This window comes from Chryseobacterium vrystaatense, from assembly GCF_000737765.1.
Classification (GTDB): domain Bacteria; phylum Bacteroidota; class Bacteroidia; order Flavobacteriales; family Weeksellaceae; genus Chryseobacterium; species Chryseobacterium vrystaatense.
In genome coordinates this window covers 57,672-173,014 of record NZ_JPRI01000010.1, presented here as the reverse complement: position 1 = coordinate 173,014, position 115,343 = coordinate 57,672, and the positions used below count along the sequence as shown (strand labels likewise).

General features: G+C 36.9%; 104 protein-coding genes and 1 tRNA gene (2 of these 105 cut by a window edge). 43 read left to right on the top strand and 62 right to left on the bottom strand.

All coding sequences use genetic code 11. The features are described from left to right. From IW16_RS20955 to sucC, 4 genes are all read left to right on the top strand, one after another. Positions 1–495, top strand: the 3' portion of a protein-coding gene (locus IW16_RS20955; RefSeq protein WP_034749228.1) for a hypothetical protein. Its footprint begins 192 nt before the window's first position; only the last 495 of its 687 coding nucleotides appear in the window; its start codon lies off the left edge, out of view; its stop codon occupies positions 493–495. A gap of 57 nt (positions 496–552) precedes the next feature. After that, a complete protein-coding gene (locus tag IW16_RS20950; protein WP_034749226.1) occupies positions 553–1,830 on the top strand; it encodes a chloride channel protein in 1,278 nt (425 codons plus the stop codon). Positions 1,831–1,953: 123 nt separating this feature from the next. Beyond that, a complete protein-coding gene (locus tag IW16_RS20945) occupies positions 1,954–2,829 on the top strand; it encodes a hypothetical protein (protein WP_084694599.1) in 876 nt (291 codons plus the stop codon). A 124-nt stretch (positions 2,830–2,953) separates the two neighbouring features. Then, positions 2,954–4,144, top strand: coding sequence for an ADP-forming succinate--CoA ligase subunit beta (gene sucC, locus IW16_RS20940; protein ID WP_034749225.1), 1,191 nt, complete (start codon positions 2,954–2,956; stop codon positions 4,142–4,144). Between the two features lie 218 nt (positions 4,145–4,362). Here the strand turns inward: sucC and IW16_RS20935 are convergent, their stop codons facing one another. After that, the gene (locus IW16_RS20935) at positions 4,363–5,247 is read right to left on the bottom strand and encodes a mechanosensitive ion channel family protein (RefSeq protein ID WP_034749224.1); all 885 of its coding nucleotides are present in this window, start codon (positions 5,245–5,247) and stop codon (positions 4,363–4,365) included. A gap of 94 nt (positions 5,248–5,341) precedes the next feature. Between IW16_RS20935 and IW16_RS20930 the strand changes: the two genes are divergently transcribed. Continuing rightward, the gene (locus IW16_RS20930) at positions 5,342–5,977 is read left to right on the top strand and encodes a peroxiredoxin (protein ID WP_034749222.1); all 636 of its coding nucleotides are present in this window, start codon (positions 5,342–5,344) and stop codon (positions 5,975–5,977) included. Positions 5,978–6,075: 98 nt separating this feature from the next. Here IW16_RS20930 and IW16_RS20925 read toward each other — a convergent pair whose 3' ends face one another. The 3 genes from IW16_RS20925 to IW16_RS20915 form a co-directional block, all read right to left on the bottom strand. Continuing rightward, on the bottom strand, positions 6,076–6,669 hold the full coding sequence (locus IW16_RS20925; protein ID WP_034749220.1) for a hypothetical protein: 594 nt from the start codon (positions 6,667–6,669) through the stop codon (positions 6,076–6,078). A 160-nt stretch (positions 6,670–6,829) separates the two neighbouring features. Continuing rightward, the gene (locus IW16_RS20920; RefSeq protein WP_034749218.1) at positions 6,830–7,345 is read right to left on the bottom strand and encodes a membrane protein; all 516 of its coding nucleotides are present in this window, start codon (positions 7,343–7,345) and stop codon (positions 6,830–6,832) included. Positions 7,346–7,430: 85 nt separating this feature from the next. Beyond that, positions 7,431–9,713: a TonB-dependent siderophore receptor gene (locus tag IW16_RS20915; RefSeq protein ID WP_034749216.1), complete on the bottom strand. Its 2,283-nt coding sequence runs from the start codon at positions 9,711–9,713 to the stop codon at positions 7,431–7,433. 187 nt (positions 9,714–9,900) lie between these two features. Here IW16_RS20915 and IW16_RS20910 point away from each other — a divergent pair, with 187 nt between their 5' ends. Continuing rightward, entirely contained in the window at positions 9,901–10,956 is a 1,056-nt protein-coding gene (locus IW16_RS20910) for a Gfo/Idh/MocA family oxidoreductase (protein WP_034749214.1), read from the top strand. Positions 10,957–11,033: 77 nt separating this feature from the next. On the opposite strand, the gene IW16_RS20905 is transcribed toward IW16_RS20910, so the two are convergent. Next, a complete protein-coding gene (locus IW16_RS20905) occupies positions 11,034–12,929 on the bottom strand; it encodes an ABC-F family ATP-binding cassette domain-containing protein (protein WP_034749211.1) in 1,896 nt (631 codons plus the stop codon). A gap of 248 nt (positions 12,930–13,177) precedes the next feature. Between IW16_RS20905 and IW16_RS20900 the strand changes: the two genes are divergently transcribed. Together IW16_RS20900 and IW16_RS25870 are read left to right on the top strand one after the other, a co-directional pair. Beyond that, on the top strand, positions 13,178–13,690 hold the full coding sequence (locus IW16_RS20900) for a 5' nucleotidase, NT5C type (RefSeq protein WP_034749210.1): 513 nt from the start codon (positions 13,178–13,180) through the stop codon (positions 13,688–13,690). A 144-nt stretch (positions 13,691–13,834) separates the two neighbouring features. Continuing rightward, complete coding sequence (locus tag IW16_RS25870) at positions 13,835–15,478, top strand: alpha/beta fold hydrolase (protein ID WP_051890532.1); 1,644 nt, start codon at positions 13,835–13,837, stop codon at positions 15,476–15,478. Positions 15,479–15,637: 159 nt separating this feature from the next. Here the strand turns inward: IW16_RS25870 and IW16_RS20885 are convergent, their stop codons facing one another. Next, entirely contained in the window at positions 15,638–16,501 is an 864-nt protein-coding gene (locus IW16_RS20885; protein WP_034749209.1) for a glycoside hydrolase family 25 protein, read from the bottom strand. Positions 16,502–16,566: 65 nt separating this feature from the next. Between IW16_RS20885 and IW16_RS20880 the strand changes: the two genes are divergently transcribed. From IW16_RS20880 to deoC, 5 genes are all read left to right on the top strand, one after another. After that, a complete protein-coding gene (locus tag IW16_RS20880; protein WP_034749208.1) occupies positions 16,567–17,829 on the top strand; it encodes an NAD(P)/FAD-dependent oxidoreductase in 1,263 nt (420 codons plus the stop codon). After that, positions 17,826–18,497, top strand: a complete 672-nt coding sequence (trmD, locus tag IW16_RS20875; protein WP_034749206.1) for a tRNA (guanosine(37)-N1)-methyltransferase TrmD — start codon at positions 17,826–17,828, stop codon at positions 18,495–18,497. Before IW16_RS20880 ends, trmD begins: the two co-directional genes overlap by 4 nt. A 669-nt stretch (positions 18,498–19,166) precedes the next feature. After that, positions 19,167–20,108, top strand: coding sequence for an endonuclease/exonuclease/phosphatase family protein (locus IW16_RS20870; protein WP_034749204.1), 942 nt, complete (start codon positions 19,167–19,169; stop codon positions 20,106–20,108). Between the two features lie 18 nt (positions 20,109–20,126). Then, entirely contained in the window at positions 20,127–20,597 is a 471-nt protein-coding gene (locus tag IW16_RS20865) for an Lrp/AsnC ligand binding domain-containing protein (RefSeq protein WP_034749201.1), read from the top strand. A 2-nt stretch (positions 20,598–20,599) separates the two neighbouring features. After that, on the top strand, positions 20,600–21,346 hold the full coding sequence (gene deoC / locus IW16_RS20860) for a deoxyribose-phosphate aldolase (RefSeq protein ID WP_034749199.1): 747 nt from the start codon (positions 20,600–20,602) through the stop codon (positions 21,344–21,346). Positions 21,347–21,388: 42 nt separating this feature from the next. Here the strand turns inward: deoC and dusB are convergent, their stop codons facing one another. Together dusB and IW16_RS20850 are read right to left on the bottom strand one after the other, a co-directional pair. Next, positions 21,389–22,384 carry a tRNA dihydrouridine synthase DusB gene (gene dusB / locus IW16_RS20855; protein WP_034749196.1) on the bottom strand — a complete coding sequence of 332 codons (996 nt, stop codon included), beginning with the start codon at positions 22,382–22,384 and terminating at the stop codon, positions 21,389–21,391. A gap of 226 nt (positions 22,385–22,610) precedes the next feature. After that, positions 22,611–25,802 (bottom strand): hypothetical protein, encoded by a 3,192-nt coding sequence (locus tag IW16_RS20850; protein ID WP_034749737.1) that lies wholly within the window; start codon positions 25,800–25,802, stop codon positions 22,611–22,613. 185 nt (positions 25,803–25,987) lie between these two features. Here IW16_RS20850 and IW16_RS25865 point away from each other — a divergent pair, with 185 nt between their 5' ends. Together IW16_RS25865 and IW16_RS25860 are read left to right on the top strand one after the other, a co-directional pair. Continuing rightward, positions 25,988–26,776 (top strand): T9SS type A sorting domain-containing protein, encoded by a 789-nt coding sequence (locus tag IW16_RS25865; protein ID WP_051890530.1) that lies wholly within the window; start codon positions 25,988–25,990, stop codon positions 26,774–26,776. Between the two features lie 87 nt (positions 26,777–26,863). Further along, positions 26,864–27,727 carry a T9SS type A sorting domain-containing protein gene (locus tag IW16_RS25860; RefSeq protein ID WP_051890528.1) on the top strand — a complete coding sequence of 288 codons (864 nt, stop codon included), beginning with the start codon at positions 26,864–26,866 and terminating at the stop codon, positions 27,725–27,727. Positions 27,728–28,049: 322 nt separating this feature from the next. Here the strand turns inward: IW16_RS25860 and IW16_RS20835 are convergent, their stop codons facing one another. The 8 genes from IW16_RS20835 to IW16_RS20800 form a co-directional block, all read right to left on the bottom strand. Further along, positions 28,050–30,872, bottom strand: coding sequence for an aminopeptidase (locus tag IW16_RS20835; protein WP_228376973.1), 2,823 nt, complete (start codon positions 30,870–30,872; stop codon positions 28,050–28,052). 54 nt (positions 30,873–30,926) lie between these two features. Beyond that, a complete protein-coding gene (gene pyrF, locus IW16_RS20830; protein ID WP_034749190.1) occupies positions 30,927–32,306 on the bottom strand; it encodes an orotidine-5'-phosphate decarboxylase in 1,380 nt (459 codons plus the stop codon). A gap of 124 nt (positions 32,307–32,430) precedes the next feature. Further along, on the bottom strand, positions 32,431–32,772 hold the full coding sequence (locus IW16_RS20825; protein WP_034749188.1) for a YkvA family protein: 342 nt from the start codon (positions 32,770–32,772) through the stop codon (positions 32,431–32,433). A gap of 84 nt (positions 32,773–32,856) precedes the next feature. Beyond that, the gene (locus IW16_RS20820) at positions 32,857–33,396 is read right to left on the bottom strand and encodes a TlpA family protein disulfide reductase (protein ID WP_034749185.1); all 540 of its coding nucleotides are present in this window, start codon (positions 33,394–33,396) and stop codon (positions 32,857–32,859) included. Positions 33,397–33,445: 49 nt separating this feature from the next. Next, on the bottom strand, positions 33,446–34,009 hold the full coding sequence (locus tag IW16_RS20815; RefSeq protein WP_034749181.1) for a thioredoxin family protein: 564 nt from the start codon (positions 34,007–34,009) through the stop codon (positions 33,446–33,448). Between the two features lie 17 nt (positions 34,010–34,026). Continuing rightward, positions 34,027–35,097 (bottom strand): chorismate synthase, encoded by a 1,071-nt coding sequence (gene aroC, locus IW16_RS20810; protein ID WP_034749178.1) that lies wholly within the window; start codon positions 35,095–35,097, stop codon positions 34,027–34,029. A 50-nt stretch (positions 35,098–35,147) separates the two neighbouring features. Continuing rightward, complete coding sequence (locus tag IW16_RS20805) at positions 35,148–36,779, bottom strand: LIC_10190 family membrane protein (RefSeq protein WP_034749175.1); 1,632 nt, start codon at positions 36,777–36,779, stop codon at positions 35,148–35,150. Positions 36,780–36,830: 51 nt separating this feature from the next. After that, complete coding sequence (locus IW16_RS20800; protein WP_034749172.1) at positions 36,831–37,382, bottom strand: glycine zipper domain-containing protein; 552 nt, start codon at positions 37,380–37,382, stop codon at positions 36,831–36,833. Between the two features lie 247 nt (positions 37,383–37,629). Here IW16_RS20800 and IW16_RS20795 point away from each other — a divergent pair, with 247 nt between their 5' ends. Further along, positions 37,630–38,079 (top strand): hypothetical protein, encoded by a 450-nt coding sequence (locus tag IW16_RS20795; protein ID WP_034749169.1) that lies wholly within the window; start codon positions 37,630–37,632, stop codon positions 38,077–38,079. 250 nt (positions 38,080–38,329) lie between these two features. Here the strand turns inward: IW16_RS20795 and IW16_RS20790 are convergent, their stop codons facing one another. After that, complete coding sequence (locus tag IW16_RS20790; protein WP_051890526.1) at positions 38,330–39,157, bottom strand: glycosyltransferase family 2 protein; 828 nt, start codon at positions 39,155–39,157, stop codon at positions 38,330–38,332. Positions 39,158–40,265: 1,108 nt separating this feature from the next. Between IW16_RS20790 and IW16_RS20785 the strand changes: the two genes are divergently transcribed. The 4 genes from IW16_RS20785 to IW16_RS25855 all read left to right on the top strand — a co-directional run bounded on the left by IW16_RS20785 (position 40,266) and on the right by IW16_RS25855 (position 44,329). Further along, positions 40,266–41,711, top strand: coding sequence for a serine hydrolase (locus IW16_RS20785; RefSeq protein WP_084694593.1), 1,446 nt, complete (start codon positions 40,266–40,268; stop codon positions 41,709–41,711). 406 nt (positions 41,712–42,117) lie between these two features. Further along, positions 42,118–42,282, top strand: a complete 165-nt coding sequence (locus IW16_RS26745; protein WP_165572011.1) for a hypothetical protein — start codon at positions 42,118–42,120, stop codon at positions 42,280–42,282. A gap of 456 nt (positions 42,283–42,738) precedes the next feature. Then, entirely contained in the window at positions 42,739–43,467 is a 729-nt protein-coding gene (locus IW16_RS20780) for a hypothetical protein (RefSeq protein ID WP_034749163.1), read from the top strand. Positions 43,468–43,600: 133 nt separating this feature from the next. Then, positions 43,601–44,329 (top strand): hypothetical protein, encoded by a 729-nt coding sequence (locus tag IW16_RS25855; protein ID WP_051890524.1) that lies wholly within the window; start codon positions 43,601–43,603, stop codon positions 44,327–44,329. A 131-nt stretch (positions 44,330–44,460) separates the two neighbouring features. Here IW16_RS25855 and IW16_RS20770 read toward each other — a convergent pair. The 6 genes from IW16_RS20770 to thrA form a co-directional block, all read right to left on the bottom strand. Continuing rightward, positions 44,461–44,531, bottom strand: a tRNA-Cys gene (locus IW16_RS20770). A 169-nt stretch (positions 44,532–44,700) separates the two neighbouring features. Beyond that, complete coding sequence (locus IW16_RS20765) at positions 44,701–46,065, bottom strand: DUF4403 family protein (RefSeq protein WP_034749161.1); 1,365 nt, start codon at positions 46,063–46,065, stop codon at positions 44,701–44,703. A gap of 31 nt (positions 46,066–46,096) precedes the next feature. After that, positions 46,097–46,468: a dihydroneopterin aldolase gene (gene folB / locus IW16_RS20760; protein ID WP_034749158.1), complete on the bottom strand. Its 372-nt coding sequence runs from the start codon at positions 46,466–46,468 to the stop codon at positions 46,097–46,099. Further along, positions 46,465–47,778: a threonine synthase gene (gene thrC, locus IW16_RS20755; RefSeq protein WP_034749723.1), complete on the bottom strand. Its 1,314-nt coding sequence runs from the start codon at positions 47,776–47,778 to the stop codon at positions 46,465–46,467. Before thrC ends, folB begins: the two co-directional genes overlap by 4 nt. 10 nt (positions 47,779–47,788) lie before the next feature. Continuing rightward, complete coding sequence (locus tag IW16_RS20750; RefSeq protein ID WP_034749154.1) at positions 47,789–48,730, bottom strand: homoserine kinase; 942 nt, start codon at positions 48,728–48,730, stop codon at positions 47,789–47,791. Positions 48,731–48,740: 10 nt separating this feature from the next. Further along, positions 48,741–51,191, bottom strand: a complete 2,451-nt coding sequence (gene thrA / locus IW16_RS20745) for a bifunctional aspartate kinase/homoserine dehydrogenase I (protein WP_034749152.1) — start codon at positions 51,189–51,191, stop codon at positions 48,741–48,743. A gap of 333 nt (positions 51,192–51,524) precedes the next feature. On the opposite strand from thrA, the gene IW16_RS20740 reads away from it, so the two are divergent. The 7 genes from IW16_RS20740 (at position 51,525) to IW16_RS20725 (ending at position 53,522) form a co-directional block, all read left to right on the top strand. Then, positions 51,525–51,722: a bacteriocin-like protein gene (locus tag IW16_RS20740; RefSeq protein ID WP_034749148.1), complete on the top strand. Its 198-nt coding sequence runs from the start codon at positions 51,525–51,527 to the stop codon at positions 51,720–51,722. Positions 51,723–51,988: 266 nt separating this feature from the next. Next, positions 51,989–52,162: a bacteriocin-like protein gene (locus IW16_RS26740; protein WP_165572010.1), complete on the top strand. Its 174-nt coding sequence runs from the start codon at positions 51,989–51,991 to the stop codon at positions 52,160–52,162. A 44-nt stretch (positions 52,163–52,206) separates the two neighbouring features. Continuing rightward, entirely contained in the window at positions 52,207–52,392 is a 186-nt protein-coding gene (locus IW16_RS20735) for a bacteriocin-like protein (protein ID WP_034749145.1), read from the top strand. Positions 52,393–52,424: 32 nt separating this feature from the next. Next, positions 52,425–52,595, top strand: coding sequence for a bacteriocin-like protein (locus IW16_RS26735; protein ID WP_165572009.1), 171 nt, complete (start codon positions 52,425–52,427; stop codon positions 52,593–52,595). A gap of 35 nt (positions 52,596–52,630) precedes the next feature. Continuing rightward, positions 52,631–52,831, top strand: a complete 201-nt coding sequence (locus tag IW16_RS20730; RefSeq protein WP_034749143.1) for a hypothetical protein — start codon at positions 52,631–52,633, stop codon at positions 52,829–52,831. A gap of 219 nt (positions 52,832–53,050) precedes the next feature. Further along, positions 53,051–53,221: a hypothetical protein gene (locus tag IW16_RS26730; RefSeq protein WP_165572008.1), complete on the top strand. Its 171-nt coding sequence runs from the start codon at positions 53,051–53,053 to the stop codon at positions 53,219–53,221. Positions 53,222–53,327: 106 nt separating this feature from the next. After that, complete coding sequence (locus IW16_RS20725) at positions 53,328–53,522, top strand: bacteriocin-like protein (protein ID WP_034749140.1); 195 nt, start codon at positions 53,328–53,330, stop codon at positions 53,520–53,522. A 54-nt stretch (positions 53,523–53,576) separates the two neighbouring features. Here IW16_RS20725 and IW16_RS20720 read toward each other — a convergent pair whose 3' ends face one another. The 4 genes from IW16_RS20720 to IW16_RS20705 form a co-directional block, all read right to left on the bottom strand. Further along, on the bottom strand, positions 53,577–54,080 hold the full coding sequence (locus tag IW16_RS20720; protein WP_034749138.1) for a hypothetical protein: 504 nt from the start codon (positions 54,078–54,080) through the stop codon (positions 53,577–53,579). Further along, positions 54,080–55,099: a quinolinate synthase NadA gene (gene nadA, locus IW16_RS20715; RefSeq protein WP_034749135.1), complete on the bottom strand. Its 1,020-nt coding sequence runs from the start codon at positions 55,097–55,099 to the stop codon at positions 54,080–54,082. Before nadA ends, IW16_RS20720 begins: the two co-directional genes overlap by 1 nt. Positions 55,100–55,218: 119 nt before the next feature. Beyond that, complete coding sequence (gene gmk / locus IW16_RS20710) at positions 55,219–55,782, bottom strand: guanylate kinase (RefSeq protein WP_034749132.1); 564 nt, start codon at positions 55,780–55,782, stop codon at positions 55,219–55,221. Between the two features lie 91 nt (positions 55,783–55,873). Further along, positions 55,874–56,719, bottom strand: coding sequence for a YicC family protein (locus IW16_RS20705; RefSeq protein ID WP_262485520.1), 846 nt, complete (start codon positions 56,717–56,719; stop codon positions 55,874–55,876). Between the two features lie 140 nt (positions 56,720–56,859). Between IW16_RS20705 and miaA the strand changes: the two genes are divergently transcribed. Then, a complete protein-coding gene (gene miaA, locus IW16_RS20700; RefSeq protein ID WP_034749127.1) occupies positions 56,860–57,780 on the top strand; it encodes a tRNA (adenosine(37)-N6)-dimethylallyltransferase MiaA in 921 nt (306 codons plus the stop codon). 137 nt (positions 57,781–57,917) lie between these two features. Here miaA and IW16_RS20695 read toward each other — a convergent pair whose 3' ends face one another. From IW16_RS20695 to IW16_RS20680, 4 genes are all read right to left on the bottom strand, one after another. Then, positions 57,918–59,330 carry an efflux transporter outer membrane subunit gene (locus IW16_RS20695; RefSeq protein ID WP_034749124.1) on the bottom strand — a complete coding sequence of 471 codons (1,413 nt, stop codon included), beginning with the start codon at positions 59,328–59,330 and terminating at the stop codon, positions 57,918–57,920. A gap of 151 nt (positions 59,331–59,481) precedes the next feature. Continuing rightward, entirely contained in the window at positions 59,482–62,664 is a 3,183-nt protein-coding gene (locus IW16_RS20690) for an efflux RND transporter permease subunit (protein WP_034749121.1), read from the bottom strand. A gap of 40 nt (positions 62,665–62,704) precedes the next feature. After that, positions 62,705–63,865, bottom strand: coding sequence for an efflux RND transporter periplasmic adaptor subunit (locus tag IW16_RS20685; RefSeq protein ID WP_034749118.1), 1,161 nt, complete (start codon positions 63,863–63,865; stop codon positions 62,705–62,707). A gap of 360 nt (positions 63,866–64,225) precedes the next feature. After that, positions 64,226–64,822 carry a TetR/AcrR family transcriptional regulator gene (locus IW16_RS20680; RefSeq protein ID WP_034723706.1) on the bottom strand — a complete coding sequence of 199 codons (597 nt, stop codon included), beginning with the start codon at positions 64,820–64,822 and terminating at the stop codon, positions 64,226–64,228. 155 nt (positions 64,823–64,977) lie between these two features. On the opposite strand from IW16_RS20680, the gene IW16_RS20675 reads away from it, so the two are divergent. Then, positions 64,978–65,532, top strand: coding sequence for a thioredoxin family protein (locus IW16_RS20675; RefSeq protein WP_034749117.1), 555 nt, complete (start codon positions 64,978–64,980; stop codon positions 65,530–65,532). Between the two features lie 112 nt (positions 65,533–65,644). Here the strand turns inward: IW16_RS20675 and IW16_RS20670 are convergent, their stop codons facing one another. Beyond that, positions 65,645–66,550, bottom strand: coding sequence for an AraC family transcriptional regulator (locus tag IW16_RS20670; protein WP_034749114.1), 906 nt, complete (start codon positions 66,548–66,550; stop codon positions 65,645–65,647). 123 nt (positions 66,551–66,673) lie between these two features. Between IW16_RS20670 and IW16_RS20665 the strand changes: the two genes are divergently transcribed. From IW16_RS20665 to IW16_RS20655, 3 genes are read left to right on the top strand one after another with little or no spacing between them, the layout of a single operon-like run. Further along, entirely contained in the window at positions 66,674–67,903 is a 1,230-nt protein-coding gene (locus IW16_RS20665; RefSeq protein ID WP_034749111.1) for an MFS transporter, read from the top strand. Between the two features lie 2 nt (positions 67,904–67,905). Continuing rightward, on the top strand, positions 67,906–69,384 hold the full coding sequence (locus tag IW16_RS20660) for a trehalase family glycosidase (RefSeq protein WP_034749107.1): 1,479 nt from the start codon (positions 67,906–67,908) through the stop codon (positions 69,382–69,384). 18 nt (positions 69,385–69,402) lie between these two features. Next, a complete protein-coding gene (locus IW16_RS20655; protein WP_034749104.1) occupies positions 69,403–71,859 on the top strand; it encodes a TonB-dependent receptor in 2,457 nt (818 codons plus the stop codon). A 141-nt stretch (positions 71,860–72,000) separates the two neighbouring features. Here IW16_RS20655 and IW16_RS20650 read toward each other — a convergent pair whose 3' ends face one another. Further along, positions 72,001–72,639 carry an MBL fold metallo-hydrolase gene (locus IW16_RS20650; RefSeq protein WP_034749101.1) on the bottom strand — a complete coding sequence of 213 codons (639 nt, stop codon included), beginning with the start codon at positions 72,637–72,639 and terminating at the stop codon, positions 72,001–72,003. Between the two features lie 71 nt (positions 72,640–72,710). Between IW16_RS20650 and IW16_RS20645 the strand changes: the two genes are divergently transcribed. Continuing rightward, positions 72,711–73,925, top strand: coding sequence for a type IX secretion system plug protein (locus tag IW16_RS20645; protein ID WP_034749097.1), 1,215 nt, complete (start codon positions 72,711–72,713; stop codon positions 73,923–73,925). Positions 73,926–74,264: 339 nt separating this feature from the next. Here IW16_RS20645 and hemH read toward each other — a convergent pair whose 3' ends face one another. From hemH to IW16_RS20630, 3 genes are read right to left on the bottom strand one after another with little or no spacing between them, the layout of a single operon-like run. Further along, positions 74,265–75,287 carry a ferrochelatase gene (gene hemH / locus IW16_RS20640; RefSeq protein ID WP_034749093.1) on the bottom strand — a complete coding sequence of 341 codons (1,023 nt, stop codon included), beginning with the start codon at positions 75,285–75,287 and terminating at the stop codon, positions 74,265–74,267. Next, complete coding sequence (locus IW16_RS20635) at positions 75,284–75,733, bottom strand: nitroreductase family protein (RefSeq protein ID WP_034749090.1); 450 nt, start codon at positions 75,731–75,733, stop codon at positions 75,284–75,286. Before IW16_RS20635 ends, hemH begins: the two co-directional genes overlap by 4 nt. Positions 75,734–75,745: 12 nt before the next feature. Next, positions 75,746–76,624: a NifU family protein gene (locus tag IW16_RS20630; protein WP_034749086.1), complete on the bottom strand. Its 879-nt coding sequence runs from the start codon at positions 76,622–76,624 to the stop codon at positions 75,746–75,748. Between the two features lie 189 nt (positions 76,625–76,813). On the opposite strand from IW16_RS20630, the gene IW16_RS20625 reads away from it, so the two are divergent. Further along, on the top strand, positions 76,814–77,347 hold the full coding sequence (locus IW16_RS20625) for a gamma carbonic anhydrase family protein (protein WP_034749082.1): 534 nt from the start codon (positions 76,814–76,816) through the stop codon (positions 77,345–77,347). 271 nt (positions 77,348–77,618) lie between these two features. Here IW16_RS20625 and IW16_RS20620 read toward each other — a convergent pair whose 3' ends face one another. After that, a complete protein-coding gene (locus IW16_RS20620) occupies positions 77,619–78,068 on the bottom strand; it encodes a hypothetical protein (RefSeq protein ID WP_034749079.1) in 450 nt (149 codons plus the stop codon). Positions 78,069–78,150: 82 nt separating this feature from the next. On the opposite strand from IW16_RS20620, the gene IW16_RS20615 reads away from it, so the two are divergent. After that, positions 78,151–80,283 (top strand): helix-turn-helix domain-containing protein, encoded by a 2,133-nt coding sequence (locus tag IW16_RS20615; protein ID WP_034749077.1) that lies wholly within the window; start codon positions 78,151–78,153, stop codon positions 80,281–80,283. Positions 80,284–80,321: 38 nt separating this feature from the next. On the opposite strand, the gene IW16_RS26725 is transcribed toward IW16_RS20615, so the two are convergent. Then, on the bottom strand, positions 80,322–80,489 hold the full coding sequence (locus IW16_RS26725; RefSeq protein WP_165572007.1) for a hypothetical protein: 168 nt from the start codon (positions 80,487–80,489) through the stop codon (positions 80,322–80,324). 145 nt (positions 80,490–80,634) lie between these two features. After that, positions 80,635–81,168, bottom strand: coding sequence for a hypothetical protein (locus IW16_RS20610; protein WP_034749075.1), 534 nt, complete (start codon positions 81,166–81,168; stop codon positions 80,635–80,637). A gap of 361 nt (positions 81,169–81,529) precedes the next feature. On the opposite strand from IW16_RS20610, the gene IW16_RS20605 reads away from it, so the two are divergent. The 3 genes from IW16_RS20605 to IW16_RS20595 all read left to right on the top strand — a co-directional run bounded on the left by IW16_RS20605 (position 81,530) and on the right by IW16_RS20595 (position 84,418). Further along, entirely contained in the window at positions 81,530–82,534 is a 1,005-nt protein-coding gene (locus IW16_RS20605; protein ID WP_034749072.1) for an LLM class flavin-dependent oxidoreductase, read from the top strand. Between the two features lie 67 nt (positions 82,535–82,601). After that, entirely contained in the window at positions 82,602–83,723 is a 1,122-nt protein-coding gene (gene ribB, locus IW16_RS20600; RefSeq protein WP_034749070.1) for a 3,4-dihydroxy-2-butanone-4-phosphate synthase, read from the top strand. A gap of 110 nt (positions 83,724–83,833) precedes the next feature. After that, positions 83,834–84,418 carry a Crp/Fnr family transcriptional regulator gene (locus IW16_RS20595; protein ID WP_034749068.1) on the top strand — a complete coding sequence of 195 codons (585 nt, stop codon included), beginning with the start codon at positions 83,834–83,836 and terminating at the stop codon, positions 84,416–84,418. On the opposite strand, the gene fmt is transcribed toward IW16_RS20595, so the two are convergent. From fmt to folK, 5 genes are all read right to left on the bottom strand, one after another. After that, the gene (gene fmt / locus IW16_RS20590; RefSeq protein WP_034749067.1) at positions 84,415–85,359 is read right to left on the bottom strand and encodes a methionyl-tRNA formyltransferase; all 945 of its coding nucleotides are present in this window, start codon (positions 85,357–85,359) and stop codon (positions 84,415–84,417) included. The genes IW16_RS20595 and fmt overlap by 4 nt on opposite strands. A gap of 175 nt (positions 85,360–85,534) precedes the next feature. Next, positions 85,535–87,442, bottom strand: coding sequence for a RecQ family ATP-dependent DNA helicase (locus IW16_RS20585; RefSeq protein ID WP_034749065.1), 1,908 nt, complete (start codon positions 87,440–87,442; stop codon positions 85,535–85,537). Positions 87,443–87,519: 77 nt separating this feature from the next. Continuing rightward, positions 87,520–88,956, bottom strand: coding sequence for an OmpA family protein (locus IW16_RS20580; RefSeq protein WP_034749063.1), 1,437 nt, complete (start codon positions 88,954–88,956; stop codon positions 87,520–87,522). Positions 88,957–89,023: 67 nt separating this feature from the next. Continuing rightward, a complete protein-coding gene (locus IW16_RS20575; RefSeq protein WP_034749060.1) occupies positions 89,024–90,133 on the bottom strand; it encodes a hypothetical protein in 1,110 nt (369 codons plus the stop codon). A 21-nt stretch (positions 90,134–90,154) separates the two neighbouring features. Further along, on the bottom strand, positions 90,155–90,571 hold the full coding sequence (gene folK / locus IW16_RS20570) for a 2-amino-4-hydroxy-6-hydroxymethyldihydropteridine diphosphokinase (protein WP_034749057.1): 417 nt from the start codon (positions 90,569–90,571) through the stop codon (positions 90,155–90,157). Positions 90,572–90,591: 20 nt separating this feature from the next. On the opposite strand from folK, the gene sppA reads away from it, so the two are divergent. Next, positions 90,592–92,346, top strand: coding sequence for a signal peptide peptidase SppA (sppA, locus tag IW16_RS20565; RefSeq protein WP_034749055.1), 1,755 nt, complete (start codon positions 90,592–90,594; stop codon positions 92,344–92,346). 71 nt (positions 92,347–92,417) lie between these two features. Here sppA and IW16_RS20560 read toward each other — a convergent pair whose 3' ends face one another. The 6 genes from IW16_RS20560 to rpmB all read right to left on the bottom strand — a co-directional run bounded on the left by IW16_RS20560 (position 92,418) and on the right by rpmB (position 94,878). Continuing rightward, positions 92,418–92,678, bottom strand: coding sequence for a GlsB/YeaQ/YmgE family stress response membrane protein (locus IW16_RS20560; protein WP_034749052.1), 261 nt, complete (start codon positions 92,676–92,678; stop codon positions 92,418–92,420). Between the two features lie 71 nt (positions 92,679–92,749). Further along, complete coding sequence (ftsY, locus tag IW16_RS20555; protein WP_034749049.1) at positions 92,750–93,703, bottom strand: signal recognition particle-docking protein FtsY; 954 nt, start codon at positions 93,701–93,703, stop codon at positions 92,750–92,752. A 9-nt stretch (positions 93,704–93,712) separates the two neighbouring features. Then, positions 93,713–94,180 (bottom strand): RidA family protein, encoded by a 468-nt coding sequence (locus tag IW16_RS20550; RefSeq protein ID WP_051890522.1) that lies wholly within the window; start codon positions 94,178–94,180, stop codon positions 93,713–93,715. Between the two features lie 94 nt (positions 94,181–94,274). Further along, the gene (locus tag IW16_RS26185) at positions 94,275–94,427 is read right to left on the bottom strand and encodes a DUF4295 domain-containing protein (RefSeq protein ID WP_073175385.1); all 153 of its coding nucleotides are present in this window, start codon (positions 94,425–94,427) and stop codon (positions 94,275–94,277) included. A 19-nt stretch (positions 94,428–94,446) separates the two neighbouring features. Further along, on the bottom strand, positions 94,447–94,629 hold the full coding sequence (gene rpmG / locus IW16_RS20545; protein WP_027373683.1) for a 50S ribosomal protein L33: 183 nt from the start codon (positions 94,627–94,629) through the stop codon (positions 94,447–94,449). A 6-nt stretch (positions 94,630–94,635) separates the two neighbouring features. After that, positions 94,636–94,878: a 50S ribosomal protein L28 gene (rpmB, locus tag IW16_RS20540; RefSeq protein WP_002976757.1), complete on the bottom strand. Its 243-nt coding sequence runs from the start codon at positions 94,876–94,878 to the stop codon at positions 94,636–94,638. Between the two features lie 240 nt (positions 94,879–95,118). Here rpmB and IW16_RS20535 point away from each other — a divergent pair, with 240 nt between their 5' ends. Next, complete coding sequence (locus IW16_RS20535) at positions 95,119–96,831, top strand: T9SS type A sorting domain-containing protein (protein WP_034749718.1); 1,713 nt, start codon at positions 95,119–95,121, stop codon at positions 96,829–96,831. A 219-nt stretch (positions 96,832–97,050) separates the two neighbouring features. On the opposite strand, the gene lnt is transcribed toward IW16_RS20535, so the two are convergent. Continuing rightward, a complete protein-coding gene (lnt, locus tag IW16_RS20530) occupies positions 97,051–98,685 on the bottom strand; it encodes an apolipoprotein N-acyltransferase (RefSeq protein WP_034749046.1) in 1,635 nt (544 codons plus the stop codon). 55 nt (positions 98,686–98,740) lie between these two features. Between lnt and IW16_RS20525 the strand changes: the two genes are divergently transcribed. Beyond that, entirely contained in the window at positions 98,741–99,163 is a 423-nt protein-coding gene (locus tag IW16_RS20525) for a VanZ family protein (protein WP_034749043.1), read from the top strand. On the opposite strand, the gene proC is transcribed toward IW16_RS20525, so the two are convergent. From proC to IW16_RS20480, 9 genes are all read right to left on the bottom strand, one after another. Beyond that, positions 99,144–99,947: a pyrroline-5-carboxylate reductase gene (gene proC, locus IW16_RS20520; RefSeq protein ID WP_034749040.1), complete on the bottom strand. Its 804-nt coding sequence runs from the start codon at positions 99,945–99,947 to the stop codon at positions 99,144–99,146. The two genes, IW16_RS20525 and proC, sit on opposite strands and share 20 nt — an antisense overlap. A 26-nt stretch (positions 99,948–99,973) precedes the next feature. Continuing rightward, positions 99,974–100,528, bottom strand: coding sequence for a hypothetical protein (locus IW16_RS20515; protein WP_034749038.1), 555 nt, complete (start codon positions 100,526–100,528; stop codon positions 99,974–99,976). Between the two features lie 67 nt (positions 100,529–100,595). Continuing rightward, positions 100,596–101,744: a cytochrome-c peroxidase gene (locus IW16_RS20510; RefSeq protein WP_034749035.1), complete on the bottom strand. Its 1,149-nt coding sequence runs from the start codon at positions 101,742–101,744 to the stop codon at positions 100,596–100,598. Between the two features lie 3 nt (positions 101,745–101,747). Further along, positions 101,748–103,271, bottom strand: coding sequence for a DUF6850 family outer membrane beta-barrel protein (locus tag IW16_RS20505; RefSeq protein WP_034749031.1), 1,524 nt, complete (start codon positions 103,269–103,271; stop codon positions 101,748–101,750). 18 nt (positions 103,272–103,289) lie between these two features. Next, the gene (locus tag IW16_RS20500; protein ID WP_034749028.1) at positions 103,290–104,513 is read right to left on the bottom strand and encodes a DUF4876 domain-containing protein; all 1,224 of its coding nucleotides are present in this window, start codon (positions 104,511–104,513) and stop codon (positions 103,290–103,292) included. Positions 104,514–104,534: 21 nt separating this feature from the next. Then, on the bottom strand, positions 104,535–107,288 hold the full coding sequence (locus tag IW16_RS20495) for a TonB-dependent receptor (RefSeq protein WP_034749024.1): 2,754 nt from the start codon (positions 107,286–107,288) through the stop codon (positions 104,535–104,537). A 139-nt stretch (positions 107,289–107,427) separates the two neighbouring features. Continuing rightward, entirely contained in the window at positions 107,428–108,441 is a 1,014-nt protein-coding gene (gene murB, locus IW16_RS20490) for a UDP-N-acetylmuramate dehydrogenase (RefSeq protein ID WP_034749021.1), read from the bottom strand. 1 nt (position 108,442) lies between these two features. Next, positions 108,443–108,931, bottom strand: a complete 489-nt coding sequence (locus tag IW16_RS20485) for a hypothetical protein (RefSeq protein WP_223878228.1) — start codon at positions 108,929–108,931, stop codon at positions 108,443–108,445. Positions 108,932–108,941: 10 nt separating this feature from the next. After that, on the bottom strand, positions 108,942–110,147 hold the full coding sequence (locus IW16_RS20480) for a pyridoxal phosphate-dependent aminotransferase (protein WP_034749016.1): 1,206 nt from the start codon (positions 110,145–110,147) through the stop codon (positions 108,942–108,944). Between the two features lie 404 nt (positions 110,148–110,551). Between IW16_RS20480 and IW16_RS20475 the strand changes: the two genes are divergently transcribed. Next, a complete protein-coding gene (locus tag IW16_RS20475) occupies positions 110,552–112,348 on the top strand; it encodes a T9SS type A sorting domain-containing protein (protein ID WP_034749013.1) in 1,797 nt (598 codons plus the stop codon). A 128-nt stretch (positions 112,349–112,476) separates the two neighbouring features. Continuing rightward, entirely contained in the window at positions 112,477–112,959 is a 483-nt protein-coding gene (locus tag IW16_RS20470; RefSeq protein WP_034749010.1) for a DUF1801 domain-containing protein, read from the top strand. A 64-nt stretch (positions 112,960–113,023) separates the two neighbouring features. Here the strand turns inward: IW16_RS20470 and IW16_RS20465 are convergent, their stop codons facing one another. Then, positions 113,024–114,283: a TolC family protein gene (locus IW16_RS20465; protein ID WP_034749007.1), complete on the bottom strand. Its 1,260-nt coding sequence runs from the start codon at positions 114,281–114,283 to the stop codon at positions 113,024–113,026. Further along, positions 114,273–115,343 carry the 3' end of an efflux RND transporter permease subunit gene (locus IW16_RS20460; RefSeq protein WP_034749004.1) on the bottom strand. The gene runs 2,025 nt beyond the window's last position, so the window shows 1,071 of its 3,096 coding nt (coding positions 2,026–3,096); the start codon falls outside the window, past its right edge; its stop codon occupies positions 114,273–114,275. The genes IW16_RS20465 and IW16_RS20460 overlap by 11 nt, the downstream gene beginning before the upstream one ends.

The window sequence follows — 115,343 nt, the reverse complement described above, 5'->3', positions numbered from 1 at the left end:
AAATACAGAGTTTTTTACACCGAAAAATTAAAAAGCCTAAAAAATCTGTATCAGGACATATATGACAAAGATGTGATCATTGGGAAAATCGATAAAAGTATTTTGTTTAAGACGAGTAACGAAATTCAGGCTGAATCCACTGTATCTCCACCAGAAAATACTCCGCAAAATCAGATAAAAAGTAAGTCTGTCGATGTTACCCAAATTGAAAATTATAAACAGCTTGAAGATTTGAAAAAACAGGTGACTGCAAATTTTCCTGTGTATTTGGTAGATGAAATCGGTGAAGGAACCTACAGGTGTAAACTTACCTTCATCATTGATGTGGACGGTAAATTCAAGAATGTACAATACAGCGGTACATCCGGAACCGAATTCAATATCATCAGTGCATTGTTTTTATATGCAATCGGAGGCCTTGAAAAACCCCTGTTTTATGATAAAAAAGCAATTGTGCAGCAATTTTCCCAGCCAATTGTATTAAAGTTTGAATAGACAAAAATACTTTTAAGACAAATGATGATATTCTTTTAATATTTAAAATAAATTAAAATGAAAATCAATAGAAGAAGACGGTTAATAAAAACATTTAATCTTCTGGACCAGCCTATAAGATTCAATCCGTTTGTATTCAGCCGTACTTTTTTCATGTGGGCATTCACCGGTCTTGTAGGTGGAGCAATTGCGGGTGGTTACTGGATTATATTGGAACATTTTACAGAATTTTTAGTGCAGTTTCAGGGATGGATGGTGATTCCTACCATGGCCATTTGTGGATTACTGGCAGGACTTGTAATTCACTTTATCGGAGATCCCGGCGAAATACACCTGATCGTTAATAATATCAGATTTAACAAAGGAAAACTGGATCCAAAAAACAATCCTTCCATGATCCTTTCGTCATTGTTCTGTGTAGCATCCGGAGGAAGTCTTGGTCCGGAGGCACCATTGGTTCAGGTGACTGGATCTACAGGAACCTGGCTTGGGAAAATTTTCAGACTGAAAGGAGAAGAATTACGTTCTCTAAGTATTGCAGGTATGGCTTCAGGCTTTACCGCTTTGTTTGGTGCTCCTCTGGGAGGAAGTCTCTTTTCACTTGAAATTCTGCATCACAGACATGCAGTAGAGTATTATAAAGCCATTATTCCGGCTTTGGTAGCCAGCTGTTTCAGCTATGTGATGTTTGCTTTGATTATTCATTTGGGAATCGGGGCAACGTGGGATTTGAAGGCCTATCATTATTCGGGAGTGTATGATTTTATTTATGCTTTTTTGTTTGGTGTGGTAGCAACGATTTTTGGATGGATCTTTATTTTTGTCGTGAAATTTTTCAAAAAAGTTTTTGAATACAGACCGTTTCCTATCTATGTGAAAACTTTGGCTGGTGGAATTATTTTGGGGATTATTGCCTATAACTTTCCCATGACAAGATATTTCGGTCATCATGAGATCAACCAACTGATTAACGGGAATTTTGCACTGAACTTTTTAATCGTGATTCTGGTCTTTAAAATCATTGCAATTGCTGTTACCGTAACTTCTGGATGGAGGGGAGGTTTCATTATTCCTCTGTTTTTTGTGGGAACAACTTTAGGACTGATTATTCATCAGTTATTTCCTACTGTAGATACTACCTTAGCAATTGTAAGCTGTATGGCTGCCATCAATGCCTGCGTGACAAGGACTCCGATGAGTACTACGATTATTCTGGGAACTTTAACCGGATTTACCTATTTTGTCCCGATTCTTTTTGCCAGTCTGACGGGATATTTCCTGGCTCCTAAAATTCCGTTTATAGGGTCACAGTCTGAAAAATTATCTGAAGAATAAAACAAATTTAACAGATAGATAAAAAAATAAGACTTTTTTACTGGATCTATTTTTTATTGGTTTGTGATCGCTTTTTTATGTTATAGAAAGTCAATTAAAAATTAATCAGCACAAATGAAATTAATGAAAAGAATCCTATTCTTGCTCGGATTCACACCTTGTTTAGCCTTTCCCCAGAAATATTTCTTTCTGGACAGTCTAAAGACCGATTTTAAAGTTGAAACGTATACACTGGATACGTCTGAATTGTATGGAATCAGGAAAAATGTAAATATGTATAATGTTTATCTTAGCCCAAATCATATACTCTTACTTTCAGTACTTCCTGATCTTGATGAGAGCATTCTCCCGGGAACAGATGAGAGAGGACAGAACTGGACTGTCCTGGATTTTGAGAAATTAAGCAAAGAGGATATAATTTCAAAATCAAAAGTAAAAGAAATAGTTTCAGATTGGTTGGTTTCCAATACTCCGGAAAAAAAGAGGCTAGATTTCAAACTGATCAAAAAGGTAAATAACAGGTATTATGTTTCTAAACTTTGTCTGACTGAGTTTTTCAATATTACCTCCCTGAAAGGGCCTTTGGTTTCTTCATACGGAACGCTTAACATATCTGAACAGAAAGTCACGGTAAATGAGGTTGAGAAGAGTTTTAAAGAACAGTTCCCCGGGCGAAAATTCATCATGGATGTAAGAGACTTAGATCGTCTCCGAAATCTTAGTGATCCGTTCTCTTTCAGAAATTATCTGTCTAAAGAATATAGAATTAAGGGAAATACAGCCTATCAGTTCTGGACTTTTGACGGATGGTGGAACATCGACGGATACAATGAGCATAGGGGAATAGATAGACTGGTGTACATGCCTGAAAAAGGAATTGTGGGAGGATCTTATGATTTTTATTTCAGACTTTCCCATAACGGCTTCAGAGTTTCCGATTACAGGTTGTGGGAAAATATTCTTAATGAAAAGGTCATGACGGCAGAGGAGTTAAAATAAGAAGGTTGATTTTTGTCATAATTTGAAATTTGCTTTCAACTTCTCTATGGTAATTCTTTAAATCTAAACTCTTTTTAGTAAATTTGTCAACCTTTAAATTTTAAAATAAAATAATAAAAATAATATGAATCTTCACGAGTATCAATCAAAAGAGATTTTATCAAAGTATGGAGTAGCTATCCAACGTGGTTTCGTAGCGAATAACGTAGATGAGGCTGTAGCAGCTGCTGAAAAATTGACTGCTGAAACCGGAGCGCAGGCTTGGGTTGTAAAAGCACAGATTCACGCAGGTGGTCGTGGTAAAGGTGGGGGTGTTAAGTTTTCTCCAAACATGGATAAACTTAAAGAAAACGCTCAGAATATCATCGGAATGCAGTTGGTAACTCCACAAACTTCTGCTGAAGGTAAAAAAGTACACTCTGTTTTGGTTGCAGAAGATGTTTATTATCCGGGAGAAACTGAAACTAAAGAATTTTATGTTTCTATTCTTTTAGACAGAGCTGAAGGTAAAAATACAATCGTATATTCTACTGAAGGAGGTATGGATATTGAGCACGTTGCTGAAGTAACTCCTCATTTGATCCACAAAGAAATCATTGATCCTGCTTTAGGTCTTCAAGGTTTCCAGGCTAGAAAAATTGCTTTCAACTTAGGTCTTGAAGGAAATGCATTCAAAGAATTCACAAAATTCATTGCTTCTCTTTACAATGCTTATACAGGAATTGATGCTTCTCTTTTCGAAATCAACCCTGTGTTGAAAACTTCTGATAACAAAATTATCGCTGTAGATGCTAAAGTAACTTTGGATGACAACTCATTGTTCCGTCACAAAGACTTAGCTGAATTGAGAGATACAAGAGAAGAAGATCCAATGGATGTTGAAGCTGGTGAAGCTGGTCTTAACTTTGTAAAACTTGACGGTAACGTTGCTTGTATGGTAAACGGAGCTGGTCTTGCAATGGCAACTATGGATATCATCAAATTATCTGGTGGTAACCCAGCTAACTTCCTTGACGTAGGAGGTACTGCAGATGCTCAGAGAGTACAGACTGCTTTCGGAATCATCCTTAGAGATCCTAACGTAAAAGCAATCCTGATCAATATCTTCGGTGGTATCGTAAGATGTGACAGAGTAGCTCAGGGAGTTGTAGATGCTTACAGAGCAATGGGTAGCCTTCCGGTTCCGTTGATCGTAAGATTACAGGGAACTAACGCTGTAGAAGCTAAAAAATTAATTGATGATTCAGGTCTTCCTGTACATTCAGCAATTACTTTGGAAGAAGCTGCAAACAAAGTAAAAGAAGTTTTAGCATAAGCCTGAACTTTTAAATAAATAGAAAGACCGTTCCATTTTTGGAACGGTCTTTTATTTTAACCACGATGTGGAAAATGTCTGTTCTGTGTTATAATTGGTCCGCCCTTGGTTCCAGATCATTCCGTTATCAAACTACACCGGAATGATAGTCTTAATTTAAAGCACTGTAAATAAATAAGAAATAAAAAACCGCCTTTATTAAAGCGGTTACTATTTTTTTATTGATTCTGATTTTCAATGGGAAGAGGTTCGCCATTTGTAATGCTGATGCTCGTAGGCGTTACGAGTTGTATATGGTCAGCATCCAGACGCTCCTTGATCTTCAGATAAGCTTCGCTTTTTAACTGAACCATGCTGGCGCCTACCTTCATCCAGAACTTAGCCTGGAGGTTAAAATTACCCTGTTTAAGATCCGTTAAAATAACTTCTGATGTATCCAGTCGGTCTACACTATCAAGATTCTTAATAACATCCAGCATTCCTTTCTGTGCTTTGCTGATATCTTCATCTGCCGGAATTTCAAAATTTAAAATAATTCTCCGTTGTGGTGAAGCTGTAATATTATAAAAAGGAGCATTAAAAATAACCTGGTTGGGAATATAAGCTTTCTTTCCATCATCCGTAATGAGTTTTGTCGTTAAGAAACCTATTTCCTGAACTGTTCCGGAATGAGCTCCTATTGTGATATAATCTCCTATTTTAAACGCTTTGTCAATACCGATAAGCATTCCCGAAAAGATACTAGAAACCAAATCCTTTAGTGCAACCCCGGCAATAACCCCGGCTACTCCCAAACTTCCGATAAACTTCCAGAGGAATCCACTGAAGCCCATAATTTCCAGTGCAATGAAAGTTCCCATCAGCATGATCAGAAACCTGAATATACTTATTAACGTAACAAGAGAGCTTTCCTTTTGGCTTTTAGGAAAAAATTTATGAAATAGTTTTACAGCACCTATGCTCAGATATTTACTGGTAATAAGAAAAAAAGAAAATACCAAAATCCCGACAATAAGCTTCGGGGTAAGCTCGGCAAACCTCATATACCAGCTTTCCAAAACCCTGTAAATTACGTCTATGTAGCTGTGTCCAATTTTCTCCATGAATAAAATTTTAATTAAAGATATAAATTTTCAACAAAAAATTTGCCAGTTCCAAAAAGTCTACTAAATTTGTAGACTATAAAAGCAGAATATTATGTCAATCAAACTAGGAGATACAGCACCGGACTTTCATGCAGAGACGTCTTTAGGTGATATTAAATTCCATGAATTCTTAGGAAACTCATGGGGAATTTTATTTTCACATCCTGCGGATTATACACCGGTATGCACTACAGAATTAGGGTATACTTCCAAGCTGAAATCAGAGTTTGATAAAAGAGAAACCAAAGTTATTGCTTTAAGTGTGGATGGAGTAGAAGATCATCAGAATTGGATCAAAGATATCAATGAAACCCAACACACCGATGTACAGTTTCCTATTATCGCGGATAAAGACAGAAGAATTTCTGAGCTTTATGATTTTATTCATCCAAACGCATCGGTTACTGCTACCGTCCGTTCTCTGCTGATCATTGATCCTGATAAAAAAGTAAGATTGATCATTACTTATCCGGCTTCTACAGGAAGAAACTTTAATGAGATCCTTAGGGTTCTTGATTCCCTCCAATTGGTTGATTCGCACAAAGTAGCAACTCCCGTCAATTGGGAAACCGGGGACGATGTTATTGTGCCTCCGGCAATTTCTACAGAAGACGCCAGAAAAATATTCCCGAAAGGAGTTACAGAAGTAAAACCGTATCTAAGATATACGCCCCAACCCAATACATGATTTATTTGATTTTTTATAGTTTAGTTTTAATTTGTACGAAAATCGCCCCGAAATTTATTTCGGGGCGATTTCATTTTTTATGAGGTAAGTTGAAATGATTAATTTCTTACATCATTCGCTACTTCCTTAGCTTTTGAAGTAGGTAAGTAAATACTGAATCCTACGTTGAAAGTAATATTTGAATTTAAACCTTCGCTACCGAATCCTGCTCTACCTTTATATTTTACTAAACCTTCAATTCCGATGTTTGGTGTAATAAAATAAGAATACCCAGGACCAGCACCAAAATCTAAACCAGTTGTAGAATCTGCATTTTCTACTGATCTTCCTCCGATACCTACGTTACCTTCTAGGAACCATCTTCCGTGGTGAAGTAAGTTATCAACACCTTTTTCTCCCGGTGATAGATAATAACGACCCAAACCACCTACACCGTAAGTAAATTCTGTAGGGCTTCCATTAGTAACTTTATTAATACCCAAGTCTACATATCCACCCACTGCTACATTATCCTGAATAAAGTAAGCACCTTGTGGCTGTATAGCGATATTATATCCTCCTCCGGTGTTTAAACCAAAATTACTGGAGATTAATTTACTACCTACTAGCCAGTTACCTTTTTGAATCTGAGCATTAGCTGTCGCAGTCAAACCTGTTGCTGCCAATATTCCTGCAAAAATTAGTTTTTTCATAATTTATTATTTTAATAATTAAATGTTATCATTTGTAGGTTAAAGAAAAAACAAGAAATGTGCCAAGCTTCTTAATTTTAGATAAAAACTCAGAAAAAGTGTTAATTTAAGCAGAATGGGAATGTGAATTATTTGGTTGTTTTTTTGATAATTTTGTAATCTAAATACACAACAGGATAATCGAAATAATGAGGCCTGCAATAGCAAATTTGATTCCTCTTTTAAAAGCTTTTGTTTTAGGGTTAAACATCCAGAAACTTGAAATTACAAAGAAAAATAAGGAGATTCCAAAAAATGTATTCAGAGGTGACAATGTTTCCTTTGACTGGGATTTATGGAGTTTTACCATTTTATCCAGCAAAAATGGCAGTTCCATTTTAGAATATTGTGCCTTTCCCGATGCAGTGTCATAAGTTCCCTGCTTAAAATGAAGGATATTTCCTTCTGTTTTCTCTATTTCAAGACCTTTGATCTTTAATTCTTTTCCCAGCTCCTTTTCTGAAAGATTGACAGCTACGGTTTTATCATATTTCTTTTCCTTTTTAAGGAAATCTGTATCCCTGTAAACCAGCAAAACTCCGCTTAGTGCATACACAGCCATTATGCCTGCCAGAAAATATCCCAGATAGCGGTGTGTGATTCTCATGAAACTTCGTGTGTCCTTGATCTTATCCATATCGTATTGTTTTGTTTAATTTAAAAAAGGAAACTGCAAAAATGCAATTTCCCCTTTGAATGATGAAATATTCCGGTATTTAATTCTAAAGTTTGTATGTCATTGTGAAATAATAGTTTCTCGGAGTAATAGGGTTTACCGAATAATTTTCGTGTACATTATAATTAACTACATCGAATAAGTTCCCCACTTTCCCCTGGATTGAGAATTTTTTCCATTCATATCCTACGGAAACGGTCACCGTTGTATAGTCTTTTAATTCAAACATTCTGCTTACATCCTTTCTCGTCACATTGGTAGACTTTGAATCATTCCAACCAGCAATTCTGTCTCCGATATAATAAATACCGGCTCCTACTTTTAGCCCTTTTGCATAATTTGTGAATTTATAAAATACCGATGCATTGGCTGTAGTAGCAGGAGTTCTTACCAGTCTTTGTTTTTCTACATATCCTTTTTCAGGAGTATCGATATAAACAGAATTATTATATGAGAAACCACCGATAATGGAAAGGTTTTCTGTAGGATTTCCTGTAATATCCACTTCAACACCGCGGCTTCTCATTTTACCCGCAAATTCCTTAAGGTTAGTGTCAGGGGTCTGTACAGTTCCGGTGTTATCTACGTAAAAAAAGTTTTGATAATTATTGTTTTGAAAAATCTGATACAAAGTAAGATTAATAGCAATGGCATTATTCCAAAGGTTTTTCTTCGCTCCGATTTCGTACTGATCAATCGTAGTAGGGTTTATACCTTGTTTCTGAAGTGCATTAACTCTGTCTCTCACCTGTGCAACAGTACCGGAAGTATCTAAAGAACCAATTTCATTAGACATATATCCAGCATTTGAAACGAATGAATTCGTATAAGTTGCAAACACAGAAAGATTATCGTCAGGCATATAAACCAGCCCCACCTTTGGTGAAAATGCCTGATCAGATGTTGCCGAATTTTGAACCAAACTCTTATCTAAAGGCTTTGCAGCTGTTGCATAGGTGGTTTTTATAGAGGGCATATTTTCTACATAAGACCAACGGATACCTGCTATCACTTTAAATTGTTTATTTAAGCTTATATAATCCTGTACGTAAGCTCCAACTCTTCTTGTATTGATTCTAGTCAACGAATTCTCACCACTGTCTGGCATTGCGATATTTCCCCATGTTGAAGGATCATCCAGAAATAGAACATTGGTTGGAGCTATTACATTAAATGCATAAGCGTCAGACTGGTTGTAATCAGCATCAGCTCCAATTAATAATTTGTGGTTTATTTTTCCAGTGTTAAATTCTCCGTTAATATTTACCTGTGCAGAGCCATACTTATTTCTGTTGTTTGTTTTATTAAAGGGTCTTGTCCAGGATAAACGAGTATCAGATATTTTTTTATCATATCCCCATTGTACGCGCTCAGATGAGAAGTAGTCCTTTACATAATTTTGGTAAGAGGCAACTGCATTCAATGTCCAGTTGGTACTTATTTGATGATTGAATGTCACATTCGTTGAAGCCTGTTCTACATTTTGATATTGCCAGTCTGTACCGAAAAATGTATTCCTGTCAACATCATTGTTCAAAGAATAGCTCAGGTCTTTATTGGTAATAGAACCAATCCCGAAATCCGGAGTAAAATTATTTTTGAGATAATCGGCTTCTACGATTAATTGAGACTTTGGACCTAAGTTGAATAAGATGGAGGGGTTGAAGTAATGTTTCTGTGATTCTACCACATCTCTGAAACTTTCAGCATATTCATAGGCACCGTTTATTCTGAATGCAATGTTTTTTGATAACGGACCATAAATGTCGACGGTTGGCTTATAGGAATTCCAACTTCCTCCGTTAAGTCCTAGGCTTCCTCCGAATTTGAATTTAGGTTTTTTTGTGATCATATTGATGATCCCTCCTGCAGCTGTATTTCCGTAAAGCATAGCGTTAGCTCCTTTCAATACCTCAACTCTTTCCAAACCGCTTACTTCAGGAAATACTCCGCTGTTAACCCTCGTTCCGTTTTTAAAAATATTATCATTACCTAAAATAAAACCACGGCCTCCGAAACTATCCTGAGAATTTCCTCTGGATGAAGTGATATACATACCGTTTATATTTTGAATAACATCGCCCAGTTGCTTCGCTTGTTGCTGTTCAATGATTTCGTGTGTAACGATTGAGATGGCCTGAGGATTTTCCATTACCGTAAGTGCAGACTTTGTAGATAATGTTTTTGCCTGATTGGGATTTCCAGTTTTGTGAAGATTAATATCTTCAATGGTTTGAGACCTGATGGTATCAGTTTCAAGGTTTTTCATTTGGGCACTTAAAGATAAGGCTGTCAATAAAAATCCTAAAGAAGCTAGCTGTTTTTTCATTTATTATTTTTATGTAGAATAGTTTTAAATAGCGGCAAAAATAGGAATTTGAAAAAGATTAATTTAGAATTAATAAAAACAATAAAATGATTTTTATCATATCTTAAGAATCTGATAATAGTACAGGTTGCTTTTGTAAGCTGCTAAACTGAGGATTATTGAATATATTTGTTTAAAAAATATACATATGCAATTGATAAAAGCAGGACTCTGTGCCTTTGGAATGAGCGGAAAAGTATTTCATGCTCCATTTTTGAAAGAACATCCGGGATTTTTTATGGCTGCTGTCGTAGAAAGAACCAAAGAAGAATCTAAAGAAAAATATCCGCAAGCAACAATCTACCGTTCAGTAGAAGAGATGCTTCAAAATGCAGATATTGAACTTGTGATTATCAATACACCTGTACAGACGCATTTTGAATATGCTAAAATGGCACTTGAAGCAGGGAAAAATATAATCGTCGAAAAACCTTTTACGGTAAGTGTTTCAGAAGCAGAGCAGCTTGTGAATCTTGCAGAAGAAAAGGGCTTATTCTTAAGTGTATACCAAAACAGAAGATTTGACCGAGATTTTTTACAGGTACATAAAATACTGAGCGAAGGGAAACTGGGGACTATTAAAGAAGCGGAGATCCGTTTCGACAGATTCCGAACTACACCAAGCGGGAAGCAGCATAAAGAAGATCCACAACAAACCGGTTCCGGCTCACTTCATGATCTTGGTGCCCATCTTGTAGATCAGGCAGTACAGTATTTTGGATACCCTGAAAAATTATTTGCAGACGTTTTCTCTATGAAAGGAGAAGAATATGCCAATGATTATTTTGAAATCCTTCTATATTATAAAGATGGCTTGAGGGTTAGACTGAAATCATCTGTTTTTACCAAAGAGGCTCATTACGCTTATGCTATTCACGGAGAAAAAGGAAGTTTTCTGCAGGAAAGAACCGATAATCAAGAAAATGAACTGGTTGCAGGAGCTATACCAGTGTATGGGAATGAATGGACTGAACCTTTAGAAGGAACTGATGGAATTCTAAACTTTTTAAATGAAAATTCAGAAACAGAAAGAATTCTGACTTCAAGCGAGCCCGGAAATTATATGGATTATTACCAACAGATCTACGAATTTATAGTCTTTGGCTATGCACTTCCATCACAGGGAAGAGAAGTCGTTCAGAATATGAAAATTATAGATGCTTCTGTGGAAAGTTCAAAAGGGGAGAAAGTAGTTTACTTATAGTAGAGTTTGAGGTTTTTAGAGTAAAAGCGATTGATATAAAATCTTATACGCTCTTACTCTAAAAATCTATAACTTATTTAAATTTCCTGAAGCTCCAGCCATCTCATCTCATATTCCTCCAGCTTTTCAGAAATCGTTTCCAGTTCTGCAGAAAGCTTGGCAACCTTTTCGTATTCCGTTTCATTGTTAAGCTGATCCATGATCTTGGCGCGTCTTTGTTCCAGTTCAGGCATTTCTTTTTCTATAGTTTCCAGTTCTCTTTGTTCTTTAAAAGACATTTTTCTTTTTGAGGAAGAAGTCTGAGAAACTTCTGGTGTTGCTGCTACAACAATTTCTTTTACAGGTTCCGGTTTGGATGATGCATTTTTTTCCAGTGCATCTTCGCGGCTCTTAGCTTCTCTGTATTCTGAGAAAGTTCCTATAAAGTCTCTGATTTTTCCCTCCCCTTCAAAAGCCAGAACATGGTCAATAATTCTGTCCATAAAGTATCTGTCGTGAGATACAATAATCAAGCTGCCCTGAAAGTTCAGCAGGAAATTTTCCAGTACAGTCAATGTCGGAAGATCCAGATCGTTGGTAGGCTCATCAAATATCAGGAAGTTAGGATTCTGATATAAAATGTACATCAGATGAAGCCTTCTTTTTTCACCCCCCGAAAGTTTTGAAATAGGCGAATATTGGGTCTGATCATCAAAAAGAAACAGTCGCAGGAATTGTGATGCAGAAATCGTTTTTCCATTGGCTAAAGGAAAGTTTTCAGAAATTTCTTTGATAAAATCAATGACTCTTTCATCTTCTTTATATTTCAGTCCTTTTTGTGAAAAATATCCGAATTTGATGGTTTCTCCGGTTTCAATTTCTCCGGAATCTTTTGGCTCAAGACCTTGTATGATATTCAGTAATGTAGATTTTCCAGCTCCATTTTTTCCTACAATTCCTACTTTCTCACCTCGTTGAAACTGATAACTGAAATCTTTCAATAACAATTTATCACCATAGCTTTTGGAAATATCCCGAAGCTCCAGAATTTTGTTTCCAAGCCTCTTCATTTCGAAATCAAGCTCCAGAGATTCTTTTCTTGTATCCGTTTTTGCTATTTTTTCAGTTTCGTAAAAGTCATCTTGTCTGGATTTCGATTTTGTAGTTCTTGCTTTGGGCTGTCTTCGCATCCATTCCAATTCTTTTCTGTAAAGGTTATTGGCTTTGTCGATGGTGGAATTCAAATTATCCTCACGAATCATTTTGTTTTCAAGATAAGTCGCATAAGAACCATTATGGAAATACAGGTTTTTATCTTCCATTTCCCAGATAATTCCACAGACTGCATCCAGGAAATACCTGTCGTGAGTAACCAGAATTAATGTGATTTTGGCCTTGCTTAGATAGCTTTCAAGCCATTCTACCATTTCTACATCAAGGTGGTTGGTCGGCTCATCCATGATCAGAAGAGTATGTCTGTGTTCGGCTCTTGTTTCAGTCAGCAATTTTGCTAAAGCAACACGTTTGATCTGTCCTCCGGAAAGTGTTCCCATTTTGGCGTCAAGATCTGTAATCTTCAATTGAGAAAGAATTTGTTTCATATCATTCTCCAGATCCCATGCTTTATGGATTTCCATTTCAGCCAAAGCTTTTTCAATGAAATCATAATCTGTAGAAAGAAGCGATTTATGATAATTTTTCAGAGCCTGAATCGGCGCAGAATCTAGGGTCATCATAAACTCATCAATGGTAAGATCAGAATCAAAATCGATCTCCTGGTCAAATAAAACCACCTGGATGTCTTTATTAATATTCACAGTTCCGCTGTCTGCAATTTCTTTCCCCATTAAAATTTTAAGAAGGGTAGATTTTCCGCTTCCGTTTTTGGCAACAATGGCTATTTTGTCCCCTTCATTTACATGAAAAGAGATGTTTTCGAATAAGACTTTGATGCCATAAGATTTAGTAAGATTTTCTACAGAAACGTAATTCATTGGAATGTAATGGTTTGATATTGATTTTGTATTGAGCGGCAAAAGTACGAAAATGTAACTAGAAAAGTTTTACGTAATGATATGCAAATACCCAAATTTATTTTTTGAAAGCAATAGCGTTTAAAAATAATAATTTTAAGATTTATTTAATATGAGTAATAGGGATTTCAGGAAAGACATTAAGTAATTTTGATGAGCTGGAAGGCTTAATTTTTAATGGTTAATAATGCTAAATCTGATTTTAAATAATGAAAAAAGTAATTGTAGACATGGACGGGGTAATGGCAGATGTGTATCATCAGCTTGTGAAGTTTGAAAAAAGAGACTCCGGAAAAGAAATTGAGATCAGCGGACTTGCAGGAATGCCTGAAATTGAAGCATTCCCCAATGGAAAGAAACACGTTAATGAAGTAGGTTTTTTCAGAACACTTCCCGTAATGGAAGGAAGCCGCGATGCTTTGGAATATATTAACAGCAAGTATGAACTTTACATCGTTTCAGCCGGAATGGAATTTCCGAACAGCCTGAGAGAAAAATTTGACTGGCTTGCAGAACATTTTCCGTTTATTGGCTGGGAACAAATTGTTTTATGTGGAAGTAAAAGAGTGGTTCACGGAGATGTAATGATCGATGACTATCCTAAGAATCTGGATCATTTTGTTGGCGAAAAATTAATTTTTACTCAACCTCACAACGAACTGATTGAAAACGAAAATTTTAGAAGAGTTCATTCATGGGAAGATATCATGAATATCCTGTAAGAAATAAAAGGTTATATATTTTTTAGAATTCTAATCATAATCGGTGATATTTTACAGAAAATTTAACTAAACTGGCCTTAAATTTAATAAGCTGTTATGAGTGTGTAATGCTGGAAATAAAGAATTTTGCAGCAAACTTACACCATGAAAAAACTGAATATTTTATTTCTTTTAGCTGCTTGTTCTTTTGATGCACAGGTGATTTCCGGAACAGTCATTTCTAAAAATGAAAACCAGCCTGTTCCTTACGTGAAGATTGGAGTAGAAAAAGAAAATGCAGGAACAGTTTCCGATGCAAAAGGAAATTTCTCTGTTGATCTGTCCGGACTGGATGCTTCGCGAAAACTCAAAATAGAAGTTCCCGGTTACGAGCCCTATTCTGAAACTGTACAGAATTTCAGAAAGCAGGATCACAGACAGATATTTTTAAAAGAAAAGGTAAAGAATATAAAAGAAGTCAACATTAAAGTCAAGAAGCTGGTTGATAAAAACTGGGGTGTCAATACCAAGACGAAACATGTTCTGTATTCAGTAAATCCTAAATTTAAAAAAGAAGATTTTCTTGGTGAAACGGCATTGGAATTTAATGCCAGCAAACGATCCAAAATCAAAAGTATCAATCTGAATATTGCCAGCTATACTTCCGATAAACCGGTACTGATGCGGTATAGTATTTACAGCGAGAAAAATGGATTTCCCGGTGAAAATATTCTGGATGAAGAGATCACGGTGGAACTTACACAGGATATGATCAAGGAAGGAACCTATACACTGGATGTGAACGAACATAATATTTGGATACAGGGGAAGTTTTTTGTCGGAATCCAGTTTTTGAAAGAATTTGAAGGGAGAGTCAATATCAGTGCAGCATTGTTCCGTACAGGATTTATCAGGAAATTTTATGGAGATTGGGAGAAAATGACTCTGGCAGCACCGGCCATTAATATCGATGTAAAAGTGGATAAAAGCGCGAAAAATACCAAAGATGAAGTTGCGGCTTTAGGAGATGATCTTGAAGGGTTGATTTCTGATGTTTCCCAATATCAGGCAGCATCTGAGAATTCCGGCTACGGGAAAAATAAATCGACAGGTAATTATCTTGAATTAAAAGATACAAAGCTTTACTACGAAATCTACGGGGAAGGGGAACCTCTTTTTCTTCTTCATGGAAATTCAGGGAGTATAAAAGATTTTTATCAGCAGATTTCCGTTCTTTCGAAGCAGTTCAAAGTAATAGTTGTAGATACAAGAGGACAGGGTAAGAGTACGGATACTTCTCATAGACCATTTACCTATATCCAATTTGCAGAGGATATAAAAGCACTTGCAGATCAATTGAAATTAAAGAAAATTAATATTGGCGGTTGGAGTGATGGCGGAATCACAGGACTTGAATTTGCTTTAAAATATCCGGAAAACCTTAATAAATTAATTGCTATCGGAGCTAACGCTTTTCCCGAAGGTGTTGATGAAAGACTGATCACCCATATGAAAAACCAGCTTCTGGTACTGAATGTTGAGAATAAGCCGGAAAAATTTGACGAACGCAGATTAGTAATGATCATGTTGAAAGAACCACACATCAGCAAAAAAGATCTTTCAAAAATACAAAGCCCGTTTTTAGTGATTGCAGGGGATAAAGATGTGATTAAACAGGATCATACCGAAATGATAGCCAAAGAAATTCCACATGCTGAGCTCAAGATCTACAAAGATGCAACCCACATGATTCCTTTTGAACATGCATACGAATTAAATGCGGATATTTTGAGATTTTTGGGGAAATAATCCTGGGATGGAGGAGGAAAGATGGAGGCTGTGGGGTATCGCAGAAGATTACCTCATGTCAGTCATTTCTTAACATATAAATTGATTTAAAATTGATTAAACCTGGGAGAAGTAATTCTTTCGGGTTTCAGAATTTCCATCGTCCGGCTTATCTGTCAACTAATCAAGTGTAAGCCTTTTCAAAGACCAGGTGCTTCCATTATAAATATCAAGATCTACTTTGGTGTTGATACCATGAACGATTCCGTTTTCCGTAAACTGCCAAAAGTCCCAGTGGTCATTGGGAGTAGGCGAGGGAACATCATTATAATTGGCCAGCCATAGCGGATAGCCATCGAATTCACCTTTCAGAAAATCTTTGTAATAATGGTAGTAGGTATAGATGATCGGTTTTTCACCATACGTTTCTTCTACAATCTTGCACCATACCTTCAGATCTTCGATTAGCTTTTTATTGGTCTTTCTTTTTGGAATCTTTTCGATATCCAGAATGGGAGGAAGATCACCACTTTCCAACTTTACATTCGCTAAAAAATTATTGGCCTGGATGACAGGGTCCTCATCAGCTCTATAGAAATGGTAGGCTCCACGGATCAGATTGTGTTTTTGTGCTTTTGCCCAGAATTCATCAAAATGTTTGTCTGCATTCCGGTTTCCCATCGTCGCACGCATAACCACAAATTCTAGCGGAATGGTTTTATTTCCGATGCTTAAACTGTCCCATTTTATATCTTCTCTGTTCTGATAATGGGAAACGTCAAAACCGTAAGTTTTATCCAGATTGGCAGAAAGGATTTTCTGAATTCTTAAAGTTTCTGTTTCGTTGTTGTGAAGTTTTTTATGATTGAATTTGTTGAAGTATAATGCGTAATAGTAGCTGATAGACTGCTTCAGATAAAATCCGGTTCCTATTAAAGCAACAATTAAAATAGCCAATATTACTTTTCTTCGGAAAAAATAATTCTTCCGACGGTTCTCATGTACTTTTTTGGCAGTTTTTTTGGTGTACTTTCTGGGTGTCATAAAGTTTTGCAAAACTAACTTTTTTCACTACTAAATGCTAAATAAAATCAGTAAATTTGTGTATTATGGAAACACGCGAAAAAATCATCATTATAGGAGGAGGATTTGCGGGGCTGCAGCTTGCAAAAACATTAAATAACAAGAACAAAAAAGTAATCGTTCTGGACCGGGTGAATCATCATATGTTTCAGCCGCTTTTTTATCAGGTTGCGTGCGGGAGGATAGAACCTTCCAATATTTCCTTTCCCTTCCGGAAGATTTTTCAGCAGTCCAGAAATACACAGTTTCGCCTTACCGAAGTCAAAGAAATTGATCCTCTACACAATAAAGTAATTACGGATGAAGCCGAGTTTACCTATGATAAACTTGTTATTGCCACAGGATGTAAAACGAATTTCTTTGGAAACAAGGATATGGAGTCAAGAGCCTTTGGGATGAAAAATACCCAGGAGGCAATAGGCATCAGAAATCATGTTCTGATGACCTTTGAAAAACTGATCCTCGAAAAAAGCAGAAGTGATGACGGGAACTGGAATATTGTCATTGTTGGAAGCGGACCAACCGGTGTAGAACTGGCGGGGGCCTTTGCGGAAATGAAAAAAGAAATTCTTCCCAGAGATTATCCATACATGAATTTTGACCATCTTAAGATCATTCTGGTAAGCTCAACAGAAAAACCACTTGCTGTGATGAGCAGTGAAGCCCAGGAAAAATCTGAAAAGTATCTTAAGGATCTTGGCGTTACTTTCCTCAGTGGCGAGATTGTGACGGATTATGACGGCAATAAAGTATACATGAAAAGCGGAAAAGATATTCCGTCTAATAATGTGATCTGGGCAGCAGGGGTTACAGGAAATGTGGTAGATGGATTTCCGGAAGAAAAATTAGTGAGAAACAGATATATAGTAGACAGATATAATAAAATAAAGGGTTACGACAATATTTATGCAGTTGGAGATATTGCCTATATGGAGACACCAAAATATCCACAGGGGCATCCGCAGGTAGCAAACGTAGCCATTAACCAAGCAAAAAATTTAGGTAAAAACCTTTTAAAGAAAAATAGCAGCGACTGGACGGAGTATGAATACAAAGATCAGGGTTCGCTGGCGACTATTGGAAAACACAGAGCTGTGGTAGATCTTCCTTTTATTAAATTCCAGGGATTCCTGGCGTGGTATTTCTGGATGTTCCTTCACTTGATGCTCATTTTGAGTGTCAGAAATAAGCTTGCAGTATTTTTTAACTGGATGTGGAGCTATTTCAATAAAGATTCTTCTTTAAGACTCATTATTTCACCTAATAAGAAAAACGGTACTTTACAATGAGAATTGATATAATAAGCGTACTTCCAGAATTAATGGAAAGTCCGTTTCAGACTTCTATTTTAAGAAGGGCAATAGATAAAGGGGTAGTAGAAATTCATTTTCACCACCTGAGAGACTGGGCAATTAATAAGCACAGGCAGATTGATGATGAACCTTATGGAGGTGGAGCAGGAATGGTAATGATGATTGAACCTCTGGATAAATGCATTTCCGAACTTAAATCCCAGAGATCATATGACGAAGTGATTTATCTTACACCGGATGGTGTTACCCTGAATCAAAAAATCGCCAATTCTCTATCCATAAAAAATAACCTGATCTTTCTCTGCGGTCATTACAAAGGTATAGATCAGAGAGTGCGGGATCTTCATATTACTAAGGAAATTTCAATTGGTGATTATGTATTGACCGGAGGAGAGCTGGCAGCATGCGTGCTGGCTGATTCTATCATACGACTTGTGCCTGGAGTACTGAATGATGAACAGAGCGCACTTACGGATAGTTTTCAGGATGATCTTCTTTCGCCACCTATTTATACAAGACCCGAAGTTTACAAAGGTTTGGAGGTGCCCAAGGTTCTGCTGAGTGGTAATTTTGCCAAGATTGAAGAGTGGCGTCACGATGAAGCAGTAAGGATTACGCAGGAAAAGCGTCCGGATCTACTCTAAAAATTGATATAAGAATCATTAAAATTGTAATATACTTATTGGAATTGTATTTCGCCATCTCTTGGGTAAAATTTCCCTCTATTTATTTGGATAGTCATTCCAGTTGGTAAAATAAGACTTACTTGTTGTAAGTGGTTAATTATGAATGATGTATTTTTAAACTAGACTGTTATTATTCGCGAATATTAACAGCCTACTAATTGTTTTCTCAAAAATATAAATATAGTTTTGCACTACATAAATGATGAGAAAAGGCTTTTGTTTGAAAAATTTCAATTCGATTCTGTTGGCAGTACAATAACTATGTAAGATGATAAAGATTCATTATTCACGTATTTTTGAGATAGTCCATTTAAAACGGAATAAGAATTGATATAAGTGTGAAAATAAGCGAAAATTATTAATCAATATTGGTTTTTGAAATAATTTTATTTTCATTAATTTTAAATTTATAAATTGTTTTAATTTTGTAATGAAAAATAATAATTTTAAATGCTTAATAATTTAGTTGTATAAAAGCTTTCTTGTTGATGTTTTTTAATCAATAAGTTACATTTATTGTATAAGATTAATACAAAAATTTTATAAATAAATTAACGGAATTTGAAAAAAAATAATAAATTTACAACGGAAAAGAAAGTGGTAATTTTTAGATAGCAATTTGTGCGGATGGAGATGTTCTCTTTTTACAATGTCGAAAATTTATTTTTACCTGATCCCGAACCTACTCATAGATTAGATCCAACAAGATCAGGCTTGAGAAATTGGGACGAAAAGAGATATAGAAACAAGCTTTTTAAAATTTCACACGTTTTCCAGTTAATGCAAGAGGAAAATGGTGTACTTCCATTTTTAATCGGACTGTCAGAAGTTTCCGGAAGGAAAGTGTTAGAAGATCTGGTAGAAATGGAACCTTTTAATTCAGAATATGGAATTGTACATTACAATTCTATGGACGAGAGAAAAGTGGATGTTGCCCTATTGTATGATAAAAATAAAGTTGAAATTATAGATTCAGAAACTATTACTTTCTTCTTTGAAATTATAAATAAAAAAAACACAGAAAATTACGACACAACCAGAGACGTACTATTTTCTAAAATTAAATATAAAGGAACTGTTATTAATGTCTTTATCGCCCATCTTCCCTCCAAGCGAGAAAAAGATATTAATAAACCCAAAAGAGACTTTATTCTTAATGAGATCCGTTCTCGGATCTTGAAAATCGTATGTGAAGAAAAGGAACATGTAGTATTGTGCGGTGATTTTAACGAAAACCCGGATGATGGAAATTTAGTAAAAATTCTCTACGACAACGATCATGAGCAGGTATTGATAAATCCTTTTCAAGAGTTGTTTTCAACAAGAAATTATTCTACTTTTCATTATAAATCAGGTCTGCTCTATGATCAGATTATCTTATCAAAATCACTTTTTGATAATGATGTTTTGAACTTTCAGAATGCGAATATTTTTAATTCTGAGAAAATAAGCAGCCGAACAAGAAATTTTGAAGGACGACCCTTTCGAACCTATGCCGGTACACGGTACTTGGGAGGGTATAGCGATCACTTTCCGGTTTTTGTAAAATTTGAAGAAACAAAAACATAAATAATAAAAAAGTAGAAAATGAAAAATTCAAGTAACACAAGTTATCATTTAGATTCAATTGACAAGGAAATCATCTACATGCTGATGGATAACGCTAAATCGTCGTTAGCCCACATTTCGAAAAACGTCGGAATTTCCACAACAGCTGTACACCAAAGAATCAAAAAACTGGAACATGCTGGAGTTATCGAAAACTCTATTTCATTTCTTAATCCCAAAAAAATAGGATATAATGTAATTTCCTATATCGGAGTGTTTTTAGATCAACCCAGTCATTATCCGGATGTGGTAAAATCTCTTCAGGATGTGAACGAAGTTGTAGAAGCACATTATACAACAGGAAACTACACCATATTCCTAAAAGTTCTTTGCAAAGACAATGATCATCTGATGCAGATTCTAAACAAACTTCAGAAGCTGAAAGGTGTGACAAGAACAGAAACTTTCATATCTTTGGAACAAGGTATTTACAGACAATTGAAAGTATAAAGATTATGAACATTGCCCAATATTTGGATTCAACCTATTTGAAAACACCTGAACAGTCAGGTCTCTCAAACGAAGAAACACTGCTATTCGATAAGAAACTTACTCAGGAAGCGATAGACAATGATATTTTTGCCGTAATGATCCGTCCGGATTATGTAGCAGATATCAAAAAATATATACAGGAAAGAAATTCCAATGTTGCGGTAGGCACTGTAATAGGTTTTCATGAAGGAACCTATTCTATTGATGAAAAGCTTACTGAAGCTTCGAAAGCAATAGAAGATGGAGCAGATGAACTCGATTTTGTTGTTAATTACACTGCTTATCTCAAAGGAGATCTGGAGCTTGTGAAAAATGAATTTGTTAAATGTACTCAGCTTGGGCTGCAAAATAAGAAAGTGGTCAAGTGGATCATTGAAATAGCAGCACTGAATGATGAACAGATAGCAGATATCACCAAAAATATTTCAAACTGGGCAGAAGAGAATTTCTCTGAAAATGATCTTCCTAATATTTTTGTAAAATCTTCGACCGGTTTCTATGTTACTGAAAATGGAAAACCAAATGGCGCCACATTCGAAGGGATCAGAATTATGCTGAACAATGCAGGAAAATTACCTGTAAAAGCAGCTGGAGGAGTAAGAACTCCTGAAGATGCAGAAAAAATGATGAGCCTGGGAGTGAAAAGAATTGGAACTTCCTCCGCACTGGCATTAATTAAAAATGAGTCCTCATCGGAAGGATACTAAGAGTATAAAAAAACCATCAGATATTGATGGTTTTTTTATGTATTATGCCTGTGCCTGATATTCTTCGTAGAATTGCTGGGTCTCTTTAATAAGGACATCCATTTCCTCCAGAGTATAAACTTCCAGGAATTTTTTTCTGAATTCTTTAAAATGTGGAACACCTCTGAAATAATTGCTGTAGTGTTGTCTCATTTCGATAAGTCCCAGCTTTTCGCCTTTCCATTCTGCACTCCATTCTGCATGCTGGCGCACAGCCAGTAAACGGTCTGAAATTTCAGGTTCAGGCAGATGTTCACCGGTTTTAAAGAAATGTTTGATCTCATTAAAAATCCAGGGATATCCAATTGCAGCGCGGCCAATCATAATTCCGTCACAAGCGTATTTCTGTTTATATTCAAGAGCCTTTTCCGGAGAATCAATATCACCATTTCCAAAAATGGGAATCTCAATATTCGGATTTTGTTTAATTCTGGAAATATGTTCCCAGTCCGCTTCTCCCTTATACATTTGTCCCCGGGTTCTTGCGTGTATTGTCAAAGCCTTAATTCCTGTCTCCTGTAAACGCTCTGCTACTTCGTCAATATTGATGCTGTTGCTGTCCCATCCCAAGCGGGTCTTAACCGTTACCGGAAGATGAGTAGAAGTAACCACAGCTTTGGTAAGGCGAACCATAAGGTCAATATCCTTAAGAACTCCTGCTCCTGCACCCTTGCACACTACCTTTTTTACAGGGCATCCGAAATTAATGTCTACCAGATCCGGGTTTACCGTCTCTACAATTCTTGCAGACATTGCCATTGCTTCCTCATCCCCGCCGAAGATCTGGATCCCGACCGGTCTTTCGTAATCGAAAATATCAAGCTTTTTCCGGCTCTTCATCGCATCACGAATCAAACCTTCAGAAGAAATAAATTCTGAATACATCAGATCTGCCCCATGCATCTTGCAAAGGCGTCTGAATGGAGGATCACTTACATCTTCCATCGGAGCCAGCAAAAGCGGAAATTCCGGCAGTTCTATATTGCCTATTTTTACCATGGCGCAAATTTACGAAATTCTGAGCATCTGGAAATATGATAATTTCTATGGTAAAGATAGAGTAGGGAATGGGGAATAAAAATAAAGAATATGAATGTTTTAGACATTGTATCTGAGACGTGAAAAGGCAGCGTTCGGATATGTCCAATGTTATAAAGATTTTGAATTTTGCTTCGCAAGTAAAACCTGAATGCAAATACTTTATACCCTCAAAATCTCAACTCAATTAGAAACTCGCTTTTACCTGCATACTTCCTATATGAATGGTTCTTTCTCCGGAATTTCTACCCTCGTAATTTACATTGAGCTGAAGGAAAGAATTGATAGCCTGTTGGATAAATACACTCCAAACCTGGTTTTTTCCCGGTTTCAAGCCATCAAGCATTTGGTTTCCAACAATACTGAAATTATTTCCTGTAAAGTTATTATTGATGAATGAGAAATTTCCTCTGATCGACGTTTTTTTACGATCCCACTGAATGGTACCTGTGATATCAAAAGCCTTCAGTAATTCTTCACCATCTATTCTCTTTTTTTGTCGATAGGCAGAAGAAAGTTCTGCCTGAATGGCATCTGTGAATTTATAGGTTGCCTTTGGTTTCGTTTCAACGTTATTTAAACGGTAGTCTCTGGTCGCAAATAACTGAGATGAATTTTTAAGGTCGTGGACAGAATTTTCCCAGTCTACTCTGAATTCTTTATTAAACCAATATCCAACATTGATAAAATGAGAAGTCTGCTGCCGTTCTTCATTACTGAAATTCGCATTGATAAGGTTATCATTTGTAATAAAACGGTAATTCCCGTTCCATCCCGATTTTTCAGTCGGATTAAACTGTACGGACGCTAAGATATTTTGGTTTTTGAGGATTTGGTCGCTGTTTTTTTCAAATGGATTCAGCACCAATACTTTATCTTTTTTATAGAATGAATTTTGGGAATTTAAAGAAACATTAAAATTCCACCTCTTTAAAAATGCATTTTCTGAATTAAGGACAATTGACGGATTGACAAATAACGCCAGCTGTATTTTATTTTTATTAGAAGGAATATAGCGGACAGAATTGGTATACACCCTGATGTATTGTGCTAAATCGGAATATTCAGCGATCTCGAATTCATCAAGCTGCTGAACACCATCTCCATTATAATCGGTCCATTTATAGACACCTTGTCCGTCTGTTACTTTCAGATACTGGAATTCTCTCTGAGCTTCCTGTCCGTTTCCAAGTTCATAAAATGCCTGTAAACGCATTCCATTCCTGAATAACTGCTGGTTGTACAAAATGTTTCCGACAACAAAGTCGTTATTTCGGGTCATGTCTGCTTCATTGTTCTGATAGAAAAATTTTCTGTAGTGGACCAAAACATTTAATGCAGTTCTATCTGTTTTTATAAGCTGGCTTTCGGCCATGATCCCCAAAATGTTGTTCATATTCTCCAGCCTGTTATTACGTACGGAGTCATTGTCTCTCATATAAACCTTCGCAAGAAGTTTGGTACGTGTACTGTCTCCGATTTTCTTTTGTACAAAAAGTTCCTTCCAGCTGAAACTGGTCACATCCATGAGCTGTGTATCATTGTATTTCTTCTCATTATGTTCCATACTTCCTCCAAAAGCCCAACTGCCTTTTTTGCCTGTAAACTCTGTGGAAGCCCCTCCTCTTATAAACTTCGTATCCTGAAGGGTCGCATTGGTATTAAGGTAAGATAAGTTTCCTTTTGTAAAGAATTTTCCTGTGATCCATCCAAAATCCAAGTCATTTTTAATCCCTTTATAGTTGTCCTGTTCATCCAGATAGTTGATTCTGTAATTAAGGGTAGATTTGTTATTCCACTTATTCAAAAAGCTGAATGTAAATCTGTTTTGGGTTCTCTGGCTAAATTCCTGAACTAAGTTAAAATCTCTCGAAAATTCTACATCATTGATACGGTCCAAGATATGGAACTGCTTATCAATATATTGATATTCAAAGCTTGGAGTACCTTTCCAGTTGCTTTTTGTAAAAGTTTTATTTCCAAAAATACGCCATGCATACCCCATATTTTCAGCGGCATCTTTTGATGAGAACAGGTTCAGATCATAATTGCTGAGAGAGAAATCAGCGCCTATCTTTCCTTCTTTTAAAAGGTATTCAGAATTTACAGAATAAACCTGGGATTTCTGAGGTGAAGGAAGTTTTCTTACTGCTTTGTAATCCCCCATATTATTTCCTACATACTCAAATACACGACCGTTATTGGTAGTTTGCGTAATTTTGTAATCTCCTTGATTGACACCAAAATAAGTAAAGGAAACCTGATAAAGAGTTTCGTTCTGATCCGTTGAAAATTCGTAGAAATTTCCGGCTGTATTTAATCTATATAAGATTTTGTTGATATCGTATGGAGTGACCACTCCTGATGGAGCGTACATGAGATTAGGGTTATTACCGGCATCAGCAAGAATCTGTTCATCTTCCTTGGAGAGATTTAAAGAAAGTGGTGCATTTTTATTGTCATTTTCCATGAACCAGTTTAAGCCCACTTTAAATTTTTCACGTTGGTGCTCAATTTTCCCGGTAAATAAATATCTTGAGTAATTTCTGTTGGTATAATTATAGGAAATCGTAATGAAATTCTGCTGAAAAATAGGTCGGAAACTGGTAAATGTAACCTCTCCGGTATTGTAATTGATAATATAATCCTGGTTTTCCCCGCGTTTCATAAGTATTCCATCAATGAATACCTGCTCAGAACCTGAAATTACAGTGATAAACTGCTCTCCGTTCTTACCTGTCAGACGATAAGGTCCCTGGTTACCTTCTACACCCTGAAAACGCACCCTGTGAAATTCACTTCGTGCAACCCCCATCGAAACATCTACAAAAGTTTTATTTTCATCTCCGAATTCAGTCTGAAACTCAATTCCCATACTCCGTCTCTGGAATTTTGCAAAATAGCTTTTGTTTTCTATAAGGTCAAGGTGTCCTGCTCGGAGGATAGATTTATCCTTAATATTAAGCTGCATGTAGATCTTGTCAAACTCTTCAAGGGTCTGTGTATAACCATCAGCTTGAATAGGAAGGTTGTGATCCGATATACTCGCTAAGATCGTCACATCTTTTGAAAGTCTTCCCGAGATCTGAAGGTCCATTGAACTCTGTACAGACTGTCCCTGATTGTTACCGAACGTGATTCCGCGGATAATGGAACCTTTGGAGTTCAGCTCTCCCAGGAATCTTTTCTTATCATTTCTGACAAGTACGGCTTCGTCTACAATGATTTTGTTGTTAGTCTTTATAAAGTCCAGGGTATCTTTTGCAAAAATGTCCTGCTCAAATCTTGCCGCAAGGATGCTGTCTTTTTTAATAGAGTCCTGCGGAATGTTTGGATTTTTCCACGAAAATATTTGTGCATGAGCCGAAAATATGCCCATGAAAACCAAACCGATCAGAAGAAAAAAATTGCGCAAGCTTTTAAAAATAATTCGTAAAAATAACTAAAAAATGTTAATAAAATGAGTTTAACATTATTAACAGAAAATTAATGTAATTATTGTAAAACCCTGAAAATTACTGGTAATTTTACGGTGTAAATTATTAATAATTAAATTTTACAATCATGAAAAAATTTTATTCGTTAGTTGCGACAGGATTAATTTCGGCAACAGTATTTGCACAAACTACCATTTATTCTGAAAATATGGGAAGTGGTACAGGTACTACAGACATTTCAGCAAACACTTTTCAAAACAGCAGTCCGGTAACTTATTCGGGAACAAGTGATGTGAGGTCTACAAATGCATCAGCGGTCAGTGCTTATGCACAAGCATCAGGAGGTGCGAATGTAATGATCAATTCAACTAATGAGACCTTTGTAGTTTCAGGAATTAATACTTCCAATTATCAGAATATCCAACTTTTTCTTGGTCAGAGAAAAGGAACTACAGCAGCTAATAATGAATTGACGATTGAGGTCAGTGCCGATGGAAGCAACTGGACCGCTCTTTCTTATACAAGAACTACCGGTAGCAATACAGCCAACTGGTCGTATATTAATCCTACAGGAAATATTCCCGCTGCCTCTAATCTGAGACTAAGATTTACCGGAACAAACAGTACTGAATGGAGAATTGATGATGTGAAATTAACTGGAACAACCGGAGCTTTATCAACCACTGATGTCAGAAAAGCTAACAGTACATTTATTAAAAATACTTCAGTAGATAATGAAATCCATTTCGGAGCGAAATCTGATGTAAAAATTTATAATGTAAGCGGGCAGTTGGTTAAATCTGCATCCGTTAGTGAAAATGGAGTTTTAAACATAATAGATCTACAAAAGGGGATTTATATAGTAACCGGAAATCCTAATGGTAGAGCGGTTTCTGAAAAGATTATTAAAAAGTAACTTTAATAAATTGTTAATTATCCGCCGTCACTTTAATATAGTGACGGTTTTTTTGTATTTTTACCCCATAATTTAAAACTTTTTATAATGAAAAAAATCTTTACTATTTTAGGAATGGCAACGCTATCCATAATGAATGCACAAAGTTTCACTGCAACTTATGATTTTGAAGGAACTCCACCTTCAACAACTGGAGTTGTTGCAGGGGCAGGAAGTTCTAATGTTGTATCAGGAAATTTTACAACGGTAGGTTACACTCAAACTGCAACAGGTAATAGATTTGCACATAGTGGTGCTTCTACGGCAGCTACTCCGGACTTGGCAAAATATCTACAGGTGACTTTAACGCCAAATGCGGGAGTAAACCTATCTGTATCATCAGTTACTTTTAGAAGCCAAAGATCAGGGACTGGTCCAAGGACATATATTGTAAGATCAAATGCTGATTCTTATGCAGCTAATCTTCCTGCGTCTATCAGCCCAGCTAATGCAGAACTAGAAGTAGTAGGTACAAATGAATTTCATTTTGTAAATGATTGTACAACTGGTTGTTCTGGACAAAATGGAAATACTTTGACAACAGCTATTTCTAATGCTACTTCCCCTATAACTTTTAGATTTTACTTTTATGGATCTGAAGCTGCTGGAGGAACTTTTAGTATTGATGATGTAATAGTTACGGGAACTGCTATAAATGGTGCCCTTGGTACTTCTGAAAATTTTACAACTAAATTAAACTTTGTAAAAAACACTTTCGTAAAAAGCGACGAAATTACTTTCGGGGCTGACGTGAAAGATGTAAAAGTTTACAATATGTTCGGACAGGTAGTAAAATCTGCTTCTGTAAAACAAAACGGAACTGTAAACGTTGCTGAATTGGCAAAAGGAAGCTATATCGTAACAGGAACAGTAAACAACGAGCCTGTATCTCAGAAGATATTAAAAGACTAATTTTTAGTTCTTTTACTGAATAACTGCTCAGGCCATTTCGAAGAAATGGCCTGAGCTTTTTTATGATATTAGTCTTTTAGGTAGAGTTATTTTTGAAAAATATCAATCAATTTTAATTCTGGTTTAACAGATGATTGTTTTTTAACGATATTTTTTAATTATATATTTTTGTGGTACCGTTTTTGATATATTTCAGGTATCAATTTTAAGTACTGATAATGGTTTAAATCATATGAATTAATCTGTTTTCAGAAAAAATAAAAGTTAGTTTTCAATATAATATATTAAAAAAAGCAACTGTATTTTACAGTTGCTTTTATATTTAATACCATCCTCTTCTGGCGGCGTTGATAACGGCACCCAGATTGAGTACCAAAGTATATCTGATGCGTTTCGCATAGTCCTTAAAAGAAGGTTCAAAACCTAATGATGACTGTATCGGGAAATAAACTTCAAGAAAATCAGGAATCAATCTAACTTTGATACCACTGTCCCAGATAAATTCTGCAGGCTTGTTTTTATTTTTGTAGATTCCTGCATCTGCATAGACATGAAATATCTTCCAGACACTTGAGTCTACATTCAAGGAAGTAATCCAGTGGTTAACTGATCCCGGGAGAAAAGATTTAAAACCACCGTCAGCCAGAATAAACTGTTGAGATAGAAGACCGCTGTTTGCACTTTCACCCAAAAGATTGTAATTAAAAGAATAGTTGGATACTCTTGAAATTCCATAATTGAATGTATTATTTCGGGTCTCATTTCGCACAAAGTAGCCTGCAAATAATCTAACGCTTAATTTCTGTTTAGGTGCAAATTCCCATCTGTAAAATCCTTCGGCAGTTACTTTATTAAAGTCTTCCATACCTTGCGTGCTTAGACTTAAACTTTTTTCATGGATCATCTGACTGTCACTGTAGCTATATCCTGCACTCCATAAATTGTACTTGCCATAATCCCTATTGGCCATCATTTTTGGACTCAGATCTCTTTCTAAATAATTATAAGAAAATCCTAAGCTTCTGCTGACTGTACTTCGCGGATTTTTCCGAAAGTTGAAATTGGAAAATAGAGACCCTTTTCGGTAAGCAAGTCCGTAATCATAGTGAAAATAAGAACCTGATACTCCAAAAGTAATGCTCCTGAAAATACTTTCAGCCGGGAGAAAGGAGTAGGACACTGCACCTGATCCGGTAAGCTTTCCTGTTCCTGTACTGTAAGTGGGAGTAAATGAATACAAAAATTTCTGGTCAAAAAAAGACTGGTTTTTAAGATTCACTCCTAATAGGAATTTATCGTAAGTGTTGTTGAAACGTACTCTGGGGCTGATGTATATTTCGTTGTATTCTGGATTGGGAATATCCTTGATAAGCTTAAACTTTATTTTTTTTGCATTCGAAAAGATCCCTTTCGCATATAAAAAATTATCCCGGTACTTAGATTCAGGGAAAATGTAATCACTGTTGAGTGTGACTTTATGAATATCTTCTGAAGCAGGAAGGGAGAAGTTGGTAATATGCTCGTTTTCTTCTGTTTCTATCCAGTATGATTTTTTTTCGCCTTCACTTGTTTGCGTTTCAAGACGGACAGGAATAGGCGAGTCTGTATTTTTTCCGATTCGGATGTGTAAAGAATCTTCCTCTTTTTTAATATTTTTAAGTCTGAAGTTAACCCTGTTTTTTTGTTTAAAAAAATTTGAGAGATAACCGGATGTTTTATCTTTTTCAGCCAGTTCCTTTAGGAATTCTTCAGGATCAATCTTTCGGTCTGTATTTTTAGAAATATAGTCTTTCAGAATACCATTGAAATGCTCATAACCCATTTTCTCTGCGGTATAATTGAAAAGACTTCCTGTTTCGAAACTGCTGACCGCCATATCATTAAAGTTGCTCAAAACCGTAAAGTTTTCACTGATCTTCTGATCGAGGTTTTGAGACATAATATATTGGTAGGCGAGTCCGTAACGGTCAATCAACTTTACCTGCGATGCATGGAAAAGCTTAAGAGGCTTTACTCCGAAAATACTTGTTTCAGGTAAATTACCCAATAATTTAGTCTCTTTGTAAAATTTCTGAAGATATTGGATTTCGAGATACGATTTTAAACCGTTTTTAAACCAATGATTCTTTTGTTTATCCGCAATAATACTTTCATCAAGGATTTTTTTTGCGATTATTCCGAAGTAATCAAGATCCGTTTTTTCAGCGTCGGTAAAGAGTTGAAATCTGAATTTCCAAAAGGTGATATCATTATTCCCAAAGAAATCTTCAGATGATCTGAACTTCTCAGAAATAAAGAGGTTTTTGGGAAGGAATCCTATCTTTTCTTTCATGAATTTTAAATGCAAAGGCAGGTAGAATTCAAGATTTTGTTTTTCTTCCGGTTTTAGAGTATAACCGAACTTAATTTCGGTATCTGAGCCGTCCACATTTACCTTGATGGAAGGCAGGCTGTTTTGTGCGATTATAAATTCAGGGTCAGAATCAAGGTAGCCTCTAAATGAATTCATCTGGATCTGTGGGATATTACCTTCTATAAAACTGTTGGGGGGAAGATCAAAATTAACGGTCCAGAACGTATTAAAGCTTACTGATTCTTCAATGTCATGATAATTTCTTTTGGAAATATTGTCCGGATCAAAATGATCCGGAACAATAAAGAAATATTTTAAAGCTGTCAGTTGATCAGATGTACCGTAACCCGTGAATTTTTTGTCAGGGAGCGACATTCTGTACTGAAGCTGTAATTTGATACTTTGGCCAGGCTTCAAAGCCTCTGTCAAAGGAATAAAAAGATTTTCATCTGCCGTTGAATTCACTGGAACAGTTTGCTGTACCTGGTTTTTGACCTCCAAATCCAGAAGCTGACCAAGCTGTTCCGGTTTTGCAAAATGTAAATCGCTGCTTCTGTCTTCCAATTTTCTGTAGACCAATGATGTTCCTCTTTTGTTATAAGCAGAAACCCAATTGAGAAGCTTCACCGAGTGCAGGTCTTTATCGGAATTATTGTAATACACAATCTCCTGATTTACTGCCAGCGTTTTTCTGTCCGCTGATAATTTGGCTTCAATATATATGCTGTCTTTTTGTCCAGAAACCTGTACAATTCCCCAAAACAAAACAAGGCATGTGGTGATCTTTTTCAATATCCTGTGATAAAGCCCAAATATAAACTTATTTTGAATATATTCAACAGGGTTTTAGCCTTGGACAGCGTTTTTTTGCAAAGAATTAACATACGCATTCCATCCTTCATTTTTGTAGGTAATGGCAGCAGTTTCAGGATCATCAGATTTGTAAATTCCCCTTCCTACAATGATGAAGTCGGAGTGAAGCATTTTGAAAACGTGCTCTGGGGTATTGTATTGCTGTCCTTTTCCATCTCCTGAATCTGCAAGATTGACCCCCGGAGTGAAAAGCAGGAGCTCTTCAGGGATCTGGTTCTGTGCTACACCACCGATCACATTGGGATGAGATAATGCTACTTTCAGGGCCTCTTCACGATAACTGGCAGTCGTTAGCGTACCTTTAGAAGACATTCCTACAATAGCGACTACACCTACATTTTTAAAGCAGTCTAAAGATTCAAAACCTCCAATTACCTGTGAAGTTACAAAATCTGCCCAGTCTGTAATTTTAAATACTCCGCTTGTGAACTGAAGTTCTTGCGTATTACCGATATCTGCAAATTTTCTATCCTCCATCAACAGGAACTGATGTTTTTCTGCTAAAGCTTTTAATGGAACAATTGTTTTATCATATTCAAAATCCGAAATGATATCAATATGTGTTTTTAATGCAATAATATGAGGCCCTACTTTTTCTGCAAGAGCAAGTAATTCCTGCGTTGTAGTAACATCAGCAGATGCGATGAGATTTGATTTTTTTGCTAAAGCTGTTTCCAGTAATTTTTTAGAAACCGAATGCTGAGCATTCTGAAGCTTCTGTTCGTAAGAGTTTCTCGTCTTTTCTTCAAACTGAATATGATTTCCCTGTAGAAAATCCTGGATTCTTTTCACTTCTTCTTCAGAAAGTTCTCCGTTCTCCTGAAGAATAGTACATACTTCTGAAATATTGAAAAGTGTATGAACTTTGTATCCTTTACTTTCCAGCAGTTGTTTCCCGCCTTGCTCTCTGTCCAGAACAACAACAATATCAGCCACTTTAAGATCTTCCTGTTCTACCTCTGCGATGGTTTCAACAAGAGACTTTCCGGAAGTGATCACATCTTCAACCAAAAGACAGTTTTGTCCTTTCTGGTAAATTCCTTCGATCAGTTTTTTAGTTCCGTAGCTTTTTGCTTCTTTTCTTTTAATAATTAATGGAATATAACTTTCCAAAGACATTGCAGTAGCCATCGGAAGCGCTGCATAAGGCACTCCGCAGATTAAATCAAAATTATCCAATGGAAGCATTTCCAGTAAATAATTCGCCAGATTTTTTAAAATTTTAGGATCTGAAGCCAAAGGTCTCAGGTCTACATAGAATGGACTTTCGATACCACTTTTTAGGGTAAACCTTCCAAATTTGATAATGCCCAGCTTGTAGCACTCTAAGAAAAATTCTTTTTTACTTTCCATTATTTTTTATTAGATACTGCAAATTTAATGATTTGAAATAAGGCTTAAAAATTTATCAGTCATTTGTCAATAAAAAACCATCCCAAAATGTTTTGGAATGGTTTAAAAATATTTCTGTAAATTATTATTTTACAATTTCTGCATCGATAATTTTAGTGCCGCTCAGTCTTTGTTCAGCTTCCCAAAGTAAGAATTTATCCACTTCTTTAATAAGCTTCGGAATCGTAAGTGATAATACCGCCAAATCATCCATTACTCCTAAAACAGGAACCGCAAATTCCGGAAGCAGGTCTATAGGAGAGATGACATATAAAATTCCCAGAAGAGGAAGGATGATATCGATGGATCTCATCGGGTATTCTCCTTTTCTCCATAATTTTACCATTCTGAAAATATCAGGGATTTTTTTTACAAAGCCCTTATGGCTGATGGCTTCTTTTGCAAGATTCAATTTTGAATATTTCATTTTGTGTTTAGTTTAATAAATTTTTCAATGTAGTAAATTTCGCAATTTTTATACCAATAAACTATAAAATTTAGTTAAAAAAAATTACTTGATGATATTATCGATAAACTGATGTACGGTTTCTGTGTTCCAATCTCTGTAGGCATCCTCCTTAATGATGATTCTGCCATGCTGATCAATAAGGAAAGTTGTAGGGAATACTTTTGGAAGAATTTTTTCAGAAATGGGACTTTGTGCAATATATACCGGAACGGTATAGTTATTTTCTTTTAAGAACTTTCTTACCGCATCTTCCTGATCATTCATCGCAATCAGAATAAAATCTACATTTCCTTTTCTGGAATCATACAGCTTTTGGATAGTGGGCCACTCTTTCCTGCACGGAGGACACCAGGTTCCCCAGAAATTAAGGAAAATAGGCTTGTTTTTGAAGTTTTTAAGATTGGTACTTGGTGCATTGATTCCTTTAAGCTCAATGTCATAATCTTCTTCACTTACATGTACAGCATTCTCAATCGTAGCGATCGGGAAAAACTGATCTCTAAGATATTCTTTTACTCCCGGAACAAAAGCTATTATACCGATAATGATGATAAGGACAAGATAAATGATATTCTTTTTCATGCGTTGATCTTTACTGTTATTTTTTCCAGGATGGAATTCAAATGTATAGCTATAATAATTCTAAAATCTCCTGAACAGCATCTTTACCTCTGTTTTTAGCATAATACATTTGAAGATCATTGTAAAAATTATCTTTTGGATAAGCCTCAGGATCTGCTTTATGTTTCAATAATAATTCGTGACCGAATTTAGGACGGGGTCCCCATGAATTCTTTACATTGAAATCTTTGTCCAGGATGATCACTTTAGGGATAGACTCCGTACCGTTTGTCATAAACTGACTGATCAGGCTTTTATCATTATCTCTCAGGAAAATTCTTACTTCGTTGTGCCCTTCGAAAAAAGTAACAAGAGCGGGAACTGTAGCGCTGGCATCACCACACCATGCTTCTGAAATAATCAGAATCTTTCCATCAAAATTTTTAGTGGCTAATTCTGTAAGCTGCTCTTCATTCGGGACATACTTTTTAAGTGTTCTGTCCATTCTCTGAAGCCCGAGTTCGTAGTATTGTTTGTATTCGGTTTCCAGTTGGTTGGAAGGATTTTCTAATCTTTCTCTTCCGATTCGGATATATTCTTCAAAAGAAATTCCCTGATCCCAGTAATTTTTCATTACTAAAAATATTTATATTAAAAATTATTAATGTTTCTTGTTTTGTTGATCAAAAACAGATCAGCCAGTACAAATGCTGCAAGGCTTTCCACAACAGGAACCGCTCTCGGCACTACACATGGGTCGTGGCGTCCTTTTCCTTCCACAACGACTGGATTACCATATTTGTCCACACTGTCCTGAGGTCTTAAAATAGTAGCTACAGGCTTGAATGCAGCGCGGAAATAAATATCCATTCCATTGGAAATACCTCCCTGAATACCTCCCGAGAGATTGGATTTTGTGGTAAAATCTGTATTGAAAGCATCGTTGTGCTCTTTTCCTGTCATTTTAGCACCACAGAAACCGCTTCCGTATTCAAATCCTTTGCAGGCATTGATATTCAGCATTGCTTTGCCAAGTTCGGCCTGAAGTTTTGAAAATATCGGTTCTCCTATTCCTACAGGAACATTTTTGATGACGCAAGTAACAGTTCCTCCGATGGTATTGCCTTCTTTCTTGATCTCTTTAATTCTTTCGATCATTTTTTCAGCAGTTTCCGCATCAGGACAACGTACATCATTGCTTTCAGTTTTCGAAAAATCCAGCGCCTGATAAGGTTTTTCACAGAAAATATCTCCTACAGAAGAAACGTAGGCATTGATCTCGATGCCAGACAAAAGCTGTTTAGCCAGAGCCCCGGCAACGACCCAGTTGATGGTTTCCCTTGCAGATGATTTTCCTCCTCCGCGATAGTCTCTTATCCCAAATTTTTGGTCATAAGTGAAATCTGCATGACTTGGACGATATGAATCTGCGATATGATCATAGTCCTTAGATTTCTGATTTTCATTTTCTATGATAAAACCGATTGGGGTGCCTGTCGTTTTTCCTTCAAAAATTCCTGATAGGAACTTTACTGTGTCACTTTCTTTTCTTTGAGTGACAATCGCAGACTGTCCCGGTTTTCTACGATCCAATTCATATTGAATTTTTTCGAAATCTACCGTTAATCCTGCCGGAAAATTATTGATGATACCGCCGTAAGCCACGCCGTGACTTTCTCCAAATGTTGTAAGACTGAGAAGATTACCTAATGTGTTGAACATGATACAAAATTACCTATTTTTCTCCAGATAATAAAGTTTCTGGATTTGTTCTATTTATCAGTGTTTTTGATATTATTCATAACCTTCTCTGCTTCTCTTTTTTGCAGCGGCGTCAGGTTTTTCCAAATGAATCCTTTTTTTATATTTTTTGCATCAATTTGTTGTGGGAAAATTTCCGCCTCAATATCATCGACGATATAACCAGATGAAATTGCAGGAAGGGGAGTGTCAAAATTAAACGGATAATCTGTTGATATATTGAATTTTAAGTTTCCTACTTGGGCGGTTTCAAATTTATTGTATTGGTAAGCTGATGGCTTGTACAGTTGCTCTTTTTTTAATCCGGTCATGAAATTTCCAGGCTTGAAACTTGGGATATAATCACGGATTAATTCAGGAAAGCTTAAAATTCCAATGATCAATACACTTAAAACTGTGAAGAAAGAAAGTGACTTTTTTTTACTAAAGTGAGAGAACAGAACAAAGAATATCACAAAAAATACATCGATAAAAAAACGATACTGCGCAGAAAAAGACAGTACAAGCATACTTTTTATCAATAATGAGATACAGATCAGCGAAATGATCTTTTTCTTTTTTATACAAGTGAAAACTGAAAACAGAGCCAGGCTTAATATGAAAAGAATATTAATCTTTGATTTAATTCCTTCCAGCGTCAACCATTTTTTAACAGCTTCATATGCAGAGAAATTTTGTATTTCCTCATAAGTATACTGCATATCATATGTTTTTTGAACAGCATATTGTGAAGAAATTTTTAATACTTCTGAATTAGGTCTCCAGCCGAATCCAAGATCACCTATGGCAATTGGAAATAGAGGATATCCAAATGTCCATAGATTCTTTATGAAGAATAAAATAAGAATGATGACTCCGGGAATCAGGTTTTTATAATTCGGTTTAAAAATTAAGACTGAACAAAGGAAAATCAGTAATGGAAGCCATATCATGGTAGGCTTTATGGAAAAAATAAAAACAGCAAAAGTGAAAAGGAGACCGATGTTTTTATTGCCTGTTATGATCTCGTTTAAAATAATTAAGGATAAGGTGATAACAGGAAGGTCAGGACTTGGTGACTGTGAGAAAAGCAGCAGTACTGGAATGAAACATAGTTGTACCCAACTTTTTCTTTCAAAGATATAAAGAGTATAAACGATCAGCAGGATAGCATTGATCCTTAAAAAAGGATCCGAAAAACCTGAAAAACCTGCCTGGAAAATATGCCATACCGACATTTGTCCCAAGGTAAGATCCAGATTGGAAATGCCTTTCACCAAACCATATTCTGTAAGCCATTTGATCGTAGGAACATAATATCCGAAATGGTCCAATATATAAGGATAGAATGAACTGCTGTATAAAATGGCCAATGAAATACAGGCTGTCAAAATAGAATCTTTTTTCGAAAAACGATAAAATTCCAAATACAGCTTCTTTTTGAAAAAATAGAAAATTCCCAGAGTTATAAAAGGGATCTCTACATATATATTAATAGGAACAAAAAAGGCGAGCACTGTCCAGATAAGGCTTAGTCCTAATATTCCGGTTAAGATCATGCCGGAAATTCCGTGGAAAAAAAAGCCAAAGATGCTTTCCATGATTTTCCCCCAGCCTGACAGGACTGAAAGAATAAGTACCGAAGAAAGTAAGAGTAGCACCATAAAAAAAGATTGCCTAAAAATAAGCAATCTTTAAATGTTATCGTGAAAATATTAATTACGCGGCTGAACTCGTCCGTCTTTTCTGTCACCAGCTCTACCGATCGTATAACCGGTTGCACCTCCAACTACACCACCAATCACGGCTCCAAGACCTCTGTTTTTCTTAGCTACAATGGCTCCTAAAGCGGCACCACCTACAGCACCAATAGCAGTTCCTTTAGCGGCTTTACTCCATCCTTTTTTCTTTTGAGTAGTTCCCTGTGAAGAACTGTTTCCGTTATCTGCATAATTCCCGCCTCCGGAATTGGAATTGGATCCTCTGTCTCTATATACTGTTTTCGTTTCTCTTATGATCTGAGGCTTTGCATTGTTGGCTGCAGCGGCTTTTGATTTTTTACTTTCTGAGATGCTGTCAACTTTTTTCTGTGCTTCATACACTAATTTTTCTTTCTCAATGGCCAGCTTTTGTTTTTCTATATCAAGCTGTCTGGCCTGAAATTCAAGTTTCTGCTCTTCCAGTGATTTTTCAGCTGTCCTGTCGTCTTTCTTGCAGGCCGTCATTAAAAAGACGGATAAAAAACCTGCTAATACTATCTTTCTCATAATTCAAATTTTAATAAGTAGTCTTAGCCAAACGGCAGCAACTGTCTGTATATTTCCAATTATGAAGCCAAAATTTAGTTAAGAAGTGTTAAAGTAACATATTTTAATATAATTTCTCTTTTTTATCGGGGGTTGGTTATGGCCTTTTCGTCTATGGTTAGGGCTTAGAATGTAATTTTTAGTTCATTGCACGTTTTTATTCAGTTCATACGAATTGGTTACTTTTGAAATACCAAATTACTTTAATATGAAAATATCAATTTTAAAAACGATGGCTTTTGCAGCTTTGTCGGTTGCGGCTTTCTCTTGTTCTTCCAATAATGATCTGATGGCAGATGTACAGCCTAACGTAAACTCGGAAGTAGCCAAAGAAGCTTCTAAAACGAAAACGTATAAGATCAGGTTTGGGCTGGTTTCTTTAGATGGCACCAAAACACTTTCAGGAAATCACGATGTAGGAAGTTTTCTGGCTGAAAATACAGTTACAGGAGAGGTGTATGACACTTATTATAGCGGAGGTTTCCAGACACTTCCCGGATATTATGAGGGAATTCCTGCAGGAACATATAGATTCTCAGCTATGCAGGGACAGGGAGGATGGACTGGTTATGGGTCAGTAACAGGGACTGTATCAGATGCCCAGATTGATGCAGAAGGATATATTACAGTATATATTCCCGTTACCTGGGCAGAGTGATTCCTTACTGGAAAAAGTACAGCAGAAAAAGATATTAAGAGATGTACTTTCAACAAATTCTATTTGGATTTTTCTAAATAGATTTTTTCATCATTTGTGTTTTTAAGCTTCCTGAATTGGAGGCTTTTTTATTTCTGTCAAAAAAAGAATGCAACTGAACTTCTACCTGCCGCAAATTATTATCATTCTGTCAGCATGCATTTTTGAAAATGGAGAATTAAAAAAGCTTCCCATTACTGAGAAGCTCTAATTATATATTGAAAGTTATTTTTACTTTATTAATCAGCCGGTGGAGTCTGTGGGTCTGATAGTTCAGGAGCCGGTATATCTCCTGTGGATTGGTATACAACTCTGGAACAGCCTGGTTATTGATAGTCCTTATTCCTCTTCTTTTCATCGTTTCATGGATTACTCTGGCAAAAGACTCTTTAGCATTTTGTTTGAAGTTTTGCTGGGAAATACCGTTGGAGTGTAATCGATAAAGATACAAAGGTTCTTTGATGTATTTTACGCTTCCATGTTCAAGGATCTTCAGATAGAGATCCTGATCTACAGCACTTTTCAAATTGGGATTGATGCCGGAAGTTTTCAGGTAAGTTTCTTTTTTGAAGGTGAAAAAATGGGCAAACTGAGTAGGACAGTTGAAAAAATATCTGTTGTTGTAAATCTGTTTGGTACTTGCAAATACTTTATCAGGATTAAGATTTTCATCACACAGCATCATCTGGGAATAGGCTGCTGTAATATCACTTTTATCAAACTCCTGTACTGTCTTCTGCAGAGCGTCCGGATATAAAGCATCATCTGGATCAAGATAGGCGCATATTTCTCCTTCTGCATATTTCATGCATTCTCTCTTTGTATAGCCACAGCCCTGATTAGAAGTATTATGGTAGATTTTGAAACGGTGATCATTTTCGACAATACTTTTAATGACCTCTACCGAATTGTCCGTAGATGCGTCATCAACAATTATAACTTCCCAGTTCTGATAAGTTTGGCTGATCAACGAGTTATAGCAGTCTCTAAAGTACTTACCATTGTTATAATTGGCTATAAGTATAGAGAATTTTATCACGTTTTATTGAATTAAACTTTATGTAAAACTAAAAAATAAAATATAAAAAAAATATGATCTGGATCATGGTGTATTTGATATATTTTTCTTATTTTATGGATTTATGATAGAAGAAAATGGAAGATAATGGATTATACATGTAAATATTATAAAGTGTTGATGATCTTTGATTAGAAGAAATTGGATGTTATTTAACATAATAATTGTGTGATGTTGATTATTTTTTTTAATTATCATATTTGAGATAAAATAAATCCATCTAAATTAAAATCTGGTGTATAAAATAAAGTTTACAATAACTTTTGTGTGGTAGGATTTGATATCACTTATCGAAAGTAGGTGTATTAATTCTAAATTTTGAAAATAGATTTTTTGGTAAAAAGTAGAGCAAAGAGTGCCTTTTATGACTGAACTCATAAAATTGTAAGATTAAAATATCCTAATTTTGGTATAGAATTAAAAGATAGATAACATTAATTATAAGTTACAAAAATTTTTTCATCATTTGTGTTTTTTTGAGGCCTCCAATAGGGGGCTTTTTTTGTTATGGCTAGTATGTCATAACACACCAGGTTGGTAAAAGTTAAATTTTTCAAGGAAGTCTCTTTTAAATGTCTAAAGTGTAATACACAGACGAGAGGAATGTGGGTAAAATATGACTTTAGTCATGTGTATATAGTGAATTATTGTATAATCACTGAATAAATAATTGATGTTTATTTTGTTTTGCCACTTTAAAAACCATGCGTTAACTTCCCATTCTACTGAGGATTTTAATTTTTGTATAAGGAATCCAATTTTATCTCCGGACCTTTTTTGTAAATGATCACTTTAAAATCAGCTGTAAGTATTTTTTATCAGTGAAAAGTTTTGGCACGATTTTTCAATATATCAAGCAACTCATGTTTAATTTGAGTTTTCATGGTTATTAGTTTTTATCCCCAGAGCAATCTGGGGATTTTTTTTGTTCTGTTTTTAATAACGAAATTCCATTATTGAAAATATATTTTAACAGAACATTTCTTTAATTCTAAAAGTATATCACTGAGATTAATGGTGTGTGTAATAGATTTTATTGTCAGTTGTTTTATATATATAAAATTAAGATATGAAAATTTACTTTTTACTAATGTCATTAATGGTCTCTTTATCATCTTTTGCTCAAAGTATAAATGCCGGTGTAGACGAAATTATCAACAGGGAAATGAAGATAAGACGAATTCCCGGATTACAAATTGCTGTCGTTCAAAACGGGAAAATTGTTTCAAACAAATCCTATGGACTTTCAAATGTGCAGGATCACATTCCTGTAAATAATACTACCGTTTTTCCCCTTAATTCAAATACAAAAATTTTTACAGGGGTTGCTGTAATGCAATTGGTGGAACAGGGGGAAATGAATTTAAATGCTCCGATCAGTACCTATTTAAATGATCTGCCGGCCGAATGGCAAAAAATAACGGTTGATCAGTTGTTAACTCATATTTCCGGATTACCGGATATTTTACAGCTTTTTGATCCTGTTACAGGGAATGTCGGACCGTTAAAAACGGAACATGTTATTTGGGAGAAATTGAAAACCATTCCTTTAGACTCTAAAACTGGAGAACAGTTCAGTTATAATCAAACCAATTATTATGTACTAGGTAAGATTATTGACAAGCTCACCCATCAGTCATTTGTGAATTTTTTTGAAGAGAAACAATTTAAAGTGGCCCATTTAAAGAATACTTTATTCGGAGATTCAAGAGATGTGATTCCTCATTATGCACCTTCTTACAGCTACAGAAGTTTTTTTGACGGGAAAAAAGTAAATGAGGATAGGCTGACAAATAATTATTATGAATTTCCGGATTTTAGCCGTACGTCAGGCGGTCTTAACAGTACTGCAGAGGATATTGGCAATTGGCTGATTGCCTTACAAAAAGGTAAAATTTTTCGTAATTCTTCCACTTTAGATCTGATGTGGTCACCAGGTACATTCAATAACGGGACACCTACTAACTGGGTGCGGGGCTGGGGAATAGCAAAACTTCGCAAGAGCCACAAAGCAATAGGAATGTCTGGAGGAAATAGATCTGCTGTGCTGGTATATCCGGATGATAATTTATCTGTAATTGTGTTAACAAATTTAGGGGGAAGCTCTCCGGAAGATTTTATTGAGGAAATTGCGGGATGTTATATTCCGGGAATTATAAAAGCGGATCCTTTGACTAATCTCAGAAAGAATCTGCAAAAAATTGGATACGGAAATGCAATAGATTTCGTTAAGAAAGAGAAAAAAGCAAATCCTGATTTTAATCCTCAGGAAGTTGAGCTTAATAACTGGGCTTATCGAATGATGACTACGAATCATAAGAAAGAGGCTCTAGAAATTTTTAAACTCAACGTGTATTTGTTTCCGGACAGCTGGAATGTTTATGACAGCTATGGCGAAGTACTGTTAAAAACAGGCGATAAAAATAAAGGGATTGAAATGTATAAAAAATCAATAGAATTAAATCCTGATAATGAAAATGGAAAGAAAATTTTAGATCAAATTAAAAATAATTGAAATTAAGAATATTTTCAAATGACTAATATCATGTTTTGTGAAAAATGATATTATTTCAATGTGATGCGAATAAAAAATCCGCGTCAATGCTTATCAATGAAGCAATAGAGAGGAATCATGAAATACTAGCATCAGAAAAAATATCGTGAGTGAAAAATTCTTTTTTTAAAAATATAATTTATTTTCAGACTTTTTACATTTTTGGTACGATTTTTCAATGTATCAAGCAACTCATGTTTAATTTGAGTTTTCATGGTTATTAGTTTTTATCCCCGGAGCAATCTGGGGATTTTTTTTGTAAGCGTTCGTGTTGTTATCATTTCTATCCGTTTTACCATCATCATATCTATTGTTCAATAAAAAAAGAAGTCTTTGAAATATACAAACTGACCCGGAAAACTGACTGATGGAAAGAATGATCCGGGAGATCAGGAGAAATCTTGTCAACGAAGAATTCTTTATCAGTGAAATTGCGGATAACTTAGGGATTAATGAACTTACTAATACGAAATGTTTTAATCCAGGAGCAGGCCTTATTCCAAATGGTTTCAGAGAAACGATTAATCATTAGACATAGAATGAAATATGCGTTGGAATAGCTCCTTGATCAGAATTTTATGTAGAATACCGGACTTTATGATCCAGGTCATAAGATATCGGCTGAATGTCCATTACTTTAGCCCTGTTTATTATTCAGTTCCAGTTTTTAGTACTTACAATTCTTCCCTCAATGGGAAGTTTTTTTTTGGCCTGGTAATAAAGATGAAATATTGAATAGTTAATGAATACTTATTGGTAATTGATTGCACTTAAAAAACAACCGTTTGATGGCTAAGGATTTAGATTAGGGTATAGATCGTTTTTTTTTATAAATAAATAAGTAAGATATTTATTGGGGTAAATTATTTTTATATATGATTTTGTCTTAATTTAATAGCATAATATACAAAATGACAGATACATAATAATTTTACTGTTTCAGAAAATAAACACACAAATAAAAAACAAACTTTTAATAAATAAATTTATGAAAAGAAATTTTTCGATTTTTTACATGTTTGCCTCTGTACTGAGCTTTGCTCAGGTTGGCATTAACACCTCGAATCCACAGACTGTATATCATGTGGATGGAGGAAAGGATAACCCTTTAACAGGAGTGCCTACGGCAGCACAACAGCTGAATGACTTTGTTGTTACTTCTGCTGGAAACGTAGGGATAGGGACTATAGTTCCGCAAAAAAAGCTGGATATTGATGCGAACAATGCCAGTCTAAGAATTAGAAATCTGCCTCAGCAACTTCCTGCCGACCATGACTTTCTTACAATCAATACAGCTAATGGCGATGTGGTGGCAACACGATATGTCTATACCGCTAATATTACTGTACAGCCTGGAGCCAATGGAACTCTTACGGTTCCTGCCAACGCAAGTATTCCGAACGGAATGCTGGTCGTTAAAACAAGTAATTCATGTGGAATAAATATGATTACCAATTTTATTTATTCAGATATTTCTCTTGGATATGCAACAGCAATTGCAGGTGATAAAGTGGGAGCTCCTGTGATTGCTCCTATACCTGGCAGTGGCGCAGGTTCAGGAATCTGGTCTGTAAAATTTCCAGGGACTGCAGCATGTACTACGGGAAATGAAACTCAATTCGATTATACTGTTTCAAAGCCTACAGCGAGCAGTTATTTGATTGTTAATAATGGAAATGTGGCACGAACCTATGTGCTGACAATGTTCCGTTTATAGGGTTTTGGTTTCAGCAGAACGCTCTTTCAAATATAGGTGTCTCAGTTGGGAAATATTTTGATAAGATTTTTTTCTGTTGCAATATATTGAATGAAATCAAAGGTTTCTGATTTTCACAAGAAAAAATAAAATTATGAAGAAATTATATATAATACTTTATATACTCATATCTTTTTGTAGTTATGCGCAAATAGGTATTGGCACGTCAAATCCGCAGGGAATACTTCATGTGGATGGCGCAAAAGATAATCTTGTTTCTGGAGTTCCTACATCAGGGCAGCAGATTAATGATTTTATCATTACAGCATCCGGAAATGTGGGGATTGGAAATACGGCACCACAAAGAAAACTGGATGCAGATGCGGGGGCTCAGAGTCTTCGTATTCAGAATTTGATCCGCCAGGTTCCTGCAGATCATGATATATTGATCAGAAGTGAGGCTAGTGGTGATGTAACAACAGCAAAATACAGTTACTCTATAAACAGTGCGAGTATAGCAGCTGGAGCAGCTGGCACTGTTACAATACCATCTACAATCAATATTCCTGCAGGGATGTTGATCGTTAGATCAGGGAATGCATGCGGAAGAACAATGATTTCTACATACATGTATTCTGATATGTCACTAGGGTATCTAAGTGCAGTTGCAAGAGATAAGGTAGGGGTTGTAACAAGTTCAGCCGGAGGGGCTGGAACTTCATCAGGCTGGGGTGTTAAATTTGCCAATGTACTAGGTTGTGCTGACGGAGGCGGAGCGACCCAGTTCGATTACACTATCGTTAAGACAGGCGGCTCTACATATACAATCACCAATAACGGAAATATAGCCAGAACATACACTTTAACGGTTTTCCGATTATAAAATTTCAGTATTTTCCTGAGAAATAGAAATTAATCCCGTTTAAACGGGATTTTTTTTATGGCTTAGATTGGAGTGGTTTTAAAGAAAAAACCTCTAAAAATCTATGATCAAGATAATTAGAGGTTTTTAAGAGGTACCTAGCGGATTCGAACCGCTGTAGATGGTGTTGCAGACCACTGCCTAGCCGCTCGGCCAAAGTACCATTTTTACCATTTTTGAGGTGTGCAAATATAGCAAAAATTATTAATGAACAAAAATTTTTAAATCATTTCTTTCGTTCCAATGCTGTTTATTTCTTCTTTTGATTGTCTTTCAGCAACATAGTTTTTGACTTTTATTACTCTTATATCACTCCGGCTGTCTTTATTAATTTAAATTCCGTTTAGAATTAGTTTTAAAGTTGCATTGGTTTCAATGACTGCCGTGATTCCTGATTCGTTTAAAAGAATGCTGCCTGGTTTTAGATTAAAGACCCTGCCGTTCATTTTTAAGCCTTTATAGTATTCCTTATTAAATGCTTCTTCGATACTTTTTTTGGAAGCCAGTTCAATGTCCTGCGTCGGGATTCCATATTCGTCTTCGATCATTTTAACGATTTTTCCTTTAAAAAGAAGGGTAGCTGTCTTCTGCAGAATATTAGCGGTCCTCAGATTGAATTTGGTATTGGAGAGTACGATTTTCCTTTTGGTTTCATCATATACAGGAATTCCGGAAATAAGGGCTTTTCCATTCACATAGCCTTCTGTTTCTGCTTCGATGATGACTCTTCCGTCGGCTCCGTAAACTCTGATGTCTTTGATCTTCACCTTAGAACCCCTGACGTCATATTCTTTATTCATAAACATGTTTCTGGCAATATTTGTTGCCTCAGAAAAAGGAACATTGGCAGTGGTCTGAAGAAGAAACTTGTCCGGTAAAACAGGAATAACGTTAAAGTTACCCGCTGACTTTACCATTGATGAAGCAGCAGGTTTTGTTCCTGTAAACGTTTCCGAAAAGATATCCATTCCGATGTTCGTAGTGATCTCATTTCCATAGAATTTCAGTGGAGTGATATTGACGCCAACCGGGCTGATTTTCAGCCATGTATTGTATTCTTCCGAAATATTAAATGGCTGTGAAAAAACATTCCATGCCATTACAGCATACTGCTGAAAGTTCAATTGGGTACCCATCTGCTGATCGATGGTTTTGGCAAACTTCCCTTGTTGCTCTTTCAGGCTTTTTTCTACCAGTGAAGTGATCGGAATCTGTATTTTTCCATAATCCAGAACAGGTTTGGTGACCCATCGGAAGCCATTGGGCTGAGTGTTGGTAGAAATTGTCCAGTTATTATTGAAGCTGATGGTAGTATTAAAGGACATCACCGTTTCAAAGGTAGTGTTCTGATAGGAATAGACGCCTAATGTGCCGATTCCTTTCTCTGCCCAAATTTTTAAAGGAACTTCAATCAGAATGTTTTGGCTGGTTCCGCCAACCAGTCTGATGGGGCGGGTTTTCCAAACTTTTACTTTAAACTGATCATTATTGTTATCCGTATATGAGTCGTCCTGAAATACCAGATCCTTCACTGAGGCATTAATCATTTTACTGATCTCAGAAAGAGGAATGGTAATCGGCATTGTAATGCTGGATTTAATCTTTGGGAAATTATAAACAGCAGATTGATTGTCAACAGCAGTCTGCCCGAAAACAATTGCAAAACTTAATAGAAATAATAATTTAATGGATTTCAACTTCTTTATGTTTTATGTGAGAATAAAAATTTTACAGATCACCGGGTTTGAAACTTCTTTCCAGCTCAATGCTTGCTCCTTTCATTTCACCCTGCATGGGAGGGGAGGTTTTTGTAATCTTTAATTTGATGTATGATATTTGAGGAAAATCTTCATGAATTTTCATTGTAATTCTTCCAGCCACATGTTCCAGTAATTTTGATTTGATGGCCATTTCCCGATGAATAATTCCATTGATGTCTGCATAGCTTATCGTATCATTGAGATCGTCTGTTTCTGCAGCTTTCCAAAGATCGGTATGTAATTCTGCGTTTAAAATATAGTAAGTTCCTATGATGTTTTCTTCCGGAAGCACACCGTGGTACGCATATATTTTTACATCTTCAAGAAAGATCTTGCTCATTGTCCGTGGTTTTTATTCAGCAAAAATCGTTTTAATTCTTCAAAATCTGCATTAATTTTTACAGTTTTTTTATCCTTTTTCATCAGGTCTTTTAACGCTTCAGGAATCTTTACAGAGATTTGGGTTGCTTTTTCTACCGTTTCCGGGAACTTTACCGGATGGGCTGTTCCAAGTATAAATCCTTTCTTGCCGGGATTTTCATTCAGGTATTTTTCAAGAGATGAGTAGGCTACCGCACTGTGAGGATCCAGGATGTATCCATATTTTTGATAAACCTCTTGTATCGTCAGTAACGTCGATTCATCATCAACAGTGTATGCTGAAATCATATTCTTCAGATCATTAAACTGTCGGTTGAAGAGCTCCAGAATTCTTGTGAAATTACTTGGATCTCCAACATCCATAGCATTGGACAACGTTGCGACAGCTTGCTTAGGCTGATATTGTTGGGTTTGTAAATAATCAGAAACCACATCATTTTTATTACAGGCAGCAACAAAATGTTCTACAGGAAGCCCCCTGAAATATGTGAGAAGTCCTGCGCAGATATTCCCGAAATTTCCACTTGGAACACAAATTACAGGATTGGTACTTTCATTTTGCTGCCATTGTTTTAAAGCTAATACATAATAAATCTGCTGAGGGAGCCAGCGTGCAATATTGATGGAATTGGCGGATGTTAAAAACAATTCAGAATTAATATTTTTATCCGAGAAAGCCTGTTTCACAAGATTCTGACAGTCATCAAAATTTCCATTAACCTCTAAAGCTGAAATATTTCCACCAAGAGCAGTAAGCTGTTTTTCCTGAACTTTGCTCACCTTGTTTCCTGGATATAAAATTACAACATCGATTCCCGGGACATTATAAAATCCATGAGCAACAGCTCCTCCTGTATCACCGGAGGTGGCCACAAGAACGGTTACTTTTTTAGTGTTGTCCTTTAAAAAATAAGAAAGACAGCGACTCATAAATCTCGCCCCTACATCTTTAAAAGCCAGCGTTGGTCCATGAAAGAGCTCTAAAATAGATATCTGCCCGTTAATTTTTCTCAGAGGTATATCAAAACTCACCGTTTCAGCAGCAATTTTCTTTAAGACCTCTGATGGAATTTCATCACCAATAAAATCTTTCATACATCTGAATGCAATCTCTTCGTTGCTGTATAGCTGTAGATTTTGGATAAACTCTTTATCCAATGGTGGAATATTTTCAGGGAAAAATAATCCTTTTTGATTGCCCTGGCTTTTTATTGAGGCTGTTTTGAAGTTAACGACTTCTTTGTTATCCTTTAAATTGTAATATTTCATTGTTTTTAATTTACTGGTTTTCATCATTTATCTCTTCAATAATCTCAATTCCTAAAGAATTTATTTTTGAGACATATACAAAACTTTCAATCTCAATTTCATCATAAACGGACTTCATCATCCGGGCGATATTTTCTGCTGTCTCTTTTTTTTCTGCCAGCATGAAAATAGAAGGTCCCGAACCTGAAATTCCACCGCCCAAAGCACCAGCTTCTAAGCTTTTCGATTTGATTTCGTGAAATTTTGGGATCAGAATGCTGCGTATAGGTTCTATAATCACATCATTTAAACTCCGTCCGATTAAAGGAATATCATTTTTGAGGATTCCTGCCACTAATCCGGCAATATTTCCCCATTGTTCTACGGCATCTTTAAGCAGAATATTTTTCTTTAAGATCTGCCGTGCATCAGAAGTTTTGACCTCTACCTGCGGATGTACAGCAACGACAAAAAGATCTGGTGTATTCAATGGAATGATATCAATAGGAGAGGTAGATTTTACCAATGTGATTCCACCGTAAATGCATGGGGCAATATTATCGGCATGACGAACACCGGAAGCAAGCTCTTCCCCAAACATGGCGAAATGAATCAACTCTTTATCAGATAAAATATTTCCTAATAATTTATTGGCTCCAAAGGCGGCTCCGGCGGCACTTGCCGCGCTGGAGCCGAGCCCGCTTCCCGGTTTTATATGTTTACGGATTGTCACTTCAAAACCTTTCTTCAGTCGAAGATGCTGCTGAATATTCTGAAGAACAACACCAGCTACATTTTTGGAAGGATCTTCAGGAAGTCCAAAATGATCTTCATGTCTGATAATGATCTCAGGGCTGTCCAGTAATTTCAGCTCCATTTCATCATAAGGCTCATGGATGGCCATGCCCAGAATATCAAATCCACAAACCATATTGGCAACGGTTGCAGGAACTTTTATTTTTATTTTTTTCATATAATTTATTTTAAATGGATCGGATAATATCAGCAAATACACCGCTGGCAGTTACTTCGGCTCCCGCACCAGCGCCTTTAATGACAAGAGGCTGTTCAGAATATCTTAAAGTTTTAAAAATGACAATATTATCTTTACCATAAAGATGATACAAATCGCTGTCCGGGGCAGCATGCTGCAGTCCGACCTTAGCTTTTCCATCTTTAAATTCAGCTGTGTATTTTAAGATTCTGCCTTCTTTTTGGGCATTATTCAGTAAACGTTTAAAGTAATCTTCATACTCAATAAGCTTTACATAGAAGTTTTCTACACTTCCTTCAAGACATTCTTGAGGCAGAAAACTTTCGTTTTCGATATCATCAAACTGAAGATGATATCCCGCCTCTCTGGCTAAAATTAAAATTTTACGTGCAACATCAGTTCCTGTAAGATCCAGACGTGGATCGGGTTCTGTATAACCTTCTTTTTGAGCTTGCGCTACCACTTCAGAAAATGTTCTGCTTCCGTCATAATTGTTAAAGACAAAATTTAATGTTCCGCTCAATACAGCCTGAATAGAAGTGATCTTATCTCCACTTTTCACCAGATCATTTATGGTTCCGATAACTGGAAGTCCTGCACCTACATTGGTTTCAAAGTAAAAATTGCAACGGTGGTTTCGGGCTGTATTTTTTAAAGTTTTATACTGTTCAAAATCTGAGGCTGCAGCGATTTTATTACATGCGACAATATTGATGCTTCTTTTTAATAAATTCTCATATACATCTGGCACCGCCGCACTGGCAGTCACATCGACAAATACTGAATTCCGAAGATTTCTTGAGATGATCTCTTCCGCAAATCCATGGATGGATGCATCGTCACTATTTTCACTCCAGTTGCTGAATTCATTTTCCGTAATTCCTTGATCTGAAAAAAGCATTTTCCGGCTGTTGGAAATGCCTGCAATTCGTAAGTTGATCAAATGATTGTTCATAAGGTACTCATTTTGTTCGTAGATCTGCTGAACCAGTTTTGAGCCTACATTTCCTGTTCCGCAGAGATAAAGGTGTACCTGCTTGACTTCAGATTCGAAAAATTCTTCGTGAAGAATATTCACCGCTTTTCTGGTGTCTTTTTCCAGGATCATAATGCTGATATTTCTTTCTGAAGATCCCTGAGCAATGGCTCTGATATTGATGCCGTTATTGCCCAGACATCCAAACATTTTGGCACTTATACCACTTCTGTTTTTCATGTTTTCCCCTACCAGCGCAATAATTGAAAGACCTGTTTCTATCTGTACAGGAGACATTCTCTGCAGTTCTATATCATCTGCGAAACATGTATTTACGGCATTCTCTGCATGAAAAATCTCTTTTTCATTTACGGCTATGGTAATCGAATGTTCAGACGACCCCTGAGTAATAAGAATAACATTTATTTTTTCAAAACTGAGACACTGAAATAGTTTTGCGGAAATTCCGGGAATTCCAACCATTCCACTACCTTCCAGAGTAAGAAGAGCAATATGGCTCATATTGGAAACTCCGGATGCAGACTGTTGCTCTTTACGTTCTGACCTAGGTAAAGTATGTGAAATCAAAGTTCCATATGCTTCCGGATCAAACGTATTTTTGATTCTGAGGTCGATATTTTTTGCCATTACAGGCTGTATGGATGGCGGATAGAGTACCTTAGCCCCGAAATGGGAAAGTTCCATAGCTTCATGATAAGATATTTCCTGAATGGGTTTAGCATTTGAAACCAGTCTTGGATCTGCGGTCATCATACCGTTTACATCGGTCCATATCTGAAGTTCGTGAGCGGAAAGCGCTGCAGCAATGATTGCTGCGGTATAATCAGAACCACCCCGTCCTAATGTTGTGGCATTTCCATGTTGATCCATGGCAATAAAGCCCGGAGCGACGATGATCTGATTTTTATGATCGGCTGCGAAATTTTTTAAGTGGTTTTCAGTAGTTTCAAAATCCACCTTTGCATGGGTGAAATTACTGTCTGTTTTGATCTGATCTGCAGAATTCATCCAAATACAATCCAGCCCTTCGTGCTGAAGCCGGGCCGCAATGATATTGGAAGAAAGAAATTCTCCGTATGATGTGATTCGGTCTCGGATTTTTTCTGTGAATTCACCTAAGACAAAGATTCCACTGTAAATATCTTCCAAGTCGTTAAAGTGTTTTTTAACGAAGCTGAGCCATGAACTTTGGGCTAAAACAGGAATAAGTTCTTTAACCAGTTCAAGATGTTTTTGTTCCAGATTTTTGATGACCGGGATATAATTTTCATCTTTAACAGAAGCATATTCAGCTGCTTTGATCAGGTTGTCTGTTACACTGTGCAGCGCTGAAACAACCACAATAATCCTGTTCTGTAAAGATTCTTTTTTAATAATATTTTCTGCCAGAAGGATATTCCGGACATTGGCGACAGATGTGCCACCGAATTTTAAGATTTTCATCCTATGTATATTTTAGGTTGGAGTATAATGAAGTAATTACTCTTTAAAAAAAAGAGTACGGGTGCAGGAAATGATATATGAAAATTTACCCCGCTAAGGGGTAGTTGTTGTAGTTGTGAATGTAGAAACAGAAGATCTTCCTGAAATAGAAAATTTCAGGGCAGAAATATCAGATATGTTTCTTAATAAACTCATTCTTATCGGACAAATGTACAAATTATTTTGAAACGACCAAGTTTTGACATAAGAAAATATATTTCCTTTTTAAGAGATATATTTGCTGTAATTGATTAAAAATGTTACATTTAGAATTCTAATTAAAAAAAATAAACCATGAAAAATTCAAAAAAATTAAACAGAGAAAATTTAAGAGCTATTATTGGAGGGGTAGGAGACAGTTGCAATGTTGATGGTGATTGTGGACCAAAAGGCTGCGCTGTATGTACGGATCTTAAAGGTCGTAAAGTGTGTCTTTATCTTTTCCCTTATGATCCTTCGATTCCAGGTAGTTGCATGGTTCTTGAGGGATAATAGTATTAAAATTAACGACTGTTAATCTTTTGTAAAAAAATCAAATTAAAAATTACTCAAGAAAAAAGAATGATCAAGACTGCCTGAAATGGCAGTCTTTTTTATGATAGGATCACGGTAATCATTCAAAATGGATCACTTACTTATTATTTGGCAACATCTGCTAATTCTGGTTTTGTTTTGAAAGATTTACAGTTCATATTTGTCTGGTATATCCATTGGGTGTGATAAATTATTTGAAGCCAATAATGTAAAAATCAAATATTATGAAAAATTTTAAAAAGCTATCGAGAAATGAATTGAAAACCGTAAGAGGAGCGGGTATAGACTGCGGTCCGTTTCCATGTGTATGTATCTACACCCATGAATGGTGTGAGTATTCGAAAAAATGTATTCCGAAGGGGATCTATTGTGGAAAAATTCCAACAGGAATTGAATAGCAACTGCGTTTTTCAAATAGATCATAAAAGTAAAAAAGATTAATATGAACAATATAAAGAAACTTTCAAGAGACGAATTGAAAACGGTAAAGGGAGCAGCCGGAATTGACGGTCCTGTTTATATTTATTGTGGAAAAAACCGCAAGTGGTGTGAAAAGGGAAAGATATGTATACCTGCTGCATCGAGGTGTGAAGACTTTGAAGTTAATCCCGATGGTGGTGGATGGTAAGACCTTAGAAAACACAACAAAATAAATTCAGAATGAGAAATTTAAAGAAACTTTCGAGAGAAGAAAAAAGCAAGATCAATGGTGGTTTTACCGAGTTTCAGATTGAAACATGTGGTGGAGCTGCCTATGTCTGTTTCCGTGGAGGTGGTGCATGGGGCTGTTGGAGAAAACCCGGTGGAATCTGTTACCCACCTATGGTGTAATTAGCTAAATCATATCAATCTCAAAACAAATTATTATGAAAAAATTATCAAAAGATCAATTGAAAAAGATTAACGGAGCAGCGTGTCCTGGTGGATGTCCGTACCCAGCAGGAACTACTTTTGGCCCTCCGGGATCAGGTGCGGCACGCAGCTGTCAGCAGTATAATGCTGTATCGGACTGCTGTAAGGGGCAGTATCTTGTGCAGGTGGGTTGTGTAGGTCCTATACTGACCTAATTCTGTCTGAAAGAGCAGAGATGGAATACGTTTGCTTCGGTTATTATTTATGGGATTTAAAAACAGAAGTAACGAAGGTAGGATTAATTATTTTTCTGACTTATACATCTCTTATCTCTGCTGTTTTACTTTTCTATCTTAATACATTGTCTTTCATGTATATAATATTTCAACATATGGGGATTAAATGCTATATTTATGAGATAAAATAAAATTAATATGAAAAGTTTAAAAAAGCTATCAAGAGAGCAAAAAAGTAAGATCAGCGGTGGGATTACCGATTTTCAGATTGAAACCTGCGGAGGTGCAGCCTTTGTCTGTTTCCGTGGAGGAGGTGCTTGGGGCTGCTGGAGAAAACCTGGCGGAATCTGCTATGCACCCATGCTGTAATTTTTTACAGATCAGGTTTGTATTTAGGAGCTGTTCTGAATTTTAGCTTTATATATTTCATAGGATAGGGATAAAAACCTATATTTATTAATCAAAAATAAATAATATGAAAAATCTGAAAAAGTTAAACAGAGGAAATCTGAAATCAATTAACGGTGGAAACGGATGTTTCGAAAACTGTCCTCCGGGTCCTTATGGACCGGGACCTGATTATCCAAGATCCTGTGATGATTTTCATGCCTTGCCGGAATGCTGTAAATTACGGGTTAGGGTAGATTATTATTGCGTAGGACCTATATAAAAAAGAAAGCACTGTGAAAACAGTGCTTTTATAATTTCCGATCTGATTTTGAAATTAATTCGCAGGGGTCAATTTTGTCTTTGGAATATAAAGCTTAGGACTTACATTCGGAAAAAATTTCCTTACAGATTCGATATCCTTTCCTGAGGTATCTATAAATTTCCAAAATTTCCCATTGTCTTTTGAAATAGCAATAAGATAGTAATCACCCAAAACATTTCCATTTGGAGTTTCCATTTCTATCTTTTGATGAACTACGGTCTGCAGTTCATTTTTAGTATGGATTATATCATCCGCCTCAGAAAAATCAACTTTTTTGAAAGTATATCCGGATTTGCTCATTTTGTTAACGGCATCCACTGATGTACTTATCATTTTCTTTTTGTCACCAAACATTTTTATAATACCATCATCAACGTAGTTACTGTAGGCATTATAATTTTTTTCCATAAAATAATTTCTCATTTCATTTGCCTGTTTGATTGCTGTTTCTTTATGATTTTGAGAAAAATAAAGATGGGCAGCAAACAGCAATGATAATAAAAATATTTTTTTCATTATTTGATAGACTTTGAAAGGTCCAGCATAGCCTCGATGGGTTTCAGTGCTCTTAAACGAAGCTCTTCGTCAATAAGGATTTCCGGAAGTTCATATTTCATGCACAGATAAAGTTTTTCCATGGTATTGCGTTTCATGTAAAAACATTCTGAACAATTACAGCTTTCGTCAAAAACCAGAGCAGGAATCAGTTCTTTATGCGGTGCCCGTTTTCTCATTTCGTGAAGAATTCCTTCTTCGGTAGCGATAATGAATTTCTGGCAGTCATCTTTTTCTACAAAATTCAACAGGGCAGAAGTGGAACCTATAAAATGAGCAAGCTTAAGAACAGCCTCTTCACTTTCAGGGTGTGCAATCATTTTTGCATCAGGATTGTCGGCAAGCTGCTGAGCAATTCTCTCCATAGAAAATGCTTCGTGTACAATACAGCTTCCGTCCCAAAGGATCATATCACGGCCTGTTTTTTTAGATAGATATCTTCCTAAATTTTTATCAGGAGCAAATATAATCGGTCTGTCGGTAGGTAAAGCTTCGATTACTGTTTCAGCATTGGAGCTGGTTACAATGATATCGCTTTCAGCTTTCGTTTCAGCATTACAGTTGATATACGTCGCAATTAATGCATTCGGATGCTGCTCCCGCATTTTTCTTAAGCCTTCTCCTGAACAGCCGTCTGCCAGAGAGCATCCTGCCATTGTATCGGGAAGAACTACTTTCTTAGTTGGATTCAGAATTTTAGCGGCTTCGGCCATAAAATGTACTCCACAGAATACAATCATGTCTGCATTGGTATCTTTGGCCTGTCTTGCCAATTGCAGAGAATCACCCAGGAAGTCTGCAATATCCTGAATTTCTCCCGGCTGGTAATAGTGGGCAAGAATCACAGCATTTTTTTCTTCTTTAAGTTTCAGAATAGCTTTCACTAATTCTTCTCCTTGAGGGATCGCTATATCTTTTATATCCAGAAATCCTCTTACAGGAATCGCGGATTTAGCTTTTTCTAATGTTTCGGTACTCATATCAACCTCAAATTTTTGTTCATCAGAAATTAGAAGTCAGAAATTAGAAGTTAGAATGCTGCAGTTTGAATTGTAATTATTTTCCAAACTTCCATCTTCGGGCTTCCATCTTCCATCTCTTAATTCCCAATAAAATTTTTTATTAAACTTTCTATTTCTTTTTTAGCTTCATCAAGATCGGTATTAATAACGATCCTGTCAAACTCTGTCGCAAAGGTCATTTCTTCTCCTGCCTTTGCTACACGGGTTTTGATGGTTTCTGCATCATCTGTGTTTCTGGAGATCAATCTTCGTTCCAATTCTTCTATGGAAGGCGGTTCAATGAAGATCGAAAGAGCTCTTTCTCCAAAATATTTTTTCAAAGAAATTCCTCCTTTTACATCTACATCAAAGATAACCACTTTTCCCTGACTCCAGATTTTTTCCACTTCAGATTTTAAAGTACCGTAATATTTGTCAGTATACACTTCTTCATATTCCACAAAGGCATCTTCGGCTATTTTCTGTCTGAATTCATCAGGACTTAAAAAATGATAATCCACGGCGTGGGCTTCACTTCCTCTTGGCTGTCTTGTCGTACATGAAATTGAGAATGCCAGTTCAGGAAATGTTTCCAGAGAATGCTTTACCAATGTAGTTTTTCCGCTTCCTGACGGTGCTGAAAATATGATTACTTTATCCATTTTTGTTTCGGGGTTCCGGTTGGTGAGTTTCGGGTGGTGATTCCGCCTAACTATCTACTCGAAATCATCCTCCGTAACTCTACCTCGTCACTTATAATACGTTTAATGTCTGTTCTTTAATTTTTTCCAAATCATCTTTCATCATGACTACCAGCTTCTGGATTTCTGCATGATTGGCTTTTGAACCTAAAGTATTAATCTCTCTTCCAATTTCCTGGGAAATAAAACCGAGTTTTTTTCCGTTGAAATCTTCATTATCCATTACTTCTTTGTAATATTTCAAATGCTGGGAAAGTCTTACTTTTTCTTCTGAAACGTCCAGTTTTTCTGTGAAATAAGCCATTTCCTGATAGAAACGTGTTTCGTCCACGTTTTCAAATTCTTTTAAAGTTTTCTGATAACGTTCTTTTACAGCAGCTATTCTTTCTTCTTCAAAAGGAATTACAGCCGAAAGATATTTATCAATATTCTGGACATTTCTTTCCAGTTCTTCGTGTAATATCTTACCTTCAGTTTTTCTGAATTCTCCGAAACGGTCTACAGCTGCGTGAACAATCTTTGCCAAAGCTTCCCATTCGCCTTCTGTAAGTTCGTCGGGTCTTGAAGTGATTGCATCAGGAAGCCTTACCGCCATTTTCAGGTATTCAAAGTCGGGACCGTCAGAGGCAATGTTGCGAAGTTCATTCATATAAGAATCAATTAGATTCCTGTTGATTTTCACATCATTGGATTCTTCCAGATTCTCCAGGTTGATGTAGCAGTCTACCTTTCCACGGATAATTCTGTCGTTAAGAATTTTTCTGATCTCGAATTCTTTCTCTTTATAACGTAAAGGAACTTTGATATTTAAATCAAAGCTTTTGCTGTTCAATGATTTAATATCTATTGAAATCTTTTTCCCTTCAAAAACACCTTCGGCTCTGCCGAATCCGGTCATTGATAAAATCATAGTTTTTTATTGTTGTACAAAGATAAACATTTAAATTAGCACTGTGAAATCGCAGTGATTTGTAAAATACAATCACCCATGAAGATTTAGATTCCCTATGACCATTAAAATAAATAAATAGCCTGCATATGAAAAATTTAATTTCTGTTGTAGGGCCTACTGGAATTGGCAAAACGAAACTGGCAATTGATCTGGCGAACCATTTCAGTACCGAAATTATTTCTTGTGATTCCCGTCAGTTTTTTAAAGAAATGAAGATAGGTACAGCATCTCCGTCACAGGAAGAACTGGCTTCAGCACCTCATCACTTTATTGGAAATCTTTCAGTTCAGGAATATTATTCTATCGGACAGTATGAGGAGGATGCTTTGAAAAAACTCAATGAACTTTTTGTGAATCATGATACCGTTATTTTGGTCGGAGGGAGTATGATGTATGAAAAAGCTGTTATTGAAGGTTTAAATGATCTGCCTGAAGCTGATGAAAATAATCAGAAAAAACTACAGGAGATTCTTGATACCGACGGAATTGAAAAACTTCAAAATCTTTTAAAAGAACTCGATCCCGAATATTTTAAGGTGGTTGATTTTCATAATCACCGAAGACTTTTACGCGCTATTGATGTGATCTGGCAGACCGGAAAAAAATATTCTGAGCAGATTGCGGTTTCTCAGGACTCCAGAGATTTCAATGTGATTCGTATTGGAATTGAAGCTCCAAGAGAAGATCTGTATGACAGGATCAACAGGAGAGTAGATATCATGATGGAGAAAGGACTTCTGGCAGAAGCAGAAGGTTTGGAAGAGTTTAAAGATCTTACAGCCTTGAAAACTGTTGGTTATGCAGAATTATTCAGGTACTTTGACGGAGAATGGGATCTTGATTTTGCTGTTTCTGAGATTAAGAAAAACAGCCGGAGATATGCGAAACGTCAGCTGACATGGTACAGGAAGGCTGATGATATTCACTATTTGTCATTAGGGTATTCACAAAAAGATTTTGAAGATTTGCTTCAATGGATTTCTAAGCAGTTTGAAAATAAATTTTGAACTGAATTCTAAATTTTGACGACAGGCTTAATATCTAAGATTGCGCGGCCAAATTTGTATGATTCTTTCCAAAGGTTACCAATAAAAAAGCGGTCCCTGAATTAGAGACCGCACTAAAAACAATATAATTAAATTTACTACTTCCAACCGCCACCAAGAGCTCTGTAAAGATCTACAATGCTGCTTAGTCTCTGTCTTTTTACAGACGCAAGATTCAGTTCAGCCTGCAGAGAATTTCCCTGAGCTGTAATCACTTCCAGGTAATTGGCCATGCCGCCTTTGTAAAGCATTTCTGCACTTTTTATTCCGTTTTTCAACGTGGTAACCTGTTCTGTCGCTTTTTGCTCCTGAACTTTTAAGCTTTCATTAGAAACCAAAGCATCGGAAACTTCACCCACTGCATTTAAAACAGACTGACGGAAAGCCAGAACGTTTTTTTCTCGCTGGATTTTAGCTACGTTAAGATCCGTTTTCAATTGTCTCTTCTGGAAAATAGGCTGCGTAATTCCGCCTAAAATAGACCCGAACAAAGAAGCCGGAATCTGAAACCAGTTGTCAATTTTAAATGAATTTACACCTCCGTTAGCTGTAATTTTCAAAGCAGGATACATATTAGCCTGCGCAATTCCTACCATCGAATTGGATTCCAATAGAACCAGTTCCTGCTGACGGACATCCGGACGACGGCTTACCATCGCTGCAGGAAGACCTGTTGAAATATTTTGTGGAAGGGAAGTGTCAGACATTTCAATCGTTCTGTTGACTTTATTTGGATTTTCACCCACAAGAATACTTAAAGCATTTTCCTGGATGGCAATATTTTGCTCCAACTGAGTAATCAGAAGTTCTGTAGATTGCTTCTGAGCTGTTGCCTGCTGAACACCTAAAGAAGTCGTATCTCCACTCTGCCACATTTTTTCAGTAATGGAAAGCGTATTGGTGCTTAATTCCAGATTTGATTTTGCGATCTGAATCTGCTTGTCAAGCATTAATAAATTATAATATCCCTGGGCAATCGCTGCAACAACCTGAGTCTGTACCGCTTTTGTTGCTTCATAAGTCTGCAGATACTGCATTCTTGAAACTTCCTGTTGATTTTTGATTTTTCCCCAGATGTCAGCTTCCCATGAAAGGTTGAATGCTGCATTATAATCTTCAACATGGTTCTGGCCTAAAAATGAATTTAAACTTTTCCCGTTCATGCTGTTTTCTGAAGGTTTTGAAATTTGTGCCGAAACAGTAAAACCTACATCAGGATACTGAAGATATTTTGCCTGTTTCAGTTTCTCCTGTGAAGAAGCTACCTGTTTTAAAGCAATCTGAAGATCATAGTTATTTTTAATTCCTTTTTCAATCAAATCCTGTAAAATAGGATCACTGAAAAACTGTTTCCATTCCAGATTGGCAATACTCGCTGTATCAGCAGTAGCCGTGTACTGGAACTTTTCCGGAAGCTGGAGGTCAGGTTCGGTAAATGCCAGTTTGGACACACACGAAACCGCGCCTAAAGCCAATATAAGTGTTAGAATAAAATTCTTAATTCTTTTCATAGTTTTAAATAGACTTTAAATTGATACAAAACTTTGAGAGGTTTTTGGTAAAGCAAAGAGGTCTTTAGTAGGAGAATACTTTGCTTTTTTATAATGTTAGTTTGAATAGTTGCTTCTCTATGGGTCTCAAAGTTTTGTATATCAATATATATTAATGAGCTGTGGTTAGAAGTTCTTCTTCCAATTTCTGTCTTTGAAGTCTTTTATTTTTTCTGCTCGGCATTTTTTCATGCAGATACTGGAAAATCACATACATTACCGGGATGATGAAAATCCCGAATATTACTCCTGTAAGCATTCCTCCTACTGTACTGTATCCGATAGAATGGTTACCTTTTGCTGAAGCTCCCTGCGTCCACACCAATGGAAGCATTCCCACGATAAAGGCAAAAGAAGTCATCAGGATCGGTCTTAAACGTAATCTTGAAGCCTGCAGCGCAGATTCGATCAGGCTTTTGCCTGCTTTTCTTCTCTGGACAGCAAATTCTACAATCAGGATCGCATTTTTAGCCAATAGCCCGACGAGCATTATGAGTCCGACCTGAACGTAAATGTTATTATCAATTCCGGCTAATCCTGTGAAAGCGAACACTCCGAATATCCCTGTAGGAATCGTCAGAATAATGGCAAACGGAAGGATATAACTTTCATACTGAGCTGCTAACAAGAAGTACACAAACAGGATGCTTAAAAGGAAAACAAATACTGTTTGACCACCTGTTTTTATCTCTTCACGTGTGATTCCTGTCCATTCGTAGCCATAACCTCTAGGAAGTGACTGTTTCGCAACTTCTTCTACTGCTTTGATGGCATCTCCGGTACTGTATCCGGGTTTTGGAGTTCCGTTGATCGTTACCGCGTTGAACAGGTTGTTTCTTGTTACCGTTTCAGGTCCGAACGTTCTCTTTAAAGTTACCAGTGTTTTCGCCGGAACCATTTCTCCAGATTTATTCTTTACATAAATCCCTTCCAAAGAATTGATATCTGTACGGTAAGGAATATCTGCCTGAGCCATTACTCTGTAATATTTTCCGAATCTGTTGAAATCTGAAACGAAACTACTTCCGTAGTAGATCTGCATTGTCTGCATAAGTTCTGTAATAGAAACCCCTAATTGATTGGCTTTGTCAGCATCTACATCAATAGTATACTGAGGGTTTCCTGCTGCATACGTTGTGAAGGCAAAGGCGATCTCCGGACGTTTCATAAGTTCCCCAATGAAAGCCTGTGTTGTTGTTCCTAACTGTTCAAAAGAACTGTTTGTTTTATCCTGAAGCATAAACTCAAAACCGGAAACGTTACCAAATCCCTGTACTGTTGGGAAATTGAAGAAGAACGCGTTTGCGTCTTTCACCTGGCTTACTTTTCCTGTCAGAGCAGCTGCGATCTGATCCGGATCTTTCATTTCGCCACGTTGATCATAATCTTTAAGTTTAATGAAACCTGCAGAATAAGGAGAAGCATTGGCATTACTGATAAAGTTCATTCCGTCCGCTACCCAAAGGTGGTTTGTGGCTTTTTCACCGTTGATGATTTTGTCAATCTGTGCTGTAGCTCTGTGGGTTCTTTCCAGTGAACTTCCCGGAGGGGTGTTAACTGCATAAAGAACGAATCCCTGATCTTCAGTAGGAATAAATCCTGACGGAGCTTTTTTAATTAAGAAAACACTTGCAGCGGTAATGACCACTAATCCTCCTATCGCAACCCATTTATTTTTAATCAAAAATTTAAGGCTGTAGATATATTTTCGGGTCATATTATTAAAGGCCACATTGAAGGCGTTGAAGAATCTTGCTCCAAAACCTGTTTTATGACCGTGTTCTCCATGCTCTCCCTGAGGATCGTTTAAGAACATCGCACATAAAGCCGGGCTTAATGTTAAGGCGTTCACCGCAGAAATCAGGATGGCAATGACCAGGGTAAAAGCAAACTGTCTGTAGAAAACCCCTGCAGGACCCTGCATGAAGCCTACCGGAATAAATACGGCACACATCACCAGAGTAATGGAAATAATAGCCCCGGAAATTTCACTCATAGAGTTCGTTGTTGCCTGATCTACAGGCATTCCTGTATGTTCCATTTTGGAATGGACGGCTTCCACCACAACGATGGCATCATCCACAACAATACCGATGGCGAGCACCAATGCAAACAGGGTAAGCATGTTGATGCTGAAACCAAACAGCTGCAGGAAGAAGAATGTTCCGATAATCGCAACCGGTACCGCAATAGCGGGAATCAATGTAGATCTGAAATCCTGAAGGAAAATATATACTACTATAAATACCAGAATAAATGCAATGACCAAAGTTTCAACAACCTGGTGGATAGAAGCATCTAAGAAATCCTTAGAATTGTACATGATGATCGGCTCAACCCCTTTTGGAAGGGTCGTTTTCATCTGATCAACCTGTTTTTCAATTTCAGTTAAAATTTCATTCGCGTTTGAACCCGCAGTCTGCAGAATAGCAAATCCGGCAACCGGTTTTCCGTCTACTCTGTTGGTCGCAGTATAGGTATAAGAACCGAATTCTACTCTTGCTACATCTTTTAATCTTAAGAATGATCCGTCATTGTTCGCTTTAATGGCGATATTTTCGTAATCTTCATTCTTGCTGAGTTTTCCTTTGTATTTAAGGATATACTCGTAAGTTTCCTTACTTCCCTGACCCAAACGTCCCGGAGCAGCTTCAAGGTTGTGATCTTTAACTGCCGCAAGTACTTCCTGTGGAGAAAGATTGTTAGCCGCGAGCCTGTCCGGTTTCAGCCAGAGTCTCATGGAATAATCTCTCGTTCCGAAAACCTGAGCCTGTGCTACTCCCGGAATACGCTGTATCTGTGGAATTACGTTGATTTTAAGATAATTCTGTAAGAAAAGTTCATCATATTGTTTTGGATCATTACTGCTAAGTCCCATAAACATAATCATACTGTTCTGAACCTTCTGTGTGGAAATCCCCGCCTGTACCACTTCCTGAGGAAGCTGGCTCATAGCTTTCGATACCCTGTTCTGTACGTTTACTGCAGCGTTATCGGCATCAGCTCCCTGTTTGAAATAAACACTCAGGGTCATGGTACCATCATTACTGGAATTGGAGGTCATATACGTCATGTTCTCCACTCCGTTCACTGCTTCTTCAATAGGGGTGGCTACCGAACGGGCAACTACCTCAGCATTAGCTCCAGGATAGAAAGCCGTTACCTGAACGCTCGGTGGAGCAATATCGGGAAAGAGGGCAATCGGTAAATTAAAGAGGGACAAAGCCCCCAGTAATAAAAGTATTATGGAGATGACCGTTGAAAGTACCGGTCTTTCTATAAATTGTTTTAACATAAGAAGTTTATTTTTTTAAGTCTTCTGTATTCGGAATAGATTACAAAGGTCTGGCTCTCAGTAAGCTGTCAGCAGAGATTGCTTTCGGTTTTACAGAAGCACCATCCTTTAAAGCACCGATTCCGGTGTACACGATTTTTTCTCCCGGAGCAACTCCTTCAGAAATAAAGTAGTAGTTTTCTGTTTTTCCGGAGATTTTGATCGGCTTGCTGGTTACTTTGTTGTCTTTACCTAAGATATATACATAGGTTTTGTCCTGAATTTCAAAAGTAGATTCCTGTGGAATGATCAGGGCATTGGAAAGCATCTGAGGCATACGTACTCTTCCTGTATTTCCGGTTCTTAAAGATCCCTGTGCATTAGGGAAAACGGCACGAACACTAATAGCTCCTGTAGTTTTGTCAAACTGACCGTCTACAATGCTCATTTTTCCTTTTTGAGGATAAATGCTGTTATCTGCGATCACCAGGTCTACCATTGGCATATTCTTCAGCTTTTCATCTAAAGTAGCTCCCGGATATTTATTCTGAAACGCGATAAAATCCAATTCGCTTAAAGAGAAGTAAGCATAAATTTCGCTAATATCCGATAGTAATGTCAATGGATTAGCATCAGTTCTTGAGATAAGGCTTCCTTTTTTGTATGGAATTCTTCCGATGTATCCGCTTACCGGTGCTGTGATCGTTGTAAATCCTACATTGATTCTTGCATTTCCTACTGATGCTCTGGCTTGTGATGAAGCAGCGACAGCAGCTGCATAATTGGCTTTTGCTGTTTTAAGCTGTACATCGGAAACTACTTTGGCAGCTACTAAAGGCTGAAGTCTGTCAACTTCCACTTTAGCTTTCTCGATATTGGCATTGGCAGCCTGTAGATTGGCCTGCGCCATATTCACCTGCTCGCCATACGCTCTTGAATCTATTTTAAATAACGGCTGTCCGGCTCTTACGTAAGAACCTTCCTCCACATAGATTCTGTCCAGGTATCCATCTACCTGAGATCTGATCTCTACATTGTTTTTACCTTCCAGTGCGGTAGGGAATTCCTGATATGTTGTCGCTGGAGATGTGATCACGGTGTAAACCGGAAGTTCCGGAGCAGGCGGTGCTGCATTGGAACCTTCTGCTGCTTGGGTACAGTTCTGCAAAAGGATAATACTTGATATAAGTACGATAAACCTTATTTTTCCAGGTATTTTCATTGTGGGTTTAATTTTTTTAATGAAGTGTTAGATTTAAGTAATAGTGTTCTTTTAAATTAATTCTGATATATTTCCTAACAGTGTTAATATTGAGTTCAAAAAAAATTACAGAATTTTTAATAAAGGAGTCAGGTCATTATTTTCATAAGTGCTGTCTGTTTTTTTAATGTTGAAGTTTGTATATAATGAGGTGTATTAATTGAGTGTTAATTTATCTAACACTGTTAAGTGAAGAGAAAAAACTGTTCTGAAATTTTGAATAGTAGTTTTCATGTTATTTTTTTAGTTTTTTAACTGAATAATTTATTGATATCCGATGTTATATTTCCTAACGGTGTTAATTTTTAGTTCAAAAAAAATTTACAAAGACTTAACGAAAGCTGAAACCGTTTCGTCTAAAGTCGTTTTATTCATTGTAGAAGGAATATCTGTATTTCTCATCATCATAATAGAAATCAAACCGTGAACCGCTGAAAATAATGCGTGTGACATATGACAGGCGTTGTCCGGATTCGATCCGTTCTTCTTAATGATGTTGAAGGTACACTCATAGATCAGGTCCTGGAATGATGAAAATTCTTCTTTCATCTGGCCCTTACCACTGCACTGCATCCCCAAACCGAACATCAGCTGATAGTATTCTTTATTTTTAAAAGCGAAATCCCAGTAGGCATCTACTATAGCAGTAAGCTGCTCTTCCGGAGTTTCAAATTTCTGCTGAGCTTTTAACAGCTCTATATGAAGACAGTGAAAACCATTAATAGAAATTTCATACAAAATGGCTTCTTTGTTTTCAAAATAATCATAGACTACAGGAGCACTGTACTCAATGGCATCTGCGATTTTACGCATTGACAGTGAAGCCCAACCCTCTGTTTTAGCCAAACCGAAAGCCGCCTGCAAAATATTTGCACGGATGGATTCTTTCTCTCTTTGGCGACGTTCATGTAAGCCCATGATTTTTATTTACTAACAGTGTTAGCAAAACTACAAACTTTTAAGTATATCTTCCAAATAATATTTGATAATTAACATTTAACGCAAGTTTATAAATTACTGAATTGGCTTATATTAAAAGAAACTTTATATTTGCGATAAAGAAAATAAAGGATATGAATACTCCCTCAAATATGCTGGCTCTAGGAACAAAAGCTCCGTTTTTCGAGCTTCCGAACCCTTCAAAAACCAATGAAATCCAATCTCTGGAAGAACTGAAAGGTGAGAAAGGAACACTGGTGATCTTTATGTGCAATCATTGCCCGTTCGTTCTTCATGTGATCGACAAGATCAACGAACTGTATGAAGACTATAATGAAAAAGGGATTGAATTCATTGCAATCAATGCCAATAATGTAGAAAAATATCCGGCTGATTCACCGGAAAAAATGATAGAATTCCAGATCGAAAGAAATTTTGATTTCCCTTATCTGTATGACGAAAGCCAGGCTGTTGCTAAAGCATACGATGCAGCATGCACACCAGACTTCTATTTCTTTGATGATAAATTAGACCTGATCTACAGAGGACAGATGGATGATTCAAGACCCGGAAACAATAAAGATGTAACCGGAGAAGATCTGATTATCGCTTTTGAAAACCTTTTACTGGATGAACCACAGGAAGAGATTCAGAAACCAAGTATGGGATGCAACATCAAGTGGAAATAATAAGAAGAAGGGTTGAAAATTTTTAACCGTCATATATAAGTATAAAGCTGTTCTTTTTTAGAGCAGCTTTTTTTATTCTTGGTAATGTTTTAAACCTTGAATAATAGAATTTTTAAAAACTCGCTTTAAATTTAACCTCATTCTCAACCTTCAAATCTACACTTACCTTATTATGAGAATAGTTCTTAATAAATTCAGAAGGCGTCTTCTCGGTGTACTTTTTAAACATGCGGTTAAAATAAGTCACATTATTAAATCCGCAGCTGTAGCTGCATTCTGAGATACTCTTATCCTGTGCCATCAGCAGACAGGCTTTATTGATCCGGTACCGGTTCACAAATTCCGTAAAAGTGATTTGCGTAGCTTTTTTGAAAAAATTACAGAAAGCCGGAAGCGTGAGATTGGCCAGTCTAGCTACATCTTCAATATTGATTTCCTTATCATAATTATGCTCTACGTAAGTGAAGATGTTTTCCAGTCTTGTTTTGTTTTTTGAAATAATGGTATAAGGCATAATTTCTTTGTTTAAAAGGTCATAATCTTTACATTTTGAAAGCTCAAATAAAATTTCAAGGAGCAGCAGATATCTTTTGTAACCTTCTGATTCCAGCATCAGTTTAAGTTTGGGAAGCATTATCTTTTTGATCTTATGGTGAAAATGAATGCCATATTTTGAAAGTTCCAGAAGATTCTTAATTGATCGGGCTTCTACTTCCTGTTCCGGAAACTGAAGGATTTCTTCTCTGAACTGAAGTACGATCTCTTCATGCGGATCTGTAGAATTCAGACCAAATCCTGAGTGAGGAATATTGGAGCCAATCAGGACCAGATCTCCATTTGTATAATTGCTTTTATGATAGCCAACATGACGGGTTCCGTTCCCTGAAATGACGCATACCAATTCGATTTCCGGATGGTAGTGGTATTCCCATTTGAACTCGCAGATCGGCGAATTGTTGTGCAGAGTGCGGAAGGAACTCTTTTCACTCACTATTATTCTTTCAAAACTAACTTTCATCTGATTAATCGTATTTAATCAATAAAAATACTAATTATATTAATATAGTTCAAATATTGATTTATTGTGTTAAATTAATGTTAAGCGAAATGCTTCTATCTTAGCCGACAAGAAATGATCTACATGAAAAATTTCAATATTAAAGCTGTACTTTTTTTGAACTATTTTGTTTTCGCAATTCTTTTGAATTCGGTGGGAACAGTAATTCTGCAGGTACAGCAAAACTTCGGAATCTCGAAATCTTCGGCTAGTGTTCTGGAGGGTTTTAAGGATCTCCCTATTGCCATATGCTCGTTTATTCTGGCGTCATTTCTGCCAAAAATCGGGATTAAAAATTCCATGCTTATCGCCCTTTTCCTGGTGAGCTGCATGTGTTTTGTGATGCCTTTTTCAAATGATTTCTGGTTCTTCAAACTTTTATTTGCCGTTGTGGGGGTATCGTTTGCTTTAATAAAGATCTCGGTTTTTACTTCCATTGGTCTTGTGACAGATACTGATAAAGAACATTCTAGCTTTATGGGGTTCTTAGAAGGATTTTTCATGATCGGGGTTTTAGCAGGTAATGTACTTTTCAGTTTATTCATTGATGATCATAATCCTAAATCTACGCAATGGCTGAATGTATATTGGGTATTGGGAGCAGTTTCAACATTGTCCTTTTTGTTTTTATTCTTTTCTACATTAAATGAAAACGAAGCTAAAAGTGAAAAAACTGATTTGTTGGGTGATTTGAAAAACAGCATTAGTTTATTCAGTTATAAAAAAGTACTGTTTTTTCTTTTGTGCGCCTTCCTTTTTGTATTGGTAGAACAGAGCTTCCAGACATGGACGCCTACTTTTTATAAAGAAATTTTAAAACTTCCGACTTCTATGAGTATCCAGGCCGGGGCTGTATTAGCGGGCGCTTTTGCTCTGGGAAGGTTTTTGTCGGGGTTTTTCTCCAAGAAGTTCAGCTGGATTTATGTGGTTTCATTTTGTGTGATCGGTTTTGCGGCAAGTATACTTTTGGTTTTACCATTAACTCATAATACTAAAATAGACGCAGAAACAGGCTGGTTTAATGCTCCGCTTGTGGTGTATTTGTTTCCTTTAATGGGAGGCTTACTGGCTCCTATTTATCCAAGTATCAATTCCGTAATTCTGGCATCAATTCCGAAATATTTACACAGTGCGATGTCCGGACTGATTGTGGTTTTCTCTGCGATTGGCGGGACTATAGGTTCTATGATCACTGGTTTTGTGTTTCAGGAATTCAGCGGACAGCAGGCATTTTATCTTTCACTGATACCGCTTTCGCTGTTGATCATCTCGGCCATTTTCATGAATAAATTAAAAATTAATCCTAAGAAATAATAATGAATAACCAGCTTTACATAAACGAAATCCAGACTCTTTTTGATGATGTACAGAGATCAGAGATCTTTGAGGACCAGAAGATGATGACTGATGCTGTTCCGATGTTTCCTGTTTCAGTGATCAATGCGGAATATGAAGAGAAAAAAGGAAATGAAGGATTTGATCTCAAAGATTTTGTGATGTCCAATTTCGATTTTCTGGGTGCAAAAGTTTCAGTCCGTCAGGAAGATCACCTTCCTGTAGAGCAGCATATAGAAAAGCTTTGGGATGAATTGACCCGAACAGCTTATGAAGAAAAAGGAACACTGCTGAAGCTTCCTAAGCCTTATATTGTACCGGGAGGCCGTTTTAATGAATTTTTCTATTGGGACAGCTATTTTATTATGCTGGGGCTACAGGTTTCAGGAAGAAAAGAAATGATGGAAAACATTGTAGAAAACTGTTCTTATTTAATTAATAATGTTGGTTTTGTTCCGAATGCAAGCAGAACCCATTTTCTGAGCCGTTCACAGCCTCCTTATTTTTCGCTGATGCTGGATCTTCTTTTTGAAACCACTCAGGATGAAGAAGTTTATACAAAGTATCATGATACTTTAGAGAAGGAATATGCTTTCTGGATGAACGGGGAAGAGGGACTGGAAAATGAGACCAGTACAAAAAGAGTAGCAAAAACCAGAAACGGAGATATTCTGAACCGTTATTATGATGCAGAAAATGCACCACGTCCTGAAAGCTATCTGATTGATATTGAAGACAGCGACAATGGAGGTGGAGAATTTTACAGAAATATAAGAAGTGCCTGCGAATCGGGCTGGGATTTTTCCAGCAGATGGTTTGCAGACGGAGAACATATACAGACTATAGAAACACTGAACATTGCACAGGTGGATCTCAACAGCCTTTTGTGGCATCTGGAGAATACACTGGCAAAATCTTCAGGACTTCTGAACCTCACAGAGAAAGAAAATTATTTTACTGAAAGAGCAGCAGTACGCAGACAGATGATCAACAATTACTTTTGGGATGAAAACACTGAATGTTATAAAGATTATCACTTAAAAAAACACACAAATACACCGTCTGAACATATTGCTGCTCTTTACCCATTATTTTTGGGACTGGCGGATCAGGCACAGGCAAAATCTGTTGCTCAACATATTGAAGAGAAATTCCTTTACCAGGGAGGTCTTGTAACGACCACAAAGAAAACCGGACAGCAATGGGATCTTCCGAATGCATGGGCTCCGTATCAGTGGTTAGGTTTTAAGGCAATGAAGAATTATGGTTTTGATGACCTGGCTGAGGAAATAAAAAATAACTGGTGCAAAAATGTTGAAAGGGTATACAGCAACACCGGAAAATTAATGGAAAAATATAATGCGTTAGACACTGAAACAATTGCAGGAGGCGGAGAATATCCGAATCAGGACGGATTCGGATGGACAAATGGAGTCTATCTTAAATTAAAACAAAACTAACTTTATAAAAATCATGCTATGAAAAAAAGATCGATATTTTTAATGGCTGCCACCGCTACGCTTTACTTCAACAATGCGTATGCCCAGGAAACCCCTCAGGATTCAATCAAGACGTCTTCTATAGACCAGATCGTTATTACCGGAAGCTCAGGCCCGAAAAAGAAAATAGAATCCAGTACAGCTATTTCTACTTTTACGGCAAAAGAGATCCAGAAACAGAATCCCATCAGTGCTGCCGCTCTTTTACAGAGAGTTCCGGGCTTTGCAGTGGAAACTTCTGGCGGTGAAGTAGGAAACAACCTTTTTGCAAGAGGTATCCCTTCTGCAGGAGCTTACGAATTTGTACAGGTTCAGGAAGACGGACTTCCGGTTTTTGAAGATGGTGCGCTTCAGTTTGCGAACGCAGATAATTTCTTTCGTGTGGACAATACAGTGGGTCGTTTAGAAGCTTTGAGAGGAGGTTCCGGTTCTATTTATGCCAATAACTCTCCTGGAGGTTTGATCAACTTTATTACTAAAGAAGGAAGTAATGATTTTAAAGGAACAGCTAAACTGGAAACCAGTACCTACGGCTTGATGCGTACAGATATTAACGTAGGAGGCGCATTGGTTCAGGATAAACTTTTCTTTAATGTTGGAGGTTTCTACAGAACGGATAACGGAATCAGAAAGACGGGGTTCAGAGCCAACAATGGAGGACAAATAAGAATGAATCTTAAATATGTCTTTGATAAAGGGTATGCTAAAATTTATTATAAAAAATTAGACGATAGAAATACGTTCTACCTTCCGATTCCTTTGATTCAGGACGGTAATGATCTTAAAGAATTCCCTGGTTTCAATGCGAATTATGGAACTTACAGTTACAGGGGAATTGGTCAGCTTAATATTCCTCAGGCTGGCGGCGGATTTTTTAAAAGAGACCTTGAAAACGGAATTCATCCGAAAGTAGATGTACTGGGTGCAGAATTTAAATATGATCTTGGTAATAATTTCAGCGTTCTGAACAAGACGAGATATACCAATATCAATATGGAATATACAGGAATGTTCCCAGCCGGAGCTCCTAAACTGGCTTCCGATTATGCTACCGGTGCTATAAAAGACGGAGGACTGGGCATGAGCAATTATCAGTATTCTCTGGTGAGTAACGGTTCTGTTGTGAACCCTCAATATATACAGAAGCTGGGATTCTGGGCTATTGATAAGCAGATGAATAATTTTGTGAATGACTTACAGTTGAATTATAAATTTGATAAAGGAAATGTAACGGCAGGATTCTATAAATCAAACTGGAAATCTCATCAGAATTGGAACTGGAGTAATATTTTAGCAACCGCGACCGACAGACCTGAGCTTTTGAATTTGGTTAATCCTTCAATGAGCCCTACGGATACCGGATATTCTCAGACCTACAATGGAGTAAAGGATATGTCTTTCCTGATCAGAGATTCACAGATTCAGGGAAGTCTTAATGATGTCTATTTAAATGTAGATTATAATGTCACCGATGCTTTGAGTTTAAACGGAGGAATGCGTTACAGCCGTGATTATTATAAAGGATATGGAGTTAATACCACAACAGCGAATCTGAATAATTCAGGTTTGACCACGGACGGAACCCATAGTTTTGCTACAACAACAGCTGATGATAATATGGCGGTGCTGGGTAATAAGTATACCTACTGGAACTACGATATTAATAAAGTATCTTATACCTTGGCCGCAAATTATAAAATTAATAGAGGAAATGCGGTATACGCACGTTTCTCACATGGTTTCAGATCTCCTAACGAAGAGGCTTACTATAATAATATGTCGGATCTGAGCGCCATAAAAGCGGTTGATACCAATCAGCTTGAAGTAGGATACAAATATTATTCGCGTACGTTTGATATCGGAATCATTCCTTTCTATTCTACGCTTAAAAATCTTTCATTTACTGATGTATTCTCAGACGGAACTTCAGAAAACAAATTTGCGAACACTACGAATTTCGGGGTAGAAATTGAAGGATACACCAGACTTTTTAACAATATCCTTGAAGTGACTTTCAACGGAACGATCCAGAATCCTAAATACAAAGATTTCGTAGGGAAAAATGCAGACGGAACTACTTTTGACTATGATGGAAATGTAGTGAGAAGAATGCCTAAATTCTATTTCAATATCTCTCCAGCAGTCAACATTACAAAAGAATGGAGAGCGTATGTAAGCATGAACTATTACGGAAAACGTTTCCAGAATGAAGGGAACACAGACGATAATATTTTGCCATCATTCACCGAAATGGGAGCAGGAATGTCTTACCAGTTAGGAAAAATACGTTTTGCTGTAGACGGAACCAATATCTTTAATACGATTGGAATTACCGAAGGAGATCCAAGATCCCAGAATACTGCGGGAACGAATATCAGAATGGCCAGACCTATCATGGGAGCAGCAGCAAGAGCATCCATCACACTTGATTTCTAAAACTTATATTTATTTTCTTCATAAAAAAACCGTCAGAATATTTCTGGCGGTTTTTGATTTTTTGTTGAATAACTGTTAATCAGCAGCTAAGTCTATACTCATGAATTCTCGGACCCAATATTTTTTCAATTCAAAACGAATCTACTTAAAAAATGGATTATACTGTTTCTCAAAACCTATTGTTGTAGGGTTTCCATGGCCTGAGAAAACCTGTGTTTCATCATCCAGAATAAATAATTTGTTGGTAATGCCGTCGATCAGTAATTCATGATTTCCTTTGTAAAGGTCGGTTCTTCCGATGCTTCCTTCAAAAAGGACGTCACCTGATATCATGAATTTCTGTTCTTCATTGTGGTAAACGACGCTTCCCGGAGAATGTCCCGGAACATGATAAATTTTAAACTTTTCTCCATCCAGTTCCAGTACTTCGCCTTCACTGATGTAGGTAATGTCTGCTTTTACAGGATTAACAGAAAATCCAAATCTCATCCCGCTGGCCTGAAGCATATCCAAAACTTCCTGATCGTCCTGATGCATCAAAACAGGAACTTTAAAGGTGTCAAAAGCCCACTGCAGACCAAGAACGTGATCAATATGAGCGTGGGTTAAAAGAATATTTTTGATCTTCAGTCCATTTTCAGAAATAAAATTTTCTACGGCCTGAGTTTCCTGCTCATTCATATTTCCCGGATCGATCAGCCAGGCATTTTTATTTTCGTTGTAAAGAATGTATGTATTTTCGCTGGCAAAATTGAATACGAAGCCTTGAATCTGAAGCATAACTGATATTTTTTTATTTCAAAAATACGATATTATTAAGAAAATCCCTATTTTTCGTTATCTTCGTCATAATGAAAACTTTGCGAATACTTTTACTTTCTTTGGGCGGACTGGTTTATGGGCAGAATATCCAGAGCATCCAGCTTTTTAATCCACAGACGAACGATGAGACCCCTGTCATAAAGTTCGGCGAGCAACTGGTGTTAAGCTTTGATGACCTTACCAATTCCAGTGAGATCTACAGATATACGATCAAACATTACGACAGAAACTGGAATGATGACAACTTGTTTTTTACTGAAATTGCGAATGGAAGTTTAAACGGGCTTCTGGATCAGTTCCAATATTCATTTAATACTCTGCAGGCTTATACCCACTATAAGCTTACATTCCCCAATGACAAAATGCAGCCAAAGATCTCAGGAAATTTTGAGCTGATCGTTTATAAAGATTCAGCAGACAGACCACTTTTCAAAAGACGATTCTATCTGGTGGAAGATGCAGCGACTGTTGCTTTGAATATTTCAAGAATCGCAGATGCCAAAAATCCCAATGTCAACCAAAGGGTAGAAGTTAAAGCGACTTCAAAAGCAGGTGATCTTTCTTCCAATGTGAATTCAATGAGTCTGAATGTGCTGCAGAACAACAATCCTAACGTGGTGGTTACTAATCTGAAACCAAGTGCTACTTTAGGAAACCAGTTGCTGTTTCAGCAGATGAATCTTACATTTCCGGGCAATAATGAATTCTATTATTTCGACAATAAGAATATGAATATGGCCGCTGATATGGTGAGTGCCACGGAATTAAAGGATGGTGTAAACCATACCTATCTTCATCCTGTGTGGGCTTTTCCATTAAATTATCAGTATCAGCCTGATGTGAATGGTGCCTGGTATTACAGAAGAAATGATCTGGGTCTCGAAAGAAATGCAGAAAGAGAAGCAGATTACTCATGGGTATATTTTTCTCTGGATTCTGATCCTGTAGATAAAGAGATTTACGTGATGGGAGGTTTTAATAATTTTAAAGCCGGCAAAGAAAATCTGATGCAGTATGATGCAGCCAATAAAAAGTATGTTGCCAAAATATTTCTGAAACAGGGGTTCTATAACTACATCCTTGCTACAAAAGAAAGTAACGGTGCTCTGAACTTCGGAGAAGTTAACGGTAATTTCTGGCAGACCGAAAACCTGTATCAGGCATTTCTGTATTATGCGCCTTTTGGACGTAATTATGATGGTCTGATGGGGTATGGGGAATTCAGAACGCCTATTGGAAAATAAATTTCTTACCATAAATTTTGAAATAATCAGAGGCAGTCACTTATGTGATGCCTCTTTTTTTATGAAATCGTTCAATGACTGTATAAATCCTTTGTGCTTTATAGTTAACCACCCCGTCAAAAATTCTCTGAATTTTCGCCACCCCTCCGAAGGAGGGGAATGCTCACCGAACGACTTAACTGCTCACCTTTATAACTACTAAATACCTTAAACTGATTGTAGCTTAAAAATCTTAAGTTGTAAAGTTTCTGCTGGTTTTTGATGAATCATAAGGTATCCTTTATTTAAAATAATAGAGCTAACAAAAAAGGAACTGTTTTGAACAGCTCCTTTATATTTTTAAACCAGATAAAAATCATTCAGTTTTTCTTCGCAGAGTATTTTTACTACGTCGATCCATCGGTCTTCATCGTTCAGACAAGGAATGTAGTGGAAGTTTTCTCCACCTCCATGCTGAAACTGTTCTTTACCTTCTACTGAAATTTCTTCCAGAGTTTCAAGACAGTCAGAAACGAAAGCCGGACATACAACAGCCAGATTTTTCACTCCTTTTTTAGCAATGGTTTCTAATGTTTCATCTGTATAAGGTTCTATCCACTTATCTTTTCCTAATCTTGACTGGAAAGAAACAATGGTTTTTTCCTTAGGAAGATTTAGTTTTTCAATAACCAGTTGGGTTGTTTTATAGCACTGATGACGGTAACAGAACTTATGACTTGGATTACTGTCTCTTGAACAGCAGTCATTAAGATTACAGGTCTTGGTAGGATCTGTTTTATAGATATGTCTTTCCGGAACACCATGATAAGAGAACTGAAGGGCATCGAAATTTTCAGGAAGCTTTTCTTTAATACTTTCTGCAAGACAGTTGATGTAGATATCTCTGTTGTAAAAAGGCTGTATATAATTAATTTTTACCTTTGGAAACTTCTTTTTTCTTACTTCTTCTGCTTTGTCAATTACTGTTTCTGTAGTACTCATTGCATATTGCGGATACAGTGGAAACAAAACTATCTCAGAAACTCCCTGATCAACCAGTTTTTGAATTCCGGCTTCAATACTGGGCTGAGCATATCTCATGCCTATTTCAACAGGAACATCAACTATTTTCTGAAGTTTCTTCTGAATTTTTTCGGTAATCACAATCAAAGGTGAACCCTGATCTGTCCATACCGTTTTATACGCTTCTGCAGATTTCGCGGGTCTTGTCTTAAGAATAACTCCCTGAACCAGAAGTGCACGGAAGATCCAGCGATAATCAATTACCTTCTCATCCATCAGGAATTCATCAAGATATTCCTTTACATCATTTACAGCCGTTGATCTTGGCGATCCCAGATTTACTAATAGAATTCCCTTCATTGTTTATTTAGAGTTTGCAATCGTCCATCAATAGTTGGACCATACCTTTGCTTTAAATGTAAAATATAAACTTCAAGTGCCAAATGTTCTTCTTCTTCAGTTATGCCTAAAGATTTCAAATATTCTTCGCCCTTTTGAGTTGCTGTTTTTGTATATAATTTGAAATATTCATCATCTGCATCATAGATGAATTGTTCTCCTTTTAATTTTCTTATTTCGTCGCTGGTTTCTTGGTCAAGTTCGTAGTAATTGTGGAAATAATAATCAAGAAAGGTTGTATTTTTCTTATCCAATTTTTCTAAAATCACATCCATCTTTTGAAGGCTGTCTTTTGCTAATTTAGTTTCTACCAAATCATCATGAATACCGCTGTTCAATTGAGGTCCCTGTTTCCTGCACGCAAGAATACTTAAACTAAGAATTATTAAAAGAAGGAATATTCTCATATTCAGATGACTTTATCCGTTTACCGCTTCCACTCTTTCTACCAAATCCGGAACGAATTGTTTTAAAATATTTTCAATTCCGTTTTTCAAAGTAGCAGTAGAGCTTGGACATCCTGAACATGCTCCCTGTAAAAGCATTTTTGCGGTTTTACTTTCCTGATCATATTCCATCAGTGAAATTTTTCCACCATCATTTTCCACGGCAGGAGCTACATATTCATTTAGGATATCTGAAATTTTCTGTTCGTCATCTGTATAATCTCTGTTGATAATTTTCTCAACAGGATTTTCGTGTGTCTGAGGTTCAAGATTTGAAATCTCACCTCCATTCTGAAGATATTCAGCGATAAGACCACGTACGGCCATCATCACCTGATGCCATTCCACAGAATCATCTCTTGTTACTGCAACAAAGTTATCAGAAATAAAAATCTCTTTAGCGAAATCAAATTCATTAAAGATAGCTTGTGCTAAAGGAACTCCTTCTGCAGCCTCTCTTGATTTTACTTCCACAAAACCATCAATAAGCATTTTGCTGGAAACAAATTTCATAGCGCTGGGGTTAGGCGTCATTTCTGCATAAATCTGATACATTTCCTTCTTTTTCTGAAGGTAAATTCTCGGATTGGCTAATAACTCATCTTCAATGACATTTTTAAGACTTTCAGCTACATGTTCCCATTCTATAGTGTCCTGTTTTGCTATTGCTACAAAATTGGCAGTTATAAAAATTCTTTCCACAAAAGGATAGTTGAAAAGTTCCTGAGCTAAAGGAATTTCTGAAATATCTGAACTTCTGTCCAACTCCAAAGAGCCCGGGATCAGGTTATAATCCGCGACAAATTTCATCACTTTCGGGTTTTCAGTTGGTTCTATAAGTATCGTACGCATTTTTTCGTTAAATTTGAGATACAAAAATACGCAATTAGAAATTAGAAGTTGGAGATTAGAAATTAGATTTTTGCTATCGCACTCATTTAGAAATAAAAATTCAGAAGCTGGAGAGCAGAAGTTAGAAATTAGGGTAAGCAAAAGTGTAATCTTCAAATGAACTTATTTTCAAATCATCAAATTAAAATTATGGCAATTGTAAAAGAACTTTTAGGAAAGGCACCTCAGATAGGAGAGGGCACATTTTTGGCAGAAACGGCAACCATTATCGGTGATGTTACTATGGGAACAAACTGCAGTATCTGGTATAATGCGGTGATAAGAGGAGATGTACACTACATCAAAATGGGCAACAAAGTGAATGTTCAGGACAATGCCATGCTGCACTGTACGTATCAGAAATACCCTTTAAATATAGGAAATAATGTATCTATCGGTCACAATGCAATTGTACACGGTTGTACCATCCATGACAATGTACTTATCGGAATGGGAGCCATCGTTATGGATGACTGTCTGGTAGAGGAAAATTCTATTGTAGGAGCAGGGTCTGTAGTGACTCAGGGAACTCATATCAAGTCAGGTGAAGTATGGGGGGGAGTTCCGGCAAAAAAAATTAAAGATATTTCTGCTCAGTTACTGGAAGGTGAAGTAAACAGAATTGCTGATAATTATGTGAAGTATTCTTCGTGGTATAAGGAAAACCTTGAGGTGGGGAACTAGTTTTGAATTGGAGGGTTGAGAGTATACGGGGAGGAATTTAGTTGCCGGTTCTTGGTTCATATCTGGAATCCTGCATCCCGGAACTTTATTATCTTTTAAAATTCAAATCTTGATTCTTGCATCTTGATTCTCCAATCTTATCACACCATAAATAAACAAAAGCTCCATCAATCCGATAGAGCTTTTTTTGATCCTTAGTATAAACTCCTGAGTGAGTTTTGTGTTGATTATTCAACAGTATATATAACCTTTGCTTTGATTTTTTTATGGTTTATTGTTCTGCTGTTATGAGCACTGCTTTTCCAGCGATACACTTCACAGAAGTTGGCGGCATAATCATCATACAGTCAGAAGTAATATTGTACTTCTCATTAAAGGTTTTTACTTTCTGTGTATATTCTTCAATTCTTGGTAAAATGACCGTTTCAATTTTTTTAGGATATGCGATATATTGCTGAGGTCCTCCACAGGCTTTAGCTCCCATTGGTGCAAATGTCCAGTCTGATGCAGTCGTACACTTTTCCTTTGATGACTCAGACTCGATGGATGCTTTTAACTTATCCAGTTGGGCCTGTTCATATTTCTGACTGTCCTCATCCGCGGGTCTTTCCGATATATCTTTAGGAAGATTGGTATTAGCATTCTTGGATGTATTACATGAAACTAATGTAAGTGTAGTACATAATGCTAGTAATGGAATATTGACAAAAAATTTTTTCATTATAAATTTCTTTCTGTTAAAGAATTTTCAAAAGTTATGCCAAGGTAACAAATTCAAAATCATTTTGCGTAATTTTGGAGCGATGAACAATCATTTTTTTGACTTAATAGAGCATACGAACAGAAGTGTTTTTCTTACGGGAAAAGCAGGAACAGGAAAAACAACTTTTCTTAATGACTTTGTCAAGAAGACAAGGAAGAAGTATATTGTAGTAGCTCCTACGGGAATTGCTGCGATTAATGCCGGAGGGGTAACGATCCATTCCATGTTTGGTCTGCCTTTAAGAACTTTTTTACCTACAACCGACCGTATTGATGGAAGTTTGGCAAATAATATTGCCGATCTGATGCCTCATTTCAAATACAGAAAAGATAAACTTAAGCTTTTAAGAGAAGTAGAGGTTCTTATTATTGATGAGGTTTCTATGCTTCGGGCTGATGTTCTCGATATGATGGATTTTTCGCTGAGATTTATCAGAAGAAATAGCCAAAGATTTGGAGGGGTTCAGATGCTGTTCATCGGAGATTTGTATCAGCTTCCCCCGGTAGTAAGAGACGAACATATTTTAAAGATCTGTTATCAGTCTCCTTTCTTTTTCGACAGTCATGCCGTGAAAGATATTCCACTACTGACTATCGAGCTGACCAAGGTTTACCGACAGTCTGATGAGAAATTTCTGGATATTCTGAATGCGATTCGTGATGGTGATGTAGCCAATATCAACTTTGATGTTCTGAACGAAAGATACGATCCTGATTTTAAGGCAGGAACTGATTCGTATGTTTATCTGTGTTCACACAATAGAATGGCCGATGAGATCAATCAGGAAAAGCTGGAGGAAATCAACCTGACCGTAAAAACCTATGAAGCTAAACTTTTTGGAGATTTCAAGGAAAATCAATTTCCAAACGAACAGTTTTTAGAACTGAAAGTAGGAGCACAGGTGATGTTTATCAGGAATGATATTACCGGAGAAAAAAAATATTTCAACGGAAAGCTGGGTGAAATTATGTCACTTGATGATAATGAAATTAAAGTAGTTCTTGACGGAAGCGAAAGGGAAATTGTCGTAAAAAGAGAAGTCTGGGAACAGAAAAAATATTTCCTCGACACCGAAAAAAATATCAAAGAAGAAGTTCTTGGAAGTTTCGAACAGTTCCCGATTAAACTCGCTTGGGCTGTTACTATTCATAAAAGTCAGGGATTAACATTTGATAATGTAATTATTGACGCCGGAAAAAGTTTTACAGCCGGACAGGTGTATGTGGCTTTATCAAGATGCCGTACCTTAGAAGGTATCGTTTTAAAATCTAAAATTACACCAGAGGTTATTTTTAAAGACAACAGAATCCTGCAGTTCCAGGGAAATACTTTTGCAAATGATAATGTAGAAGCTATCCTGAATCGCGAAAAATATGACTACAGCATCAAAAAAGTCTTACGTAGCGTTAACTGCCTGTGGTTCCTGCATGAAGTAGAAGAGTGGAATAAGCTTTCTGTAACGACGAAAAGCATTGATCATGTCAAAACAAATCAGCTTTATCTTCAGCTGAAACATGAAATTGTTAACCTCGGAAAGATTTTCGAAAAACTGGAAAGGGTAATTTCCCAGAAGGTCAATAATTTTATTGAAAATAAAGAAGAGTGGTCTGAGATTGAAAGTAAAACGAAAGGGGCAGTTAATTTTTTCTTTACAGAAATCAGAGATAAAGTCTTCAATCCACTGAAAGAATTTTATGCTGAAATTAAAGGGACTAAAGGACTGAAACAGTACAATGAAGAATTCAGAGAATGGCTGGAAGATACGGAAGAGTACCTTAATACCCTGAAAGAAGCTCACCTGTTGGAAACGAAGCTTTTAGATGAAAAAAATGATAAGGAAATCAATTTAAAGATTGCAAAAGTTCCTTCCCAGGTCTTAACTTTTCAATTATTTGAGCAGGGAAAAACGATCGGCGAAATAGCCATGGAAAGAGGTCTGGTAAAAGAAACCGTGATCGGACACCTGGCTAAATTTGCAGAACAGGGATTGCTCGATATTTCAAGAGTCATTACTTCAGATAAGATCAAAGCATTTGAAACAGAATTCTACAAAAATCCACATGAAACCTTAACAGAGTGGAAGAGCGCATTGCCGAACGATTTTGAGTTTAATGAGATCAGGATTTTGATTAATCATTATACTTTTAAGAAGGAGAAGAATGATTCGGTATAACAAAAAAGACTGTCCCAAAATTGAGACAGTCTTTTTTGTTATTTATTTAAAAGATCATGATTGACCCTATATCCAACGATCTTGATATCTCCGTTTTTATCTTTCTCTTTATTTGAAAAAGTCTGATTAAATGAACAGCTGATCAGCAAAAAGGAAATAAGAATAAAATAAAGGCGTTTCACGGTCGTTATAGTTGGAATTTTCATAGAATAAATTTCGATCTTTTATAGAAGATTTACAAATAGCATTTAAAATTATCTTTAAAATTTAACAGGTACTGAGATCAAGGTTTTGATTAATCATTATCATTTAAGAAAAGGAAGAAAGAATTATATTGAAAAATAGTTTTATTTAAACAGGATTAAATTTTTCAGCAATGATAAACTGATTATTAATGATGATCAGTTGGTTTGAAGTTGTAATTTTTTCACCGAAGTATTTAATTTTTACATCATGTTTAGCGCCTGTTTTTTCAATACTTTTAATTATTGAAAATGGAGCTGTAAGAATTTTGCCAGAGCCTTTTTGGATATTCTGGAGAAATATAGGATAATCTATTCCGGTATTGATTTCGATATAATCCTTCCAGTTTCTCCAGCCTTTTGTGATTTCATCAATTGAGTTTTTTAAATCTTCAATAAACTGTTCAGCGTTTTCTGGTTTTGAGTTGATAAAAACTTCAAGATTATTTTCGTTATGGTTAATTAACAAAGGATGTTGTTCGTAAAAAGTTAATGTTCCCTGTCCTTTTTGTTTTAAGAAAGCTTCTTTTTTATGTTTAAAATCAAAACGGAATACATTATTTTCAATTTTCAGAATAATAAATGTTGATTGAAATTGTTCGATTTCTACGACTTTATTATGGAAATTTTCAATTTTGGTCACAATTTTAATTTAAGTTAATGAGTTTCTTTACCGTGTCATTTTTATGACCGATAATAGACGATACAGATCTTAAATCTAAGTATCTAAAATGAACTTTCTGCGGTTATTACCATAAAAGGGTCGGTATGACGGTTTTCGCCTCTATAGTGGGTTTTATAATTTTCATCTGGAAATATTTCAACAATCAAATATATGAAATAAAGAAATGTCCTTTGAGCCACATAATGAAAAGCAGGAGAATGAAGAATCATTTATAATAGTTTTTTCATGAACTACACCATCAATCCTATCAATTACAAAAAGTAACTAATGCGATTTTATTGGTTTAAATTTGTTTGGTTTTAAACCTAAAATTTAAAATATGAAAAATTTTGAAATATCGGTGCTTGATCTTGCTCCCGTAAAGCAGGGGAAAAGTATTCACGATACGTTTCAGGACAGTTTATCTTTAGCAAACCATACTGAATATTTAAATTATAAAAGATTCTGGCTTGCAGAGCATCACAATATGGAAAGTATTGCAAGTTCTGCGACCACAGTTCTGATTGGTTTTATCGCCAACGGAACAAAAACAATTAGAGTGGGGTCTGGTGGAATCATGCTTCCCAATCACAGTTCACTGATCATCGCTGAACAGTTCGGAACCCTGGAATCTCTTTTTCCGGGAAGAATAGATCTTGGTGTAGGAAGAGCTCCTGGAACAGACGGACTTACCGCTCAGGCTTTGGGAAGAAATCCGGCAATCATCAACAAACAGTTTCCAAGACAGATCTTGGAATTACAAACCTATTTTTCGAAGGACAATGCTGATGCTTTAGTGCGTGCAATTCCCGGTGAAGGTTTGGATATCCCTATTTATATTCTGGGCTCCAGTACAGACAGTGCATGGCTTGCCGCGGAGCTGGGGCTTCCGTATGCTTTTGCAGGACATTTCGCTCCGGAACAGATGGAAATGGCTTTTAAAATTTACAGAGAACATTTTCAGCCTTCTGAACAACTGGCTCAACCTTACCTGATGGCGTGTATCAATGGAGTAGCGGCAGAGACTTCTGAAGAGGCGCACAAAATGTCTACAACGTTGTTTCAGGCATTTATCAATATCATCAGAAATGACCGTAAACCTTTTGCTCCGCCTGTAGATGATATGGATGATCTTTGGTCACCGATGGAAAAATCGATGGTACTTCAGAAACTAAAATATACATTGATTGGAAATCAGGCAGAAATTGAAGAAAAACTAAAAGATTTTCAGGATAAATTCAATGTGGATGAATTAATTATCAATTCACATATCTACGATCATCAGAAAAGACTAAGATCTTACGAAATTTTCAGAGAGGCGGTAAACTCTTTATCCAAAGCCTAACAAACCATTGATATTAATTGGCAGATGCTCATTTTTATAAGTATCTTTGCACAAATAAAAAGTAAACATGTCTGATATTAAATTAAATACTATTCCAGAGGCTATTGAAGACCTTAAAAATGGTAAAATAATCATAGTAGTAGATGATGAAGACAGAGAAAACGAAGGAGATTTTCTTTGCGCTGCAGAATTGACAACGCCGGAAATTATCAATTTTATGGCACTTTACGGAAGAGGACTTATATGTATGCCACTTCCTGAAAAAAGATGTGACGAGCTTGGTCTTGAAGTGATGGTAAGCAGAAGCAGTGATCCTAAGGAAACCGCTTTTACCGTTTCTGTTGACCTTCTTGGAAACGGAACATCTACAGGAATTTCTGCAGGAGACAGAGCCAAAACCATTTTAGCTTTGATGGATGAAAAATCCAAGCCTACAGATTTCATGAGACCCGGACACATTTTCCCGCTTCGTGCCAGAAAAGGAGGTGTTTTAAAAAGAGCAGGACATACCGAAGCAGCCATTGATCTTACTCAATTGGCAGGTCTGAAAGAAGGAGGGGTGATCTGCGAGATCATGAATGATGATGGTACCATGTCCCGTTTGCCGGAGCTTCACGCTTTCGCTCAAAAACATGATATGAAGATTGTTTCCATTGAAGATCTGATCCACTATCAGCTTAAAAAAGGAAACCTTATCGAAAGACTGGAAGAAAGAAAAGTGAAAACAGCTTACGGCGAGTTTGATTTTTATGCTTTCAGAGAGACCTCTAACGACCAGATCCATTTTGCACTGACAAAAGGGGCATGGACCGTTGATGAACCTGTTCTGGTAAGAGTACAGTCTTCAGATTCCTATTTTGATGTATTGACAAGATTGAACAATGGTGAAAAACCACTATTGGAAAAAGTAACCAATATGGTGAACGAAGAAGGAAAAGGAGCCGTTATTTTCATCAACAACGTTTCAAATTCTGAAAATACACTGAGAAAACTTCAGCAGTTCCTGAACTATCAGGACGGACAGGAGCAGCATCCTACATTAGCATACAATTACAGAGATTACGGAATCGGAACACAGATCCTGAAAAATCTGGGGATCAATAAATTCAAAGTAATAACTCAGAATCCTAACATTAAGCCACAGGTTGGTGGATATGATGTAGAGGTGACAGAGCTTGTTCAGTTATAAATATCAATTTTGGATGGTCAATAGGGAATGAATTCTGTTGACTGTTCTATAAAGATCATTTCAATTAAAAAGGTTTAGGGTTTTTCTAAACCTTTTTTTATTTTTAAACCATGACGGAATCTTTAAAGAAACATATCAGAGAATATATTGAAATTTCAGACGATAAACTTGAGAAATACTGCAGTGCTTTCAGAATTGAAAACATTAAAAAGAAGGACTTTCTCCTGAAAGAAGGCGAAATATGTGAAGATGAAGGATTTGTATTGAATGGTTGTTTTAAAGTTTTCCGTACAGACAAGAATTCAGACGATCAAATACTATATTTTGCAGTGGAGGATTGGTGGATTTCGGATATCGACAGCTTCATTAATAAGATTCCTTCTCAGCTCAATATCCAGGCTATTGAAGACAGTGAGATTCTTTTAATATCAAGAGAAGACAAAGAAAAACTTTATCAGGAAATTCCTGAGATTGAAAGGCTCATGAGGCTTAAGTTTCAAATGTCAATCATTGCTTTGCAGCGAAGGATTATTGATAATTTAAGCAAACCGTCTGACGAACGCTATCAGGATTTTTTGAGAGACTATCCTAAAACGGCTCACCGCCTGACCAATATCCAGATTGCTGCCTATTTAGGAGTAACTCCCGAATTTATAAGCAGAATTCGACGGAAAATTGTACTCAAAAAACCCTAAAAACTGATATCTTCAAAATTTCTAAATCCATTCAGGAAATCTTTCACGGTCATTCTTTTTTTTCCTTCAAGCTGAAGCTCTTGTGGGAAATAAGCACCATCTTCCGTATAGATTTTGAATTCGTGCTTAGAAATATCCAAAGTTCCCGAAGTCTTTCCGTGATCTGTGATTTCAAATTTTCCAGCGAAGATTTTCAATCCTTTTTCGTCTTCTCCGATTTTTATAGTGGTGAAGGCTGCCGGATAAGGTGACATTCCAAGGATGAACTGGTGAACGGTCTTTGAAGGAACTTTCCAGTTGATTCTGGTATCTTCTTTAAATATTTTGTAAGCATTTTTAGGATGCTCTACATGAGGCTGAGGTTTCTCGATAATGGAATTTTCAGCTAAACCGTCAAGAGTTTTTACAACCAGTTTTGAACCCATTTCCATTAATCTGTCGTGAAGGCTTCCTGCATTCTCATCCGGTAGAACTTCAAGCTCTTCCTGAAGAAGAATGTTTCCCTCATCAATTTTTTCATTGATAAAAAATGTTGTAGCACCGGTTTTCTCCTCACCATTGATTACTGCATAATTAATGGGAGCCGCCCCTCTGTAATCTGGAAGGAGTGAAGCATGAAGATTGAAAGTTCCCATTTTGGGCATTTCAAAAAGTACTTTTGGCATCATTCTGAATGCGACCACTACAAAAACATCTGCATCAAGTTTTCTCAGTTCTTCTAAAAATTCAGGATTTCTCAGTTTTTCAGGCTGAAAAACAGGAATGTTGTTTTCTGCTGCATACACTTTTACAGGAGACTGATTGATCTTCTGACCACGCCCACTGGCCTTATCTGCAACGGTGACAACCCCTACTACTTCATGTTTTGACTGATGGATAGCCTCCAAAGAAGTTTTTGCAAATTCCGGAGTTCCTAAAAAAACGACTTTCAATGATTTCATAGGACAAAGATAAGGGTTTGCGGGTAAAGATGGAAGGGTACAGGTTCGAGAGTTTGTATGATTCGTGTTTTGCGGTGTGAGTTTGAAATGTAGTTGCTGATTGACTATAAATGTAACAATCTGAAGTCTGATGTCTGTCACCTGATACCTAAAGTAATGATTGGCCTACTAAAAATCACTCATTATTCAAGGCATACGTCCTAAAATTCAGCATCTTTACTTTTCCTGCATCCAAAAGAAAGATGAGGTTTTCTAAGATATTGTTTTTAGAATGATAGTTGAGCTGTACCGACAGGTCTTCAATCGTAGAGGGCTTTTTAGCCAGTAGATTAATGATCTGCTGAGAAATGTTTTTTCCGAAAATAGACTGTTTATTCTTTTCGCAGACTGAACATTGTCCACAATTCTTAGTGTTTTTTTCACCAAAGTAAGCGAGGATGAGTTTCATTTTACAGTACTCATTATTCTCTATGAAAAATTTGATCTCTTCCCATTTCTGAATTTTATTTTTTTGAATGTGTTCAAAAAGTTTCCAATAGGCTGAATTGATCACCCTTTCATCACGAGGCTTCAGAAACTTGATGCTTGATAAAGCGCCGTCTACATATTCCAGATAATTTTTCTGCTGAAGTTCTTTCAAACGTTCTTTGATTAGAGGCATACTTACCCCGATTTTATTGCTTACTTGCTGTTCGCTGAACATTACCTTATGAGTAGTGATTCCTGATATGGTACGAAGCAGAAGCTCTATGAAATAAGCGTCTTTCTGTGGCAGCTGGTCTATATCCTCAGCATTGAAGAGAAGCTCCAGTGAAGACAGGCTTTTGTTGTCGTTGTGATAGATAATCTCCTGATTGTGCAGAAAATTAAGAACATTGCTGATTTTTGCTTTTGACAGTCTGGTAAAATTTTGAATTCCCTGGATATTTAGCTGAAAAACTTTTTCCGGGAGTTCATATTCTGCTACCTGAAAAATAGAGTAGAGGTAGGTAATGATCTTTAAAAATTCAGCTTTGTTGGGAATCTGATTTTTAAGGATCTCATCAAAATTAAGTATTTCTTGTTTGTTCCAGAGGAGAAATGCAAAACTGTCTTTTCCATCTCTGCCTGCTCTTCCTATTTCCTGATAAAAGTTTTCCAGTGAAGGTGCGGGAGAATAGTGGATTACAAAGCGTACATTATCTTTGTCAATCCCCATACCAAAGGCATTTGTTGAAATAAGGACATGATTGTCGCTGTTATTCCATAGAGACTGCTTAGCATTTTTCTCTTTCGTTGTTAAACCGGCATGAAAGTAATCTACATTATTGACCTGATTTTTTTTGAGAAACTCTGCCAGTATTTCAGCGTCTTTTCTGGTTCTTACATAGACAATTCCGGAATCAGTATTGTGTTTTAAAATATCAAAAACCCGTTGAAATTTATCTGAAACTTCATCCATAAAAATCCGGATATTCTCTCTTTTAAAGCTTTTTTGGAAAATAAACGGTTTTTTCAGTTCCAGTTTATTTTTAATTTCTTCCAATACTTTTGGGGTTGCAGTAGCAGTTAAAGCGAGACATGGAATCTTAGGGTTATTTTTCCTGAATTCTTTAATATTCTGATAACTTGGGCGGAAATCCTGTCCCCATTCAGAGATACAGTGAGCTTCATCTACCGCAATAAAGGACAGTTGGATTTCTTCAATATTCTGGAGAAACTGGTTGTTGGTTAATCTTTCAGGGGATACGTACAATAGTTTGGTAAGTCCGTCTTTACAGCGGTCATAAACTGCTTCTGCATCATATTCGTCAAGTTCTGAAGAAAGATAATCTGCCTCGATGCCCCGGTTTTTCAGCTGGCTTACCTGATCTTTCATCAGGGCAAGAAGTGGTGAAATGACCAGACAGGTTCCTTCCTTCAATAAAGCTGGAAGCTGATAGCAAAGTGATTTCCCGGCACCAGTAGGCAAAAGGACAAGAGTGTCTTTTTCATTGATAACAGCATTGATGATTTCTTCCTGAGAATCTCTGAAACTGTCATAACCCCAAAAATATTTTAGGGTATCAAATTTTAACTTTTGGAAATCCTGCTGAGAAATCATAGGGTAAAAGTAATAAAAGTATTACAACAAAAAAAGCCGTGCAAGGCACGGCTTTAATATAATAGCTTATAATTTTATTATTTCGCTTCGAAGTATACTCTTCTGTTTGCTCTGTTTTTCCATTCAGGGCATTTAGTAGCTGGTTCACACTCAGGATATTTAAGGTCTTTTTCACCTTTTCCTACTGCGTTTATTTTTCCAGACTGAACTCCGTTTTTGATTAAGTAGCTCTTCACGTTATTTGCTCTTCTTTCAGAAAGTTTCTGATTGTAAGCATCAGTACCTCTTGTATCTGTAGCACCAACTACACTGTAAGAACCCGTTGAAGAGTTGATATAGTTTACAGCGTTGTTTAGGATTGGAGTGTTTGAAGGTAAAATTCTGTCAGAATTTAAATCAAACTCAATTCCTTCAAGCTTAGTTTCTGTTTCTACTACAGGTCCTGTAGTTGTTGTAGGACATCCATTGTTTTCAACAGGTCCGGGAACAGTTACACACTTATCGTAAAGATCAATTACACCGTCAAGGTCAGTATCAAGAGCAACACCAGCACCATCCACTCTTGCACCTGCAGGAGTATCAAGCTGTCTGTCCCAATCGTCACAAACTCCATCGTTATCAGCATCTCCTTTTTTACATACTTCAATATCCTGGTTTTTGTTAGCCAAAACATCAAGTTTGTAATAGATTTCCTGAAGCGGGTCATGCCACATTAAGTGAGACTCATGTTTTCCTAGTTTCAGTGAAATACCTAACGTTGCGTTGAAGAAGTTATCAGATACCTGCTCTTCACGTCTGTTGATAGTACTGTATTTGTCACCACCGCCATCGAATTCATCATCACCGGTTACTACATACATCAATCTTCCTTCAAGATCAATTCTTCTGTTGATCTTATATTTTAAACCGGCACCTGCCTGCATAAATAATGATCCTAATTTGAACGGTTTGATTTCTGTAGCCAATCTCTGTCCGTTAATATCTTTCTGGTAAGCTTTGTAAGCTATCGTACCAATACCTGCGTAACCGTGCAATGCCCATCTGTAAGGAGAATGGTTATCCACTCTTCTCAAAAGATTAGAGAAGTTGATATCTCCTAATAAAGAGATTGCATCATACTGAGTTCTTCCTGCTATAGCTGTTGCATCTGGTGCAGCATCTTTAGTATTAAAGAATCCCTGTCTTGTTTCACCTCTGTCATATTGTAATTTTAAACCGAAAGCATGTGTGATTGCTTTATCGATACTTACATAGGCAGAGTATCCGAAAAGATTCTTACCGTTACCATTTTTGATAGAAGTCATGTCTGCAGACTGGATCAGGGGCACACCGGCACCGGCTGAAATAGACCAGTCATTAAACCTTTTTGAACTATTGGTGAACGGGGAAACGTTGGCAGAACCGGAAGAAAAGGTGTTCGGATATTCTCCGTTTGAAACTGCCGTTGAGTCTTGCGCATAGCTGGCGGCTGGAATGGCCATTGCTAATGCTACAATTGCTAAACTTAATTTCATAGTGTATTTTTTATTTAGTTAATTAAATGATTTATTTTTTATAAAAACAGTTGTACTCACTGTTTTATTATTTTGTAGGGCATCCGTTGTTTTCAACAGGTCCCGGAACGGTTACGCACTTGTCGTACAAATCTATAACACCGTCAAGGTCCATATCTAAAGCAACACCGGCACCATCCACTCTTGCACCTGCAGGAGTATCTAGCTGTCTGTCCCAGTCATCGCATACACCGTCATTATCAGCGTCGCCTTTTTCACATACAACAAGATCTTGAGATGCATTTTCTAAAACGCTTGTTCTGTAATAGGCTTCCTGAAGCGGATCATGCCACGTTAGGTGAGATAATTGTTTTCCTAGTTTAAATGTCAGTCCTAAGTTCACTGTCCATGCATTATCAGATCTTGAATCACTGATCATATTATACTTTGAACCAGCTGTAGCGGGATCATAGTTGTTGGCATCAGCCCATCCGCCACCATCAAATTCATCATCACCACTAATGATATACATTGTTCTGGCTTCGATATCAATCAGCCTGGAAACGTTGTATTTCAATCCTACACCAAACTGATAGAATAGAGAGTTGATGTCAAAATCCTGTTTGATAAACAAAGGAACTCTTTTGGGGCTGTCGCTCCATCTGAACTCATTAGCGTCATGTAACGACGTATTGTACCCTTGAAATCCAATTCCTGCATAACCATGGAATGCCCATCTGTAAGGAGAATGGTTGTCTACTCTTCTCAAAAGATTGGAAAAGTTCACATCTCCCATTAAGGCCAGCTGATCATACTTAGTTGTTGCTGTACCTACTCCTGCCAAATTGCCTGCTGCACCGTCAAGCCTCGCTTTCTGTTTTGTTTCACCTCTCTGATAGATAAGGCTTAGTCCAAAAACATGTGAAATCTGCTTGTCAATACTTACATAAGCATTATACCCCCAATTAACCTTTTTATCATAAAAAGAGGTTAAATCAGAATGCGCCATAAAAGCAGCACCCCCACCAACGGAAATAGACCAGTCGTTGAATCGTCTGGCTTTATTATCAAAACGTTGTACATTAGCGGAACCTGAGGAGAAGGTATTAGGATATTCAGTAGAAGAGTTTACTGTGGTACTGTCCTGAGCATAGGCTGCTATAGGAAGTATGGCCATTAATAATAAACCTAATTTCATATTGTATGTTTTATGTTTTACTTAGATAAAATCTTTCAATAATATTTTAGAAAAATCCCTTTCAAATAAATGTTTTTGATGGGGTATTTCCAATCTTTCCGATTTGAATTTCAAATCATCATATTTAATGATATCTATATCTATAATTCTATCACTATAGCCTCCGGATACTTTTGAATCATTAATTCTTCCCATTTCAATTTCAATACTTTTAACAAAATCAAGCAGTTGAATGGGCGAAAGACGCGTGAATATTATTGATGCAATATTACAAAAAATATTAGAACTGACAAATTCTACAGGTTCTGTTATTAAAAATTCGCTGGTTTGTGATATCTCGTTTCCTCCCTCACTGATTTTCTGTAAAGCAAGCTCTACATTTTTTTTTTGATCTCCGAGGTTACTTCCCAGTAACAAAACGGCCTTGTGTTGCGACATATTAGAAAATTGATTGATTTATGAGAAGTTTCTTTAAAAATGTATTGGCAAATATAGTGGCTATTGTCCTATTATGTGCCGTATTTTTCGTCTTTTTCATTATGATGATTGTATTCAGTTCCATGGGAAATGACAAATCCGTTGCAGTGAAAAACAATTCTGTTCTGACGATTAATTTAAAGACTAATATAATAGACAGCCCAACCGAAGAACAGGTGGGACTGTTTAATATTAATGATAAAACCAAAAGTGTATTACTCTATGATGTACTTGAAGCGATTAAAAAAGCTAAAACCGATGATCATATTAAAGGTATAAGTATTGAAGCTGACGACCTGCATGCAGGAATGACGCAGATCGATGACATTAGAAATGCAATTCAGGATTTTAAGAAGAGCGGGAAATTTGTATACGCCTATGGAAATGCGGTATCACAGTCTGCATATTATTTAGGATCGGTGGCTGATCAATATTATCTTAACCCTTCGGGAATGATAGAATTGAAAGGACTTGCTACGGAAGTCACGTTCTTCAAAGATTTCGCTGATAAATATGGTATTGGTATAGAAGTGATCAGACATGGAAAATTTAAGTCGGCTGTAGAGCCCTTCTTAAGAAATGATATTTCTCCGGAAAATAGAGAGCAGTTAAGTACTCTTTTAAATGATATCTGGAAAAGTACATCCGGTAAAATGGCTGTTTCGAGAAAAATAGACACCGCTCAGTTCAGAACAGTTGTTGACAGTTTATATGGAATGATTCCTGAACTGGGGTTAAAATATAAGCTTGCTGATAAACTGATCCAGAAAACGGAGTATGATCAGATGATCAAAGCAAAACTAAGTCTTAAAGATAAGGAGAAGCTTAATAAGGTATCATTAGCAGGATATATCAGCTCTTACGCAAATGAGGATAAGTCCGGAGAGAAAGTGGCAGTATTGTATGCATCCGGTGGAATTAACAATGGAGATGGTTATAACGATATCAACTCTGAGAGATATGTGAAATATATCAAAGACCTTCAGAATGATGATAAAGTAAAAGCCGTTGTTTTCAGGATTAACTCTCCAGGGGGGAGTGCCAATGCTTCAGATGAAATTTTGTTTGAACTTCAACAGCTGAAAAAGAAAAAACCGTTGGTTGTTTCTTTTGGTGACTATGCAGCTTCAGGAGGATATTACATTGCGATGGCAGCAGATAAGATTTACTCAGAACCTAATACACTTACAGGATCGATTGGAGTTTTTGGAGTTATACCTTATTATAAGGATATTGCAAACAAAAATGGAATTCGCTCAGATATTGTTGCTACCAATGCCAACTCTCAATATTACTCTGCTTTGAACGGGGTGACGCCATACGGGGTAAACCTGATCACCAGAAGTGTAGAAGGAACCTATAAAAGATTTGTGCATTTTGTCACTCAAAACAGAAAGCAGACTTTTGAGCAGATTGACAGTGTGGGAGGCGGTAGAGTATGGAGTGGTGTCCGTGCGAAAGAAATTGGCCTTGTAGATGAATTGGGTACACTGAATGATGCTGTGAAATTTGCAGCTCAGAAAGCAGGACTTAAATCCTATCACATATCTTCTTATCCTAAAAGAATGACCCCTTTTGAGCAGATCTTTAAAGACCTGAACGAAGAAGATATTTCGGCAAGAATTATTAAAAATAAAATAGGTAAAGCCAACTATGAAATTCTTCAGCAGATCACCGATGAGAAACTAAAATCTGAAGTGAAAATGGAAATGCCTTACCAGATTAAGATCAACTAAACTAAATTATATTGTACAAAAAATCCCGGAACTGAATTCAGTTCCGGGATTTTATTTTTTATCTGCCAGGGTTAGCTTTTCCTAGTAGCCATTCCGTAGATCCAGAGGACGATTAAAGCTCCTCCGATAGCCAGAATCCAGCTTCTAGGATTCCAGAATGAAGTAACATCTCCCCAATGAAGAACGTAAACTCCAATTGCACCGCCTACGAAAGCGCCTATGATTCCCAATATAATGGTGATCAGCCAGCCGCCTCCCTGGTTACCCGGCATAATCATTTTTGCGATTGCTCCCGCTAATAGTCCGAAAATAATCCATGTTAAAATTCCCATAGTTGCAAATTTTTTAAAGTGTTAATATTTATTGATTTGTTTTACTAAGTTAAGGGAAAACATGATGTAAATCATCTTTTCTTGAAAAATGAATCTACAAATTCCGTACCATTGAAAAGTTGAAGGTCCTGCATCTTTTCGCCTACTCCAATATATTTTACCGGAATCTGGAACTGATCAGATATACCTATAACAACACCGCCTTTAGCTGTGCCATCCAGTTTTGTGACTGCCAATGCATTCACTTCTGTAGCTGCTGTAAACTGTTTTGCCTGCTCAAATGCATTCTGCCCTGTAGAACCGTCAAGAACGAGAAGGATCTCATGAGGAGCATCAGGAATAACCTTTTGCATAACTCTCTTGATCTTGGAAAGCTCGTTCATCAGGTTGATTTTATTATGAAGTCTTCCTGCTGTATCGATGATCACAACATCGGCATTCTGTGCAACAGCACTCTGTACCGTATCAAAAGCTACAGAAGCCGGGTCTGAGCCCATGTCCTGTTTAACGATAGGAACACCGACTCTTTCGCTCCAGATGACCAACTGGTCTACTGCCGCCGCTCTGAAGGTATCTGCTGCACCCAATACAACCTTTCGGCCTTCGGACTTGAACTGGTGAGCCAGTTTTCCGATAGTCGTTGTTTTTCCTACTCCGTTTACCCCAACGACCATAATAACGTAAGGCTTTTTCGATGTGTCTATATTTCCTGTTCCTGCATGAGGATTTTCAAGAAGCAGTCCGGAGATTTCTTCACGAAGAATATCATCCAGTTCACTTACACCGACATATTTATCACGGGCAACACGTTCTTCAATTCTTTCTATAATCTTGATGGTCGTGGATGCGCCGACGTCAGATGCAATAAGTATTTCTTCCAGGTTATCCAGTACTTCATCATCTACTTTGCTTTTACCGACTACGGCCTTCGTCATTTTTTCAAAGAAACCCTGGCTGGATTTCTCCAGGCCTTTATCTAAAGTTTCCTTTTCTTCTTTTTTGAAAATATTTTTAAACCAACTCATTGTTCATTCTTATTTGTTTTTTATAACTGCCGTAGCTTCGACCTCTATCAGTACGTCATCTCTAAAAAGACGGCTTACTTCTACCAGGCTGCTCACAGGAGGATTTTGAAGGTTGATGTATAAGTCACGGATTTTTCTAAAGTCTGGTGTTTTGGAAATATCGGTCATAAAGATTCCCAGTTTTACAATGTCCTTTCCCGTTGCTCCATATTCTTTCAGGATGTTTTCAATGTTTTTAAAAACCTGCCTGGTTTGGGTCTCGATGTCATGTCCTGCGAGATTACCTGCAGCATCCAGGGGAACCTGTCCGGATAGTAAAATCATTGTAGTTGTTCCACAGTCAATGCTGGTTGATTGTGAAAGTCCTTTGATGGTAAAAACTTCCGGTGAGTTTTTGTATTCTACATTGTTCATCTTTTTCTGACCGAATGAAGATAGAAAAATTTCTGTGAAAACCAGAATAAGAATCTTTTTCATATGGGTGTATATTGATTAATAATCTGGTGAACAAAGATAACAAAAAAACTACCCAAAATATGAGTAGTTTTTTATATTGTAAATAAAGTGGAGATTATTTCTTCAAATAACCGTCTACTTCGTCTGCATTCATTACTTTTTCTTCGAAAACGTAAGCACCTGACTTAGATGACTTAATCATTTTCACCACTTTAGTCATTTTTTTTGACTGTCCGCTTTGTAGGGTTGCTACTACTTTCTTTGCCATGGTAAATTATATTTATAAATTACTTGATTTCTTTGTGAAGGGTAGATCTTTTAAGAACTGGATTATACTTCTTAAGCTCTAATCTCTCTGTAGTGTTCTTTTTATTTTTAGTAGAAATGTATCTAGACATTCCTGGCATACCACTCTCTTTGTGTTCTGTACATTCAAGAATTACTTGAACTCTGTTTCCTTTTTTTGCCATGATTTATTAATTCTTTTTAATCAATCCGTTTCTAGTAGCTCTTTCAATAGCTTCCTCGATTCCAATCTTGTTAATCACTCTCAATCCATGAGCTGATACTTTCAGTGTTACGTGCTTATCTTGCTCCGGAAGGTAAAATTTCTTCTCTAATAAGTTAATTTCAAAACGACGCTTCGTTTTGTTATTAGCGTGAGAAACGTTGTTACCAACCATTGCACGCTTTCCTGTTATTTGGCAAATTCTTGACATATCTCGATGTTCTTATTTGTATAATATTTGAGAGTGCAAAATAACGAAGAATTTTTTATATAGGCAAATCTTTTGGAAAATATTTACAAATAACTGACTGATTAATAATCATGAATTTTAAAATAAAAGAAATTCTAAGATACACTCAGCCAAGTGACTGATATATTTCATGTAATCTTTCTGGCAAAAGCAGATTCGAATGTTTTACCTTTGTTTTTAATTAATCTAAATAAAAATAACATGAGGAGGATTTGTATTCTTTTATCTATGCTTCCTGTAGGGCTTATAGCACAGGACTATGTTGAGGTTCAGACCGGTATAAAGAATTTTTATTACGGAGCAGCTGATGTGGCTGATATTGACGGTGATGGAAAGCAGGATATCGTGGTCAACGGAGCGATAGATTCTGATCATGATGGAAATGTGGATACATCTTTTAATGAAGTATATAAGAATAATGGAACCTCCTTGGTACCCTATGCTAATCTCGGGGCTGCTGCAACTCATCTTGGCGATATTAAATTCATGGATTTTAATAATGACGGTCTTCTGGATATTATTTCTACAGGATTAAGCTATAATGATGTAGTCAATTATAAACATTACAGGTTTCGCAACACGGGAACAGGTTTTGAAAAAGAGGCTGATCTTGCGGGGAAAATCTATGGATCTTTGGAAGCTTTTGATTTTAATAATGATGGCAAAATGGATTATGCCATCAACGGAACCCAGTATGTAGCAGGAGTAGGTTTTGTCAATGTTGTTGATTTTTACGAAAATAAGGGGACGGATTTCGAAATGCATGGAAACTGGCTGCCTGGAACACAAAACGGAAGCTTTAAACTGATCGATTTAAACAACGATAATCTTTTGGATCTTGTTATTTTAGGGGTCGCACAAGGTGATGCTCCTATAGGTAAAGTATATCTGAATCAGGCGGGGACGTTGACGTTTTCTCAGGATCTCGCTTCTCTTACCGGAGGGAAAATGGATTTCGCAGATTTCAATGCGGACGGTTATCAGGACATTGTCATCAGCGGTCAGGACGATAACTATTCAGGATTCCTTGCTGTTTATATGAATGATGGAACCGGACATTTGAATGTTCAGCAGATCAGTGTTCCGGAGATTGCTGATTCATCTGTAAATACAGGGGATGTTAATAATGACGGATATTATGATTTCATTGTTTCAGGAAATGATGATAACATGGATGCTGTCGTAAAAACGTTCTTATATAATCCTTCTACTCAAAATTTCACTGAAAATATACCCACAGGTCTGCATACTTTAGGAGGTCCGGGTTTTGTTAATTTACTTGACTTTGACAATGACCACCGTCTGGATGTTTTATTGGCCGGATTTGATTGGGCGAATCCGGGCATGCCTTCACTTACCAAAATTTTCAAAAATACTTCTACTGAAGTTAACTTGAAACCTGTACCTCCTGCAGTCCTTAATTTAACAAAGACGGGCAACCGTTTTAAATTCTCATGGAGTGGCGCTTCTGATGACAAGACCCCAACGAATGCACTGCGCTATGAAATTAAAGTGGGATCTACACCAGGGTCTGCCAATATTGCAAAATATGTAGTAACGACTCCTTCGTGGTTCCTGGATCTCGACCCTTCTATTGAAAATGTATATTGGAGTGTAAAGTCTATTGATGCTTCAAAAGTATATTCGGATGCTTCAGCACAGGGTACCCTGGCAACCCGCGATGTGGCGGTCAACAGTCAGGTTTCAATTTATCCGAATCCGGCATCAGAAAAAGTATTCATCAAAGGAGAAAAAGTTTCAGATGTTGAAATATATTCTATAGATGGTAGAAAGCAGAATGTTATTTTAAATAATGATCAGTCTGTCAATGTATCACATCTTGCAAAAGGAGCTTATGTATTAAAACTGAAAATTAAAAACGAAATAACCACTCAAAAACTTATCATTAAATAAAACTGAAAAGTTCTATTAGTTAGAAAAGCCAGACGTCCAGCTGGCTTTTCTGTTTTTTAATCGCGAAAACTCAGCGGTTAATTATGTATAAAAAACAATCTTTACCCAGCCGGATAAAGATTGTTTTTTTTGATCTGTAAATATTTGTAATAAACGATCCCGTCAAATCTTCGATTGATTCTCTCTGTCGTTTGAATCTGAAAAGCATGGTAATTGATATTACGCTTTCTTAACTCTCTTCCTGAACTTTTCTATTAAAAAGTAGAACAGTAAAAATCCAAGTGAAAAAATAGAGAATCTCGAGAGCAGATCTCCGGCTCTTGTATAAAATGTCATTGTTTCATAGAGATTCACTTTTGCGAATAAAGTGGTCTGGTCTCCGTAGAATGTATCTGCTACAACTTCTCCTTTTGCATTGATATGTGCAGATATTCCACTATTGGCTGCACGGGCAATTTCTCTTCTGTTTTCAATAGCCCTTAGTTTTGCGTAAGATAAAAGCTGTTTATGTCCCTGTGTAACTCCCCACCAGGAATCATTCGTAACAATCCCCATAAAATTGGCCCCTTTCTTAACATAGTCTGTTGTAAATTCACCGTAAATACTTTCGTAACAGATGATGGGAGCCATTCTTCCTTTATTGTAAGGGTTTGAAAATGATTTTCTTTCTTTATCGATACCAAGGGAGGCAACAGTTCCACCAAGATTAAGCATAGCATCACCTAACAGAGGCTTTAAAAAGGTCATATAAGGGAAGATCTCAACTCCCGGAACAAGTTTTCCTTTGTGGTATACCTGGATATCTTGCTGAGGTGCAATCTGCACTGCGGTATTGTAGCTTTCCACCCAAAGATCAGGGTTGATCTGGTAGGCTTCTTTAGGCATCTTTTCCTGATTTTTGTAAAATCGGTGTGAAGAAATCCCTGTTGCAAAAACAGCTCCCGGATGTTTTGATAAAAATCCTTTAATATTGTTTAAAATCAAACTCTTATCGAATGCGGTCTCGGAAATTGAACCTCTTCCTGGAAGAGCCGTTTCGGGAGCGATATAATAATCTATTCTTCCCTTTGAATTATTTTCTGCTAAAGTCAACAGGTCGTTTTCAATAACCAGGCTGTCTTTTGAATATTTTTCAGCATAAGGATCAAGATCAGGCTGCAGCATCAGAACATTGACCTGTCCGGAAGGTTTCTCGTTGAAATTATTGTATTTGACTAGTGAAATAATCATCGGAAGGACGATCAATGCAGCTACGATAGATGAATTTCTGATCAGATCTTTTCTTTTTCTTCCTGCTTCCCAGGTTCTTAATGTATAAAAGATTAAAACATTGATCAGTAAAATCCAGAAGCTTCCCCCGGTGGCACCCAGGGTGTCGTACCACTGTATTAATTTAGGATAATCTGAAAATACATTTCCTAAATTCAGCCACGGCCATGTCAGCTCCCAGTTCAGATGAAATTTTTCAAAACTCATCCAGATAGCGATCAGGAATGCCAGTCCCCAATAGGTTCCCTGTGCATTTTTGTACCAGTGATAGCATTGGAAAACAAGGGAGTACAAAAAGGAATTAACGAGTACCGGAAATACAACAGCCATCATAGAATGGCTTCCATCCGGGTTTTTTGCTCCGTACAGCCACCCGGTAGTTACAATGTTCCAGATTACAAAACAAAGATAAGAGAGTCCGAAGACCATCCAGCTTTTTCTTTTGTAAGATGAAAATTTTGATATTCCGTGTTCCATCATAAGAAGTGGAACAAGGGCAAAAAATATAAAAAACGGAACTCCGTAGGTAGGCCACGAAACGGAGAGCAGCATCGCTGAAATGAGCGTAAGTAAAACGTATTTCATTAAATTGATTTAACACACAAATTTAATGTTTTTGAAATGAATAAATTTGCAATTGATGTTAAAGAAATTTTATAAAATCATTATTGTACCGTATACCGTCTTTTTGCTTTACCTTATGTTTTTGGGTATGGGCAGATTTCAGTATGAAGATAACCTGATTACTGTGGAGCCTATTTTTTCTACGATACAGTTTATCCGCAGTACCATTGGATGGAAAGATGTTATAATAATTGTTTTAGGCAATATTATTATGTTTGTTCCTTTCGGTTTTTTGGGATGGATCAATCCTCAACTCAGGAACTTAAAAATACTGCTGTACAGCTTTATTTCTTGTATAGTGATCGTTGAGGCGCTCCAGTATTTTACGAGAATGGGAATATTTGAGGTGGATGATATCCTTCTTAATACATTCGGGGTTTATCTCGGATGGCTTCTTTGCAGATTTATAGAACAGAAGTTTAGCCGTTTAGTTCTTTAGCCCGTTTTTCAGCATTTAAAATTCCGTTTTTTAAAATTTCTTTCAAACTGCTGTCTTCAAATGTTTTTAAAGCAGCTTCAGTAGTTCCCCCTTTGGAAGCTACATCTTTAATGAGTTCTTCAAGATTTTTTTCGGAATTATTAATCAGGTGATAAGCACCCAGCATAGTCTGCTGTACAAATAATTTGGAAAGGTTCTCATCGATCCCCATTTCTACACCAGCTTTTATCATAGCGTCAACAATGTAGTAAAAATAGGCAGGTCCGCTTCCGGAAAGTGCCGTAACACCATCCAGAAGATCTTCGTTTTCAAGATAAACCGATCTGCCGGTGCTGTTTAACAGTCTTTCGATATTGATCAGCTGGCTAAAAGAGATACCATTCGCAGCGGTATAACCTGTGATTCCCATCCCCAGAAGAGTAGGGGAGTTCGGCATAGCTCTTACAACAAGAGAATGGTTGAGTAATTTTTGAATTTTTTCGATCTTAATTCCAGCCATGATAGAGAGAACCATCTGGTTTTCTTTTAATGTAAACTGAAAATTCTGAACAACATGCATGAAGTCCTGAGGTTTCACTGCAATGATAATAAGATCAGCATCCAGTTCTTTGGTGTCTTCAAAAGTGGAGACTCTGGATTTTGGGAATTCTTCCGCTACTTTAGAAATTTTCGAATGGCTTCGTGTGATCAGGTGCAGGTGCTCCGGCTTGATCAGTTCATATTTTAAAAATGATTTTGAAAAAGACAAACCCATATTGCCGGCACCGAGGATAGCGATTTTCATAAGTGTTTTTTTTTATTTTGTGATTGTTACTTTAAATATTTTCTAAAAACTTTGGAGTAGTTATCATTAAAGTTGATGAGATGTATGTTTTTAAAAGAAATTTTATCAGGCTTCTTATTAATTCTACCTGCTGGATCATAATTGTTGATGATGACTGATTTCGCATTAACATCTAAGATTTCACCAATTGAAAACAGATCTTTTTTATTTTTCTTACTTTCTACAATACAGTGGTAGTCTTGCTTTTTGATTGATTTAAAAAGTGATTCTGCGTTTTCCAGATTCGTTTTATCAATAATTTTTTGATTAAACTTTATCAGATTTTCATCCAGGTAAATGGCTTTGGAAACTTTGTCATAGCCATTGTTCCGAATGCTTATAACTCTGTTGTAGGGAACAATCTTAGTGCCTACCAGTGCAAATTCATTGGATTCTTCGATCATGACAAAATCATCAGAGAATTTCACCAGGAAACCAAATATTGCTGAATCATCATCAAGGTAAACCTTTACGAAATCGGTGGCCTTAATATGCTTTTCTATTAATTTTTTAAATTCTTTATCTGAATATTTTTTGCCCATAATCTAAGTTTTTTTAGCTAAAATAAACTTTTTATGGTAAAAATATTAGATCGTCCTGAACTTAAAATTATTCTACCGGAAATTCCGGACGTCTCATTTTAAATTTGGTTCCTGACAGAGATTCCAGAAAAGAAACCAATGCTTTCTTTTCCTGAGGCGTTAATTTTAACGGTTTCAATAAAGGATCAGCAGATGGAAAAAGCGGATCCTGAAGCTTCTTTTCAGGAGAAGGGTCCATCATGTGCATTCCGCTGTCGTAGATGTTGACTACCCCCTCCAGATCATTGAATAATCCATTGTGCATCCAGGGTCTGGTAAGCAGTAGATCTCTTAGTTGAGGTGTTTTGAATTTACCAATATCTTCCGGGTTTTTGGTGGTGTGATAAAGACCCAGATCTTCATACTTTCTCTTGTAGTAGGTTAATCCGATATTATGGAAAGATTCATCGGTAAGGTATTGACCGTTGTGACAGTTCATGCATCTTGCTTTTGTTCTGAAGATATGCATTCCGTAGATCTCTTCATCCGTTAAAGAACTGTATTTTCCTTCCAGAAATTTGTCAAAACGGCTCGGCTGGCTTTTAAGGGTTTTCTGAAAATCGGCTATGGCTTTTACGATCCGGTCATAAGTTACGTTCTCATCACCATATGCTTTTTTGAAGAGTTGAACATATCCTTTTACCGCCTTAATTTTGGCTGGTAATGTTTTGACATCCATGGCCATTTCGTGATGCGCACCGAGAGGTCCGGCAGCCTGCTCTTCAAGAGTTTTAGCTCTTCCGTCCCAGAAGAAGGACTGTCGCTCTGCTATATTATAAAGTGATATTGTATTTCTGTTTCCTAAAAGATGGTCGTTTCCTAAGGCGACACGGCGGTTGTCTGACCAGCCCATTTCAGGATCATGGCAGGAGCTGCATGAGATCTGGCTTGATTTGGATAATTTGGGATCAAAGAACAGCATTTTTCCCAAAATGACATTGGGCTTATCCTGATCTGCAAAATAAGCAGAGTCCATCTTGATAGGAGCAAATTCTTTCCATTTTACTCCATAGTCAATATCGGGTTTTGGCCAATCGGTGATGGCTTTTTTGTAACTTTTTACAATATCTTCAATAGTTGGATCCTGAATATCCGAAAGATCCACATTTACTTTAGCGGTAAAACTCCATAATACCAATAAAACCAATCCTAAAACCCAATATATACCTCTTCTCATTATCTAAAATGTTATTCCTATGCTTCCTCCGACAAAATTATTGTTTTTTTCCTGAATTTTCTGTAATTGGTATTCTGCACTTACAAAGAATGACGGCAATTTTTCAAGCTTGAAATCATATCTTGCCGATGCACCCAATGTTGTAATGTCGCTCGCCTGGAAGTTGAAATCCTGCTGCAGCCATCCGTTTACTCCTGCATTTCCTGTCATAGCCAATGCGTTGATGGATTTAGTGACTGTTCTTTTGGAAAAGTAGGGCTGAAATGTGAATATCTGCGTATCTGTGATCTGCTGTTTGAAATCTGCATTGATCCCAAAATAAGAGTATACAAATTTTTGTCCAGCATCAGGAAATAATCTCCTTTCTTTAATTTCTTCATAACCATAAAAAGGAATGGCAGTAATGGAAAAATTATTCCCGGTATACTGATAGAAACCTTTTACAGTACTTTCAAAATTTTCTCTTCGGTACGCCTGTCTTTTAAAAAGCTGGGTTAAAGCTACGGTATTCAGGGAATATCCGTATTCAGAACCTGTATTTTTTACAGCTCGGTAATTAACCAGTAAACCCACTCTGTGTTTTTCGTGAATATTGAAAAATTTAGCCCCTTCTATTTCAAAGTTTTCGGTTTTCAGATCGGAGATGTCAAGCATGGTACCTGAACCATCATTATAGCTTCTCAGATTGTTGCCTGTTCCTACCGATGCCTGAATATAAAAATCCTGTCCTCCTTTTCCGGATATCTGTATTCCCCCTTTGTAAGCAAACTCTTCAAATGTGTTGGTTGGCGCTGTTCCCCCATTAAAAAGATAATTGGAAAACCCTAATCCTGACATCTGATATACATAAGGTCTTCCTAACAAACTTTGAAAGCTGATAGAGTTGTTCTGAGTGTATTTGTTCAATTCACCAAAAACGCCCACTTCATATTCTCTGAAAACTCTGTAATTCAGTCCGGCATTCACTTTCAGATCAGAAGTTGTACTTCTCAGTCTTGGATCTTTAGAACGGTATCCAAGCTGAGCAGCATAGCTAACCTGTCCCGCCAAAGTCCAGCGGTTTATCTTTTGCAAATAGCCGCCGGCAAACTGGTAGCGTTCCAGATTAAGTTGACCTCCTACAGAGTCTGCTGCTATATACGGAGCATTACGCTCATAATCTAAAGTTTCATTCCACTTTACAGAATTGATCTTTACATTTTGATAGCTGGCATTTCCCCAGACATATCGGTTGGGTTTTAGTTTTTGAAAAGATTTCGCCTCTACTGTTAAACCTTTGTTGCCACTTCCTAATTGCTGCCGGTAGTTTTTTTCATTGCGATCATGATATCCGACATTGAATTCTGAGAATGAAACAGAACTGTAATCCGACATTGATGCCGGATTAGAGTAAAGTTGAGTTTTAAAATTTCTTTCAGTGCTGTATTGATTATTGATTGTCTTAAAAAGACTCAGACTGTCCTGAGCTTTGGCTGTAAAAGAAAAACCAATCAGTAATAATAAGAAAGATGCTTTTGTATGTAGCATAGTTGGGTAATCTAACTTTTAGTGTACAATCCCGTTTTTAAGACTTGGCTCCGAGTCTTTGGTGAAATCATTTGATGAATTATTCGTATCCATATAAAGATTTTTACCGTTGGTCATTTGTCCTGTTATTTTACGTCTTACAGACTTTCCGTAACGGGTAGGATCTTTATCTATTGTACCTACAGAGGTCCATCCACCGTCAATACTTGCTGAAGTCAGGGTATGAACAAATTTGGTTGAGATACTGTTGTTGACACCATCAATAATCCAGGAATTTGGGATTGTATAAGCGCTTTTTGAAGTAACTCCGCCAGCACTGTTTTGGTAAGTGTAATCATACTTAAACTGCTGAAGGAATGTATTTTCATTTTCTCCGGCAGGGATACGTGCAATGATGTAGCTTTCAAATCCACGGTCGTGAAGGAAGAACATATTGAAGTTCATCTGAGAATAAATGATTTTTGCATTCGGTACAGAAGGGTTGTCCACCTGTCCTAATGCAGGGTTTGTAGATGGAAATTCAAAATCTGCATTATGAAGATCGTAAGCTGTACTGGTGTTGCTCTTGTGATTAATAGCATTATCTGCGATAACGATAAAATCGCCTGGCTGTACAGGATACTCGGTTCCTGTTCCCGGTAATACCATTACTGCTTTTACCGGGAATGCCAGGTTTTTGTTGTACGGTGTAGGGTTTTTATCATCTGTTGTCAGGAATTCCGACTGTCCCAGAACAAGCTTATCAGCATACAATATATTTTTGGTATTGTTTGTTAATTTGAAGTAGCGGCTTGAATTATAATTTTTACCATCTACTGTTTTGATTCCGGTAAAGAATACTTCTTCAATGATAAAATCGTCATGGAATTTTTTTAGAATTAACGGAATATCCAGATTGGTAACCATTGTTGCAATATCAGTCTGTGCAGAAGCACCTACTGCAACCTCATCATTGTCTGAAATAACGGCACCATTTACTGTTATTTTATATGAACCGTAAGGCACCTCAAAAGTGTAGGCGGTCTTATTTTCTACTTTTCCCTTAATAATAGCTCCTGTATTTACTTCTTTCAGCTCTATATCCAGAGTTTTATAAGAAGAAATGTTATCTCCCGAAAAAGACAAAGTTAAAGCTCCTTTTTGGGTCGTTGTTACTCCAAAATCGTCACTGGAGCAAGAAGTTACCGTAAATGTAGCGGTCATCATTGCTGCTAAACTTAATAGTAAAACTCTTTTTTTCATGTTGTTTTCTTTTAATATATATTAAAAATTATAATTTAATTCCATTCCGAAATACGGAGTATTCATTCCTCTTCTGTATACTTTTACATTATTGAAAGTGTAAGGAGCGCTATAGTTGAAAAGTCTGTTGACAAACAGTGAAGTTTTCAAAGCTTTGTAAATACTTTTAGTTACTTTAATATTTCCGGTAAGTGTAAAAGTGGTTTTACGATCCAAATTATCAGTTATTGATACATTTCTTACCAACCACTGCTTGTACATATCTGCTCTGTCGGCATCCGTGAAAGGATGAATAATACCGTCGGCTCCATAATAGGAGATCGGTTCAGCAATTTTTCTGTCATTGATTTGGTAGTTGTATAAACTTCCCTGTACAGAAGCTGAAACAATCAGGTCAAGGCTTGGCAGATACGTGTCAATTAATACATTGTAATTGATATTGGAGTTATTGTATCCGTCATCATTTTTATAAATACCGTAATACGGGAATGGTCCCAGGCCAATTGATACATTGGGTTTGAAAGCAAAAGGAATAGAATTTCTGTATTGGGTTTTGAACCACGCACCGGTAAAAGTAAATCTGGTATTAATAGCTTTGATCCTTGGAGAGGTATATCCGAACTCAATCCCCTGTTTTAAGGTTTCACTTCCATTCTCTGTGACCAGATATGATGCGAGGTTTGTTTTTAATTCATAAGGAACATTCGTAAGGTCCGGACCATTCGGAGTCCATTGCGATAGGTCTACCTGGGTGGCATCATATTGTTTGTAAGACTGTGCTGCTGTATGTACCATATTACGGAAACCATTAGTCATATCTTCTTTAAAATAAGTGATAAAAAGCTCATGGTTTCTATAGCTCAGATCCAAACGTATTTCTTTTTTAATGCTTTTAGCAGCTTCAATTGTCTTGTTTTCTCTGGACTGAACATAGGTCATAAAGTTAACGTAGCGGTATTGCTCGTCATTATGATAATAATTCAGCTGAGTATAGTCCTGATAATCTTTATTAGGATAAAGCATCAGAAGAGTAGGCTGTTTGTAGAAAAGACCATACCCTAAAGTTACATCTGTCTTTAAAGGATAATTGTTGATCATCAGATGTGGCAGACTGTATTGGAAATTCAGTCTCGGTTCTGTAAAAACTTTTTTGCTGATTGCAAACGAGTTGTCAATCCCTAAATTTTTTGACATTCTTAAACCTGCATATAAAGTAAACTTATGCTGATTAAGAGTATAGCTCATCTGGTCTCCCAGAAAAGCAGATAACAGATTGGATGCGGGAAGATCATTATATGCTCTTGGTCTTTCTATGTTAACGGTTGCACTCGGGGGTGTTCTCATGTCATACTGCAGACCTCGTCCGTTATTTTTCGAATATCTCCAGTCAAGTCCTGCCTCATAACTGTGCGTAATTCCTCCCGTTTTCCTGATACCGCTGGCTTTGAAAAATGCAGTAATGTCCAAAGGCTTTCCTTCCGTTGAAAAATTGGTCACGTAGCGAAGGTCAGGATAGAATCCTACGTTTTCACCCTGCTCAGTAGCCAGAGAGAAAGAACGGGGCCCTGAAAGCTGAATCAGTTTTACCTGATCAATCTTTTCAAAACCTTGGCGGATCGCTGTGTTTAAGGTAAGTCTGTTAAAGAAAGAAGCTTTGTCTAACTGATAAATAAAGTTGTTGGTCAGGCTGATTCTTGTATTTTTGGATTCATATTTATCCGTGGAAGGGTATCCGTTATCCGGATCATATTTCTTTTTGTCAATATTCGTTGAGAAGTCAATATTGGATCTCCATTCTAAAGGTCTTGACCATAAAGTCGATACCTTTTTTGAACGGATGGAGGCTGTTATACGCTGATAGTTTTCAAATTCATTGGTAGGATCAGATTTAGAATCAAGGTAATCCATACTGGCACTCAGTTGCCATTTATCGGTTATCTTAAAACCCTTGCTTACATAATATTGCTTGCTGTAACCATCTGCTTTGAATCTCGCCTGTAAGGGAGATTGTCCTATTTTACGTTCTATTTTGATTAATCCCGAAGTAAGGTCTCCATAAGAAGCGGAAGGAATCCCTCTGATGATTTCCACTTTTTCAATATCATTGGTGGAAATCGTTCTCATGTCTACCCCTGAAGAATGGGTTTCCCTTCTCAAAGGTCCTTCCAAAAACTGTCTTGGATCTACTGAAAGCTGCATATCAGCATTAGAATTGATGATGTTGTCATCGATCATAAACTGAATACCAAGGGATGATGTGTTGTATTTATCACTGACGATATTACCTGTATTTTCTCTAAGGGTAGCTTTGTTGGCAGCACTTAGGTTGGGAGATCTTGCCAATCCACCCGGTAACAGCTCCATCAGATCAGTAAAACTTGATGGCTGTAAATGCTGCATTGCCTGTCTGTCTATGATAGACTTAGTGGTTAAGCCTTTGCTTTCTTTTGAAAATACAACTACTTCTTCCAGTTTGTTGACCGGCTGCAACTGAACCGTTAAATTCTGCCCACCGGTTACAGTAATGCTCAGTTCTTTTTCCTGATAATTCGGATGAACAACTTTCAGGTAATGCTTTCCTGTAGATAATAAGAGTGCAGCACTGCCATTCTTGTCTGTAGATGCAGACAGATGGTCAACAGTAATGGAGGCTCCTGGAATCTCCTGGCTTTTTTCGTTAAAAACAGTAACGGTTAACTGGGATTTTTCATCTTGGGCATAAACGAACTGCGTGCAGAAAATGAAAAAGAAAGCGAAAGATAAAAATCTGATCATCTTTATTTTGTCTAAATAAAATTGACCGCAAAAGTATTGAAATTAACAACACGATTAAATACTTATTTAGAATAAATTAAAATAATTGATAAAAATCAGAAATATAATCCAGAAAAGTTTACATAATATCCCGCTGGATTTATATAATATTCACCTCTCTTTCCAGCTCTATACCGAACTTTTCCTGTACTGAACTGATGATTGCTGTAGAAAAATCAAATATTTCTTTGCCTGTAGCATTTCCTGTCATATTGACTATGACCAGTGCCTGAAGTTTGTGTGACGCTACATTACCGATCTGTTTCCCTTTCCATCCGCATTGCTCGATCAGCCATCCGGCAGGTACTTTTACAACGTCTCCGTTGGGGTAGCCTGGAATGTTTTCAAATCTTAGTTTTAAGTCTTCAAACTGAGCGAGAGGGATTGTGGGATTTTTAAAAAAGCTTCCTGCATTTCCTGTTTCTTTGGGATCAGGAAGTTTGCTTTGTCTGATGTTGATAACCGCTTTGGAAACATCCTGAATGGTAGGATGAGTGATTGCTGAATTTTCCAACTCAGTTTTTATGGCACCATACTCTGTTTTGATATGGTGATCTTTCTTCGTTAATTTAAAACTAACTTCCAAAATAACATGTCTTCCTTTTCCTTCCTGTTTGAAAATAGAATCCCTGTACCCGAAATGACACTGCTCAAGACTGAAGGTTTTAAGTTCAAGATCTGTCAGATCCAAAACGGTACAGCTTATAAAAATATCTTTTATTTCAGTTCCGTACGCTCCGATATTCTGCATCGGTGAAGTACCTACATTTCCCGGAATCAAAGAAAGATTCTCCAGCCCGCCATAGTTTTTTTTCAGGGTGTACATCACAAATTCATGCCAGTTTTCTCCTGCTTTTGCTGTTACCAGGATTTCGTTCTCATTGATATCTTTTTCGTCAATTCCTTTTAGGCTGAGTTTAATGGCAAGACCGTCAAAATCTTTTGTAAAAAGGATATTGCTTCCACCTCCTAAAAATAAAACCTGCAGAGCATGGTCTTTGGAGTAATTAACAGCATCCTTAAGTTCTTCGATAGTTTGTACTTCAATAAAGTATTTTGCATTGATATCAACACCGAATGTATTATAAGGTTTTAAGGAAATATTTTCTTGCATATTATTGGTATTCTGTTGGAAGAATGATGCTGAGTTGTTCTTTAAACTGTTTCAGCTGTTTGTAATGCAGTGTATCTGCATAAGAATTGACGTAGATATGAGACTTTTTGGGAGTTCTGATCTGAAAAGTTTCGTCGATGCCATCTACAGACTGCTTGCTGGGTGAGCTTTCTATTTCATCAAGATCTTTAGTATTGATCGAGGAAATAAGATGATTCCAGGTTTGAACACTAATGGCTGAATCCCATTCCTGATGAGTCTGGCGGGCAGTGATACCTTTTTCAGCGTGTATGGAGTCTCTGGTAACTTTAATGATTGTATAGTCTCCCTCGTCACCCCCTACATTGGATAAACTGATAAAAGTTATTCCATTCGGATCTTTATGACTGGGTAAAGTCTTTTCTTTTTTTTGGTCACAGGAAAAAAATGCCGGCAGCAAAAACATTGAAAACAATATTTTGAGAGGTATGTTTTTTATTGCCGGCATCATAGATTATATTTTAGAGACTAAATTCTTCTCTGTATTTTTTCAAAGCCTGTTTAAGAATTTCAGCACTTCTCTTAAGGTCTTCCTCTTTAAGGACATAAGCAATTCTAACCTGTTTTTTTCCTAATTCAGGATCGCTGTAGAAACCTCCTGCCGGAGCTACCATAATCGTTTCCTTATTAAGAGAATATTTTTCTAAAAGCCATTGTGCGAATTTCTCAGTATCATCTACAGGAAGTTCAGCTACACAGTAGAATGCTCCTCTTGGCTTAGGACAAATAACACCTGGAATAGCGTTAAGAAGGTCCACCAATACATTTCTTCGGTGAGTATATTCTTCTCTTACTGCTCTGATGTAAGCTCCGTCGTTCTGATGTGCTGCAGTGGCTGCGATCTGGCCCAAAAGAACAGGGCTCAGTCTTGCCTGTGCAAAAAGCATTGCTGCATCATGGATCTTTTTAGAACGGGTCAGCATACATCCGATTCTTACTCCACACATAGAATAACGCTTGGATTCTGAATCAATGATGATACAGTTTTCGCTTAGTTCAGGGAAATCCAACATAGAAATTTGCTGCTTTCCATCATAAACATATTCTCTGTATACTTCATCAGAGATCACAACGATATCATATTTCAAAGCAATTTCTGCCAGTTTCTGAAGTTCTTCACGGGTGTAAAGATATCCTGTAGGGTTACCTGGGTTGCAGATAACGATTGCTCTTGTTTTTTCTGTAATTTTTTTCTCAAATTCTTCAATCGGAGGAAGAGCAAAACCTGTGTCAATCGTAGATGGAACTGCTACAACATGTACATTGAAGGTACTGGTAAAACCATTGTAGTTCGCATAATATGGCTCAGGAATGATCACTTCATCACCGTCATCACATAAAGTGGAAATTGCAAAATTTAAGGCTTCAGAACCTCCGTTGGTTACAATGAAGTTATCGGGTGTAAGATCCGAAAACCCTAAAGTATGATAATAATCCGTAAGGGCTCTTCTGTACTCTATATTACCTTCAGAAAGTGCATATTCCAATACTTTAAGATCGATGTTCTTTAAAGCATTTAAAGCGGTTTCCGGTGTTTCAATATCAGGCTGTCCGATATTAAGGTGATATACTTTTATTCCCTGCTGTTTCGCTTTTAAAGCGTAAGGAACCAGTTTTCTTACCGGCGATGGCGGCATATGCTGTGCTCTGTTTGAAATATTCGGCATTGTTCAAAAAATTTGTATGGCAAAAATAAGATTTAATTTCTCAATAATAAAATAACCTGTTATCCATTTTGAGTGCTTTTTAATTGTTTTGGAAATCAATAAATTAAAATTGATTGTTGCCTGTTCTTTTGATTGCCAGTGTAATCCTTTTAATTTATGCTTGATACTGGTCGTCAGTTTGTTCGAAATATTTAAATGTTGGAGATTGGTTATAGGTCAAAATGATTGAAATTGTTAAAATAATACATTAAAATGTGAATAAAATATTTGGTTAGAACGTAATTTTTCTATATAGGTGAATATGTTGATATCTTAAGTTTATTGATATTTATTTGAATATTTTACAACAATACCAGTTTTGTATTGTATTTTTTATTAAATTTCGACGATAATAAAAAATAATCATGAAAGTAAAATTACCTTTTAGAGCTTTACCTGCTATAGCTCTTTTTGCGGCATCGGTTCTGAGTGCCCAAAATTTTCAGCCAATGCCTGTCCAGTCGGGATATACGGCAGATGTCATTGCTAACGATGTGGGTCCTGCGTCAAACTCTACGTCGGAGGATGTTGACGGAGTATCGTTTGCGTTTGTAGCGAGAGATTTTAAACTTACCGCTACAAGTACACCTATTACTTATGGACTTCCGGTTAACGGCATCATTAATTCTGCCGTGGCTTCTACACCGGGATTAAGCTTTAACCTGGGAGATCTGTACGGAAACAACTCCCTGAAAATTGCCAGTAATACTGCGGGAAGCAATAGTGGAACACTGGCATTTGTAACACCACTTGCTGCTTTTAAAGTATATATGCTTGCTACGGGCGGGAGTGGGCCATGTACAGTTAATGTAACTGTAAACTTTACCGATACTACCTCACAGACATTCTCGGGAGTAAGTATCTCAGACTGGTATGATGGGGGCAACTACGCCATTCGTGGAATTGGAAGGATCAATAGAAACAATAATGTTTTGGAAGCAAATTCTACCAATCCGAGACTGTATCAGAGTATGTTGACTATTGATGCGGCCAACCAGACGAAACCTATTCAAAGTATTACGGTAACCAAGGTAAGCGGATCAGGAATTGCTAATGTTTTTGCTTTTTCAGCAGATGCGTATACTGATTGTGTTGCTCCTACACTTCAGCCTGTGGGAACCCTTACGTCAAGTTCTGCTCAGGTTTCATGGACGGTACCAGGCAGTGTTCAGGCGGTAAGCTATGATGTGTATTACAGTACTACCAACACTGCTCCAACAACTTCAACGGCACCAAATCATACAGGAATTACAGGAACTTCCTTTACTATTCCATCATTATCATCAAGTACGGTTTACTATTATTGGGTAAGAACCCATTGCAGTAGTGCGACAGCTCAGAGTGGCTGGTCGTTATCAGGAACATTTACTACTTTATGCGGAACTGTAGTTCCATCTTATACTAATGATTTCAGTAGTTTCCCTGGAACATGCTGGACCAGAAATCTTTCAGGAGGTACCCCTGCTACAGGCCCTAGCGGAACAACCGCTTACTGGGAGTCGGGAGGATTCCTGGGGACAGGATCTGGCGGATCTGCCACGATTAATTTATATAATACCGGAAGAACAGGCTGGCTTAAAACGTTGCCTTTTAACCTTTCCGGAGCTACCTATAAAGTGAAATTTGATTATGGAGTAGCTGCTTATGCGAGTACCGATGCTTCACCAATGGGCTCAGATGATATTATTCAGTTTTTGGTTTCCAATGATGGCGGAACCACATGGACTGTTCTGGAGACCTGGAATGAGTCTAATGCACCAACCAATGAATCTACGCAGTATGTATACACTTTAACGGGATACAACAGTGCCAATACCGTATTTGCTTTTTACGGAACAGATGGAACAGTAAATGATGATCCTGACTATAATTTTTATGTGGATAACTTTACCGTTGAAAATGCCCAGTTGAGCACTTTAGAAGTAAAAAAGGATGTAAAGAAAGTATCCGTTCATCCTAATCCATTTAAAGATGTACTTTATATTTCAGATAGCAGAGAGGTGAAATCTGTGACGGTAGGAGATGCTTCAGGCAGAACCGTGAAAACTTTCACCGGATCAGTGAAAGAACTTGATCTTAATATGCTGAATACAGGTTTGTATTTTGTTACGATTTATTTCAAAGACGGATCGCAGTCTACTGTGAAGACGATCAAAAAATAATTTTTTTTAATGTCAATAAAGTTGGGCGGCAGTGCATTGATGTACTGCCGCTTTTTTTGTGGATTAAATTTTTGAATCAGAATGTCCATAAATTTTGTTATTTTGGAAGAATATAAAACTTGAACAAAATGCAAATTCCAGCTGACTCTGTAGCCGATTATATCTCTAAAATTCCTGAGGAAAGACAGGAGGTATTTAAGAAATTGTTTAATACCGTGAGTGCCAATTTGCCGAAGGGCTTTCAGGAAGCTGTCAGTTACGGGATGGTAGGTTGGGATGTTCCTCTGGAAACTTACCCTGCCGGATACCACTGTACGCCTGGCTCACCGCTGCCTTTTATGGGACTGGCTTCTCAGAAAAATTTCATTGCACTGTATCATATGGGAATCTATGCAGACCCTGAATTACTCGATTGGTTTGTCAGCGAATATCCTAAATATTCAAAACGAAAACTGGATATGGGGAAATCCTGTATCCGCTTCAAAAAAACGGATGATATTCCTTTTGAACTCATTGCAGAACTCAGTAAAAAAATGGCTGTGAAAGATTGGATTGACAGATATGAAACTCAGTTTAAAAAAACAAAAGAGCCTGTTCCCAAAAAGAAATAGGCCCTGTATTAAAAGATAACGTTTATTGCAAACTGCGAGTATTGTTAAAGAGGTGTCATTCCTATTAAAAATCAATATCCCATAGTCCCGTTTTGCGTTCCAGTTCTATAAGTGCCGTGGCGTTATCGGCAAGAGTTTCAATATAACGCTGTCTGATGTCATTATAGGTTCTCTGGGCATTCAGGACTTCAAGAATTGAACTTTCACCTCTCCGATAACTGTAGCTGATTCCATCAAGAATATTTTTAGCCTCCGAAAGCATACCATGATCAAACTGTTTCAACTGTTTCTGTGTTGCCTGATACTGCTGATAGGCCTGTCTGACTTCTGCCAGGATGCTGTTTTCAATCTGTTTGTATTCTGTTTCGGCTTGCATTCGACCCATTTCAGCTATTTTAAGATCAGCATTTCTCCGGTTTGAAAACTTCAGCGGAATACTGGCTCCAATTTTAACTGCATTGACAGCGGGTGAGGGAGCAATTTCATTCGTTGCCCAGGTATGATGTTCAGCTCCTAAACTCAGGCCCAGATCGATGACACGATTAGCCTTTTCAAGTTTCACCAAGCTGGCTGCAGTATTGATGTTCTGTTTTGATGCAAGCAGATCTGCCCTGGTAGTAACCGCCTCCAGAATAAGATCCTCAGGATTAAACTCTCTGTTAAAAGCATGCAAATCTCCCTTGATGTCATGTTCTTCTGCAACTGTTCCCATGAAAATTGAAAGGGAGGAAAGCGCCTGCTTGCTGCTGCTTTCTGTCATGTACAAATCATTCAGTAAAGAAGAAGCTTCCAGTCTGCTTTGTCTGGAGGCGACAAGAGTAATAGCTCCCAGTTTGTATCTGATGCTGTCTGATTTGGCGAGTTGCTGCATGCTGAGATAAGAATCTTTCTGAACCTCCACAAGAGCTTTTGCTTTTAAAGCTTCAATATATCCCAGGGAAGCATCCGCGATTAAATTTCTTAAAAAGTCCTGAAGCTGAAGCTTCGAATATTCTGCATGATTCTTTGCTGACTCTATCCTTGCTTTCCTTTTGTTTCCAAGTTCCAGAGTCCAGCTTAATGAAGTTCCTATTGTATAACCCATCTTTTTGGAAACCCCATTGTCTGAGGTTTCCATTTCAAGCTGAGGGTCCGGAAAGATTCCCGCGGTCAGGATAGAAGCTTCGGCCATACTGATATTGTATTTCTGAGCTGCATAGCCTAGATTTTTTTCTTTGACCTCGTTCAGATAAGCGGTGAAATTTAAGATTTCCTTCTCCTGGCCTTTCAAAGAGCAGTGAAAAGAGATCCCGAATGATATGATAAAAATGATTTTAGACTTCATCTGATGTTAATTTTTGTTTGTCAAAATGATACTCTGCGAGATAATAAATTGCCGGCAGGATGAATAAAGTAAGGAGTGTAGAAAACATAAGTCCATAGACGATCACTGTAGCCAAAGGCCTCTGCACATCAGAACCTATTCCTGTAGCCAATGATGCCGGAAATAATCCTATGACGGCAACGGAAGCGGTCATCAGGACAGGCCTGAAGCGGTCTTCTGCTCCTTTTGTAACCGAAGTTTTTAAATCAAATCCCTGCTTTCTGAGTGTATTGATATGGGATACCATGATTACTCCGTTTTGTACCGCAACTCCAAACAGCGCAATAAATCCAACTGCGGAAGATACATTTAAAGTCATTCCCCGGAGATTCAGCGCCAGCATTCCGCCAAATAAAGCAAGAGGAATAATGCTCATCAGGACGAGCGCCTGTCTGAAGCTTCCGAATGCCCCATAAAGTAACAGGAACATTACAGATAATGCCAGTGGAACTATAAAAGCCAATCGCGAATAAGCTCTGTTCTTATTCTCAAACTGACCGCCCCATTTGATCTGATATTTTTGATGGTCATAGCGGATATTTTTCTCAATAGTACTCTGTGCCTCCGTCAGAAAAGAAGAAAGATCACGGTCTCTTAAATTTAGTTTTACGGTGAGGTGTCTCTTATTCATTTCTCTGGTGATTGTACTTTCGCCGGTGCTTAATTTGATCTCAGCGACTTGTGATAAAGGTATTTTGGCTCCCGAAGCTGAAGTCAGCATAAGATTTCCTACTTTATCCGGAGTATTACGGCTGTCTTCGGCATACCGGCACGAAATGTCATAAACCTTATTGCCAATGAAGATCTGTGAGATCGCCTTTCCTCCCAAAGCGGTTTCTATGAGGTCTGCAACATCGGAAACATTCAGTCCATACTGAGCGATTTTATCACGATCTGCAATGATTTGAAGCTGGGGAAGCGGAGGTTCCTGATCAATAGCAAGATCTACAGATCCCGGAATCTTTTTTAGGGTGGAAAGGATCTGTTCTGCAATTTTCCTTGTTCCGCTAAAATCATCTCC

What these genes read in the sequence shown, in the direction of transcription:
- IW16_RS20950 (WP_034749226.1), top strand. Translation starts at nt 553, where the DNA reads ATGAAAATCAATAGAAGAAGACGGTTAATAAAAACATTTAATCTTCTG.
- IW16_RS20945 (WP_084694599.1), top strand. Translation starts at nt 1,954, where the DNA reads ATGAAAAGAATCCTATTCTTGCTCGGATTCACACCTTGTTTAGCCTTT.
- sucC (WP_034749225.1), top strand. Translation starts at nt 2,954, where the DNA reads ATGAATCTTCACGAGTATCAATCAAAAGAGATTTTATCAAAGTATGGA.
- IW16_RS20935 (WP_034749224.1), bottom strand. Translation starts at nt 5,247, where the DNA reads ATGGAGAAAATTGGACACAGCTACATAGACGTAATTTACAGGGTTTTG.
- IW16_RS20930 (WP_034749222.1), top strand. Translation starts at nt 5,342, where the DNA reads ATGTCAATCAAACTAGGAGATACAGCACCGGACTTTCATGCAGAGACG.
- IW16_RS20925 (WP_034749220.1), bottom strand. Translation starts at nt 6,669, where the DNA reads ATGAAAAAACTAATTTTTGCAGGAATATTGGCAGCAACAGGTTTGACT.
- IW16_RS20920 (WP_034749218.1), bottom strand. Translation starts at nt 7,345, where the DNA reads ATGGATAAGATCAAGGACACACGAAGTTTCATGAGAATCACACACCGC.
- IW16_RS20915 (WP_034749216.1), bottom strand. Translation starts at nt 9,713, where the DNA reads ATGAAAAAACAGCTAGCTTCTTTAGGATTTTTATTGACAGCCTTATCT.
- IW16_RS20910 (WP_034749214.1), top strand. Translation starts at nt 9,901, where the DNA reads ATGCAATTGATAAAAGCAGGACTCTGTGCCTTTGGAATGAGCGGAAAA.
- IW16_RS20905 (WP_034749211.1), bottom strand. Translation starts at nt 12,929, where the DNA reads ATGAATTACGTTTCTGTAGAAAATCTTACTAAATCTTATGGCATCAAA.
- IW16_RS20900 (WP_034749210.1), top strand. Translation starts at nt 13,178, where the DNA reads ATGAAAAAAGTAATTGTAGACATGGACGGGGTAATGGCAGATGTGTAT.
- IW16_RS25870 (WP_051890532.1), top strand. Translation starts at nt 13,835, where the DNA reads ATGAAAAAACTGAATATTTTATTTCTTTTAGCTGCTTGTTCTTTTGAT.
- IW16_RS20885 (WP_034749209.1), bottom strand. Translation starts at nt 16,501, where the DNA reads ATGACACCCAGAAAGTACACCAAAAAAACTGCCAAAAAAGTACATGAG.
- IW16_RS20880 (WP_034749208.1), top strand. Translation starts at nt 16,567, where the DNA reads ATGGAAACACGCGAAAAAATCATCATTATAGGAGGAGGATTTGCGGGG.
- trmD (WP_034749206.1), top strand. Translation starts at nt 17,826, where the DNA reads ATGAGAATTGATATAATAAGCGTACTTCCAGAATTAATGGAAAGTCCG.
- IW16_RS20870 (WP_034749204.1), top strand. Translation starts at nt 19,167, where the DNA reads ATGGAGATGTTCTCTTTTTACAATGTCGAAAATTTATTTTTACCTGAT.
- IW16_RS20865 (WP_034749201.1), top strand. Translation starts at nt 20,127, where the DNA reads ATGAAAAATTCAAGTAACACAAGTTATCATTTAGATTCAATTGACAAG.
- dusB (WP_034749196.1), bottom strand. Translation starts at nt 22,384, where the DNA reads ATGGTAAAAATAGGCAATATAGAACTGCCGGAATTTCCGCTTTTGCTG.
- IW16_RS20850 (WP_034749737.1), bottom strand. Translation starts at nt 25,802, where the DNA reads ATGGGCATATTTTCGGCTCATGCACAAATATTTTCGTGGAAAAATCCA.
- IW16_RS25865 (WP_051890530.1), top strand. Translation starts at nt 25,988, where the DNA reads ATGAAAAAATTTTATTCGTTAGTTGCGACAGGATTAATTTCGGCAACA.
- IW16_RS25860 (WP_051890528.1), top strand. Translation starts at nt 26,864, where the DNA reads ATGAAAAAAATCTTTACTATTTTAGGAATGGCAACGCTATCCATAATG.
- pyrF (WP_034749190.1), bottom strand. Translation starts at nt 32,306, where the DNA reads ATGGAAAGTAAAAAAGAATTTTTCTTAGAGTGCTACAAGCTGGGCATT.
- IW16_RS20825 (WP_034749188.1), bottom strand. Translation starts at nt 32,772, where the DNA reads ATGAAATATTCAAAATTGAATCTTGCAAAAGAAGCCATCAGCCATAAG.
- IW16_RS20820 (WP_034749185.1), bottom strand. Translation starts at nt 33,396, where the DNA reads ATGAAAAAGAATATCATTTATCTTGTCCTTATCATCATTATCGGTATA.
- IW16_RS20815 (WP_034749181.1), bottom strand. Translation starts at nt 34,009, where the DNA reads ATGAAAAATTACTGGGATCAGGGAATTTCTTTTGAAGAATATATCCGA.
- aroC (WP_034749178.1), bottom strand. Translation starts at nt 35,097, where the DNA reads ATGTTCAACACATTAGGTAATCTTCTCAGTCTTACAACATTTGGAGAA.
- IW16_RS20805 (WP_034749175.1), bottom strand. Translation starts at nt 36,779, where the DNA reads ATGGTGCTACTCTTACTTTCTTCGGTACTTATTCTTTCAGTCCTGTCA.
- IW16_RS20800 (WP_034749172.1), bottom strand. Translation starts at nt 37,382, where the DNA reads ATGAGAAAGATAGTATTAGCAGGTTTTTTATCCGTCTTTTTAATGACG.
- IW16_RS20795 (WP_034749169.1), top strand. Translation starts at nt 37,630, where the DNA reads ATGAAAATATCAATTTTAAAAACGATGGCTTTTGCAGCTTTGTCGGTT.
- IW16_RS20785 (WP_084694593.1), top strand. Translation starts at nt 40,266, where the DNA reads ATGAAAATTTACTTTTTACTAATGTCATTAATGGTCTCTTTATCATCT.
- IW16_RS26745 (WP_165572011.1), top strand. Translation starts at nt 42,118, where the DNA reads ATGGAAAGAATGATCCGGGAGATCAGGAGAAATCTTGTCAACGAAGAA.
- IW16_RS20780 (WP_034749163.1), top strand. Translation starts at nt 42,739, where the DNA reads ATGAAAAGAAATTTTTCGATTTTTTACATGTTTGCCTCTGTACTGAGC.
- IW16_RS25855 (WP_051890524.1), top strand. Translation starts at nt 43,601, where the DNA reads ATGAAGAAATTATATATAATACTTTATATACTCATATCTTTTTGTAGT.
- folB (WP_034749158.1), bottom strand. Translation starts at nt 46,468, where the DNA reads ATGAGCAAGATCTTTCTTGAAGATGTAAAAATATATGCGTACCACGGT.
- thrC (WP_034749723.1), bottom strand. Translation starts at nt 47,778, where the DNA reads ATGAAATATTACAATTTAAAGGATAACAAAGAAGTCGTTAACTTCAAA.
- IW16_RS20750 (WP_034749154.1), bottom strand. Translation starts at nt 48,730, where the DNA reads ATGAAAAAAATAAAAATAAAAGTTCCTGCAACCGTTGCCAATATGGTT.
- thrA (WP_034749152.1), bottom strand. Translation starts at nt 51,191, where the DNA reads ATGAAAATCTTAAAATTCGGTGGCACATCTGTCGCCAATGTCCGGAAT.
- IW16_RS20740 (WP_034749148.1), top strand. Translation starts at nt 51,525, where the DNA reads ATGAAAAATTCAAAAAAATTAAACAGAGAAAATTTAAGAGCTATTATT.
- IW16_RS26740 (WP_165572010.1), top strand. Translation starts at nt 51,989, where the DNA reads ATGAAAAATTTTAAAAAGCTATCGAGAAATGAATTGAAAACCGTAAGA.
- IW16_RS20735 (WP_034749145.1), top strand. Translation starts at nt 52,207, where the DNA reads ATGAACAATATAAAGAAACTTTCAAGAGACGAATTGAAAACGGTAAAG.
- IW16_RS26735 (WP_165572009.1), top strand. Translation starts at nt 52,425, where the DNA reads ATGAGAAATTTAAAGAAACTTTCGAGAGAAGAAAAAAGCAAGATCAAT.
- IW16_RS20730 (WP_034749143.1), top strand. Translation starts at nt 52,631, where the DNA reads ATGAAAAAATTATCAAAAGATCAATTGAAAAAGATTAACGGAGCAGCG.
- IW16_RS26730 (WP_165572008.1), top strand. Translation starts at nt 53,051, where the DNA reads ATGAAAAGTTTAAAAAAGCTATCAAGAGAGCAAAAAAGTAAGATCAGC.
- IW16_RS20725 (WP_034749140.1), top strand. Translation starts at nt 53,328, where the DNA reads ATGAAAAATCTGAAAAAGTTAAACAGAGGAAATCTGAAATCAATTAAC.
- IW16_RS20720 (WP_034749138.1), bottom strand. Translation starts at nt 54,080, where the DNA reads ATGAAAAAAATATTTTTATTATCATTGCTGTTTGCTGCCCATCTTTAT.
- nadA (WP_034749135.1), bottom strand. Translation starts at nt 55,099, where the DNA reads ATGAGTACCGAAACATTAGAAAAAGCTAAATCCGCGATTCCTGTAAGA.
- gmk (WP_034749132.1), bottom strand. Translation starts at nt 55,782, where the DNA reads ATGGATAAAGTAATCATATTTTCAGCACCGTCAGGAAGCGGAAAAACT.
- IW16_RS20705 (WP_262485520.1), bottom strand. Translation starts at nt 56,719, where the DNA reads ATGACCGGATTCGGCAGAGCCGAAGGTGTTTTTGAAGGGAAAAAGATT.
- miaA (WP_034749127.1), top strand. Translation starts at nt 56,860, where the DNA reads ATGAAAAATTTAATTTCTGTTGTAGGGCCTACTGGAATTGGCAAAACG.
- IW16_RS20695 (WP_034749124.1), bottom strand. Translation starts at nt 59,330, where the DNA reads ATGAAAAGAATTAAGAATTTTATTCTAACACTTATATTGGCTTTAGGC.
- IW16_RS20690 (WP_034749121.1), bottom strand. Translation starts at nt 62,664, where the DNA reads ATGTTAAAACAATTTATAGAAAGACCGGTACTTTCAACGGTCATCTCC.
- IW16_RS20685 (WP_034749118.1), bottom strand. Translation starts at nt 63,865, where the DNA reads ATGAAAATACCTGGAAAAATAAGGTTTATCGTACTTATATCAAGTATT.
- IW16_RS20680 (WP_034723706.1), bottom strand. Translation starts at nt 64,822, where the DNA reads ATGGGCTTACATGAACGTCGCCAAAGAGAGAAAGAATCCATCCGTGCA.
- IW16_RS20675 (WP_034749117.1), top strand. Translation starts at nt 64,978, where the DNA reads ATGAATACTCCCTCAAATATGCTGGCTCTAGGAACAAAAGCTCCGTTT.
- IW16_RS20670 (WP_034749114.1), bottom strand. Translation starts at nt 66,550, where the DNA reads ATGAAAGTTAGTTTTGAAAGAATAATAGTGAGTGAAAAGAGTTCCTTC.
- IW16_RS20665 (WP_034749111.1), top strand. Translation starts at nt 66,674, where the DNA reads ATGAAAAATTTCAATATTAAAGCTGTACTTTTTTTGAACTATTTTGTT.
- IW16_RS20660 (WP_034749107.1), top strand. Translation starts at nt 67,906, where the DNA reads ATGAATAACCAGCTTTACATAAACGAAATCCAGACTCTTTTTGATGAT.
- IW16_RS20655 (WP_034749104.1), top strand. Translation starts at nt 69,403, where the DNA reads ATGAAAAAAAGATCGATATTTTTAATGGCTGCCACCGCTACGCTTTAC.
- IW16_RS20650 (WP_034749101.1), bottom strand. Translation starts at nt 72,639, where the DNA reads ATGCTTCAGATTCAAGGCTTCGTATTCAATTTTGCCAGCGAAAATACA.
- IW16_RS20645 (WP_034749097.1), top strand. Translation starts at nt 72,711, where the DNA reads ATGAAAACTTTGCGAATACTTTTACTTTCTTTGGGCGGACTGGTTTAT.
- hemH (WP_034749093.1), bottom strand. Translation starts at nt 75,287, where the DNA reads ATGAAGGGAATTCTATTAGTAAATCTGGGATCGCCAAGATCAACGGCT.
- IW16_RS20635 (WP_034749090.1), bottom strand. Translation starts at nt 75,733, where the DNA reads ATGAGAATATTCCTTCTTTTAATAATTCTTAGTTTAAGTATTCTTGCG.
- IW16_RS20630 (WP_034749086.1), bottom strand. Translation starts at nt 76,624, where the DNA reads ATGCGTACGATACTTATAGAACCAACTGAAAACCCGAAAGTGATGAAA.
- IW16_RS20625 (WP_034749082.1), top strand. Translation starts at nt 76,814, where the DNA reads ATGGCAATTGTAAAAGAACTTTTAGGAAAGGCACCTCAGATAGGAGAG.
- IW16_RS20620 (WP_034749079.1), bottom strand. Translation starts at nt 78,068, where the DNA reads ATGAAAAAATTTTTTGTCAATATTCCATTACTAGCATTATGTACTACA.
- IW16_RS20615 (WP_034749077.1), top strand. Translation starts at nt 78,151, where the DNA reads ATGAACAATCATTTTTTTGACTTAATAGAGCATACGAACAGAAGTGTT.
- IW16_RS26725 (WP_165572007.1), bottom strand. Translation starts at nt 80,489, where the DNA reads ATGAAAATTCCAACTATAACGACCGTGAAACGCCTTTATTTTATTCTT.
- IW16_RS20605 (WP_034749072.1), top strand. Translation starts at nt 81,530, where the DNA reads ATGAAAAATTTTGAAATATCGGTGCTTGATCTTGCTCCCGTAAAGCAG.
- ribB (WP_034749070.1), top strand. Translation starts at nt 82,602, where the DNA reads ATGTCTGATATTAAATTAAATACTATTCCAGAGGCTATTGAAGACCTT.
- IW16_RS20595 (WP_034749068.1), top strand. Translation starts at nt 83,834, where the DNA reads ATGACGGAATCTTTAAAGAAACATATCAGAGAATATATTGAAATTTCA.
- fmt (WP_034749067.1), bottom strand. Translation starts at nt 85,359, where the DNA reads ATGAAATCATTGAAAGTCGTTTTTTTAGGAACTCCGGAATTTGCAAAA.
- IW16_RS20585 (WP_034749065.1), bottom strand. Translation starts at nt 87,442, where the DNA reads ATGATTTCTCAGCAGGATTTCCAAAAGTTAAAATTTGATACCCTAAAA.
- IW16_RS20580 (WP_034749063.1), bottom strand. Translation starts at nt 88,956, where the DNA reads ATGAAATTAAGTTTAGCAATTGTAGCATTAGCAATGGCCATTCCAGCC.
- IW16_RS20575 (WP_034749060.1), bottom strand. Translation starts at nt 90,133, where the DNA reads ATGAAATTAGGTTTATTATTAATGGCCATACTTCCTATAGCAGCCTAT.
- folK (WP_034749057.1), bottom strand. Translation starts at nt 90,571, where the DNA reads ATGTCGCAACACAAGGCCGTTTTGTTACTGGGAAGTAACCTCGGAGAT.
- sppA (WP_034749055.1), top strand. Translation starts at nt 90,592, where the DNA reads ATGAGAAGTTTCTTTAAAAATGTATTGGCAAATATAGTGGCTATTGTC.
- IW16_RS20560 (WP_034749052.1), bottom strand. Translation starts at nt 92,678, where the DNA reads ATGGGAATTTTAACATGGATTATTTTCGGACTATTAGCGGGAGCAATC.
- ftsY (WP_034749049.1), bottom strand. Translation starts at nt 93,703, where the DNA reads ATGAGTTGGTTTAAAAATATTTTCAAAAAAGAAGAAAAGGAAACTTTA.
- IW16_RS20550 (WP_051890522.1), bottom strand. Translation starts at nt 94,180, where the DNA reads ATGAAAAAGATTCTTATTCTGGTTTTCACAGAAATTTTTCTATCTTCA.
- IW16_RS26185 (WP_073175385.1), bottom strand. Translation starts at nt 94,427, where the DNA reads ATGGCAAAGAAAGTAGTAGCAACCCTACAAAGCGGACAGTCAAAAAAA.
- rpmG (WP_027373683.1), bottom strand. Translation starts at nt 94,629, where the DNA reads ATGGCAAAAAAAGGAAACAGAGTTCAAGTAATTCTTGAATGTACAGAA.
- rpmB (WP_002976757.1), bottom strand. Translation starts at nt 94,878, where the DNA reads ATGTCAAGAATTTGCCAAATAACAGGAAAGCGTGCAATGGTTGGTAAC.
- IW16_RS20535 (WP_034749718.1), top strand. Translation starts at nt 95,119, where the DNA reads ATGAGGAGGATTTGTATTCTTTTATCTATGCTTCCTGTAGGGCTTATA.
- lnt (WP_034749046.1), bottom strand. Translation starts at nt 98,685, where the DNA reads ATGAAATACGTTTTACTTACGCTCATTTCAGCGATGCTGCTCTCCGTT.
- IW16_RS20525 (WP_034749043.1), top strand. Translation starts at nt 98,741, where the DNA reads ATGTTAAAGAAATTTTATAAAATCATTATTGTACCGTATACCGTCTTT.
- proC (WP_034749040.1), bottom strand. Translation starts at nt 99,947, where the DNA reads ATGAAAATCGCTATCCTCGGTGCCGGCAATATGGGTTTGTCTTTTTCA.
- IW16_RS20515 (WP_034749038.1), bottom strand. Translation starts at nt 100,528, where the DNA reads ATGGGCAAAAAATATTCAGATAAAGAATTTAAAAAATTAATAGAAAAG.
- IW16_RS20510 (WP_034749035.1), bottom strand. Translation starts at nt 101,744, where the DNA reads ATGAGAAGAGGTATATATTGGGTTTTAGGATTGGTTTTATTGGTATTA.
- IW16_RS20505 (WP_034749031.1), bottom strand. Translation starts at nt 103,271, where the DNA reads ATGCTACATACAAAAGCATCTTTCTTATTATTACTGATTGGTTTTTCT.
- IW16_RS20500 (WP_034749028.1), bottom strand. Translation starts at nt 104,513, where the DNA reads ATGAAAAAAAGAGTTTTACTATTAAGTTTAGCAGCAATGATGACCGCT.
- IW16_RS20495 (WP_034749024.1), bottom strand. Translation starts at nt 107,288, where the DNA reads ATGATCAGATTTTTATCTTTCGCTTTCTTTTTCATTTTCTGCACGCAG.
- murB (WP_034749021.1), bottom strand. Translation starts at nt 108,441, where the DNA reads ATGCAAGAAAATATTTCCTTAAAACCTTATAATACATTCGGTGTTGAT.
- IW16_RS20485 (WP_223878228.1), bottom strand. Translation starts at nt 108,931, where the DNA reads ATGATGCCGGCAATAAAAAACATACCTCTCAAAATATTGTTTTCAATG.
- IW16_RS20480 (WP_034749016.1), bottom strand. Translation starts at nt 110,147, where the DNA reads ATGCCGAATATTTCAAACAGAGCACAGCATATGCCGCCATCGCCGGTA.
- IW16_RS20475 (WP_034749013.1), top strand. Translation starts at nt 110,552, where the DNA reads ATGAAAGTAAAATTACCTTTTAGAGCTTTACCTGCTATAGCTCTTTTT.
- IW16_RS20470 (WP_034749010.1), top strand. Translation starts at nt 112,477, where the DNA reads ATGCAAATTCCAGCTGACTCTGTAGCCGATTATATCTCTAAAATTCCT.
- IW16_RS20465 (WP_034749007.1), bottom strand. Translation starts at nt 114,283, where the DNA reads ATGAAGTCTAAAATCATTTTTATCATATCATTCGGGATCTCTTTTCAC.